The following is a 112,642-nucleotide window of genomic DNA, read 5'->3' on the forward strand; positions in this document are numbered from 1 at the left end:
ATGATGCAGTTCGACGTCATCAGGATCGGCCCGGGGAACCGGGCGAACTCCTGCTGCTGGTCCTGCCACGCCCCGCCGTAGTTGCCGACCAGGTGCGGGTACCTCCTGAGCAGCGGGTACCCGTGCGCGGGGAGCATCTCCCCGTGGGTGTAGACGTTGACGCCGGCGTCCTTGGTCTGCTCCAGCAGGTCGCCCAGGTCCCGCATGTCGTGCCCGCTGACCAGGATCGCCTTGCCCTCGACCGGCGTGGTGCGCACGGCGGCGGGCTGCTGGGCGCCGTAGGTCCCGGTGTTGGCGGCGTCGAGCAGCTCCATGACCGCGAAGTTGAGGCGGCCCAGGTCGAGCGCCCGTTCCAGCAGCTCTTCGACGTCGACGGGTTCGGTGGCCAGGTAGGCGAGCGCCGATTCGACGCCGCCGAAGACCTCGGCGCTGTGGCGGCCGAGCACGTGCGCGTGGTGGGCGTACGCGCAGATCCCCTTGAGGGTGTACAGGTGCAGCGAGCGCAGTCCGACGACGTCGGGGCCGACGAGGGCGAGACCGGCGTCGACGCGGACGTCGGCCGCCTGGCGCAGCAGTCCGTCCGTGTCCGGCGCGGGCTGCCACGCGGCGGGGCCGTCCGGCTCCTCGGGCGTCAGCCCGCGGGCGCGCGCCGCCTCGCCGTACGCGTCCCTGACCCGGTCGCGGACCGCCGCGGCCTCCCGCAGGAGGCCGACGAACCGGGTCTGGCTGAAGTTGACGTTGGTGAGCGTGTTGAACACCGAGAAGAGGATGAAGCCCGCCGCGTCGTCGTCGGGGGCGGCCAGCGCCCGGGCCCTGGCCGCGTACTGGGCGATGCCCTTCACCGCGTGGACCAGCAGGTCCTGCAGGTCCGAGGTCGGGGCGTCCTTGCCGCAGTTGCCGACGGGGCCCCCGCAGCCGGGAACGGCGCCGGTCCTGTCGGTCTGCTCGCACTGGAAGCAGAACATACGTGGTCCTTTCACGGACTCGTCGTCTCCGTCGGCTCCGGAGGTGGTCGGAGCCGCGGGGCGAACGTAGACCGGTGCCCCGCCCTGTTTCCTTGACCCGCGTCAATCGGCGGCCGACTGTGAGCGGGATCCCACCGGCGTCCCCGCTACTCCAGCCGGGCGGCCAGCCGGGGGACGTCGTGCAGGGTGATCCGGTGCCCGTCCACGCTGATGAGACCGTCGGCGGAGAGGTCGTGCAGGACGCGCGAGAACGTCTCCGGCGCCAGGTTGAGCCGGGAGGCGAGCACCTGCTTGCGCGCGGGCAGCCGCACCTCCCCCCGGGGCGTCCCGTACGCCTCGGCCTCGCTCAGCAGCAGCCCCACGACCCGTTGCGCGCTCGAACGCAGCGAGTAGGACTTCACGTCCTGCACCAGGCCGCGGAGGCGGCCCGCCATGTTCGCCAGCATCCGGCGGGCGAACCCCGGGTCCCGGTCGAGCAGGCCGAGCACCGCCGCGCTGGACACGGCCAGCAGTTCCGTGCGGGCCAGCGCGGTCGCGGTGACCGGGTAGTCGATCCCCTCGAAGACCACGGCCTCGCCGAAGCCCTCCCCCTCCCGGATGATCTCCATCACCTTGCGGGCGCCGTCGGGGGTCGAGACCGTGATCTGGACCTGTCCCCGCAGCACGAAGAAGAACCCGCGGACCGGGTCTCCCTGGTGGAAGACGATCTCACCCCGGTCCAGCGCCACGAACCGGCAGCCCGCGGCGACGGCTCGGAGCTGGTCGGGGGTGAGCCCCCTGAAGAGTTGCAACCGCGACAGCAGGCCGGGCAGCGGCATGGCCGTCGGCTCCCTGTCGCGTACCGTGTGTGACGACCCGGGGGCGTGGTCGCCGAAGGCTGCGATCGGCATGCGGCGTCTCCTGATCGGGAGGGGCGGGCCGGAACCGGGCGTCCGCGCGGTTCCGGCCCATTCCGTTAATCGGTCGCCCCCAGTGTCTCCCCGCCTCCGGAGACGCCGCTCAGACCCCCGGTCCCGCCGGGGTTTCGTCTTCGGGGCGCTCCGGATGGCGGCGCAGCTGGACGATGGCGGCGACCAGGCCGCCCCAGACGATCACGATGGACACGATCATCATGACGACCGCGCTTGTCGACATCAGTTCTTCCCTTCTTCCCGTGTGACCGCTCCCGTGTCCGACCCCGCCGAGGCGGGCCCGGGGCCGCCGCGCCAGGGAACCAGCGAGACGAGCACGCCGACGAGCAGCGCGGCCCCGGCGACGCCCCAGCCGGCCCAGAGCAGGAACCCGGTCGGGTAGTCCTCGTAGTTCTGCGCGAACTCCGCGCGCAGGCTGTCGACCATCATCCAGCCCAGCACCAGCGGGGTGACCGCGCCGAGGCAGACCAGCCACCAGCGGCCGAGCGGCACGGCGGAGGTCTCGTTGGCGTGCCTCTGGAGCGAGGGAAGCCGGCGCAGCACCCAGCCGACGACGACCACCACCACGAGCCCGGCGAGCACGATGCCGTACTGGTTGATGAAGTGGTCGGCCGTGTCCAGCAGGTAGACGCCCCCGTCGGTCGGGAACACCAGGACCGAGACCAGGGCGATCGCGCCGCCGACGCCGAGGACCGCCGGGAGCCGCCCGATGCCGGTGCGGTCCCGCACCGCCGAGACCACGACCTGCACGATGCTGATCAGCGAGGTCAGGCCCGCGACCACCAGCGACGCGAAGAACAGCACGCCGAACAGGCCGCCCAGCGGCATCTCGGAGATGACCGTGGGGAACGCCACGAACGCCAGACCGATCCCGGCGGCGGTGACCTCGTTGACCGCGACGCCCTGAGCCGTGGCCATGAAGCCGAGCGTGGCGAACACGCCGATGCCCGCGAGGAGCTCGAACGAGCTGTTGGCGAAGCCCGCGACCAGCGCCGAACCGGTGAGGTCGGAGCGCTGCCGCAGGTACGAGGCGTACGTGATCATGATGCCGAAGCCGATCGACAGCGAGAAGAAGATCTGCCCGTACGCGGCGACCCACACGCCGCCGTTGCCCAGCACCGACCAGTCGGGCGTGAACAGCGCGTCCAGACCGGTCCACGCGCCGTCCAGGGTGAGCGCGCGGCCGACGAGGACGACGAAGAAGACCACCAGCAGGGGGATGAAGAGCTTGTTCGCCTTCTCGACGCCGTTGCGGATGCCGAGCGCCAGGATGGCGAGGACGACCACCCAGACCGCGATCAGGGGCCAGAGCACCCCGCCGACGTAGGAGGAGACCGTCCCGGGCGCCTCGGCGGCCTGGAGGAAGTCGCCGAAGAAGAAGGCGTCGGCGTCGTCCCCCCACTGCTCGCCGAGGGAGAAGCCGATGTACCGCAGCGCCCACGCGATGATGACGGCGTAGTAGGCGGCGATCACGAAGCAGATCGCGACCTGCCACCAGCCGATCGCCTGGGCGGGCTTCGCCAGCCCGCGGAAGGCCGCCGGGGGCGACTTCCGGAACTTGTGGCCGATGGAGTACTCGAGGACGAGCAACGGGATGCCCGCCGTGAGCAGCGCGATCAGGTACGGCAGCAGGAAGGCGCCGCCGCCGTTCTCGTAGGCGACGGCGGGAAAGCGCCAGATGTTGCCGAGGCCGATCGCCGATCCGATCGCGGCGAACAGGAAGCCCGAGCGGCTGCCCCATTGCTCGCGGGATGGGTTGGACATGGTCATGTTCTCCTGGTTGTTCTTCTGTGTCTGGCCGCACGCTAGCAATGCGCCTTTCTCCGAACGCGGTCGCCACCGCTTGTCGGGGCGCGGTTTCGGGAGTCTCCGACGCGGGGGTGGTTCGCGCACGGGTGCTTCGGGGGCCTTTCGGCCTCATGTCGTGCGGATCGCGGGGTCACGGCGGGCGGCGACGGCGGGCGCGGGTCGGGGCCGCGCCCATAGTGTCCGCTGTGTGGGGTTTCGTTGTCGGTCGTGGGCTTTCCGCCCGTTTCGAGGCCGGGAAGGGCGGAAAGCCCGTGATCATTCGGGGGCAGAGCGGGACCGGCCCTCGGACCGCCGCGTCACGGGCGCCCGGCGGGGACGCGCGGGCGTCCGGCCCCGCCCGCCGTCGCCGCCCGCCGCGAAAGACCCCGAGCGAACCCCGACCCGACAGAGCCCCGGACACCCCCGCACCGGAAAATCCGTTCCGGATGGCGCGGGCCGCGTCCGGCGGCGCGTCACTTCACGGCGTAGTCGGCGAGCGACCCCTCCAGCAGCGCGAAGACGCGCCGGGCCGAGGCGGCCACCGCGTCGGCGATCCGCTCGTTGTCCCGGCCGTCGAGGGTCAGCTCCAGGATCCGCTGGAACAGGATCCGGTGGGCGCCGCCCAGCTGGGCCGCCGCCGCCCGGGGGGTGATGTCGTCGGGGGCGGCGCCGGTCTCGGCGGCGAGGAGCCCGGCGAGCGCGGCCTCGCGCTGGTCGTGCAGGTCGCGCAGGCGGGCCAGCAGCGTGGGGCTGTCCGCGATCATCCGGGCGAACACCTCCCCGGAGAACCCGATCACCGGGTCGCGCCGCTCCACCCCGTCGAGGAACCCGCGGCGCAGCGCCGTGAGCGCCGACTCCCCCTCGGCCCGGCCCGAGACGGTCCGGGAGAGGCCCGCGACGAACTCCTCCTGGTGGTCGAAGGCCAGGTCCTCCTTGCGGGCGAAGTAGTTGGTGACCGTCTTCTTGGAGACCCGGGCGGCCGCGGCGATCTCGGCGATCGTCGTCGTCTCGAAGCCGTTCTCGATGAAGAGCCTGGTCGCGTGGTCGGAGATGAGCTGTCGGGTCTCCTGCTTCTTGGACTCGCGGAGTCCCGTCGTTTCGTTACCCATGGGAAAATCTTACACTCGTCATAAATTTCTACTTGACGAACTGATTATCTTGAGGGTAAGTTTACGTCCGTAGCAAGTTTCCCTTGAGTCGTCCCCGGAAAGGCAGAGATTGGAACCCTCGCTCACGATCGACATCGCCGCCGCCCTCGACCGCGAGAAGACCGCGCCGGGCCGGCAGGCCGCTCCTCCCGCCCACGTCCCGCCGTTCACCCCGCGGGGCCGTGGAACCGGGCGCTCCGGACACGTCCCGTCGTCCGCCGCTCCGCGCGGGGACCGCTTCCGGCCGGGCAACGCCCCGCGCAGGCGCTCGTACTGACGGCCGCCCGCAGTCCCTCTCTCTCCCGCCTACGCCCAGGAAGGCCGCCCATGACCGAGTTCGACGCCGGTACCGAGTTCGACCGCCAGGTTCGGACGCTGGTCGACAAGGGCTACCCGGGCCTCGCCGGGATGACGGAGGCGGCGTTCCGCGCGCTGCTCGCGCCGCTGCGCGGGCCCGTACTCGCCCGGGCCGCCGCGATGGCGCCGCCCTCGGAGGGGCGGGTGCCGTTCCTGCTGGTCGCCACCAGGGCGCTCGTACCCCTCGAGGAGTCGGTGCCGCTGACCGCGCTCGCCGGGAAGAGCGCGCCCGGGGTCATCGAGCGCTTCTACGCGCCGGGCGAGCTGGAGCGGTTCGTCTCCCTCCGGGAGCTGGCGGTCCCCGAGGAGAAGGCGTACGTCGTGTTCGACGTCGACCGGGGCGAGGAGTTCTGCGGGGTCGTCCCCCTGGACGCGCTCGCCTCGGTCGCGGAGCGCGGCCGCACCCCGCTCACCATGGAGGAGGGCGTCGCGTTCGTCACCCAGTACCCGGAGGCACTGGCCAGGAACAAGTGCTTCTCGCTCGGCGGCACCCGCATGGGGGGCGGGGACCGGCGGGTCCCCGCCCTGTGGATCAGCAAGGGCGCCCCGAAACTGGGCTGGTGCTGGCAGGGCAACCCGCACACCTGGCTGGGCCTCGCCTCGGCCGGCGGCCGGGACCGCTGAGCGCGGGAGCGGCGCGGACGGACCGCGCGCCGCGGCGGCCCCGGCCGTCAGAGGGCGTCGCCCTCCACGACGTGGCCGATCTCCGCGTGGATCTCCTCGGCGCTGGGCTGCGCGTAGAGCTCCGAGGGGACCTCCTCGTACTGCAACCACGACGGGCAGTCCGTGGTGAGGCCCGATCCGATGAAATGCCCGTTCGTCACCGTGAAGTCGCTCTCGTGGACCGTCCGGCCCGTGGCGAGCTCGTACACGGTGACGGAGAAGTCCTGACTGTGCATCGGGATCAGGTACTCACCGCCCCTTCCGGACCCGCTGTCGTACTCGCAGTCGTGGAGCTCCTCGCCCTTGCCGTGGCCCGTGGCGCAGACCAGGAGCTCGACCTCGTCGAGACCGGCCGGAAACCAGCCCTGGATGGGGGTCGCGTCCGGAGCCGCGTCCTCCCGCGCCTCGAGCAGGCGCGGTCCCGGGGAGGTGTCGGTGTCGGCGGCGGCGGCCTCGAAGAACATCGCGGGCGGATGCGGTCCGCCACCGGAGTACCCGGCCGCGCCGGAGTACCCCTCGCCGATGTCCTCGCACAGCACCCGCAGGTCGTCGACCTCCTCGATCGGGGGCTGCCCCAGGTTCCCGGGCACCTCGCCGGAGCATCCGGCGGTGGCGAGCAGGAGAGCGAGGGGAACGACGGATCCACGCACGACAGAAACGGGCATTCGGCACTTCCTGGGGTCGGGAACCGGAATCGGCCCGCCTGAAGCTACCGGCCGCCTACGACGGGGACCCGGCCGGTGATCCGGTCGGGAGCCCGCGGACGACCCGTCCGGCCGCGGCGGGGCCCGTTGGGCTGGTGAGCGCGGCAGCATGCATGGGGCCTCCCGGAGCCGACGGCGTACGCGGTCGCACGTCATCCGAGAGCGCTGACGGAGCGCCTAGCTTTGGATGCCTCCTGGCTCCCAGACGATGTAGTAGGTCACGGCATCACACATAGTCCGTCTCGGGGTGGGTCCACACGTAGTCCGCAGTCCGCTAAAGGGGGCCCGGGTGGCCTCCCCGTCCTGAACGAGCCTGATGGTGGAGGTTGAGCCCCGTGCGGCATGGGGGGCAGGATGAGTACGAAGCACCGGGCTTGGGGGTGGGCTACTGGACACGGTGCCGCGTGCCTGATCGGCCGAGATTCTCTTGGGGGGATGGGCAGCATGGTGAAGCGTGGTCACTGGCGGGAGTCCGACGGCTCTCCCATGAAGACAGCGGACGCCCGCGACATCTGGGCTGAAGAGGCGTACTCGCTGCTCGTTGACGTCGCACGCACCTATCACGCGGTCATCACCTACAAGGAGCTCGCAGAAAAGGTCCAGAAGACCTCCGGTATCCGCACTTCGGCTCTACTCCGCAACTGGATCGGCGCCGTGCTTGGCGTGGTCGTCCGTGAAGCGCACCGTCGTGGTGACCCGCCGCTGACCGCTCTGGTGGTGCACAGCGACGACGGCATGGTGGGTGAGGGATACAAGGAGGTTCTCTGGGTTGCGGGAGAGCCCCCGCTGGAGGACGTTTTCGAGCGCGAGCATCACGCGGCCGAGGCACGGTTGGCTTGCTACCGCCGCTTCGGCGCAACGCTGCCGCCCGACGGTGGTACGGCGGCACTCGCCCCCCGATTGCAGGCGACCGTTGAGCGCCGACGGCGGGCGGGTCCCCGGGCTGCGGGAAGGTGTCCGTTCCTCCCGGTGATCTTGACCTTTTCGGGGTCTCAGAGACGGTTGAGACCCCGAAAAGGTCAAGATCACCGGGAGGAACGGACATCGTGGACGCAGGCGCCTCGGACGGGGCCGGTCACCTGCGTTCATGGGCGTCCGGTCGTGAGAGCGGCCACCGGCTTCGGTCCCGTCTGAACGGCCGTGAACGGCACTGAATGAGACGGAGACTGAGACGGACGGATGGGCCGGGCTCGCCTCGCATCGTCGCTGTTGAAGGGGGTGTCATGGCTCTGGTCCGCAAGGGATCACGACGGATCGTTGTCGACGGTACGGCCTACCGCTGGCGGCTGCGTGGGAGGCCGACGTACTTCCAAGGCTTGGCCTGGTCGCCGTGCACGTTCGCGGTCGAGCATGCGGACACCCCGGGCATGATGCTCGTGGCCACCACCGACCAGCCGCATCCGAGCAACTGGATTGGTCACGAGGCCGAACCTGTACTGCCGTCCGGTGTTGCTGCGGCTGTTCGGGGTTGTACCTTGGCGGTGCGCGAGCGGCAGGAAGATCACGAGTTGGATGGTCCATGTGATGCGGTTGCTGTCGTGGGTGACGGCGACGGTGCAGGGCTCACTGCGCAGGAGGGTATGCCGTGTCGCGATGCGGCCTTGGTAGAGCCAGCCCCATGCCTCATCGGATGCCTCGGGGTCGAGTGCCGATGAGATGGTGCGCAGTGCGACGGCGCTTCGGCCCTTGCAAGCCGACCTTGAAGATGTGCGCTGGGGAGCGACCGGTCAAACTCCGAGGATGGTCCGCCTCACCGCTCCCGCCCTGCCCCGCGGGTAAGGTCCCTGGCATGTACCCGGTCACGCGTTCCGGTCCACGCATCGGCCTCCGCGAACTCACCATGGAAGACGTCGACGAGGTGCTCGCCGTCTACGGCAGCCCCGAGGCCACCGAGCACCTGTCGTTCGAGCCGCGCACCCGCGACCAGGTCGCCCAGATCGTGGCCCGGTCCATCGCGTCGGCCACTGAAGAACCCCGCGCCGAGTACGCCCTCGCCGCCATCGAGCGGGACACCGGGCGACTGGTCGGGTTCGGGCGGATCGCCATGGACCCGCACCAGCAGCGCGCGGCCACCTTCGGCTTCGCGTTGCGCCCCGACGCCTGGGGCGTCGGCTACGGGCTTGAGACCGTGCGCCTCCTGCTCGGCCTCGGCTTCGACGACCTGGGCCTGCACCGCGTCTGGGGAGCGCGTTCCCCGCTCAACGAGGCATCGGCGAAGACCATGACGGCCGCGGGCATGGTCGAAGAGGGCACCATCCGTGAACACATCCTGAAGGCCGGCAAGTGGCGCGACTCGGTCGTGCACGCCGTCCTCGACCGCGAATGGCGGCCGACCGCGCCGGAGTAACGGCACGGCCCACCACACGTGTGAACTGGTCCCCGATAGTTGGACCGGCTCATTGAAGGTTAGGCCGTCAGGGCCTGGGTTCGGTACTGCACCGGGCTCAGGTCCTCAAGGTAGGTATGCACCCGTTCGTTGTTGAACCAGGTGGTGTACTCGTCCAGCCGCCTGGTGAACGCCTCGATGTTGTCGAACTCGGCGTGGGTGTAGAACTCTTCCTTCAAGTGGCCGAAGAAGCTCTCGATCACCGCGTTGTCCAGGCAGTTGCCCTTGCGCGACATCGACTGGACGCACCCGGCCCCCGCGAGCAGACGCCGCCAGGACGCGTTCTGGTACTGGGCGAGTTCAACCAGTCGTTGCAACACCGGGCTGTTGAAGCGAGCGTAGCTGCTCGGCGAAAACCTCGGCCGGAGTCCGCCAGCCCAGGACCTTACGGGGCCGATTGTTCACCGCCAGAGCAACGGCTTCGAGGTCCTCAAACGACCACCGAGACAGATCAGTGCCCTTCGGGAAGTACTGGCGCAGCAGCCCGTTCGTGTTCTCGTTCGTCGGTCGTTGCCAAGGCGAACGCGGATCAGCGAAGAACACCTTCGTCCCGGTCTCGAACGTGAACTGGGCATGCGCGGACAACTCCTTCCCGCGATCCCAGGCCAGGGTCTTTCGTAGCTGCCCGGGTAGTTTCGCCATCGACACCGTCAGCGCCGCGTTCATCGCCACGGCACCGTAGCCACCAAGCGAGGGACCGTTCTTCACCGTCGGTTTCTCGCCCCAACCCTCCAACCGGGGCAGGTGCACCAGCAGCGTGGATCGGCTGCTGCGCTCCACCAGCGTGCCGATCGCGGACCGGCCCGTCCCGATGATCAGATCCCCTTCCCAATGCCCCGGGACCGCGCGATCGGCAGCTTCGGCGGGCCGCTGCGAGAGGACGACATCGGCGGTGACATGTCCTTGCGGCTTGTTGTGTGCCCGCTCTCTGGGAACCCGCAGCGCCCGCCCGGTGCGCAAACACGCGACCAACTCACGCTTGAGCGTGGCGCGCCCCTCGATGAACAGGGACTGGTAGATCGCCTCGTGGCTGATACGCGTGGACTCATCATCAGGGAAATCGAGCTTGAGCCGTTGGGAGATCTGCTGCGGGCTCCACGCCAAAGACCATCGCCTGTCCTGTCGACGCGGCTTGTTCAGCCCCTTCCACGTTGGTGTGTGGGGGCCGACGACGGTCGTGCCGTCAGGTCGGCGGACGCTCCCGGCGAGCCGTTCCCGCACGTACTCGCGTAACCGATCGTTGTCCATGAGCTTGGCCGTCTTGGGGCGCTTGCCGGTCTGCTGCGCCTTCCACTGCGCTACCAAGGCCCGGTATTCGGACTTGCCGCCCCTGGTCGCTGCGTTACGGCGCGGCTCACGCGAGATCGTTTCCGGATCGCGTCCGATCCTGCGGGCGATCTCTCGCACTCCGCACCCTTGGGCACGCAGCAGCGCGATCTCCTCACGCTCGGAGAAGGACAGGTAGCGGCCGGTGGGCTCGTCCAGGCTGATCGGCGGCATGCCGCCAGCGTGGCGGAACCAGCGGACCCCGACCGGCCATGACACACCAACGGCCTGCGCGGCCTCTACCGTGGTCACGCCTGACGCGATACGCCGCCAGAAGTCCCGCTGCACCGTACGAGAGGGCTCCGGGCGACCGGGTGAACGCATCGGTGGCCGTAGTGCCCGATCTGCTGCCCATTGCCGTCGTGCTCCCGCAGGCACCTGGGGTATCGGCTTCTTCTTGCGTTCCATCGCACACCTTCGTGATCGAGGTGTTGCGACGACCAGTTGAATCCGCCGCGGAGCCACCGACTCACCGATGCAACGCGTACGGCTGGACACCGCCCATGGCCACATCCTGCTCTCCGACACGGCGACCCGGGATGATGGGCTCCTCGTCCTCGATCAGGCCACGCGCACGGCCGCGCAGTACGGACTCGTCCACCAACTGCGCAGTATCGAGGGCATCAAGGCCATGAACGAGGGGTCGACCGCCCCCCGGCGACGGTGACCAGGGAGAGACACGTGAGCGACAACCAGCAGGCCATCACCGAGGACCAGTGGCACCGGGCCGCGTTCATCTGGGACTACCACCAGATGCACCACCGGTTGCGGCCCGTCGACGTGGCAATCGGCCTGGGCAGCCATGACCTCGGCGTCGCCACGCACTCCGCCGAGCTGTACCGCGCCGGACTCTTCCCGACCCTGGTCTTCACCGGCGGCAACAGCCCCACCACCGCCAAGGTCTTCCCACGAGGCGAGGCCGTCCACTTCCGCGAGCACGCCATCGACCTCGGCGTACCCGCGGAGGCGATCCTGCTGGAACCGGACGCCGGCAACACGGGGCAGAACATCACTCTCTCCCGTCAGGTCCTCGCCGCCGCCGATATCCACCCGACGACGGTGCTGCTGGTCTCCAAGCCCTATATGGAACGGCGGTCGTTCGCGACCGCCCGCAAGCTCTGGCCCGACGTCGAGATTCTCTGCGCGTCGGAGCCGTTGGAGCTCGACGACTACGTGAAGTCCATCGGCGACGAGAAGCTCGTCCTGGACATGCTCGTCGGCGATCTCCAGCGGGTCATCGAGTATCCGAAGCTCGGATTCGCCATCGAGCAGGAGGTCCCGGAGGACGTGCATGCAGCGTACGAATCCCTCATCCGTGATGGCTTCACCAGCCGTCTCATTGCTTCCTGACCTGCCGAAGTCGGGCGGGCTGTGTGCCATCCGCCAGCCCAATCTGTTGCCGAGACTGACGACGCTGACCAAGCTGTTCGCGGCGGGCTACTGGGTCGTCCTGGACGACGTGCAGTTCACCCGCCACGACTACCATCACCGAGCCCACCTCGGCGACCTCGACGAACCGGACCGTCGGCAGTGGATCACCGTCCCTACCCGCCTCCCCCACGGACGTCCGACGCTCATCCGGGACACGTTGATCGACAATCTCGACCGGGCCTGCCGCAAAACTGCGGGGATGCTGCGGCAGTACTACGGTGCGAGCCCTTACTGGCCCGCACTCGCACAGGCCCTGGCCCCAGTACTGGATGCCTTCGGTACGGGCAGGACCGCCACGGTCGCCGAAACCTCCACGCGTGCTCTGCTCGGCCTGCTCGGCTGGCAGGGCAAGATCCTCACCAGCAGCGATCTGCCCTCCCGGCCGGGCCGCTCCCAGTGGCTCGCCGATCTCTCCGCCATCACCGGTGCCCGCGCCTATCTCTGCGGAACCGGCGGCATGACGTACCTCCATCCGGCATCGTTCGCCGCCGAGGACATCGCTATCACGCCGTTTCGGCCGCCGACAACCGGCACCTGGTCCTCCGATTGGAGTCTCAGTTCGCTTGGGGTATTGGCAGCACTCGGCCCGCAGGAGGTGGCCGCCATCATGCAGAGGCTCGCCTTGGACCACGTCTGATGGCGGCCGCCGCTTGACCGCGGCCTGTTGGCGACTGTTCCGGATCAGCGGTGTGCGCGGATCGGCCGACTCGTGGGAGTAGCGGCAGGCACCGGCGGCAGGTCGTTGGGGGAAGGGGTGCCGAAGACTGATGCGGTAGTGCTTCGTAGGCGGGCTGCCTCGGCACGGAGATTGGGCGCGGGCGGGCCTGTGGGCGGTGCCGAGCTCTCGGCGGGCGGCGGCTTCCTTGAGGAGCTGGGGGGCGTGGCCGCCGACTTCGGCGTCGGCGAGGACGGTGGCGAGGACCGGCCCGGTCGGGTGGCTCAGGTCGGGGAGATAGCGAGGGAGCAGTGGGATTACGAGGCGGGTGCTGGCATCCAGCTCATCCGCCACGAGATCCCCGACCGCCGGTTGGTGCACCATGCCCATGCCGTGTTCCTGGCGGGAGGCGAACGGCTCAACGTCGGAAGTCCTGCCCAATGGTCAACGTGGGCCTGGGAATTCGAGTCCGGCCTGTACACGGACCTCTCGGTGCGTTAGCACACTTCGCGTCGCCCAGGCCAGGAGGTCGAGGCCCAGGTGCGTGGCACAGACAAGGACGCCGTCTCGTCGGTCTACGTGGAGGCGTGCGCACAGGCTGTGGACCGTGCGCACCCCCGACACGTACGGCGACGGTCAGAGGCAGGGGCCGTCGTTCCTGTGAAGGGAACCGAATACGGGGCCTCGACCAAGTTGGTCGGGGCGCTGTTCGTCACATTCAGCTGGGAAGCCCGAGCTCCTTCAGATACGTGAGGCGAGCATTTATGGCAGCCGAGAAGTGCCGCCAGTCGAGGCTGTTCACCAGTTCGACGGGCTTAGGATCCTCGGCTGAGGACGTGACATAGCAAGCGGCGTACCAGGTTGCGAAGTCGATTGCTTCGGGAGCACCGAACGCCCGCGTGGTATCGGCTGCCACTGCAGCGCCTTGAGGGCGGTTGGAGATGAGCGTGATCGCAGGGTAGGCGGAAACCTGGTCATCGAAGGCGTCGACGTCGTGCATGACCAGAACCAGGTCCATGCTGAAGCTCTTGGTCACCAGCTGGCGAAGTCGGCGACCGTATTGATTACGCATCCAACGGTCCGCACAGATGAAGCCCAACTGTCCGCCTGCGCTGAGGCTCCGGAGGGCGACTCGTAGAAGCCGACATAGATGTCCGCCCGACCGCCCATGGTGGGGCATGCATGGCGGTAGACGGCCATCCGGTCATCGGGGATGTCTTCGAGGCGGATGTCGGGTGGGTTCCCGACCACGTAGTCCGCTCCGTGGGCCGACTCGGGCTGGAGCAGATATGGGGTTTCCGGCGCGGGGGTGTTTGGCGTGCTGGTGCTTTGGGTGAGTCGTTCGGCCTCACGTCCGCGAACCGCGAGGTGACGGCGGGCGGCGACGGCGGGTGAGGGTCGAGGCCGCGCCCACGACGTCCGTTGCGTGGGGGTTCCGCTGACGGTCTTGGGCTTTCTGCCCGTTTCGGGGCTTGGAAGGGCGGAAAGCCCATGATCGTTCCGGGAGGGCGGGACCGGCCCTCGAACCGCCGCGTCACGGACATCCGGCGGTTATGCGCGGGCCTCCGGCCCCGCCCGCCGTCGCCGCTCGTCGTAACAGGCCCTGAGGGGACCCCGCCCCGGCAGAGCCCCGAATCACCCCCGCGCCGGAACCCCCATAATCGCCCTGCTCAACCCAGGCTGCCGCCACATCCCGGGCTTCCTCTGGTTGCCATCCCTCGTCGACCAGCTGCCACTCAACGACCTCACGGCTGGCTTGGACGTTGCGCTCCAGTAGACCGAGAGCGCGAACGGCCCCGAGCGCGTCACCGATAGGACGGTTCTGCTTGCGGCAGGACGCGCTGATGCGTTGCGCGACAACTCCTAGGAATGCTCCTGAGCCACAGGCCGGCTCAATGAGTTTCACGTCACAGAGCGCCTTGTCCGCCGTGTAGCCCACGAGGTCGAGGGTCAAGTCGACCACCCAGCGTCGCGTGAAGACCTCACCGTGCTCCACGGCCTCCTCGGGGACAGCGGGAAGGGTGCGGAGGGCGGTGTCGAAGAACAGGGGAGCGGCCACATCTCGCCCCTGCTAGGGACAATTTCAGCTGCGTGAGTTATCCGCAGGGGAGTGAGTGTTCAGCTCCCGGATGCGTGGAACCGGGTTACTCTGCCCCAATGCGGTGGATCCGTACGGTGTTCTACGGCGGCGCGAAGAAAAGTGCCTCGTTCCCTGCCCAAGTGCGATGAGCGACCGCCGCTGCGACGCACTGCTCCTGAAGCTGCCTTCGGACGGCGGGAACGATGTCGCAGAGCGAAGCTGGCCGGACGCCCGCCGAGGAATCCCGGTGCGGCCGACCAACTGAGACTAAAACTAAGACTACGAACGTCGAAGGGCCCCACCGCTCGCGGTGGGGCCCTTCGACTTCGTGCCCGGTGAGGCACTGGCGGAGGATACGAGATTCGAACTCGTGAGGGCTTGCACCCAACACGCTTTCCAAGCGTGCGCCATAGGCCTCTAGGCGAATCCTCCGCAGACAACTCTACACGGGCCGCGCCGGTGCTCCGAACGGATGAGCGGGGGCGTGTCAGGGGCGGTCCGGTTCGCGGCACTCCCGTGATCCCTATATGCTGGGGGCAGCCCCTCGTGCGGCGTCACCTTATGAACCTCCCCAGGGCCGGAAGGCAGCAAGGATAAGTAAGCTCTGGCGGGTGCGCGGGGGGTCTTTTCGTGTCTCGGGACACCCCCGGTCCCCGCGTCCTCGCCCCTCCCAGCGGGCGATCCGGGCGAAGCCGCCCCCAGCTGTCACCGGCGCAGGGTTGAATGGGTGGCGTGGGCCCGGCCGGGGTCCGACAACCGCACAGTGCCGGTTCGCGGAGGGAGCAGTGAGCACGCCGTGAGCATCGCCCTGTATCGCAAGTACCGCCCCGCGACCTTCGCCGAGGTCCGTGGGCAGGAGCACGTCACCGAGCCGCTGCGCCAGGCGCTGCGCAACGGCCGGATCAACCACGCCTACCTGTTCAGCGGTCCGCGCGGCTGCGGCAAGACCTCCAGCGCGCGCATCCTGGCCCGCTCCCTCAACTGCGAGCAGGGCCCCACCCCCGACCCGTGCGGGGCGTGCGACTCCTGCGTGGCGCTGGCGCCCGACGGCGGCGGCAGCATCGACGTCATCGAGATCGACGCCGCCTCGCACGGCGGCGTGGACGACGCCCGCGACCTGCGCGAGCGCGCCTTCTTCGCGCCCGTGAACTCGCGCTACAAGGTCTACATCATCGACGAGGCGCACATGGTGACCCGCGAGGGTTTCAACGCGCTGCTGAAGCTCGTCGAGGAGCCGCCGCCGCACCTGAAGTTCGTCTTCGCCACCACCGAGCCCGAGAAGGTCATCGGGACGATCCGGTCGCGCACCCACCACTACCCCTTCCGGCTGATCCCGCCGAGCACGCTCCGCGAGCTCATGGAGCAGATCCTCGGCGACGAGGGCGTCCCCTTCGACCCGGCGGCGCTGCCCCTCGTGGTCCGGGCCGGCGCGGGGTCCGCGCGCGACTCGCTCTCCATCCTCGACCAGCTGCTCGCGGGGTCGGACGAGAACGGCATCACCCGCGAGGGCGCGGTCCAGCTCCTCGGCTACACCGACTCCGGCCTGCTGGGCGAGATGATCGACGCGTTCGGCGCGCGCGACGGGGCGGCCGTGTTCGGCCTGATCGACCGCATGGTCGAGGGCGGGCACGATCCCCGCCGGTTCGCCGCCGACCTGCTGGAGCGCGCCCGCGACCTCGTGGTCCTGGCCGCGGTGCCCGACGCCCTGGACAAGGGCCTGATCAACGTCCCGCCCGACGCGGTCGAGCAGATGCGCGAGCAGTCCGTCCGGCTCGGCCCCGCGGAGCTGACCCGCGCCACCGAGATCCTCAACACCGGCCTGACCGAGATGCGCGGCGCCACCTCCCCGCGCCTGCTGCTGGAACTGCTGTGCGCCCGGATCCTGCTGCCCGGCGCTGCCGGAGCCGAGGACGGGACCGCCGTGGCCGCCCGGCTGGAGCAGCTGGAGCGCCGCGTCGCCTCCGGCGTCCCGGCGGCACCGGCCGCCCCGGCGCACCACGCGCCCCCCGCCCCGGTCGCGCCCCCGCCCGCTCCCGCCGCCCCGCCGGTTCCCCGGCACTCCCCCGAACCCGCCGCGCCGACGCCCCCCGCCCGCCCGGAACCGCGCCGCGCCCCCGCCGACGACTGGGGCACGCCGCCTCCCGCTCCCGCGCCCGCTCCCGCGCCGGCCCCCGAGCAGGCGCCGCCCGCCGTGTCCCGCCCGTCGGGCGGCCTGCCCGACGCCAGCGCCCTGCGCGGCGCCTGGCCGCAGATCCTGGAGGCGGTCAAGCGCCGCCGGAGGTTCGCCTGGATGATCCTCACGGGCAACGACGTGCAGGTGATCGGGGTGGACGGCAACACCGCCCAGCTCGGGTTCGCCAAACCCAACGACGCCAAGGGCTTCTCCAACAGCGGCAGCGACAAGGTGGTCGCGGGCGCGATCCAGGACGTGCTGCGCGTGGAGATGCGCGTCGTCGCGCTGGCGGGCGGCGGAGCCCCGCCGTCGGCCCCGTCCCGCGTCCAGCGCCAGGCCGCCCCGCAGCCCCAGCCCCCCGAACCCGCGATCGTCGACTCGCCTCCGCCGCCCCCGGCACCGCCGCGCAACGAGGGGTGGGACACCCAGCCCCCGCCGCCCGACGACGGCTGGGACGACGCCCCGGCGCGCCGACGCCCCGAACCGGCCCCCCAGCCTCCTCGGAGCGCCACGCCGCCGCCCGCTCCCGAACCCGCCGACGACGCGCCCCCCGGCCCGGAGGACGCCGTCGAGAACGACCTCGACGAGGCCGCCTTCACCGGTTCCCTCCTGATCGAGTCCGAACTGGGCGGAAAAGTCATCGAGGAGATCGACAACACGGCCTGACACCCGCTTCCCTCGGTGATCTTGACGTTTCCGGGGTCTCGGACGCGGTTGAGACCCCGGAAACGTCAAGATCACCGAGGAGAACGGGAGGCCGCCCCACCCTCCGTCAGCGCGTGGTCCGCGCGCTCGCCGGACGGCTGTCTCCGGTGCGCGGTAGCGTTGGGAAAGTCGTAGGCTCATGACTCGCCATCCGTCCATCGAGCCGCGTTTGGGGTAGTCGCGTCGTGACGACAGATTCCTTCGTCCACCTGCATGTCCACACCGAGTACTCGATGCTGGACGGCGCCGCCAAACTCAAGCCGCTGTTCGCGGAGGCCGCCAGGCTGGGGATGCCCGCCGTGGCGATGACCGACCACGGGAACATGTTCGGAGCCTACGAGTTCTGGAGCCAGTCCAAGGGCTCGGGGGTCAAGCCGATCATCGGCATCGAGGCGTACGTCGCCCCGGAGTCGCGGTTCCACAAGCAGCGGGTGTTCTGGGGGCGGGGCAAGGACGGCGGCGACACCTCGGCGGAGGGCGGCAAGGACGTCTCCGGCGGCGGCCGGTTCCTGCACCTGACCATGACGGCGCGCAACGCCCAGGGGCTGCGCAACCTGTTCCGGATGTCGTCGATGGCCTCCATCGAGGGCTACTACACCAAGCCCCGCATGGACCTGGAGCTGATGTCCAAGTACAGCGAGGGCGTCACCGTCACCACGGGCTGCCCGTCGGGCGGGGTGCAGACCCGGCTGCGCCTGGGCCAGGAGCGCGAGGCCATGGAGTACGCCTCGACGCTCCAGGACATCTTCGGGCGCGAGAACGTGCTCATGGAGCTGATGGACCACGACCTCGGCATCGAGCGCGACGTCCGCAACGGGCTGCTCAAGCTCGGCAGGGAGCTGGGCATCCGGCCCGTCGTCACCAACGACTCCCACTACGTCACCGAGGACCAGGCGGCCGCGCACGACGCGCTGCTGGCGGTGGGCGTGGGCAAGAACCTCGACGACCCCACGCGCTTCCGGTTCAACGGCTCGGGCTACTTCCTCAAGAGCGCCGAGGAGATGCGCGGCATCAACTCCTTCGAGGAGTGGGCCGAGGGCTGCCGGAACACCCTGTGGGTCGCCGAGCAGGTCGAGGACGGCGCCTACGACGAGGTCTTCAAGCACCGCGACCTGATGCCGCGCTTCCCCGTGCCCGAGGGGGAGAGCCAGTCGAGCTGGCTGCGCAAGGAGGTCGAGCGCTGCCTGCCCAACCGGTTCCCCGACGGCGCCGACCAGGAGACCCGGGACCGGATCGAGTACGAGCTGAGCGTCATCGAGGAGATGGGCTTCCCCGCCTACTTCCTCGTCGTCGCCGACATCTGCCAGTACGCGCGCAAGTCCAGGATCGCGCTGGGCCCGGGCCGCGGTTCCGCCGCGGGGTCGATGATCGCCTACATCCTGGGCATCACGGACCTGAACCCCATCCCGTACGGCCTGCTGTTCGAGCGGTTCCTCAACCCCGAGCGCGTCACCATGCCCGACGTCGACCTGGACTTCGACGAGCGCAAGCGCGGCGACATGATCCGCTACGTCACCGAGCGCTACGGCGACGAGCGCGTGGCCCAGATCCTCACCTTCGGCACCATCAAGGCGAAGGCGGCCATCAAGGACGCCAACCGCATCCTCGGCTTCCCCTACGCGCTGGGCGACAAGATCACCAAGGCGTTCCCGCCCGCCGTGATGGGCAAGGAGATCTCGCTCTCGGCGGTCTACGACGAGGGCGACCCCCGGCACCACGAGGCCGGCGAGCTGCGCCAGATGATCGAGTCCGAGCCCGACGTCCGCAAGATCTACGAGACCGCCAGCGGTATCGAGGGGCTGACCCGCGGCACCGGCGTGCACGCGGCCGGGGTCATCCTGTCCGCGGAGCCGCTGCTGGACGTCATCCCCATCCACAAGCGCGACGCCGACGGCGCCATCATCACCGGCTTCCCCTACCCTCAGTGCGAGGACATGGGCCTGCTGAAGATGGACTTCCTCGGCCTGCGCAACCTCACGATCATGGACGACGCCGTCCAGAACGTGAAGGCCAACGAGGGCATCGACCTCGACCTCCCCAGCCTGCCCCTGGACGACAAGGCCACCTACGAGCTCCTGAGCCGCGGCGACACCCTGGGCGTCTTCCAGTTCGACGGCGGCCCCATGCGCAACCTGCTCAAGCGCATGCAGCCCAAGTACTTCAGCGACATCTCCGCGGTCAGCGCCCTGTACCGGCCCGGTCCGATGGCCGCCAACGCCCACAACGACTACGCCGACCGCTCGAACGGCCGCCAGGAGATCACGCCGATCCACCCGGAGCTCAAGGACGCTCTGGACCCGATCCTCGGCGAGACCTACCACCTGCTCGTGTACCAGGAGCAGATCATGGCGATCGCCCAGCAGCTCGCCGGGTACACCCTGGGCGGCGCGGACCTGATGCGCCGCGCGATGGGCAAGAAGAAGAAGGAGGCGCTGGAGAAGGAGTACGTCACCTTCCGCGCCGGGATGCTGGAGAAGGGCTTCTCCGAGGAGGCCATGCAGGCCCTGTGGGACGTCATGCTCCCGTTCTCCGGCTACGCCTTCAACAAGTCGCACTCCGCGGCCTACGGCGTCGTCTCCTACTGGACCGCCTACCTCAAGGCCAACCACCCGGCGTCCTACATGGCCGCGCTGCTCACCTCGGTGGGCGACGACAAGGACAAGATGGCCGTCTACCTGGCCGAGTGCCGCAAGATGGGCATCAAGGTGATGCCGCCCGACGTCAACGAGTCGGGCCTGCGCTTCACAGCGGTCGGCACGGACGTGCGCTTCGGGATGGGCGCGGTCCGCAACGTGGGCGCCAACGTCGTGGCCTCGGTGGTCAAGACCCGCGAGGAGAAGGGCAAGTTCTCCTCGTTCGTGGACTTCCTGTCGAAGATCGAGGTCACCGCCTGCAACAAGCGCGTCATCGAGTCCCTGATCAAGGCGGGCGGGTTCGACTCCCTGGGCCAGCCGCGCCTGGACCTCTACCGCCACCACGAGACGGCGGTGGACGCCATGATCGGGGCCAAGAAGCAGGAGGCCAACGGCCAGTTCGACCTGTTCGGCGGGGGCGACGACGCCGACGGGGGGTCCGCGCCCATCGGGCTGGACATCAACTGGCGCGAGGAGGAGTGGGACCGCAAGACCAAGCTCGCGTTCGAGCGGGAGATGCTGGGCCTGTACGTGTCCAGCCACCCGCTGGCCGGCGCCGAGCGCATCCTCGCGCGCTCGCGCGACGTGGCGATCCTGGAGGTCGTCAACGGCGAGCGCCGGGGCAACGACGAGGTGCGCGTCGCCGGGCTGATCTCCAAGGTCGAGAAGCGGGTGAACAAGGCCGGCAACCAGTGGGCGATCGCCACCGTCGAGGACCTCGACGCCGCGATCGAGGTGCTGTTCTTCCCCAAGACCTACCCGCTGTACGTGGACGCCCTCGTCGAGGACACCGCGGTGACCGTCAAGGGCCGCGTCAACGACCGCGACGGCACCTACTCGATGTTCGTCTCGGAGATGTCCATCCTGGACATCTCGCACGTCTCCGAGGGCGAGCCGCCGGTCCTGCTCACCATCCCGGAGAAGCGCATCACCAAGGAGCTGGTCGGCGACCTCAAGCAGGCGCTGCGCAGCCACCGGGGCGACACCCCCGTGCGGATCAAGGTGGACAACCCGCTGCGGTCGCGGATCTTCGCCGTCGACGACTACCCGGTGCGGGTCGGTCCGGAGTTCTCCGGCGAGATCAAGAGCATCCTGGGGCCCGACGCGATCCTGTACTGACCCGGACCCGGCCGCGCGGGGCGGTCCCCGCGCGGCCGAGCGGATACGCTCGGGGACACGGACATCGCAGGCAAGGAGCGGATCAGTGAACCCTGGCGGCGGAATGGACATGCAGGCGATCCTGCAGCAGGCCCAGCAGATGCAGCAGCAGCTCATGGCCGCTCAGCAGGAGCTGGACGAGGCCAAGGTGGAGGGCACCTCCGGTGGCGGGCTGGTCACCGTCACCGTGAGCGGGCGCGGGCAGGTCGAGGACATCAGGATCGACCCCAAGGCGGTGGACCCCGACGACGCGGCGGACACCGCGCAGACCATCGCGGACCTGGTGCTCGCGGCCATCCGCGACGCCGAGCGCCTGGTGGACGAGATCCAGCAGCAGAAGATGGGCCCGCTCTCGCAGGGTCTGGGCGGCGGGATGCCGGGTCTGCCCGGTTTCTGACCCGGGGCGGGTACTCCGGGCCGGCGGGGCCCCGGCCGGGTCGGCGGCCCCGCTTCCTTGGGCTACCTTGGTAACCGAGCACTCCACGAGTAGGTAGGCGATGTACGAAGGCGCGGTCCAGAATCTGATCGACGAGCTCGGGCGGCTGCCCGGCGTCGGTCCGAAGAGCGCGCAACGCATCGCCTTCCACCTGCTCTCCGCCGAGACCGCCGACGTCAAGCGGCTGGTCGGCGCGCTCGTCGAGGTCAAGGAGCGGGTCCGGTTCTGCTCGGTGTGCGGCAACGTCGCCGAGGAGAGCGAGTGCCGGATCTGCCGCGACCCCCGCCGCGACACATCGGTCATCTGCGTCGTGGAGGAGTCCAAGGACGTCGTGGCCATCGAGCGGACGCGGGAGTTCCGCGGCCGCTACCACGTGCTCGGCGGCGCGATCAGCCCCATCGAGGGCGTCGGCCCCGACGACCTGCGCATCAAAGAGCTCATGACGCGCCTCGCGGACGGCCAGGTCACCGAGCTGATCCTGGCCACCGACCCCAACCTGGAGGGCGAGGCCACCGCCACCTACCTGGCGCGCCTGCTCAAACCCTTGGGGCTGAGAGTCACCCGGCTCGCCAGCGGGCTGCCCGTGGGCGGCGACCTCGAGTACGCCGACGAGGTCACCCTCGGCCGGGCCTTCGAAGGCCGCCGGTCCCTGGACTTCTGACCGGTCTCAGCCCCCTCGCCCCAGAGCACGCGAAGTGTTCTCCCGAGCGGAGCCCTGCCCCGACCGGGAAGCATTTTGCGTCATTCATGCGTATTCGTCCGTCTCATGGGTAGGCCCTCGGCTCGGCGACCACAGGCCGGTCGGCCAGGTCCCATGAGAAACCCGATCGCTAGACTCTCTGGTTGATTACCTTGAACCCAACTCCTCAGGAGCGCCGACCGTGGCTCTGATCGTGCAGAAGTACGGTGGTTCTTCCGTGGCTGACGCGGAAGCCATCAAGCGAGTGGCCCAGCGGATCGTCGCCCAGAAGAAGGCCGGATACGACGTCGTCGTGGTGGTCTCCGCCATGGGCGACACCACTGACGAACTCCTCGACCTCGCCCAGCAGGTGACGCCGCTGCCGCCGGGCCGCGAGCTCGACATGCTGCTCACGGCCGGTGAGCGCATGTCGATGGCGCTCGTCGCGATGGCCATCGGCAACCTCGGCTACGAGGCCCGCTCGTTCACCGGTTCGCAGGCGGGTGTCATCACCACGTCCCTGCACGGCAACGCCAAGATCATCGATGTCACGCCGGGCCGCATCCAGGGCGCCATCGACGAGGGCGCCATCTGCATCGTCGCCGGCTTCCAGGGGGTGTCCCAGGACAGCAAGGACATCACCACACTCGGCCGCGGCGGCTCGGACACCACGGCCGTCGCGCTCGCCGCGGCGCTCGACGCCGACGCGTGCGAGATCTACAGCGACGTGGACGGCGTCTTCACCGCGGACCCGCGAATCGTCCCCAACGCCCAGCGCATCCCCAAGATCTCCTACGAGGAGATGCTGGAGATGGCCGCCTGCGGCACCAAGATCCTGCACCTGCGCTGCGTGGAGTACGCCCGGCGGTACGGCATCCCGCTGCACGTACGCTCGTCTTTCAGCCAGAAGCCCGGTACCTGGGTCGTCTCGGAAGTTGAGGAAACCGAAGGCATGGAACAACCGATCATCTCCGGCGTCGCGCACGACCGGAGCGAGGCCAAGATCACGGTCGTGGGCGTCCCCGACCGCGTCGGCGAGGCGGCCGCGATCTTCAAGGTCCTCGCCGAGGCCGAGATCAATGTCGACATGATCGTGCAGAACGTGTCGGCGGCCTCCACCTCGCGCACCGACATCTCCTTCACCCTTCCCGCCGACTCCGGCCAGACCGCGCTGAGCGCGCTGAAGAAGATCCAGGAGAAGGTCGGCTTCGAGTCGCTGCTGTACGACGACCAGATCGGCAAGGTCTCCCTGATCGGGGCCGGGATGCGGTCCTACCCCGGCGTCACCGCGCGGTTCTTCGACTCCGTGGCCCGCTCCGGGGTCAACATCGACATGATCTCCACCTCGGAGATCCGCATCTCGGTCATCGTCAGCCAGGACGGCGTCGACACGGCCGTCGCCGCGGCGCACACCGAGTTCCAGCTGGACGCCGACCAGGTGGAGGCCGTCGTTTACGGAGGTACCGGCCGATGAGCAACCGTCTTCCCACCCTCGCCGTCGTCGGCGCCACCGGCGCCGTGGGCACCGTCATGCTGGACATCCTCTCTACCCGCGAGAACGTGTGGGGCGAGATCCGGCTGATCGCCTCGGCCCGCTCCGCGGGACGGAAGTTGACCGTACGCGGCGAGGAGGTCGAAGTCCAGGCTCTGACCCCCGAGGTCTTCGACGGCGTGGACGTGGCCATGTTCGACGTCCCCGACGAGGTCTCCAAGGAGTGGGCGCCGGTCGCGGCCGCGCGCGGCGCGGTCGCCGTCGACAACTCGGGCGCGTTCCGGATGGACGCCGACGTGCCGCTCGTGGTGCCCGAGGTCAACGCCGATCAGGCCCGCAACCGCCCGCGCGGCATCATCAGCAACCCGAACTGCACCACGCTGTCGATGATCGTCGCGCTGGGCGCCCTGCACCGGGCCTACGGGCTCACCAACCTGGTGGTCAGCTCCTACCAGGCCGCGTCCGGCGCGGGCCAGGAGGGCATCGACACCCTGCACGACCAGATCGCCAAGGCCGCCGCCGACCGCACGCTCGGCAGCCGCGCCGGCGATGTCCGGGCCGCGGTGGGCGCCCTGGGGCCCTTCCCCGCGCCGCTGGCGATGAACGTGGTGCCGTGGGCGGGCTCGCTCAAGGACGGCGGCTGGTCGTCCGAGGAGCTGAAGGTCCGCAACGAGTCCCGGAAGATCCTGGGCCTGCCCGACCTGAAGGTGTCCGCCACCTGCGTACGCGTCCCGGTCGTCACGACCCACTCGCTCACGGTCCACGCGACCTTCGCCGACGAGGTGGACGCCGACGCGGCCCGCGACCTGCTGGCCTCGGCCCCCGGTGTGGTCGTCCAGGACGACCCGGCGCGGGGCGAGTTCCCGACACCGGCCGACGTGGTCGGCACCGACCCGACCTGGGTGGGGCGTATCCGCCGCTCCATCGACGACCCGCACTCCCTGGACCTGTTCCTGTGCGGGGACAACCTGCGCAAGGGCGCGGCGCTGAACACCGCCCAGATCGCCGAGGTCGTCGCCGGGGAGTTCACCGGCTAGCGCGGGGTTCCGGGGTCCCGCGGGATCCTTCGGCGGGCGGCGGTCCGTTCCTTCGGGAGCGGACCGCCGCCCGTTTCGGGGGTCTATGGCCCCCGATCGCAGGAGATCAACCGCACCGCTGAGGTAAAAGACTGGCAACGCCCTCCGCATTCGGGTTTTCTTTGCGCCGATTATCGGGCATTGTATCTCTCGGTAACCGAACGACTACAAAGAGCGTTCGGGCGACCGGTTGATAGTCGTCTTGGAAAGGGATGTACTCGATGCGTCGAATCATGAAGCTGGCGACGGTGGGCGCGATGAGCGTGGCTCTGGTCGGCGGAGGGGCCTCCGCGGCTCTCGCCAACGGCTACGGGGACACCGACACCAACGTGCAGTGTGTCTCCGGCCAGGAGGCCACCGGTGCCGGCCTGCTGCTCGGGCTGGGCCTGAACCTGAACCTGCTCAACTCCTACTCCTGCTCGGGCAGCAACGTCGACATCGACGACTAGCGACTGACTTCCCGGTCCGTTCCCGGACCCGGGATTCAGCACCGCCCTTGGGAGGGACGGCCGCCCCCCGCGGAGATCCGCGGGGGGCGGCCGCGTTGCTCCCCCGGACCGGTGGTCACGGCGCCCTGCGGGGCGCCTCGAACCGGTAGCCCAGCCGGCAGTGGTCCGCGGAGGCGATGAGGTCCGAGGTCTCCACCGGGCGCCGGCCGTCGAAGTGGGTGCGCCGGACCACGAGGGCCGCGGAGCCGGAAGGCAGTCCCAGGCGGTCCGCCTCCGGACCGCGCAGGGCGCGCACCGACACCTCCTCCTCGATCCGGTCGACGAAGACGCCCACCCCGGCGAGGCGGTCCGAGACGCTGAGAGCGGGCGCCGCGCCGGGCGCGCCGGACGTGTTGAGGGTGAGGGCCGCGGGTTCCCAGGAGACGTGCAGCGCGATCGGCGCGCCCCGCGCGTGGCCCAGGCACTCGGTCCGGTACAGCGTCTCGCCCGCGCGGACGCGCAGCCTGACCGCCAGCCCCCGGGCCGCGGCCTCGCTGCGGGTGCCGCGCCGTTCCACCAGGAGCGGCGCCAGCGCGGAACCGGGGCCGCTGCCGGTGCGAGGGAGCAGGTGGTCCGCCCGGGTCGCGCGCACGTAGTACCCGGAGCCGGGGCGGCTCTCGGCCAGCCCTTCGGCCACGAGCAGACGCAGCGCGTGGCGGGACACCTGCTCGCTCACCGCGTAGCGCCGCGAAAGCTGGACGCGCGAGGGCAGTCTGGTTCCGGGGGGCAGCGCACCGCCGAGAATGGGGCCGCGCAGGATGTCGGCGATCTGCTGGTAGCGCGGCTTCGCGGCCACGGCTAGCCTCGCCGGGCGGCCGGGCCCTCCGGAGGACGGTCCGCGTCTCTGGCCGGGGCCGACGGGGCGGCACGCCCGACGCGCTCTTCGAAGACTCGACGGAACCGATCCTGCCGATGTTCGCCCATGCCCCCAGTAAAGCAGTCGGACCGTCGCTCAGGGTGACGAATCCGGGGGTAGCCGTCGGTCCCGGCCGAACCGGCCGCGCGGGCCCCGGGAAAACCGGTGGAGGACCGTCGCGGCGGGGCCGCACAATGACGCCCATGACACTCCGCCCCCGTCCCCCCATGACCGTCACCGAGCTCCGGGCCCGGCATCTCCGCGGGGAGCGGATGAAGTACCTGCTCTTCCGGGGACACCGCCCCGGCGCCGACGGCTCTCCCGGTCCGGGCTGCCTGAGCCAGTGGTGGCCCGCCGCGTTCACCGTGGACGGCGTGGCCTACCGCACCGCCGAGCACTGGATGATGGCCGAGAAGGCCCGACTGTTCGGCGACGACGCCGCGCTCGCGCGCGTCCTGGCCGCGGACCACCCCCGGACCGCCAAGGAACTGGGACGCGGGGTGCGCGGCTTCGACGAGGCGGTCTGGCGTGAGCGGCGCTTCGACATCGTCGTCCGGGGCTCGGTGCACAAGTTCGCCGGGCACCCGGGGTTGCGCGACTACCTTCTCGGCACCCGCCGGCGCGTCCTCGTCGAGGCGAGTCCGCTCGACCGCGTCTGGGGCATCGGCCTGACCGCGACCGACGAGCGCGCCGGGGACCCGTCGCGCTGGCGCGGTCCGAACCTCCTCGGCTTCGCCCTCATGCGGGCCCGGGACGAACTGGCGGCCGCGCGGCGGGCCCCCGCCGGGGCGTGACCGCCGCGGCGGGGGCGGCGGCCCCGTCCCGGCTGCGGGAGCGCCGGCCTCGGGCCCTGGCGGAGACGATCGCCGAGGCCGCGGTGTGCACCGTCGCGATCGCCACGGGGAACAGCGCGGCCGCGCCCGGTCCGACGGGCACAGCGGGCACCCCCGCCCTGCGCAGCTCGCGCCACGCCCACAGCGAGAACGGCGCCGCCACGAGCGGAGCGGTCACGACACCGGGCGTGTACCCCCGGGTCGCCACCGCCGAGGCCACGTGCGAGACGGCGTGCAGGCCGAAACCGGCCAGGACGGTCTGGTAGAGGGCGCTGCGGCCGTTCGTGCGGGCCCCGTCGGCGGCGGCCGCCGCCACCAGGCAGCCCATCAGGCCGATGGAGACGTTCACGTGCTCCTGGGAGACCCTCATCCGGTCCCACACCGCTGTGGGGACCCAGGGCAGGCGCGCCTCCAACCGGGGCCGGGCCCGCTCCGCCCACGTCGCCATGGTCGCCAGTTCCTCGATGTCGTGCGCCACCCAGGCCGCGAGCAGCCCCCAGGTCGCGGCGGCCGGCACTCTGGTCTCGGAAGTAGTCACGCGCGCTCCAGTCGCCGTAGGGAGTCGGGTCCCGCTGTGGGCGACACTCTGCCAGACCGCGTTCCGCCGCCCCTCCCGGGCCCGGGCGGCTCCGCACACGGGAGCGGTGCCGCCCGGGCCCCGCCCCGACGGCACCGCTCGCCTACGAGGAGCAGACCGCCAGCGCCCGGTCGTCGTCGAACATCCACTCCTCCGCGGCCACCCGGTACAGCTCGTGCCGCAGCGCCAGCTCCAGGGCGGTGTCCCCCGGCGCGACCTCGTCGAGCCGGTCCAGCGCCGCCGAGAGCTCCTCGGCGGTCATCGAACCGACCGGCTTCCTCCCCCAGTTCCGCTTCATCTCATCCCCTTCCCGCCCCGCGGCCGAGACGGACCCGCGGGGCCGTGGCCGGTCCTCCCGGCCGGACAACGGGGCCCGCCCCCTTCGGGGCCCCGCCCGGGTACGCGCCTCCCGGTCCCATCCCCCCGGGACGCGCGCGCCCCAGCGCTCCTGACGAGCGCGCCGCGCCCCCATGACGCGGACTCCCAACGATGTCCTTCGACGGAATCGTGGATCCCATCGTTCCAGGAAGCTACGACAATGTGTCCTCGGTCCGCATGACCGGTACCCTGCTCACGTGATCGACCTTCGTGCTCTACGGGATGACCCCGACCGGCTGCGGACCTCGCAGCGCGTCCGCGGCGAAGACGACTCCGTCGTCGACCGGCTGCTCGACCTGGACTCTCGGCACCGCTCCGCGCTGACGCGCTTCGAGTCGCTGCGCGCCGAGCAGAAGAGCGTCGGCAAGTCCGTCTCCCGGGCCTCCGCGGAGGAGCGGGAGGCCCTGCTGGCCCGCGCCAAGAGCCTGTCCGCAGAGGTCAGGACGGCCGAGACCGAGGCCGAGTCGCTGTCCGGCGAACTCACCGCGCTCCTGGGCACCGTGCCCAACCTGGTCGAGGCCGGCGCGCCCGAGGGCGGTGTGGACGACTTCACGGTCGTCGAGGAGGTCGGCGTCCCGCGCGAGTTCGACTTCACCCCGCGCGACCACCTGGAGCTGGGCGAGATGCTCGGCGCCATCGACACCGACCGCGGCGCCAAGGTGTCGGGGGCGCGCTTCTACTTCCTCACCGGCGTCGGCGCGATGCTGGAGCTGGGCCTGCTCACCATGGCCATGCAGCGGGCGGCCGCGAACGGCTTCACGCCGATGATCCCGCCCGTGCTGGTCAAGCCCGAGACGATGGAGGGCACCGGCTTCCTCGGCGAGCACTCCGCCGAGGTCTACCACCTGCCCGACGACGACCTGTACCTGGTGGGCACCTCCGAGGTCCCGCTGGCCGGGTACCACTCCGGGGAGATCCTCCCCGCGGACTCGCTGCCCAACCGGTACGTCGGCTGGTCGCCGTGCTTCCGCCGGGAGGCCGGGTCCTACGGCAAGGACACCCGCGGCATCATCCGGGTGCACCAGTTCAACAAGGTCGAGATGTTCGTCTACACCCACCCCGACCAGGCGCACGAGGAGCACCTGCGGCTGCTGGCGTGGGAGCGCGAGATGCTCGACACGCTGGAGCTGCCCTACCGGGTGGTGGACATCGCGGCGGGCGACCTGGGCACGAGCGCCGCGCGCAAGTACGACTGCGAGGCGTGGGTGCCCACCCAGGGCCGCTACCGCGAGCTCACGTCCACCTCGAACTGCACGGACTTCCAGGCCCGCCGCCTCAACATCCGGTACCGCGACGCCGACGGCAGGCCCCGCTTCGCCGCCACGCTGAACGGAACGCTCGCCACGACCCGCTGGATCGTCGCGATCCTGGAGAACCACCAGCAGGAGGACGGCTCCGTGGTGGTCCCCGAGGCCCTGCGCCCGTTCGTCGGCCGCGACGTGCTGGAGCCCGTCGGCAAGAAGTGAGCGAGCCCCGAACGCCGGTGGCCCGGTCCTTCCGAAGGACCGGGCCACCGGCGTTCGACGTGCCGCGCTACAGGTACGGGCCGGAGCCTCCCGCCATGCGGTGCGGGACGTCGCCCTCGGAGGCTCCCGGGGACATGCCCGCGGGCAGCGCCTTGCGCATGTTCTCCAGCTGGGCCCGGGCCGCCATCTGCTGGGCGAACAGGGTCGTCTGGATGCCGTGGAAGAGGCCCTCCAGCCAGCCCACGAGCTGGGCCTGGGCGATCCGCAGCTCGGCGTCGCTCGGGGTCGTGCCCTCGGTGAACGGCAGCGAGAGCCGCTCAAGCTCGCTCACGAGCTCCGGGGCCAGGCCGTCCTCCAGCTCCTTGATGGAGCTGGAGTGGATCTCCTTGAGTCTGACCCGGCTCGCCTCGTCCAGCGGGGCGGCCTTCACCTCTTCGAGCAGCTGGCGGATCATGCTGCCGATCCGCATGACCTTGGCGGGCTGCTCGACCATCTCGGTGATGGGGCGCTCGTCGGACCCCGCGCCGTCGCCGTCGGGCTCCCCGGACGGGAGGTCCGTCCCGCCCGGTCCCAGAATCAGGACCTGGGGGTGCTCTTCTCGATCTGGTCCGTTGCTCATTGAACTCTCACCTTGCGACTGTTCGTATCGGGGATGGGGCGGAAAACTCGGTCTATCCGGTGCTGAGGAGGATCTTGCCGACGTGTCCGCCGGACTCCATGATGCGGTGCGCCTCGGCCGCATCGCGCAGGGGGAGGACCCGGTCCACGACAGGCCGGACCGTCCCCTTCCCGACCAGCGGCCATACTTGCCCGGCCACCTGGGACACGATCTCGGCCTTCTCCGCGAGCGGGCGTGAGCGCAGCGTCGTGGCGTGCACGGAGAGCCGCCTGACGAGCATCCGGCCCAGGTCCAGTTCGGCCCTGCGCCCGCCCATCAGGCCGATGACGACCAGGCGGCCGCCCACCGCGAGGGAGCGGAGGTTGGCGTCCAGATAGCTCCCGCCCATGATGTCGAGCACCACGTCCACTCCGGCCCCGCCGGTCTCCTCCCGCACCCTGGCGGCGAAGTCCTCGGTCCGGTGGTTGACGGCCGCGACCGCGCCGAGTTCGAGGCAGCGCGCCAGCTTCTCGGGGCTGCCCGCCGTGGTCAGGACGCGGGCGCCGCGCGCGCGGGCCAACTGGATCGCGAAGGTGCCGATACCGCTGCCGCCGCCGTGCACCAGCAGGCTCTCGCCCGGGCCCAGGGCCGCGGTCATGAACACGTTGGACCACACCGTGCAGGCGGTCTCGGGCAGCGCGGCGGCCTCCACCAGCCCCACCCCGGCCGGGACCGGGAGCAGCTGGCCGACGGGGACCGCCACCCGCTCGGCGTAGCCGCCGCCGGCGAGCAGCGCGCACACCTCGTCGCCCACCCGCCAGCCCGACCCGTCGGTGCCGGGACCGAGCGCGGCGACGCGGCCCGAGCACTCCAGCCCCGGGTACTCGGACGCGCCGGGGGGCGGCGGGTAGCTGCCCTGGCGCTGGTTGACGTCGGCCCGGTTGACCGCCGTGGCCGCCACCTCGACCAGGACCTCGCCGGGTCCCGGTTCGGGATCGGGGACCTCTCTCCAGGTGAGGACGTCGGGACCGCCGGGCTCGCTGATGGCAATCGCTCGCATGCTGATCACGCTACCCACTGCCGGGAGGAGGATCCGCCCGGCGGGCCGGTGCCGTCGGCCGAGCCCGCCCGCCGACCGGTCGCCCGGCCGGACCGCGAACACGGCGGACAAACCCCAGGCGGCCACTTCTCATCCCTTGACCGCTAGTTTTATCGTTGTTGACCCGGAGCACTACGAGCAGGCGGAGGCGTGGCTCCCCGACACGGGCAACCGCCTCCGCCTCGTCCGCGTCCGGTATGTGTGCATACGAATGGTCCTCGAAGCGCCCTTAGGAGAACCGCGGTGGCCTACAGAGAGCACGACGGTTCGGAGCACTTCGGTGCCCGCTCGCCGCGTCCGGACCACGACGAGGCCGCGGCGCCCGGTGCCGCGCGCGACGAGGACCCCGAGCGGGCGGACGAGGCCGGGCCGTCGCCCGCGGACGAGTGGTTCGGGGACGACTTCGACTCCGGGCCGATCGCGCCCCCTCCGCCCTACGCCCAACCGCAGGGACCGGCTCCGAGCCCGCTGTACCCGCCGGCACCACCGCCGTTGTCCGAACCGCGGCCCGGACTCCCCGTCCCGGACCCCGAGCCCCGGGACGCCTCACCCGAACCCCCGGCCACTCCTCCGGAGCCTCCCGCGCCCCTGCCCAAACCCCCCACCGCTCCTCCGGAGCCTCCCGCGCCCCTGCCCAAACCCCCCACCGCTCCTCCGGAGCCTCCCGCGCCCCTGCCCGCACCCCCGGCCACTCCTCCGGAGCCTCCCGCGCCCCTGCCCAAACCCCCCACCGCTCCTCCGGAGCCTCCCGCGCCCCTGCCGAAGCCCCCCGCCGCCCTGCCCAAACCCCCGGCCACGCGCCCCGAACGGGTCGGGCCCGCCCCCGAGCCGCCGCCGAACGCGGCCCCCCTGTCGCCGCTCGCCCGCAACCGGCCGCAGATCCAGCGGCTGCTCCAGGAGCCCCAGCGCCCCGCGCCCAGGCCGGTCACCGACGACGTCCCCGAGCCGGAGCCGCTCCCGCCGCTGGACTACTCGGACGGGGCGCCCTACCGGACCCCCGCGCCGAACGCGCCCGCCCCCTGGGGCGCCGAGCCGCCGCGGCCCCCCGAACCGCCGGCGGCCGCGCCGCAGTCCCCCGCCGAGCAGTGGGGGCTGACCCCTCCGCTCGGCGCGCGGCCCCTTCCCCGGCCCGAGGCGGGGCGCGACGCGCCTCCGCCGCACGACGCCTCCCACACGGGGCCCGCCCCGATGGCGCCCCCGGCCGCGCCGCAGCCCCCTCCCGTCCAGCCTCCTGCCGCCCGGCAGCCCGCACCCTCCGCCCCGCCGGTCCGGCCGCAGGAGCACCGCCCACCGCCCCCCGCCCCGCCGGGACCGGCGGCGTTCGGGCACACGCCCCCCGGCGGCACGGTCCCCGCCGAGCCGACCGGTTTCGACCCGGGCGGGACCGCGCGCCGCCGCCAGGCGCCCGCGTCGGGGTGGCGCCGGATCGTGCACTCCGCGACCTTCGGACTGGTGCATCCGGGCGACTCGCCCGCCGAACTGCGCCGTCGCGAGCTGATGGACCGGGCGCGCACCTACGTGGTGGGCGGCCACCACCGGGTGGCCGTGCTCTCGCTCAAGGGCGGGGTGGGGAAGACCACGACGACCGTGGCGCTGGGCTCGACCCTGGCCAGCCTGCGCGGGGACCGGGTGCTGGCGGTCGACGCCAACCCCGACCGCGGCACGCTCTCGGACAAGCTCCGTCTGGAGACCGCCGCGACCATCCGGGACCTGCTGAGGGAGAAGGAGACGATCTCGCGGTACGCCGACATCCGCGGGTTCACCTCGCAGGCGTCCTCGCGGCTGGAGGTGCTCGCCTCGGACCGGGACCCCGCGGTCTCGGAGGCGTTCAGCGAGTACGACTACCGGGAGGTCTCCCGGCTCCTGGAGCACTTCTACTCGATCACGCTGACCGACTGCGGCACCGGCCTGCTGCACTCGGCGATGCGCGGCGTGCTGGGGCTGGCCGACCAGATCGTGGTGGTGTCCACCCCGTCCGTGGACGGCGCGCGCAGCGCCTCGGCCACGCTGGACTGGCTGGAGGCCCACGAGTACGGCTACCTGGTGCGCGGCGGCGTGGTGGTGCTGTCGATGGTGCGCCAGGGCGGCCGGTCGAGCGTGGACCTGCGGCGCCTGGAGGACCATTTCAACTCGCGGTGCCGGTCGGTGGTGCAGATCCCCTGGGACTCTCACCTGGAGGAGGGCGCGGAGGTGCACCTCGACCAGTTGCACCCGGCCACCCGCGACGCCTATCTGGAGCTGGCCGCCACCGTCGGGGAGGCGTTCGCCTGGCCGAGGTGACCCGCGTGTGTCCCGGACGGACACGGGCGGCCGGGGGTTTGTGTCCTCCCTGCACATGGCCGCCCGGGTGCCCCAATCCCTAGCGTTCCGCCTGGAAGACGCTGCGCATCCGCGCGAACCCACCGGGAGGACGCTTGCCGCTGAACAAGGTCGTCGACGATCCGGCCGCGGCCGTCGACGTGATCAGGAGCGGGGCATCGGTGGCCGTCGGGGGGTTCGGCCTGTGCGGCACCCCCATGGCGCTCATCGAGGCGCTGCACGCGGGCGGCGCCGACGACCTCAGGATCGTCTCCAACAACTGCGGGGTGGACGACTGGGGGCTGGGCATCCTGCTGCGCGACCGGCGGATCTCCCGCGTCACCGCCTCCTACGTCGGTGAGAACAAGGAGTTCGCCCGGCAGTTCCTGGCCGGGGAACTGGAAGTCGAGCTGTGCCCGCAGGGCACGCTGGCGGAGAGGCTGCGGGCGGGCGGGGCCGGCATCCCCGCCTTCTTCACGCCCACGGGCGCGGGCACCCTCATCGCCGAGGGCGGGCTCCCCTGGCGCTACGACGCCGAGGGGCGGGTCGTCGTGGCCTCCCCGCCCAAGGAGGTCCGCTCCTTCGGCGGGCGCGAGCACGTGCTGGAGGAGTCCGTCACCACCGACGCGGCCCTCGTGCACGCCGCGCGCGGCGACCGCCACGGCAACCTCTGCTTCACCACCGCCGCCCGCAACTTCAACCCCGTGTGCGCCATGGCCGGACGGGTCACCGTCGCCCAGGTCGAGGAGCTGGTCGAGCCCGGTGAGCTCGACCCCGACGAGATCCACCTTCCCGGCGTCTTCGTCGACCGGGTCGTCCCGCTGCGCGGCGCCGCCGAGAAGCGGATCGAGCGCCGAACCGTCAGGAGGAGCTGAGCCATGGCCCTGACCCGTGACCAACTGGCCGCGCGCTGCGCCGCCGAACTGTCCGACGGCGAGTACGTCAACCTCGGGATCGGCCTGCCGACCCTCGTGCCCAACCACGTCCCCGACGGGATCGACGTCGTCCTGCACAGCGAGAACGGGCTCCTCGGAGTGGGACCCTACCCGCTGGAGGGGGAGGAGGACCCGGACCTCATCAACGCGGGCAAGGAGACGGTGACCCTGCGCCCGGGCGCCTCGGTGTTCGACTCGGCGCTGAGCTTCGGGATGATCCGCGGCCGCCACCTCGACGTCGCGGTCCTGGGCGCCATGCAGGTATCGGCGGGCGGCGACCTGGCCAACTGGATGATCCCCGGCAAGATGGTCAAGGGCATGGGCGGTGCGATGGACCTCGTGCACGGCGCCCGCCGCGTCATCGTGCTGATGGAGCACACCGCCAGGGACGGCTCCGCCAAGATCGTCACCGAGTGCTCGCTGCCGCTGACCGGACGCGGCGTGGTCGACCGGATCATCACCGACCTGGCCGTCGTCGACGTCACCGCGGCGGGCCTGGTCCTGGTGGAGACCGCGCTCGGTGTCACCGTCGACGAGGTGCTGGCCGCCACCGACGCCCCTCTCGACACCACCGGGGCACACGCCGCGTAGCGGGGCGTCCGGGGCTCCCGCCGGGGCCGTGACGAGGAGAGGGCCCCGCTCCGGCCGCGGGTCGCGGCGGGGCGGGGCCTCCAGGGGCGGAGGGTGTGGGATTTGAACCCACGAGGCCGGGGTTACCGACCTAGCGCTTTTCAAGAGCGCCGCACTCGGCCGCTATGCGAACCCTCCATGCGGGGCGGATCCCCCGCAAGCAGATGTTAGCCCAACCGGGGCCGCGCCCGGGAAACCCGGCGGCGCGCCCCGGACCGGACGGGGCGCGCCGCCGTCGGGCGGCTCCGGGCCCGCCGGGTCAGCGCGCGAAGAGCTCGAACGCGACCGCGGGACGGCCGCCGAAGGCCGGGGCGGTCGCCTCGGTGCCGCGGTCGAGGAACGCGCGCGCGTAGGCCTCGGGGTCCTCGTCGGTGAGCGCCTCGATGTAGCCGCGGTGCTCCAGCAGGGAGCGCAGCGCGCGTTCCCTGCCCTCGGTGACGTCGACCGCGTGGGTGGGCCGGGGCGAGGCCGCGACGGCGACCCAGCGGACCCCGTCCCAGGGTTCGATCCCCTGGTCGGCGAGTTCGGGGAAGATCCAGCGGTTGCCCGCGTCCGCGGCGGCGTCGATGGCGGCCCGGCCGACCGCCCGGTGGTCGGGGGTGTTCCAGGCGGTGCCGCCCCAGGTGTCGTGGTGGTTGAGGGTGATCACGAGTTCGGGCCGGTGCCGCCGGATCGCCGCGGCGATGTCGCGGCGCAGCGCGGGGCCGTACTCGATCACCCCGTCGCGGTGGTCCAGGAACTCGACGACGGACACGCCGACCTCGGCGGCGCCGGCCAGCTGCTCCCGCTCGCGCAGCGGCGCGGCCTCGGCCGGCGGGACCGTGTCGATCCCCGCCTCCCCCCGGGTGGCCAGCAGGTAGGCGACCTCCCTTCCGCCGCCGGTCCAGGTGGCGACGGCCGCGGCGGCCCCGTACTCCATGTCGTCCGGGTGCGCGACGACGGCCAGGGCGCGCCGCCAGTCGGCGGGCATCGGGGCGAGCTGCTCGGTCATCCGCGTCTCTCCTTCTGTTCCCCGGCGGTCCGCCGAACGCGCCGCCGTCCGGACTCCGATGCTGCCAGGCGGACCGCCCGCGTGTCCGGTCCCCGCCGGGACGGAGGGCTGCCCAAAAAGACTACCGGCAAGTAACATCGATGCCATGACAACCAGTGACGCCGACCTCGTGAAGTCGGGCCTGCTCGCGGCCGTGCCCTTCGCGCGCACCCTCAAGCTGGAGTTCGTGGACCTGTCCGGCGGCAGCGCCGTCCTGCGGCTCCCCGACGACCCCGCCCACCGCAACCACGTCGGCGGTCCGCACGCCGGCGCGATGTTCACCCTGGCGGAGACGGCCTCGGGCGCGATCGTGCTCGGCTCCTTCGGGGACCGGCTCGACCGCGCCGTCCCGCTCGTCGTGAGCGCCGAGGTCAGGTACCGGAAACTGGCCATGGGCCCCGTCGTCGCCGAGGCCCGCCTGGGCCGTCCGCGCGAGGACGTCGTCGCCGAACTCGACGCGGGCGCCCGCCCCGAGTTCCCGGTGGAGGTCGAGATCCGCACCGAGGACGGCGTCCCCACCGGCGCGATGACCGTCGTGTGGACCCTGCGGCCCAACCGCTGACGCCCGCGCCCCGAGGGCCGCCCCGGGGCTCCCGGCCGCAGAAGGGGCGACAAGTTTTCCACAGCCTGTGGACGGCGCATGAGGATTGTCACCCGCCCTGGGTAGGTTCTCCTCGACTCCGGAAAACCGGACGCGCACGACCTGGAGGACCGAGTGAGATTCCGAGCCGACCGCGACGCGTTCGCGGACGCCATCACCTGGACGGCGCGGGCACTGCCGGTACGCCCCGCGGTGCCCGTGCTCGCCGGGATGCGCCTGGACATCACCGACGCCGCGGCGGGCACGCTGGGGCTGTCCGCCTTCGACTACGAGGTCTCCACGCGCGCGTCCGTGGACGTCCAGGTCGAGGAGCCGGGCAGCGTCCTGGTGTCCGGCCGCCTCCTCTCCGAGATCGTCCGGAACCTCCCCCCGTACCCCGTCGAGATGCGCACCGACGGCTCCCGCGCGCTCCTGACGTGCGGAAGCGCCCGTTTCACACTGCTCACCCTCCCCATCGAGGACTACCCCACGCTGCCGTCCATGCCCGACGTCACCGGGTCCCTGCCCGGCGACGTGTTCGCCTCGGCGGTGCGCCAGGTGGCCCCGTCCGCCAGCCGCGACGACACCCTGCCCATGCTCACCGGCGTGAACCTGACCTTCTCCGGCGGCACCGTCTTCCTCGCGGCCACCGACCGCTACCGGATCGCCGTACGCGAGGCGTGGTGGCAGCCGCGGTCCCCGGACGTCGACACCTCCGCGCTGGTCCCCGCGCGCACCCTCTTCGACACCGCGCGCTCGCTCACCTCGGGCGGAAACGTCGACATCGCGCTGTCCGCGGTGGACGGGAGCGGCGCCCGGGCCACCCGGGGGGAGGGCATGATCGGATTCGAGTACGCCGGTCGGCGCACCACCACCCGGCTCATCGACAGCGACTTCATCACGTACGACTCCCGCTTCCCCACCGAGTTCGCGGCCACCGCCGAGGTCCCCGTCGCCCCGCTGGTCGAGGCGGTCAAGCGGGTGGCGCTCGTCGCCGACCGCAGCACCCCGCTGCGGCTCTCCTTCGGCCAGGGCGAGGTCGTCCTGGAGGCGGGCTCCGGCGACGACGCCCAGGCCGCGGAGGCGCTGGACGTCAAGTTCGAGGGGGAGCCCATGCGGATCGCCTTCAGCCCGCAGTACTTCCTCGACGGACTCGGCGGCGTCGAGAGCGAGACCGCCTTCCTCAACTTCACGGCCCCCACCAAACCGGCGGTGATCACCGGGGCCCCCGCCGAGGAGGGCGGCCGACCGAACTACCGCTACCTGGTGATGCCGCTGCGCGTCGCCTGAACCCCCGGGAACCGCGCAACACAACGGTGTCAAACAGGGGGCGGTCCACGGGTCCCGGCGCGCCGGTTGAAAGACTGGGCCGGATACGACTCGGGCGGGCCGGCACGCCGAGCGCCCACAGGCGCGGCGCGGCCCGCGGCAGTTCTAGTGTGACCAGGAGAAAGTAATGGCCAAGGCTCCCGTAAACGTCACTGTCACCGGCGCTGCCGGGCAGATCGGATATGCGCTCCTGTTCCGGATCGCCTCAGGCCAGCTCCTCGGCGCGGACACCCCCGTCAAGCTTCGCCTGCTGGAGATCCCGCAGGCCGTCAAGGCCGCCGAGGGCACCGCGATGGAGCTCGACGACTGCGCCTTCCCGCTGCTGGCCGGCGTCGACATCTTCGACGACGCCCGCCAGGCGTTCGACGGTGTCAACGTCGCCCTGCTCGTGGGCGCCCGCCCCCGCACCAAGGGAATGGAGCGCGGTGACCTGCTCGAGGCCAACGGCGGCATCTTCGGCCCGCAGGGCGAGGCGATCAACGCCGGGGCAGCCGACGACGTGCGCGTTCTGGTCGTGGGCAACCCCGCGAACACCAACGCCCTGATCGCCCAGGCGCACGCCCCCGACGTTCCCGCCGAGCGCTTCACCGCGATGACCCGGCTGGACCACAACCGGGCGCTGTCCCAGCTCGCGGGCAAGCTCGACGCCACCGTGAACGACGTCAAGAAGCTCACCATCTGGGGCAACCACTCCGCGACGCAGTACCCCGACATCTTCCACGCCGAGGTCAGGGGCGAGAACGCCGCCAAGGCCGTCGGCGACGAGGCGTGGCTGCGCGACACCTTCATCCCGACCGTCGCCAAGCGCGGCGCGGCGATCATCGAGGCCCGCGGGGCGTCGTCGGCGGCCTCCGCCGCGAACGCCGCCATCGACCACGTCCACGACTGGGTGAACGGCACCCCCGAGGGTGACTGGACCTCCGCCGCGATCCCCTCGGACGGCTCCTACGGGGTCCCCGAGGGCATCATCTCCTCGTTCCCCGTGGTGTCCCGCAACGGCTCCTGGGAGATCGTCCAGGGCCTGGAGGTCAACGAGTTCTCCCGCGAGCGCATCGACGCCTCCGTGCGGGAGCTCCAGGAGGAGCGCGAGGCCGTCCGCGGGCTCGGCCTGATCAAGTAGCGGCACGCGGCCTTTCCGCGAAGCACGCGCGAGCAGCGGGGGCTGGTCAGTCGGGCCAGCCCTCGCTGCTCTCCACCTCGTCGTCGCCGACGATCCGCAGTTCGTAGTGGAGCGGCCGGTACCGCAGCAGCCGGTCCGACAGGGGCATCGCCCAGCGTCGCAGCATCGGGTGCCGGCGTTCCAGCATGCGCGCGGCCCGGACCGCCTTCTCCCCTTCGAGCAGGCGCACCTCGCCGCGCAGCGGCTTCCCGGTCGGTTCTCCCCGGAACGTGCAGGTACGCAGGTCGACCAGCGGGTGGGCGGCGACGCGCGCGGCCGTGCCCGATTCCCTGCCGGCGCGGAAGAGCAGGCTGTCACCGTCCAGCACGATGCTCACCGGCGTGTCCACCGCGGTCGTGCCGTCGCGGTGGTACGTGGTCAACAGGGCGGTCTTGTAGTGCCTGAACTCTTTGAGGAGAGTGGCCGCGGACATCCTCGTCCTCCTCTGAACCGATACGCCGTCGGCTGCTTCCTTCCCCGATTCCGTGATTCGAGTCACTTTCGACCGGGCCGGTATCGGCACACCACCGGCAGAGGAGAGAACGGCCGATCCGCCGGAGTCGCTTTGTCCACAGATTTCCACAGGCTTATCCACAGACTTCGAATACCGGGAAAACCCCATTTTCACCCGTGCCGTCCGTTTTCCCTGGTGATCTTGACCTTTTCGGGGTCTCAGCCATGGCTGAGACCCCGAAAAGGTCAAGATCACCAGGGAAAACGGACACGAACCCCAGACGCGGGAAGCTAGTCCCCCTCGGCCAGTGAGTTCGAGTTCCCCCGGCCCACCGCCGTCTCCATGCCCAGTTCGGCGCGGCGGCCGCGAAGGTAGCCCGCCCGGTATCCGGCCCGGTGGTGGGTGCGTTCGGGACGGGTGGGACGCAGTTGCGGGAAGCGGCGCTCGAAGTCCTCCTGGACGCGGTCCACGTCCTCGCGCAGCACCAGTTCGGCGCCGCTCTTCGGGCTCTCCGACGCCGAGGCCGACCCGCTCCCCGCGCCGCCCGAGGAGTCCTCGGCCAGTCGGGCCCGGAACTCGCGGATGCGTTCGGCGACCGCGGAACCGTAGGCGCGGATGAAGGACCGGTAGAACCGGCTGCGTTCGGTGGCCAGCGCCGACCGGTCGTAGTTGCGCAGCTCCCGCAGACCTGTGACGTGCTCGCGCGCGGTGAACCGGGCGGACGCCTCCATCTGCATGGTGATGGACGGCAGCAGCACGCGCAGCGAGTCGAGCGCGGTGACCGTCCCCACGATGATCAGTGTCCGGTCGGTGTTCGCCGAGGTGTTGCCCCGCACGGCCGACTGGCAGCCGTAGGCCGAGGCGATCGCCGCCAGCGACTTGACCCTGGCCTTGCCGTGCCCCCCGACACCGGAGACCGGGAAGTCCAGCCGGGTGATGTCCTCGGCCGCCTCGCCGCGCTGCGCCCGCGCCTCGGCCTCGGCGATCGCGTGCCGGGTCATGAGTTCGGCGGCCTTGGCCGTGAACGCCTGGCTCTCGGCGTCGGTGACCGCGGGGTCCTCCGCCATCCGGAGAAGTCCGCGGACCCGCTCGATCATCTTGTTCCGGGCGTCGTTCCCGGTACGTCCCTGCGCGTCAGACGCCATCGGCGAAGCTCCGCTCACGCCGTCGGACCGTGGTCATGGACCCGCTCCGGGGCGGGGCGCCCGGAGCGGTCGGTGTGTTCTGCTCTGCTGTGCGGTGCGTGGTCATTCCTCCATGATCGGGCCGGGAAGCCCCCGGCCTGTCATCGCTTGTTCCCCGCCACCATGCCCATGATGCCGAGGATCACCCAGATTACGGCCGCGGTGCCGATTCCGGCGGCGATCGCCCCGAACAGTCCGCCGATCAGCGAACCGCCCAGCGCCGAGAGGACGAAGGAGACCAGCGCGGTCCCGGCTCCGCCCACCATGGCCGGGGCCGCGGCGAACCGCCACGGGTACTGCCCGGCGTACCGGCGGGCCCGGCGGTCCCCCTTGCCGCCGAGGATGGCGACGCCGCCGCCGACCATGGCGAAGAAGAAGATCGCGGTGGTGGCCCCGCTGCTCAGCATGGAGAGCGGGCCGTTGCCGAGGTTGAGCAGCAGGGAGGCCGCTCCGGCGACGGCCCCGGCGGCCACCGAGGTGCCCCAGGGCCAGATCATCGTCGCCGAGGCGACGGGAGTGAATGCGTTGCCGCGCTCCAGCGTCATGTCTGCTCCAAGTCCGTAGTGAGCGGTCCGGGCCGTACGGCCCGGCCATCCTCTCCCAGCATGTCCCGACGAGGTCTCCGGCGCATCGGGGCCTCTACCCTGACTTACCCCTGAGCCTCCCTCCGGGCACCCGGGACGCCCGGGAAAAGTCAGCGGCGCCGCTGCGACTCGTCCACTCCAACGAACGGCGGCGGCCGGAAGTGCCCGTTCACACCCCTTCGGAGGGACCTCCTAGCCTGGACCTCATGCACCGCTTCCGCGTCGTGGACGCCTTCACCGACCGCCCCTTCCGCGGCAACCCCGCCGCGGTCCTGGTTCTCGACCAGCCCTACGACGACGGCTGGGCCCAGCGGGTGGCCGCCGAGTTCAACCTCTCCGAGACCGCCTTCGTCCGCCCCGCCGACGGCCCCGGCGCCGACTACGAACTTCGCTGGTTCACCCCGGTCGCCGAGGTGGACCTGTGCGGACACGCCACCCTGGCGGCCGCCCACGCGCTGCGCGCGGACGGGCTCTCGGGCCCCTTCCGCTTCGGCAGCCGCAGCGGCGTGCTCACCGTGGCCGAGCGGGACGGCGTGCTTTGGCTGGACTTCCCCGCCAACCCGCCGCACGACCACGAGGTCCCCGGCGGCCTCGGCGACGCGCTCGGCGGCACCCCGGTCTGGACGGGGTACAGCGAGGTGGGCGACTACTTCGTGGAGTACCCCGACGAGGCGGCCGTCCGCGGGCTCGCCCCCGACTTCGGCGCGCTCCGCCGACTCCCCGGGCGCGGGGTGATCGTGACCGCCGTCGCGGACCCGGGCAGTCCGTACGACTTCGTGTCCCGGCTGTTCGCGCCCAACCTCGGCATCGACGAGGACCCCGTGACCGGGAGCGCCCACACCGCCCTCGCCCCCTACTGGGCGGACCGCCTGGGCCGCACCACCCTCACCGCCTTCCAGTGCTCCGCGCGCGGCGGCCGCCTCGTCCTGGAGCTGCCCGCCGACGCTCCCGACCGGGTCCTGATCGGCGGAACCGCGGTGACCGTCAGCGAGGGGACCCTGCACGCCTGACCGGTCCCGGTCGCCGCGCGGCGGCCGCCGGGGTCCGGAACCCACTTCGACCCGCAGGTGTCGGACCGGTCCTCGCGGTTATGTTCGTCCGGAAGGGGTCGGCGTCGCCGGGGCCGGCCGTGGTGCTTTCGGCGAGTCCGGTGGATGACAGGGCGCTACCGGCCGGGGGGCGGGATCCGATCGTGGACGAGCACGGTGGTGGGCACGAACGGCTGCTGGGCGACCTGCTCGACGCCAGCCACACGCTGTCGATGGAGCAGCTTCCCGGCACGGTGGCCGGGCGCGCGGCCCGCGCGGGGCTGCACGACACCCTGATCTACCTGGCCGACGTCCGGCAGGAGGTGGTCCGGCTGCTGACCGGGAGCGGGCCGGGCGCGAAACTGCGGGCGGACGGGGAACCGGCGGAGCTGCGCATCGACGGCACCCTTCCGGGGCGGGCCTTCCAGACCGGGCAGGTCCTCTCCGTCACGGGCGCGGGCGGCGGCGGCCGGTACCGGTGGTGGACCCCCCTGCTGGACGGAACCGAGCGCATCGGGGTGCTGCGGGCGGACACCGACACGGCCGACGAGCGGACGCGGACACTGCTGTGGCGGTTGGCGTCCCTGGTCGCGCTGCTGGTGGTGAGCAAGCGGCCGCACAGCGACTCCGGCGCCCGCCTGGTCCGCACCCGGCCGATGACGGTGGCCGCGGAGATGCAGTGGAACCTGATGCCGCCCCAGACCTTCTCCAACGACGAGGTCACCATCAGCGCCTCCCTCGAACCGGCATACGAGGTCAGCGGGGACGCCTTCGACTACGGGCTGACCGGCGGGGTCGTGCACCTGGCCGTCTTCGACGCCATGGGGCACGACACGGCCGCCGGGCTGACCGCCAACCTCGCGGTGGCCGCCTGCCGCAACCACCGCCGCCAGGGCGCCGGCCTGGACACCCTCGGGGAGAGGATCGAGCAGACCCTGCTCTCCCAGTTCGGGCACGACCGCTTCGTCACCGCGGTCCTGGCCGAACTGGACACCCGGACCGGCGTGTTCTGCTGGGCCAACCACGGCCACCACCTCCCCGTCCTCATCCGCGGCGGCCGTTGGGCCACCGACCTCGCCTGCCGGCCGGGCCACCCCCTCGGCTCCGATCTCGGCCTGCGGACCACCCTGTGCCAGGAGCGGCTCCAGCCCGGCGACCGCGTCGTGCTGTACACCGACGGCATCCTCGAGGCCCGCGACAGCCTCGGCCGGGAGTTCGGCCTGGAGCGGTTCACCGACTTCCTGATCCGCCACCACACGGACGACCTGCCCGTCCCCGAGACCCTGCGCCGCCTCTCCCGCAGGGTGATGGCCTACCACCACGGAAGCCTCCAGGACGACGCCACCGTGCTGCTGACGCAGTGGCACGGCCCCGGCCAGGCCCCCTCCGGGGCCGCCTCGGACGGTCTCGGCAGAACCGGTTCGTGGCGGCAGCTGCGGGGCCGACCGGAAACGGCCCCCCGGCCTCCCCTCCGGCCCTGACCCGGCGGAACCTCCCCGCCGACCCGGCCCCTCCCCCCGGACCCCTGTAATCCCTGCTCAGTCGGTAAAATCCGGCGGCCCCGCCGTCCCCGTCCCCGCCTACCATTGGCCTCATGGTCTTCAAGCGGGTCGGCAACGGCCGCCCCTACCCCGATCACGGCCTGTCCTCAGGAGAGTGGGCGCGGATAGCGCCGTGCCAGGTCCGGCTCGACGAGCTCGTCACCACCAAGGCGACCCTCGACCTGGAGCACCTGCTCGCCAGGGACTCCACCTTCTTCGGCGACCTCTTCCCGCACGTGGTGCGGTGGGAGGGCGAGCTCTACCTGGAGGACGGCCTGCACCGGGCCCTGCGCACCGCCCTCCAGCAGCGCGGCACGATGGCGGCCCGGGTGTTCGAGACGCCCCGCTGGTTCCCCGGGTGACCGCGGCCCCGCCCCGGCCGGCCGGCCGAAGACGCCCGGCGTGTCCCCCGCCCCCCGCGGGAGAGAATCCCGTCCATGGACACCACCGCTCCGGCCCTCCTGCCCGCCTCGGTCCGCGACGAGTTCACCCGCGACACCGTCTTCCTGAACACCGCCACCTACGGGCTGCCGCCGCGCGCGGCCACCGAGGCCGTGCACGCCGTCGAGCGCGACCGCGTGTCGGGAACGCTCTCCATGTCCGCGGCCGACGAGGTCGTGGCGCGCTCCCGCGCGGCCTTCTCCCGGCTCGTCGGCGTACCCGAGGCGCGGGTGGCGGTCGGCTCGCAGACGTCCCAGTTCGTCGGCCTGGTCGCCGCCTCCCTCCCCTCGGGCGCGACCGTCCTGGTCGCCGAGGGCGACTTCACCTCGCTGCTCTTCCCCTTCCTGGTCGCCGCCGAACGCGGCGTCCGGGTGCGGTCCGTACCGCTGGAGCGGATCGCCGACGAGGTCGACGGGACCGTCGACCTCGTCGCGGTCTCGGCCGCGCAGTCGGCCGACGGGCGCGTCGCCCCGGTCGATGACCTGATGGCGGCCGCCTCCGCGCACGGCGCCCGGGTGCTGCTGGACACGACCCAGTCCTCGGGCTGGCTGCCCGTTCCCGCCGACCGGGTCGACTACCTGGTCTGCGCCGGCTACAAGTGGCTGCTCGGTCCCCGGGGCACCTGCTTCCTCGCCGGGACCGAGGAGGCCCTCGACGCCCTGACTCCCCTGGCGGCCAACTGGTACGCGGGCGAGGACGTGTGGACCTCCATCTACGGGGCCCCGCTGCGGCTGTCGTCCGACGCGCGCCGCTTCGACCTGGCCCCCGTCTGGCCCGCGTGGACCGGGCAGGCCCCGGCCCTGGAGTTCCTGGCCGACATCGGCGAGGCCGCGATCGGCGCCCACGACCGCGCGCTGGCCGACCGCTTCCGCGCCGGACTGGGCCTGCCCCCGGGCGACTCGGCGATCGTGAGCCTGGCCGTCGACGAGGGGGCCGCCGAGGCCCTGGCCGGGCACCGGGTGGCCGCGGCGGTCCGCGCGGGCCGCCTGCGCTGCGCCTTCCACGTCTGCAACGACACCGCCGACGTGGACCGCGCCGTCGAGGCGGTCAGCGGACACCTGCTCCGGTAGCCCGCACCGCGACGCGCGAGGGCGCTCCCTCGACCGCCGGGGCCGCCCTCATGCGTCGGGAGTCTTCTCCTCGGCTCTCTCCTTGACGAACGAGCCCATGCCCGGCGTCGTGGTGATGAGCCCTTCTGATCGGAGCGCTCCCGTGGCCTTCCGCACCGTCACGCGGGCCACGCCGAATTCCTGCTCAAGCCGCACTTCCGAGATGAGGTGGCGCGGCGGATACTCACCGGACTCGATGCGATCCCGGATCACGTCGGCTATCTGCACCCATTTGGGGCGCGTCGGATCGTACTCCATCACCTTCTGGACTGTACGTACCAGCGTCCCGCCGGTCATAGAGGCTCCTACGAGCCCACAGGGGTAGACAGGTATAGATATGCTCAAGTAGATTCCCATGCGAGACCCCCGCGACGGTTGCAGCCGTCCGGGGGCGCGGCACCCAGCTAAAACCCCAAGGAGCTGAGCACACATGAACCCTATCCCCATGCGCTCGACCGGGACCCTCGTCAGGTTCCTGTCGTCCGTGGCCGGCCTCTTCCGGGGCGCTCCTCCGCCCTGCGGACGGCATGTCCGCGTCCCGGGCTCCGTCCCCCGGCCGATCCCCCTCCTGGCCCCGGCCGAGGGACGGTCGCGGACGCGCCCGTACGCGCCGGTGCCCTTCACCCCGATCCCCCGCGCCCGGCCGGTCCGGCCCCGCGCGGCGATGGTGCGCCCCTACCTCCTCGCCGCGGAACACCGCCGCCACGCCTCCGCATACGACCTGCTCGCTCCGGCGGCGGCTGCCTGATGGACCACCGGGACGCCGACGAGGAGACACTCGCCCGGCTCAACAGGGACTACCCGGGCTACCGGACCTGGCGCTCCCTCGACCGCCGGGGCCGCCCCTCCGGCTGGGTCGCCACCAGCCGCGCCCCCGACAACGGGGACGCCCCCACCCTGCACGGGAGCACCGCACCCGAACTGGAGGAGCAGCTGCGCCGTCCGCCCCCCGGCTACGGCCGGAGCCTGGCCCGCCTGAAGACCGGCGAACAGGGAGTTGCCGGCGCGGGGGGTGAGGGCCGGTCCGGCCCTCACCCGGAATGATCACGGGCTTTCCGCCCTTCCCGGCCCCGAAACGGGCAGAAAGCCCAAGACCGTCGACGGAACCCTCACGCAACGGACATCACGGGCGCGGCCCCGACCCGCACCCGCCCGCCGCCCGCCGTAACAGGTCCCGAGCAGGCCCTGCTCCAACAGAGCCCGAACCACCCCCGCGCCGGAGACTCCGTAGGACCGGCCGCACGCCATCGCGGACACGAAAAAACCGCCTCCGGCGCACCGGAGGCGGTTCTTGGCGGTGGAGGTGGGATTTGAACCCACGGAAGGTCTCCCTTCACACGCTTTCGAGGCGTGCGCACTCGGCCGCTATGCGACTCCACCGCGGACAACTCTACCGGACCCGACGGCGTGCGAAGAACTCGGTCAACAGGCGGCGGCACTCGTCGGACAGGGCCTCGTCGACGAGGTCCGGGGGGATGACCTCGGGGCGGTGGTTGAGGCGGCGGTCGCGCACCACGTCCCAGAGGGAGCCGACGGCTCCGGCCTTGTCGTCGCGGGCGCCGTAGACGAGGCGGTCCACGCGGGACAGCACGACCGCCCCCGCGCACATCGTGCACGGCTCCAGGGTGACCGCCAGGGTGCAGCCGGTCAGCCGCCACTCGCCCCTGCTCCGCGCCGCCGCCCTCAGGGCCAGCACCTCGGCGTGCGCGGTGGGGTCGCCGGAGGCCTCGCGCTCGTTGCGGCCCGTTCCGATGACCTCGCCGTCGGGGCCGAGCACCACGGCACCCACGGGGACGTCGCCGCTGCCGGAGGTCAGCCGCGCCTCGTCCAGGGCCAGGCGCAGCGCCGCGTCGAACACGGCGCGCCCGCCGGGAGCGGTCATACCCGCAGCGCGTCCAGCGCCTCGGCGAACCCGGCGCGGTCGGCGACCTCGGCGAGCGCGTCCGCGGGCAGCAGGCCCTCACGCAGGGTCAGCGCCACCAGCTCCGCACCGGACGTGCCGAAGTCGGCGAGCAGCCCGGTGTCGCCGCTAGGATCGGGGTACGGGGTCTGCCCGGTGCCCTCGGCGTCCTCCTCCTCGGGCTCGGGCGCGGCTCCGGTCTCCAGGAAGAGCAGGGCCACGGGGTGGCCGCGCACCGCCCGCACGTCGGAGAGGAAGACCCGGGGGTCGTTGCGGTCGTCCACCCGGACGATCCCGAACCACTCGTCGTCCGCCTCGGCGAACAGCAGCATGCCCTCCTCACCGGCGCCCATGGCCGCGGCGGTGTCCCGCATCAGATCGGCGACGTCGTCGATCCCCTCGACTTCCGTCAGATCGACCTCAGCTCCCGTCCATCCCTTCGGCGAGCGGGAAAAAACCGCTGAGAAGACCGACACCCTCGGCTCCCGTCCTCTCTCCGGAGCCCGCGGTGCGCGGGCGCCCGACACTCCTTCCGCGCGCGCCGGCGGGCACGTCGCGTCCACCGGTCCGAGGTCTACCCCATCGTGTCCAACGCACGCTGGAAAGCCTGCCGGAATCCCAGTCTTTCGGAGATGCTGGCCAGCACCTCGTCCGGATAGAGGTCGAGATCGCCCGCGAGCGCGCCGAGCTCCATCTCGTCCAGTCCGAGATCGGCCAGGATCGACAGGTCCCCCGCCGGCAGGACCTGGTCGAGGTCCTCCTCGTCGGGGATGTCGATGTCGAGGTAGTCCAGCACGTCCCGCGCGACCTCCCAGTCGACGGAGGCCGTGACGTCGGACAGGAAGAGGCTGACGTCGTTCCGCCCGTAGACGCGGACGAGGATGAAGAAGTCGTCGCCGACCGAGACCAGGCCGATCGCCCCGCTGATACTCGGCTGCTGCCGGAGCGCGTGCAGGAGCCCCTTGAGGTCCTGCGTCAGCGCCACCGGGAGCATGTCGACATCCCAGTAGTCCTCTTCGCGGTAGGCGACCGCGACGAAGTCGCCGTCGTCGTCCTGTTCGGGTCCCGTCATCGTCACTCCACCCGGCTGGCCTTGATCTGGCCAGGATCGCAGATCGTCTCGGGCGGCGTCACCGAAATGGCTGCCCCCGTCCGCGACTCGGTCTCCCCATGGGGAGCTGTCTCCGTGATAGAAGTCCGCGCTCACGACTCCTATTAGAACGGACGCCCCATCCTTAACAGAACAAGAGCCCTGGTTCGCTCTCTCCGACACGGCTTCCGCGCTTCGGGAGCCCCGCACGTCGGCGTAAGAAATCCCTGGTGACGAACACCGCGCCGGTGCGGGGAGGGTCACGAACAGGACGAAGGGTAGTTTTGTCGACTATGGAAATCCACGTCGTCGACCATCCGCTGGTCGCCCACAAGCTCACGACCCTGCGTGATGTTCGCACCGACTCCCCGACCTTCCGCAGGCTGACCGACGAACTGGTCACCCTGCTCGCCTACGAGGCGACTCGGGACGTCCGGGTCTCCGACGTCACCGTCCAGACCCCGCTGACCGAGACGTCGGGCGTCCAGCTCACCCGGCCGACCCCGCTGGTGGTCCCGATCCTGCGCGCGGGCCTGGGCATGCTCGACGGCATGACCCGGCTGCTGCCCACCGCCGAGGTCGGCTTCCTCGGGATGGCGCGCGACGAGGAGACCCTCCAGCCCGCCACCTACGCGGACCGCCTCCCGCAGGACCTGGCCGGACGGCAGTGCTACGTGCTCGACCCGATGCTGGCCACCGGCGGAACGCTGGCGGCCTCCCTGAAGCTGCTCGTCGGACGCGGCGCCGACCACATCACCGCCATCTGCCTGCTCGCCGCGCCCGAAGGGCTGGAGGCCGTGGGGGCCGAACTCGACCGCGCGCTCGGCGCCGAGCGCGACGCGGTGCTGCGCGTGGTCACGGCCGCCGTGGACGAGCGGCTGAACGAGCAGGGCTTCATCATGCCGGGCCTGGGAGACGCGGGGGACCGGTTGTACGGCTGCGCCTAGGAAGCGCCCGCTCCCGCCCCGGACCGCGCGTCCGGCCGCTCCCCGGCCGGGCGCGCTTCTCGTACCAATGGCGAGACAATGGCGGATTCCCTGGTTTGAAACGCCGGGATCAGGGGAAAGATTGGCTTTTAACCCTCATCCGGGAAAGACGTGTGAATACTGTGACCCGGGTTTTCTTGTGTCACCCGAATTCATCTTGAGACGCAGATGTGACACATTGGGGCGATCCTGGTTCTGATCGCCCTTAATCCTCCGAGCGAGACCGCCCGAAACCGCCATACCGCTCACGCCCTCACGAAGGCCCCGAACAGGCGCCGGTGACGGTCGGACGCGGCGACACCCGAAAACGTGCGCCCATCGCGTACGCCCGCCCGAGCCCTGCACCGACTACCGTCCGCAGGCGGGCCGGAGCGCACCGCGACCACTCACCCCCATCCCCTGAGGAGTGAAGATGTCCCAGAAGCAAGACGCCGCGCCGCGCGAGTTCGCCCCCGTCACCCTGCGGCTCAGCACCGAGTTCGAGGGCGTGCACCCGCGGTCGACCGTGGCCCGCTGCGTGGCCGCCGCCCGGCACGGCGCCCTGGACGTGACCGGACGCGCAACCCCTGACCTGGTCGAACGGATCGCCCGCCAGCACCTGAAGGTCCTGGCCCTGGCTTTCGCGGAACAGCGCTGACCGATACCGTCCCATGAGCAGGACCACAACACCCCCACCTGGGACGGCGCGCCGATAACGGTCATCTGCCTTTACGTGGACGATTACCGGTGTAACAATCGGGGTGGGTTAGTGGGTCTTCACAATTGGGGAGTGCGTCCATGGCGAGGTTGAAAAAGTGGCTGGGGTATGCCCTCATTGCCTTCGTCATCTTCTACCTTCTGACTCAACCAGAGACCGTGGGGACCCTGGTCCTCTCCGCCTTCTCGGGCCTGGGCGGCGCAGCCGATTCGCTCTCCCGTTTTGTGAACACCCTGCTGCTGTGAGGGCCTGAGGCCGCATGAAGCTCGTAACGCCAGGTGACGCCGCGCCGGCGTCGGTCAACCGCTATCTGCTTCCACACGAACAGCAGGTCATCACCATGCGACGGCACCCCGCGGTCCTGCTGGGGCCGGTCGGGATCGTACTGGGCAGTCTGCTCGCCGCGGGGATCCTGAGCAACACGCCGTTCACGTCGGAGCCGACCGTCCTGGCCGTCATCTGGTGGGTCTGGCTGCTGGTCCTGGTCTGGTTCGTGTGGAAGGTGGCGGAGTGGTCGGTGGACTACTTCGTGATCACGTCCGCACGCCTGCTGCTGACCACGGGCCTGATCACCCGGCAGATCAACATGATGCCGCTCGGCAAGGTCACCGACATGCGCTTCGAGCGGTCGCTCATGGGCCGGCTGATCGGCTACGGCACGTTCGTCATGGAGTCCGCCGGTCAGGACCAGGCGCTCAGCAAGATCAACTTCGTGCCCTATCCCGAGCAGCTCTACCTGGAAGTGGTCGGTCTGATCTTCCCCGACAAGGGGTGACCGGACCGGCCACCGGAAGAGCCGACACCAAGCGCCCGCCCACCGGCGGGCGCTTTTCGTTGTCCGTGACCCGGAACACGTGGCCTCAAATTGACTTCAAAGTGAACAGAAGGTTAACTTGGCCTATCGATACATTGAACGAGGGGGTGACGTCATGGCTCGCGAGGTGAGCAAGGCGCCGTCATCGGCCACCCGCCCGCCCACAACCCGCCGCCGTCGCCGTCCGGCCCGCGCGCTCAGCACCACGGGGCAGCTCTCCCCGTCCCCTGTCCCCCAGCAGCGTGAGGCACCCGAGGCCGAGACCATCTCGACCCGTCCCCGCCTGAACTGGGTGCTGGCTCCCGACGCGACCGGACGCATGCGCCCGGAGGCGCGCTGGCGCTGATCCCGGACAGCCGGGACGAGTGAGGGGCCGACCACCCACGTGGTCGGCCCCTCACTCGTCCGTCCGCCGCCCCGACGGCTCCGGCGAACCGCCGGGCGCCGTCAGACCCCGGCCAGCGAACCCAGGACCCTGCCGACGGCCCCCTGCTCGTCGTCCGGCAGCCACCGGGCCGCGTGCAGCATGTGCAGTGCCGTGGCGATCCGCGTCCGGTCGTCCTCCGTACCGAGGTCCCCCAGGTAGGCGGGCAGCACCATCCCGAGCGCCCGGTAGTCGGCGCGGGCGCGGAACCCGTCGAGCAGGTCCACGAGGAGGCCGTCGGCGACGCGGGGCGCGGCCCCACCGGTCGAGCGCAGTCCCTCGGCGACCGCGAAACGGATCCAGTCGCCGTACTGCCCGGGAGGCACCTCGTGGATGTGCCCGGCGGCCAGCGCGAAGTGCTCACGCGCCCTGTCGGGTTCTCCGAGGTCCCGGTGGGCCCTGGCCATGTTCAGGTGCAGGGAGGGGTAGAAGCCCTTGACCCGGTCGTCGGCCACCCGGTCCGCCCGGTCGAGGCACTCCCGGTTCCAGCGGAGGACCTCCTCGGGGGTCGGCTGGTGCCGGGCGAGGTAGTGGGCGGCGACGCACGCCTCGTAGTCGTCGGCGGCGGACTCCCAGGCCCGCAGGAAGAGGCCGCGCGCGTCGGCGTCCCTGCCTTCGGTCTCGGCCCGCATTCCCTGCGAGCACAGCCGGACGACCGGATTGTCGGAATCCATGTCCTCGTTCTCTCCTTCACACTGCGACGGGTACGGCGGGCGGGGCTCAGGCACCGGCGGGCAGGTCGCGGACCGGCATGACCAGCGTGGTGAAACTTCCCTGGTCGGCGGAGCGGACGACCACGGGAAGCGTCGGCGACGCGACCTCCAGGAGCACGTCGGGGCCGACACCCGCGTCGAGCGCGGGCAGGAGGACCCCGGGATCGAAGGCGACGCGGAGCGGCGGGCCCGCGCAGATGGCACGCAGCCCGGTCTCGCCCGGGCCCCGGCCCGAGACCGCGACCCGCTGCCCCTCCGCACTCAGGACGACCGGACCGTCGCCCCCGACTCCGGCGAGGATCCTCCTGAGGACGTCCCGATCGGTGATCACCCGGTTCCGGACGGCCGGAAGGTCGTCCAGGACCGTCCGGTAGAGGGGGAACTCCCCGTCGACGGCCGACAGCGTCCGGGACTCCCCGCCGCCCCGGACCAGGACGCTCCGCCCCTCGACCTCGACATCGACCTCCGGCAGGCGCAGCGCCCATGACGCCGCCTCCCTCATCTCCGACGCGTCGACCGGCACCCGCAGGGGACCGCCGTGGATGAAGGCGGGGCGCAGCACCCGGACGGCCATGCGGTAGCGGTCGGTGGCCACCAGGCGGACCTCCTGGCCGTCGAGCTCGACCAGGACGCAGCCGAGCACCGGGAACTCCTTCCGGACCGCCGCGGAGGCCACAGCGGGCGCCACCTGCCGCACGGCACTGGCCAGCTCCGCTCCGCCGATCCGTGCCCCGGCCCGGTGCGCGCCGTCCGGCAGGTCCCGGAGGATGTCCTCGACCACCGAACGGGCCGCCGTCGCCGTGTCCATGGTCCTTCGCGCGTGGCCCTCCAGGACCTCGCGGGCCTCGTCACGGGGGCCGTCGAGCACGACCGAGGCGTCGACCAGGGGCAGCCCGGCCTCCCGCAGCCGCCGCACGAGGACCGCGCGGGGCTCCTGCCCCGGGTCGTAGTAGCGGTATCCCGTCGCCCCGTCCACGAGGGCGGGCCGCAGGACACCGCAGTCGTCGTAGAACCGCAGGGCGCTCGGCGCCAGCCCCACCCGCCGGGCGAAGGCGCCGATGCCCAGCAGCGATCCGGTGTCGTCCATGAACGCGATTGTGGACTCTCAACCGGCTTGAAGGTCAAACCCCGGGGCCGGCTCCCTCCCCCGCGCGTCCGCCGGAGCCGCCCGGGACCGCCGGGGAACCGCTCCCGCGGACGGGCCCGTCACCCCGGCGCCATGTCGACGAAGCGGCTGTAGTGCCCCTGGAACGCCACGGTCACCGTCGCCGTGGGGCCGTTGCGGTGCTTGGCCACGATCAGGTCGGCCTCTCCCGCGCGCGGCGACTCCTTCTCGTGCACGTCCTCGCGGTACAGGAGGATGACCATGTCGGCGTCCTGTTCGATCGACCCCGACTCGCGCAGGTCGCTCACCTGGGGCTTCTTGTCCGTTCTCTGCTCCGGACCACGGTTGAGCTGGGACAGCGCGATCACCGGGACCTCCAGTTCCTTGGCCAGGAGCTTGAGCGACCGGGACATCTCCGAGACCTCCTGCTGGCGGCTCTCCACCCGGCCCGGGGAGCTCATCAGCTGGAGGTAGTCGACGATGACGAGCTTGAGGTCGTGCTGCTGCTTGAGCCTGCGGCACTTGGCCCGGATCTCCATCATCGACATGTTCGGGGAGTCGTCGATGAACAGCGGCGCGCTCGCCACCTCGCCCATCCGCCGCGCCAGCCGGGTCCAGTCGTCGTCGGTCATCAGCCCCGACCGCATGGTGTGCAGCGGAACCCGCGCCTCCGCCGACAGCAGTCGCATGACGATCTCGTTGCGCCCCATCTCCAGGCTGAAGAAGACCGAGGTCAACTGGTGCTTGATCGACGCGGCCCGGGCGAAGTCCAGGGCCAGCGTGGATTTTCCGACCGCGGGCCTGGCCGCGATGATGATCATCTGGCCCGGGTGCAGGCCGTTGGAGAGCGCGTCGAAGTCGGTGAAGCCGGTGGGCACGCCGGTCATGGTGCCGTCGTGGGACGAGATCGCCTCGATCTCGTCCAGGGCGCCCGGCATGATCTCGCTGAGGGGGAGGTAGTCCTCGCCCGTGCGCTTCTCGGCGACCCGGTAGATCTCGGCCTGGGCCCGGTCGACGAGGTCGTCGACCTCCCCGTCGCCGGAGTAGCCGATCTGCGCGATACGGGTGCCCACCTCGACCAGGCGGCGCAGGACCGCGCGGTCGGAGACGATGCGCGCGTAGTAGCCGGCGTTGGCCGCGGTGGGGACGGCGTCGGTCAGGGTGTGCAGGTAGGGAGCGCCGCCGACCCTGGCGACCTCCCCGCGCTTGGTGAGCTCGGCGTTGACCGAGACCGCGTCCACCGGCTCGCCCCGGGAGAACAGGTCGATGATCGTGTCGTAGATGGTCTGGTGGGCGGGACGGTAGAAGTCCGCCGAGCGCACGATCTCGACGACCTGGGTGATGGCCTCCTTGGACAGCAGCATGCCGCCGAGGACGCACTGCTCCGCCATGATGTCGTTCGGCGGTGTGCGCTCGAACCCGCTCTCCCCCGCCTGCTGGTCAACGCTCACGGCTTCCCCCTGGAGCTGGACTACATGCCCGAACGTGACATGCCCGAACTTGGATTCTCGCCACTTCCTCTGACAGTCGCAAAGTGACCTGTGGACGAACCTGGGGACAACCTGTGGATGACTGTCCCCCTGCTGGGGATAACCTGTGCACGCAGCCTGTGGATAACTTTTCCACACCCTACATACATACGACTTGACCTGCAAAAACGCTGCCCGTCGGCTGTGCATGAAAGAAAGTTCACACCCGGATATCCACAACTTATCCACAGGTCGCCCCGACGTCGGTGGATAACCTCACGCACCTCCGCCATGACCCCGCGTGTCGCCGGAGACCCGGCCACCGGACCGCGCCGGCAACCGGTGATCCTCCCACCGGTCGCGAACCGGGCCCCGGTAGCGTTGTGGTGCCATGCCACGCCTTCTCAGCGCCGCGCCGTTCCGGCACCCCCGCGACCGCGAGATCCTCCGCCTCGCCGTCCCCACCTTCTTCGCCCTGATCTCGGAACCGTTGTTCCTGCTCACCGACTCCGCGGTCGTGGGGCGGCTCGGCACCGAGGCGCTCGGCGGGCTCGGCGTGGCCGGGCAGGTCCTGCTGACCCTCGCGAACCTGTGCGTCTTCCTGGCCTACGGCACCACCGCCGCCGTCGCCCGGAGGTTCGGCGCCGGGCAGACCGGGCCGGGGATCAGGCACGGCGTCGACGGGCTGTGGCTGGCCGTGCTGATCGGAGCCGCCACCGTCGCCGCGGGCTGGCCGCTGGCCCCGTGGCTGGTCCAGGCGCTGGGCGCGTCCGAGGCGGTCTTCCCCTACGCGCTGACCTACCTGCGGATCAGCCTGCTCAGCCTCCCGGCGCTGCTGATCATCATGGCCGGGACGGGCGTGCTGCGCGGACTCCAGAACGCCCGCACGCCACTGCTGGTCGCGGTGGGCTCGAACCTCGCGAACATCGTGCTGTGCGTGCTGTTCGTGCTCGTGCTGGACTGGGGCATCGCCGGTTCGGCGTGGGCCACGGTGATCGCGCAGACCGCGGGCGCCGCGGTCTACCTGGCGGTGGTGGGTCGGGCCGCCCGACGGCACGGCGTCTCGCTCGCCCCCACCCTGACCGGGGTGCGCGCCGCCGCCACGGCGGGCTTCGCGCTGTTCGTCCGGACGGTCTCGCTGCGGGTGGTGCTGGTGGTCATGACCGCGATCGCGGCCCGGCTCGGCGACCCCGAGATCGCCGCGCACCAGGTGGTCTCCCTGCTGTGGTCGCTGCTGGTCTTCGCGCTGGACGCCATCGCGATCGCCGGTCAGGCGATCATCGGCCGCTACCTGGGGGCCTCCGACACCGTCGGCGCCCGCGGGGCCACCCGCCGGATGGTCGAGTGGGGGGTGCTGCTGGGACTCGTCTTCACCGTGCTGGTCCTCGCGCTGCGCCCCTGGGTGTGGATCCCGTTCACCGACGACCCCCGGGTCCGCGCCCTGATCCTGGCGGCGCTGGTGGTGGTCGCGCTCCTGCAGCCGCTGGGCGGGGTCGTGATGGTCCTGGACGGGATCCTGATGGGCGCCGGAGACCAGCGCTACCTCGCCTGGGCGAGCCTGTGGACGATGCTCGTCTTCCTGCCCTTCGCCGCGCTGGTCCCCCTCCTGAGCCCTCCGGGCACCGGCGGCCTCACCCTGCTGTGGTCGGCCTTCGCGGTGTGGATGCTGGCCCGCGGGGTGACGCTGGGCCTGCGCGCCGCGGGGAGCGCGTGGCTGGTGACCGGGGCGGACAGCGGACGCTGACCCGCGGGGGGCGCACCCCGGGGAACGGGGTGCGCCCGTCGGATCAGCGGTCGGCGTCCTGTTTACCCAGGGCCGGGCCGTGGTAGTACTCCGCTGTCCGCTCCTGCCGGGGGACGTCGGGGAAGGTCGGGTGGTTCTCCTCCGGCACCTCCGCCGCCTCCTGCCTCGCCTGGTCCGTCGGCGGCAGGGCCCGCCGCAGGCGGGCGACCCGCGCGGTCGTGTCGGTGCGCAGCTTGGGCAGCAGCTCGTACAGCTCGTCTCCGGGACAGTTCGTGGAGTTGTAGTCCCGGTGCCCGACGATCGCCGTCACGGGGTTCAGCCGGTATGCCAGGCACAGCCAGGCGCACGTGTCGATCAGTGCAGTCAGTAGCGCGGTCGGCGGCAGGGTCGACATGTAGGTGCCCTCGTTCTCGATGCCGATGGTGTGGTCGTTGTGGTTGGCCACGTGCGCGCCGACCACGTGCTCGCCCTCCTCGACGGCGGACAGGCTGCCCCTGCGGCCCTCCATGACGTACCCGCCCCGGCTGATGGTGATCTGCTGACCGGTGTCGTTCCAGCCGTTGACGTCCATGTGGTGGTTCTGGATCGCCCTGGACAGCGCGAACGCGCGCTGCCTGGAGTAGTCCTCGACGTTGGCGGTGGCCGTGTGGTGGACCACGATGTGGTCCGGTCCGCTGTCCAGGACCTTGATTCCGTACCGGGGATGTCGGGCGCCCCACTCCTCACGGGAGTACACGGACGGACCGCTGTCGGCCAGCGCCCCCCGTACGGCTCCGAGGTCCGCGCCCCCGCCGAGGAGCACCCCGCCCACCGCGAGGACGGCTCCCCTGACCACGTTCCGCCGGTTCGGTCCGGGCTTCCCCGCATGCTGCTCATCAGTTGACACTTGACCTGACCCTTCCTTGGACCAATGGATCCACAGGAAAAGATAAGTGACCAACTGTAGCTAAATGACTACTTTAAGTAGCATGGCGTGTTGTCAAAATCCGGCAAAGGGCACCCAAAAACGAGAGGTCCCGGCCCGCTCGAAAGCGGACCGGGACCTCTGCGCGACGCTTGGCGCCCGACGCCTCAGGCGCCGACGACCTCGATCGCGACGGGGGCGCTGACCTCGGGGTGGAGGCGGACCTCGACCCTGTAGTCACCCACGGACTTGATCGGGTTGCGGATCTCGATCCGGCGCTTGTCGACCTGCGGGCCGCCGGCGGCCTTGATGGCCGCGGCGACGTCCGAGGCGGTGACCGAGCCGAACAGGCGACCGCTGTCACCCGAGCGCTGCGACAGCGTCACCTTGAGGGCGCCGAGCTGGCCGGCGACCTGCTTGGCCTCGTCCAGGCTGCGGATGTCGCGCGCCGCGCGGGCGCGGCGGATCGAGTCGACCTGCTTCTGCCCACCGCGCGTCCACCGGATGGCGAACCCGCGCGGCAGCAGGTAGTTGCGGCCGAAGCCGTCCTTCACCTCGACAACATCGCCCGGGGCGCCGAGACCGGTGACCTCGTGGGTCAAAATCAGCTTCACGACTAATACCTCCTCGTCAGTCCCGGTCAGCGAGCGGTGCTGGTGTAGGGCAGCAGCGCCATCTCGCGGGCGCTCTTGACCGACGTGGCGATGTCACGCTGGTGCTGGGTGCAGTTGCCGGTGACCCGGCGAGCGCGGATCTTGCCGCGGTCGGAGATGAACTTGCGCAGGAGGGTGGTGTCCTTGTAGTCGATGTAGGACATCTTTTCCTGGCAGAACATGCAAACCTTCTTCTTAGGCTTGCGAACTGGCGGCTTTGCCATCGTGGTGCTCCTTTTCAAGAGCCCCGCTTCTCACGGGGATGGTCACTGGGACAAATACTTAGAACGGCGGTTCGTCGGAGTAGCCTCCGCCACCGCCGCCGAAACCTCCGCCACCGCCGTTGGTGGCCCACGGGTCGTCCGCGGGCGGGCCGGACCTGGCACCCTGGTTGCCGCCGAAGCCGCCACCCTGGTTGCCGTAACCGCCGCCACCGCCCTGCTGGCCGCCGCCGAAGCCGCCGCCACCACCCCCGCCGAAACCGCCGCCGCCCTGGCCGCCCTGGCGCTGCGTCTTGGTCACCTTCGCGGTGGCACTGCGCAGCGCGGGTCCGACCTCTTCGACGTCGATCTCGAAGACGGTGCGCTTCTCGCCTTCCTTGGTCTCGTACGACCGCTGCTTGAGCCTGCCCTGCACGATGACGCGCATGCCGCGCTGCAGGCTCTCGGCCACGTTCTCCGCGTACTGGCGCCAGACCGAGCAGGAGAGGAACAGCGACTCGCCGTCCTTCCACTCGCCCGACTGGCGATCGAAGGTACGCGGGGTCGAGGCCACGCGGAAGTTCGCGACCGCGGCCCCGCTGGGGGTGAACCGCAGCTCAGGATCGTCGACCAGGTTGCCGACGATCGTGATCTGAGTTTCGCCTGCCATTGCTTGGCTCCGGATTCCTAGAAGCGGGGTGCGATGGGCGTGGTGCTGTGACCGGAGGGGTCGGGGTGCTCGGGAGGGCCGTTCCGGGCCCGCGTCCGTCGGGGACGGCGTCGACCGGAGCGGAGGCCCCTTCCGAACACGCCCTAGTGGACCTCGGGACGCAGGACCTTGGTGCGCAGGATGGCCTCGGTCAGGTTGAGCTGGCGGTCCAGCTCCTTGACCGTGGCGGGCTGGGCGGTGAGGTCGATGACCGCGTAGATTCCCTCGGAGTTCTTGGCGATGTCGTAGGAGAGCCGACGCTTTCCCCAGACGTCGACCTTCTCCACGGATCCGCCGTCGTTGCGGACGACCGCCAGGAACTGCTCGAGCGACGGTGCGACCGTGCGCTCGTCAAGGCTGGGGTCGAGGATGACCATGACTTCGTAACGACGCATAGGCGTACGTACCTCCTCTGGACTGTTGCGGCCATGGTCTCTCCATGGCAGGAGGGCAGGAAGCCCCGGCAGCGAGCCTCGGCTCGCGGGGGCTTCGATAGCCGGACGAAGGTTAAGGCTATCAGTTGTCAAGCCGTGGAATCGCCGTTTCCCAGACAATCCACAACGATGAGCACACACACCATGAGCAGGGAGAACAGCCGTCCGAAAGCGAGGACGGCGTAGGCCGGCGCATCGATCCCGGCCCCCTGCCCGGGGGCCAGGACGAACTCCAGGTGGTGCCAGATGCCCGCGATGTAGCCGATCTCGGCGAGCTGCCACAGCCCGACCACGGCGACGGCGACCCTCCGGCGGCCCCCGCCGCGCGGCCAGGCGAGCGCCGCGAGCGGCAGCAGCCACAGCACGAACTGGGGCGACCACACCTTGTTGGTGACCAGGAAGGCGGCCACGACCAGGAAGAGGAGCTGCTCGACAGGAGGGCGGCGCGGGGCGAGCAGGGCCAGCAGGGCGATGCCCACGCAGGCCAGCAGCAGCGAACCGGTGCCGAACAGGTTGACCGCGTCCAGGTCGTCGGAGGGGAACAGTCCGAAGCCGCCGAGCACGTAGTAGACCGAGCCCCAGTCGGCCCCGCGCTCCTGGCTGAAGGTGAAGAACTCCGCCCACCCCTCGGGGGCGGCCAGGTAGACGGGGAGGTTCACCGCGCCCCACGCGAGCAGCGCGCCGGCCAGCGGCCGGGCGAAGTCGGCGACGGCCGCCCGCCCCCGGCCCGCGAGCAGGTCGCGGACCATGAGCACGAACAGCGGGCCGAAGAACAGGAACGGGTAGAACTTGGCGGCGGTCGCCAAGCCGATCAGCGCCCCCGCCAGCCACATCCGCCGACGCGCGTACGCGGCGATCCCGCCCACCGCGAGCGCGACCGCGAGCAGGTCCCAGTTGATGTAGAGGGTCAGCAGCGCGGCCGGGACCAGCGCGGTGAAGGCCCCCGCGAGCAGCGCGGTCCCGGCGCGGAACGGGCGGCCGGGCTCGGCGCCGACCCCGCCGCGGCCCGCGAGCCAGCCGACCCCGACCACGGCGGCGACCAGGCACAGGCCCAGGACCGCGACGGTGGCGTCGAAGTAGCCGTAGCCCCGGGCGGACGGGCCGGGGAGCCAGGACACCGCCCTGGCCACGGCGTGCATGAGGCCGCCGGTGAGCACCGGGTACTCGACCGGCTTGTCGACGTAGGGGACGGTGCCGGCGTCCAGGCCGTCCCGGTAGTAGAGCGGGAAGACGTCGCTGTAGCACAGCTTCCGGAACTGCGTGCCGTCGGACCAGGCGCCGCCGAAGCGGCAGGGGGCCTTGGCCAGGTAGCCCAGGACCGCGCCGAGCAGGCCGATCCCGGCGAGCGGCAGCCAGGGCACCGCGTCCCGTCGTGGAACAGGCGGGGCGCCGACGGCGTACGTGCCGTCGGCGCCCGCTGTTCCGGTCTCACCGGAAGGGTGCGACATCGGGATCAGAGGAATCCGTTGTCGTCATCGTCGTCGTTGCCGTTGTCGTTTCCGCCGCCGTTGTCCGGCGGTTCGTTCGAAGCCCCCGGTCCCGGGGACTCCTGCTCCATGCACTCGGGACGCCACCACTCGACCTCGCAGTCGGGCGCCTCCATGCTGGGCGACTCGTCCGGCGACTCGGGCGGCGACTCGACGGGCTCGTCGCTCGGCTCCGCCTCCTCGCTCTCCGACGGCGACGGGTCCGGGGTGGGGGTCGGGACGTGGTTCTGGACCTCGCCGCCGTACACCGGCTCGGGGAAGCTCTCGTGCTCGAGGCCGTCCAGGACCTTGGTCATGTAGGCCTTCCAGATCCGCGACGGCATCTGGCCGCCGTAGATGCTGTCCTCGCCCGGCAGCACCAGCGGCTGCCTGTCGCTGCGGTGCAGGCCGACCGCCGTGGACAGCTGCGGGACGAAGCCCACGAACCAGGCCGAGACGGCGTCGTTCGAGGTACCGGTCTTGCCCGCCATCGGACGCCCGTCGTCCAGCCGCGCGTTGTGGTCCGGCGTGATCACCTGCTGCATCGCGTAGGTGGCGTCGGCCGTGGTTTCGGCGCTGAACGCCACGGACCCGGTCTCCAGGAGCTCGGCGTCCTTGGGCACCAGCGGCTCGCCCTCGGGGCCGATGATCTCCTTGATCATGTGCCGGGGCATGTGCACGCCCCCGTTGGCGAAGGTCGCGAAGCCGCCCGCCTGGTCCAGCGAGGAGACCGACACGGTGCCCAGCGCGATGTTGGGGCCGGGCTCGGCCGTGTCCAGCTGCTCCTGCGGGATGCCCGCGGCCAGGGCCGTGGCCAGCACGGCCGGAGGGGTGACCTGCTCGGCCAGCTGCACGTAGCTGGTGTTGATCGAGTCCTTGGTGGACTGGATCAGGTCGACCGGGCCGTAGTTCACGTTGCTGTCGTTGTTGACCGGCTGGGCCAGCCCGGCGAACTCCTTGGGGCCGTCGCCGTCGTAGGTGCTCCTGAGGCTGATGCCCTGCTCCAGCGCGGTGGCCAGCACGTAGGGCTTGAACGCCGATCCCGCCTGCTCGCGCTGGACCAGCGACTGGTTGGCGTACTGGGTGGGGTCGGGCCCGCCGTAGAACGCCTTGATCTCTCCCGTGGCGGGGTCGACCGTGGTGATGCCGAACTGGGTCTCCGCGGGGATCTCCTGGCCGGTGGTGTCCAGGACGCGCTGCCGCTCCGCCTCGACGACCTCCTCGGCGTACTTCATCCAGTCCTCGTTGAGGGTGGTGGTGATCTGGTAGCCGCCCCGCCCGATCTGCTGGTCGCTCAGGCCGTAGCGGTCCGCCATCTCGGTGCGGACGGCCTCCTGGATGTAGCCCCGGTAGCCCGAGTAGTTGTCGTTGTCCGACTGCGGCAGGGGCTCGGGGAACTCCAGCGCGTCGGCCTCCTCCTGGGTGAGGCCGCGGTCGGGGTTCTCCGCGTTCATCTCGACCAGGCCCTCGACCGTGTACCCCCAGCGCTCCTGGAGGATGTCGTACATCTCCGACCCGGGAACGGCGGGGCCGAAGTTGCCCGGCTGCTGGATGACCGTGCCGATGAACGCGCCCTCGGCGTAGTCCAGCTCGCTGACGTCCTTGCCGAAGTAGCCCTGGGCCGCGGTCTGCACGCCCAGGCCGCGCCCGAAGTAGATCGTGTTCAGGTACTGCTCGATGATCTGGTCCTTGCTCAGGCTCTGCTCGACCTTGAACGCGATCATGATCTCGTTGAACTTGCGGACGTACGACTCGATCCGGGACGGCTCGTTCCGGGTCAGGCCGTCGTAGTAGTTGCGGGCCATCTGCTGGGTGATGGTCGATCCGCCGCCCTGGGTCCCGCCGAAGACGACGCCGCGCGCCAGGCCGACGGGGTTGATCGCGCCGTCCTCGTAGAAGGTGCGCTGCTCGGCGGCCAGCACGCCGTCGATCACGGAGTCGGGAATCTGGTCGATGGTGACCGGGATGCGCTGGCTCTCGCCGAACTGGGTGGCCTTGTCGCCGTCCTCGAAGGTGACGAGGGTCGCGGCGAGTTCGACGTCGGCCTGCGAGTCCATCTCCTCGGGTGAGGGCGCCATCACGTACGCGACGCCGATCCCCACGACGCCGAGGATGAACAGGACCGAGAAGGTGATGAGCGCGGGCTTCCACGTCTTGGCGAAGAAGCGCTTGACCGGGCCCCGCTCGTCGAGCTCCTCGTCCTCGTCCTTGCGTGCGCGGCGGCGGCCGGACTCGGCGCGGGCGCCGTGCGCGGTGGCGCGGCGGCGCCCTCCCCTGCCCTCCTCGTCGGGACGGCGGCGGCGCGGAGGCCGCTCGTCGGGGTCGCCGTCCCCGCGGGCGCGGCGGCGGCCGCCGGCCCCCCCGCTCTCGGCCGCGGCCGCGCGGCGGCGCGGGCGCTCCTCGTCGGCGTCCCCGCCCGCACGCCGGGAGCGGCGCGGCCGGTCGTCCACGTCGTCCTGCGCGGCACGGGAGCGGCGCGGCCGCTCCCCCTCGTCACGGGACGGCGCGGAACGGCGGGGGCGCTCGTCCGCCCAGAAGCCGTCCTCCTCGCGCGGCCCGCGGCGGCCCGCCGCGGCGCGCTCGTCCTCGGCGGGACCGCCCCGGCCCCGCCTGCCGCCGTTGCCGCGCGGTTCGTCCACCGGGCCATCGGCCCGGCGGCGACCACCGGCGCTCCGTCGTCTTTCGGTACTCACGCGTCCTCGTTCGTCTGATAGCGGCCGATCGGCCTGATGACTCCTGGGAGGGGCAGCTGCGGCCCCGGAGCGGCGCGGGGAGAGCCCGCCCGCCCTAGAGCGTGTTCATCAAGGTCGTTCCGGAGTCGCGACCACCAGGACGGCGTTCGCGGAACCGGTGTCGCCCGTACAGCCGACCGGGCGGACCGTCCTGCGATCTCTGTTCTGGATGACGCTCGCCAATCCGGAAGCACCCGAGAATCACTCCCTGGGTCGTAGTTCTCGAAAAGCGTTTCGGGCCCGTGGTCGTCCAGGCGCGTTCGCTCGCGATTATCGCGCAACGGGCGCACTGGGTCGTTCCACCGGTCGAGAGACCTTTCTCGATCACTCCCGTCGTTCTCCCGTCCTGGCCTCCCCCACCGGATCCGTCCTCCGGACGTGGCGGTACGGGGCTCCCGGGCGGGATCGAACCGGCTGCTGCCTGACCTCCTGTCACTGGCCGTTCGGAGCGGGGCTTCAGGGGCGACTCCGCGTTCGCGGACCCTTCGCGCGGGCCGCGCTTCGACAGGACGCCACGGGGTAGAGAGATCCCCGGGACGACCACGAGGCCGCTCCTCGTTCTGGCCGTTCACTGTCGTCCGTGAACGGTGGACCGGCCGCACCGCCGGTATCTGGCTTAATACCGGCTGCCGCGCGGAGCGCTCTGCGGCGGTGGTCCTGTTGGGGGCGAACGTTACGTTAGGGCGGTAGCGCCGCATAGCACAACCCACGCGTGAGGGTACCCGCCCCGGTGCCCCGAGCGCATCGTCCGGAGCCGGCCGACGCGCGGATGACAGCGTACGCCCCAACGCCCGGACGGCGGGGACCCGTCGGGGGCGCGTGTCCACCGGAGGGGCCGCACAGGCGGAAGAAGAGCGGAAAGCGCTTGTCACCCGGAGGGGTCACGGCAGCCCGGTGTTAGGAACGCAACACCGGACGGCGGAAGAAAACAGCGGCCTCCGCCGCGGCCCGCCGGGACGTCGCCCTCCGCGCCCGGTTTCCGCACCGCCGGACCCGCCCGTGATCTCGCGGTTTCCCCGATTTCCTCCGAACGGCCTCGGGAAGGGCTCCGGAGCGGCTCCGTCCGGGGAGGGGGCGCCCGCTGCGGAAGAAGCCTCGCCCCCCAGGCGTTCCAAGGGTCACAGGGTGGTGAAATATATCGGCCCGATATACTCATACTCACCCAAAACACGTGGACGCGCACGCCCCTCCCTCTCGGGCAGGGGCTTTTCAATGCGTCCGGTGAAGGCACGGGCGGAGGTGACGGATGAGCGCGCGCAGGACGAGGGTGCTGGAGCTCGCGGTGCTGGGGCTGCTGTACGAGGCCCCGCTCCACGGCTACGAGCTGCGCAAGCGGCTGACCTTCCAACTCGGCGCGTTCCGGGCGTTCTCCTACGGCTCGCTGTACCCCTGCCTGAAGGAGATGCTCCGCCAGGGGCACGTCTCCCAGACGCCGCAGGCCGAGGGCTCGGCGCGCGGCGGCAGGCGGTCCCGGATCGTCTACCGGCTCACCGACACCGGCCACGAGCACCTGCACGGGCTGCTCACCGAGGTCGCTCCGGCGACTTCCGACGACGAGTGCTTCGGCGTGCACTTCGCACTGTTCGGCCACACCGGGCCGGACGTGCGGTTGCGCATCCTGCACGGTCGCCGGGACCGGTTGCACACCCGGCTGGCGGACCTGCGAGCGCGCCTGGCGCACGCTCCGGGACCCGCCGACGACTACACGTTCGAGCTGTACCGCCATGACGCCGAGTCCGTGGAACGGGAGATCCACTGGCTGGACGGCCTCATCGCGCGGGAACAGCGAGACGCGCGGTCCCGGCCGGGCCCCGCACCGCCCCGGCCGGGACCGCCGGTGTGACACCCGGCGACACCCGGCCACAGCGCGGCGCGCCCCGGGAGGCGCCGCGCGAACTCAGGATTCAGACCAACAGAAGGAGACCACCGCCATGGGTTCGGTACGCGTAGCCGTCGTGGGCGTGGGGAACTGTGCCGCCTCGCTCGTCCAGGGCGTCCATTACTACCGGGACGCGGACCCCGCGTCCCGCGTGCCCGGCCTCATGCACGTGGAGTTCGGCCCGTACCACGTACGGGACATCGAGTTCGTCGCGGCGTTCGACGTGGACGCCAAGAAGGTGGGACAGGACCTGTCCGCCGCGATCACGGCGAGCGAGAACAACACCGTGAAGATCTGCGACGTCCCGCCGAGCGGCGTGACGGTGCAGCGCGGTCCGACCTTCGACGGGCTGGGCAAGTACTACCAGGAGACCATCGAGGAGTCCTCCGAGGACGCGGTCGACGTGGTCGCGGCCCTCAAGGCGGCGAAGGTCGACGTCCTGGTCTCCTACCTTCCGGTGGGCTCGGAGGAGGCGGACCGCTTCTACGCCCAGTGCGCCATCGACGCGGGCGTCGCGTTCGTCAACGCCCTTCCGGTGTTCATCGCCTCGGACCCCGTGTGGGCGAAGAAGTTCGCCGACGCGGGCGTGCCCATCGTGGGCGACGACATCAAGTCGCAGATCGGCGCGACCATCACGCACCGCGTGCTGTCCAAGCTGTTCGAGGACCGGGGGGTGATCGTGGACCGCACCTACCAGCTGAACTTCGGCGGCAACATGGACTTCAAGAACATGCTGGAGCGCGAGCGGCTGGAGTCCAAGAAGATCTCCAAGACCCAGTCCGTCACCTCGCAGATCCCGCACGAGATGAAGGCCGGCGCGGTGCACATCGGCCCGTCGGACCACGTGCCGTGGCTGGACGACCGCAAGTGGGCGTACGTCCGCCTGGAAGGCCGCGCCTTCGGTGACGTCCCGCTGAACCTGGAGTACAAGCTGGAGGTGTGGGACTCGCCCAACTCCGCGGGGATCATCATCGACGCCGTGCGCGCCGCGAAGATCGCCAAGGACCGCGGCATCGGCGGACCGATCCTGTCCGCGTCCTCCTACTTCATGAAGTCCCCGCCCGAGCAGTACTCCGACGCCGAGGCCCACGACGCCGTCGAGAAGTTCATCTCCGGCGAGATCGGGAGCTGAGCGGGGGCGGGGCGACCACCGCTCCGCCCTCGCGGCCCCGCGGGTGCCGGCGCGACCGCCGTTCGGCGGTGGCGCCGGCACCCGTTTTCCGTCGGTCCGCGAGGAAACGACCGGGATGATCCCGAACCAGACGCCGGTTCACGTCATCTCAACGGAGTGCGAGGAACCGGGGTGGTGCGGGAACCGCACGACTCGGAAGAGCCCGGGCACGGGCCCCGCTCCCGCCGAGAAGCCGCCGGACACGAACGCGGAACGGTCGGCCGACACCTGGTGTGCTCCCCATGCCCCGCGTCCTATGATCCGCTGGAAGAACTGGCGCCTTTTCCCCCGGAAGGGACGGCCGAACCGTGACCTACCCCCAGCAACCTCCTTTTCCGCCCGAGCAGGGGCCGCAGTGGCAGGGCGGCTACCCCCCGCCGCAGTACGGCCCGCCCGCGCCGCCTCCCCCTCCCCGGCGCGGGAACCCCGCCGGCGTGGTGCTGGTGGCCGCGGGAGGCGTCGTCATCGTGGGCCTGGTCATCGCGATCATCGTGGTGCTCGTACGCGGAGGCGGGTCGGGAGGGCCCGAGGCCCGCCAGGACCCCACCCCGGTGACCGAGTCCTCGCCGGCCGAGGAGACCACACCCGAGAGCACCCCGGAGACCACCCCGGAGGAGACCCCCCGGGAGTCCCCGGAGGAGACCACGGAGGGGCGCGGCGTCTTCCCCGAGGCCATGGACGGCAGCTGGTCGGGGACCATGACGCAGTACGACCCCGACGGCGCCGAGGTGAGCACCTGGGAGCTGGAGATCCACATGACCGCCGGGGAGAGGGTCGGCACGGCCGACCTGTCCATGGGCGACGGCACGACGTGCGAGTGGGAGGTCCTGGCCACCGACAGCACCGATGAAAGCGTCGACCTCCAGTACTCCACCACCGACGACGGCGGCGGCTCGTGCACCAGCAGCGGCTTCGTCCACCTCATCGTGAGCGGCGACCAGCTGGCCGCCGGCGTGGCCACCGACTGGCCCACCGGGGTCAGCACCGCGGACGGCATGCTGGAGTGACCGCCTTACGCTAGGCGGGTGTCCTTCTACGGTGATCTGCGCGAAGTGCTGCGCGGCCCCCGGTTCCGCAGGCTCTTCGCGACCCGGGTGGTCTCGCAGTTCTCCGACGGCGTCTACCAGGCCGGGCTTGCCGGGTACGTCTTCTTCACACCCGAGCAGCACACCACGGCCGGGGCGGTGGCGGCGGCGTTCGCGGCCCTGCTGCTGCCCTTCTCCCTGGTGGGGCCGTTCGCCGGGGTGTTCATCGACCGGTGGTCGCGCCGGCAGGTCCTCCTGTCGTCCGCGCTGATCAAGGCGGTGCTCGCGGCGGCGACGGCCGCGCTGGCCGCGGCCGGGTCGGACGGCGCGCCGTTCCTGCTCGCCGCGCTGTGCCTGCTGAGCGTCAACCGGTTCTTCCTGGCGGCGCTGTCGGCCGCGCTTCCGCACGTGGTGGCGCGGGAGAAGCTCGTCATGGCCAACGCGGTCACCCCCACCTGCGGGACCGTGGCCGCCTTCCTCGGCGCGGGCGCCGGGGCCGGGCTGCGGCTGCTCGGCGGGGAGGGCACCGGCGGCACCGCGCTGATCCTGCTCGGCGCGGGCGCCGGGTTCGGCCTGGCCGGGGTCGCCGCCGCGACCCTCCGCCGCGACGAACTGGGCCCCGACCTGGCCGCCGAGTCGGAGCGGGTGCGGGCGGCGCTGCGCGGCGTCGTGGCGGGGATGGCCGACGGCGCGCGGCACATCTGGCTGCGCCGGCCCGCCCGCGACGGACTGGCCACGATCGCCGGGCACCGGTTCCTGTTCGGCGTCTCCACGATCATGACGCTGCTGCTCTACAACAACACCTTCACCGCCGGGGGGACCGCCGGGCTCGCCTCGTTCAGCGTGTCGCTGGGGGCGTCCGCGGCGGGCTTCCTCGTCGGCGCGGTCGCCACCCCGTGGGCCCGGGACCGGATGCGCGCGGAGACCTGGGTCGCCGGTCTGCTGGTGTCCGGGGCGGTGTCGCTGCTGGCGTTCGGGACCCCGTTCGACGCCGCGGTGTTCCCGGTCGCGGCGTTCGCGCTGGGCGTGGTCTCCCAGGGCGTGAAGGTCACCGTCGACACGCTGGTCCAGCGGCATGTCGACGACGCCTACCGGGGCCGGGTCTTCTCCGTCTACGACACGCTCTTCAACGCCGCCTTCGTCGCGGCCGCCGCCGTCGCGGCGCTGGTGGTCCCGCCCTCGGGGGTCTCCCTCCCGGTGGTGCTGGCGATGGCCGCCGGGTACGGCCTGATGGCCGCGTGCTGGCTGGTCCTCCGGCACCGGGCGGCGCCGGTTCCCGAACCCGCCGCGCGCACCTGACGGATGCCCGTGACGCGGGGGTTCGCGGGCCGGTCCCGCCCGGAATGATCACGGGCTTTCCGCCCTTCCCGGCCCCGAAACGGGCAGAAAACCCACGACCGTCGACGAAACCCTCATGCTCGGTCCTCGCCCCGGGGAGCGCGGATCCGAACCCGCCCTCCACAACTGACGGGATCTGTCAGCTTCGGGAGCGAGGATCGTCCCATGTCGAAGAACCCACAGCACGAGGAGTCCTCAATGCCGCCCCGGACCGGTACCAACCCGCGGATCGGCGCGGCCGCGGGGGTTCCCTACGTCGCCCTGCCCCCGGCCGGCGGGGCCGCCTCCGCCCCGCTGGTCGTCGTCTGGCACATGATGGACGCGCCCCGCTCCGCCGAGGCGATGGCCGCGGCGCTGCCGCTGGCGGGCCTGGACGCCTGGCGGGTCTTCCTGGACCTGCCGCTGCACGGGGCGCGCACGCCCGACGACATCGAGACCGTCATGGGCGACGCGGTCACCGATCCGCTGCTGAAGCTGTACCGGCCGCTGATCCGGGACGCGGCGCGGGAGTTCCCCGCCGTGCTGGCCGCGCTGCGCGAGCGGTTGGACGCCTCCGACGGGCCGGTCGGCCTGGTCGGCGGCTCGGCGGGCGGCGCGGTCGCCCTCACCGTGCTGGCGGAGGCCGAGGTGCCGGTCGCCGCAGCGGTACTGGTGAACCCGGTGATCACCGCGCGCGGCCTGATCGCCGTCGGCGAACGCGCGTACGGCGGGCGCTACGAGTGGACCCCCGCCGCCGAGGAGGCCGCCGACCAGATCGACTACGTCGCCCGCGCCCCGGAGATCGCCGGACTCGCGGTGGCTTCCCGTCTGCTGCTGATCAGCGGCGAGCACGACCACGCCGAGTTCCGCGACGACGCGGTCCGGCTCCGCGACGCCCTGGGCGCCGCCCTCGTGGAGGTTCCCGGCATGGCGCACCCCCTCGCGGAGGAGCCGGGTGTCTCGGCGGCCCCGCAGACCCCGCACGCCAGGACCGTCGACGCGGCGGCCGCCGACTGGCTCGGCCGTCACCTCACGGACGGGAGGCCCTGAGAAGACGGGCCGTCCGTTCCCGGGGCTCTCCCGTGGACCGGCCCCGGTTCAGCCGCCCGCGGCCTCGGCCAGGTAGGCGCGGGTGGCCTTCTCGTCGCCGAGCCAGCCCATCATGTCCGCGGGGTCGTTGAAGCCCTCGACGAAGCGGTCGGCGACGGCCTGGCAGGTGTTCGCGGTCTTGTACACCTCGTACAGGTGCGGCGGGACCGTGGACATGAGCCGTACCAGGTCGCCGCAGAAGGGCCGGGAGAACTCCTCGAACCCGGCGAAGGCCGCGCGCATGAAGTCCTCGTCGAAGGGCCGGTCCTCGTGCTCGAGGATGGCCCTGAGGTAGACGTCCGCGCTGCGGCACTCGTTGTTGGCGTTCTGCGCGAAGCCCGGCATCGTCACGACGACGGTGTCGCCGATCCCGAGCACCCGCCTGCCCGAGGGCAGGACCGCCACCGGATCGCGGACCAGCGGGACCGAGTAGTCCATGGTCACGGACCTGCGGTCGACGAGCTGGACGTCCTTGTACACCTCGTACAGGTCCGGGAGGTGGTCCTCGACCGCGTCCAGCATCAGGTCCAGCTGCTTCCGGGGGGTCATCCGCTCGGGCCATGACCCCATGGCCCCGGCCGTGGGCCCCCCGATGTAGAGCAGGCGGCAGGGGCCGTTCAGCGACAGGCTGGGGATGCTGATCAGCTGACCGATCCCGGGCATCCAGCCCCCCACGCTCAGCTCGGCGGCCGGGTCCCCCTCGACCTCGGTGACGTAGGCGATCGCCGTGACGCTCTCGACCAGGCCCTCCCGCCCCCGCCGGTCGTGGTCCGCCGGGAACATCTCCGCCAGGCCGGACTGGCCCGCGGCGACGACCGTCAGGTCGTACATCCTCGTGAGGTGGTCGAGGTCCGAGACGGTGACGGGGTGGATGACGACCCTGCCGCCCATCCGCTCGAACAGATCGAGCCAGACCGACATCTTGACGCGCTCGTCCACCGACTGCGCGGGCTCCCGGTAGTAGCCCGTCCAGTCGTATCCGGGCCACGGCCCGACCTCGGGGCTGAACAGGTGCGAGCCCCGGATGGGGGGTGCCTGACCGTCCCACAGGTCCAGGCCGTAGGCGCGCTCCAGGGCGAGCTGGTCCCCGGTGATCATGTTGACCGAGACGGCCCGCCCGGTCGCGACCTCACCCGCGGTGCGGGCCGTCATGACGGTGACGTCGTACTCGTGCTGCAGGAGGCTCAGGGCGAGCTGGAGGCCCGCCTGTCCGGCCCCGACGATCAGTATCTTGCGCATTCCCTTGTCCACTCACTCGTCAGGCGGTCAGGGCGGGGCCCGCCTCGAACCTCATGGTGTACTCCACCAGCTGCGCCAGGACCCCGGCCGACTGCCTCCGGTCGCGGGCGTCGAACACGGTGACGGGTACGTCGTCGTCCAGGGCGAGCGCCGAGCCGATGTCCTCCACCGGGTGCATCGGGACACCCTCGAACCGGTTCACCGCGATCAGGAACGGGAGGTCGGTGTACTTCTCGAAGTAGTCGATGGCCTGGAAGGAGTCCTCCAGCCGGCGGGTGTCGACGATGATGACCGCGCCGAGCGCCCCGCGCGTGAGGTCCTCCCACATGAACCAGAACCGGGACTGGCCCGGGGTTCCGAAGAGGTAGAGGATCAGGTCCCGGGCGATGGTGATGCGCCCGAAGTCCATGGCGACCGTGGTGGTCGTCTTGTCGGGGACGTCCGAGAGGTCGTCGTGGTCCGCGCCGGCCTGGGTCATGATCGCCTCGGTGTTGACCGGGGGGATCTCCGAGACCGCGCCGACCAGCGTCGTCTTGCCGACGCCGAAGCCGCCGGCCACGACGATCTTCGCCGAGACCTTCTTGGAGCCGCTACCCGGCGATGGCGTGGAGGCCATGAAGGATCCTCTCCAGGAGTTCGGTGTCCGCCTGCGGCCCGCTTCCGACGGTGCGGTGGACCTCGACCAGGTTCTGCTGGGCGAGGTCGCTGACGAGCACCCGCACCACGCCGACGGGCAGTTCGACCTCGGCGGCGATCTCGGTGACCGACCGCGACTCCGCGCAGGCCAGGTAGATCCTCCGCTGCTCGGGCGTCATCGCCGCGAGCCCGGCCGGGCCGGGGTCCAGGGCGGTCACGAGGGTTTCGAGGAGCAGCGGGACGGAGGGCCTGGTGCGGCCCAGCGTCAGGGCGTACGAACGAACCCGCGTGCTCGCCCCCGGTGGTGGCGTGGGGATCATGGTGCGCGTCCCTCCTGGGTGGTCGTCGGCGGCCGCGGTCAGTTGATGAGTGCTTCCCGTAGTTCACCCCGGAGCCTGGGGGTGAGCACGTGCCCGGTGTTCTCCACGAGCATCGCCATCTGGTACGCCACGACCTTCATGTCGCAGTCGCTGGCGGCCAGGACGGTCAGGCACGACCCGTCGCCGATCGAGGTGAGGAAGAGGTAGCCGCGCTGCATGCGGACGATGGTCTGCTCGCAGTCCCCCTGGTCGAACATGCGCGACGTGCCCTGCGCGAGGCTGAGCATCCCGCTGGCGACCGCCGCCAGCTGCTCGGCCTGCTCGGTGGGCAGCCCTCGGGAGCGGGCCAGCAGCAACCCGTCGGCCGAGACCACCGCGGCGTGGTTCACCCCCGCCACGTCCCGCACGAAGTTGTCGATGACCCAGTTGAACTTCTCGACCTCGGAACCCGAACCGGTCATTTCTCCACCGCCTTCCCCGGACCTGCTGCGCGCTCGTTCCCCTCGCCACCGCGCGCGACCCGCTCGGCCGCCTCGGTCTGCCCGCTGATGAAGCCGTCCAGGTCGGCGCGGATCCGCTCGGCGAAGCCGGGCGACCGCCCCGCCGCCGACGCGGCGGCCCGCTGGGGGCGACGGCCGCGCGCCGGCGCCGTCTCCTCCCCCTCCTCCGCGCTCCTCCCGCCGCGGCTCCGGCGCGGTTCCTCGACGGGCCTGCGGCGGGGCAGCTCCCACAGCTCGCCGTCGGCCCTCTCCGGGGCCCCGTGCCGCCGCGGCCCGTCCCGCTCGGGAGCGGGCTCCACGGGCACGTCCCGCCTCCGCTCGGGGTCCCTGCGGGGCAGACCGGTCGGCCCCACGGACGTGGCGGAGCCGGAACGGGGGACAGGGCCCCGGCGTGGTGCGGGAAGGCCCGGGGCCTGCGGCTCCACCGGAGCGGCCGGACCGCGCGGCGGACGCGGAACGGGACCGATCACCTCGGCCGGGACGCGGATGTGGGCGGTGGTCCCGCTGAAGGGCCTGGTCTGCAGCCGCACGCCGGCGCCCTGGCGGGCGGCGAGGCGGCTGACGACGTAGAGGCCCATGTGCCGGATGACCTCCTCGTTCAGCGAGGGCGGGGTCGCGAGCCACGTGTTGAGCTGGGCGAGGCGGTCGTCCGGTATCCCGATCCCGTCGTCGACGACCTCCATCAGGAGCGCGCCGTCCTCGGCCAGCCGTCCCCTGACCGTCACCGGGATGCTGTCCGAGGAGTTCGCGATGGCGTTGTCCAGCAGTTCGGCGATGAGGTGGCTGATGTCGTCCGCCGCCTCGGGGGAGATCGCCGTGTCCTCCGGAAGCTCCCGGGTCCGCACCCGGGTGTACTCACTGACCTCGGACATCGCGGCGCGGACGACGTCGAGCAGGGGGACCGCCTCGCGGTGCTTGCCCTCGACCCCGTGTCCCGCGAGGATCAGCAGGTTCTCGCCGTTGCGCCGCATACGGGTGGCGAGGTGGTCGATCTGGAACAGCACGTCGAGCTGTTCGGGGTCCTCCTCCTGCCGTTCGAGCCGTTCGACGAACGCCAGCAGGGAGTCGACGAGCGTGAGGTCGCGCATGGCCAGGCTCGCCAGCGCGGTGGGAAGCAGGTCCTCGGAGTCGTCCCGGTTCTGCGGCTCCGGGTCGCCCTGGGGCGGCCTCGACTCGGGCCGCGCCTGCCGGGCCGGGGGCTCCGGCGCCGGCGGGGCCTGCGCGGCTCTGCCCGTCAGCCACCGCCACCAGCGCTCACGGCGCGGTCGACCGCCTCTCGCGAGCCCGGGCGCGCCCTCCGGGGAGTGCGCGCGCTCGCCGTCGACGGGCTTCCCCATAACGCCATCCCCTTACTCTCCGTGAGAACGGAAGAATGCCATCCGTTCTCGCCGGACCGTGCCGGAACAGATCGGAACCTGCCCGTCAGAGGTGCTCCCCCTCGGGAACCCGGGATGACCACGGCGACCTTAGCAGCACCCGGGCGGAATTCTCGAGGGGTCGCAGCGGATGCTCCGGACCATCAGGCCGTACTCCCCGTCCACTCGTCTTCCGCGAATCCCGCAGGACAGAAGGGGCTATTCGATCGCGGGTTCGAAAATTGAATTCATTTCAATTTTTCGACAAATGCTAACTCTCAGTAGCGAAAAACGGATTGCGTTCAGCTTCGCCCTTCGCCGGAAGCCATCGATCGCGGCCGGGACGCGGCCTCCCGATTCCGGGCCGGGGCGGAACCAGGGGGACGGAACGTCTTACCCGGAAGGAGATACGCCGCGTCGCACGACTTTCCGCCGCAGACGCCCCCCATACCCCCGATAGGTGACCGATCGTTCACAACAGTGACAACGGAACGTAATGGACACAGGTGGAAGGACACTGGACGGTAACGATGGCGCGGAGGACCGGCCGGTTCCCCGGGGAAACGCCCCGCCCGACAACGGCAACGGGACCCGCCGGGCGGGGAAGACCGCGGCGGCGGCCTCCCCGCGGGTCCGGCGGTCCACCGCTCAGTCGACCCGTTCCTGCCCGGCGGCCCAGGCACGCAGCTCCTCGGCCGCGGCCTCCTTCCCCATGGGGCCGTTCTCCAGGCGCAGCTCCAGCAGGAACTTCCACGCCCGGCCCACGACGGGGCCGGGACCCACACCGAGGACCTCCTGGATCTCGTTGCCGTCGAGGTCCGGGCGGATCCGGTCCAGTTCCTCCTGCTGCTCCAGCTGCTCGATACGCAGTTCGATGTCGTCGTACGCGCGGGCCAGCGCGGCGGCCTTGCGCCTGTTGCGGGTGGTGCAGTCGGCGCGGGTCAGGATGTGCAGGCGCGACAGCAGCGGCCCCGCGTCGCGGGCGTAGCGGCGCACCGCGGAGTCGGTCCACTCGCCCTTGCCGTAGCCGTGGAACCGCAGGTGCAGGGCGACCAGCTTGCTGACGTCGTTCACGACGTCCTTGGGAAAGCGCAGCGCGCCCAGGCGGCTCCTGCTCATCGACGCGCCCACCACCTCGTGGTGGTGGAAGGTCACCCGGCCGCCCGACTCGAAGGCCCGGGTCTTGGGCTTGCCGATGTCGTGCAGCAGCGAGGCCAGGCGCAGCACCAGGTCGGGCGCCATACCGCGGGCGCGCTCCAGCTCGACCGCCTGGTCGAGGACCGTCAGCGAGTGCTCGTAGACGTCCTTGTGGCGGTGGTGCTCGTCAATGGCCAGCCTCATCCTGGGAAGCTCGGGGAGCACGTGGTCGGCGATCCCCGTGTCCACCATCAGGGCGACGCCGACCCGCGGCGCGGGACTCAGCAACAGCTTGACGAGCTCGTCGCGGACCCGTTCGGCCGAGACGATCCCGAGCCGGTCCGACATCGCGGTCGCGGCCTCCCGCACCGGTCCGTCGATGGCGAACCCCAGCTGCGCGGCGAACCGGACCCCCCGCATGATCCGCAGCGGATCGTCGCTGAACGAGTCCTCGGGCCTGCCGGGCGTGCGGAGCCTGCGCGCGGCCAGGTCCGCGAGCCCCCCGAACGGGTCCACGAACTCGCCGCCGGGAAGCCTGACCGCCATCGCGTTGACCGTGAAGTCGCGCCGGACCAGGTCCTCGTACAGCGAATCGCCGTAACTCACGTCGGGCTTGCGGGACTTGAGCCGGTAGGACTCGCTCCGGTAGGTGGTGATCTCCACCTGGTGGCCGTTCTTGCGCAGGCCGACGGTGCCGAACTCGATCCCGATCGTCCACACCGCGTCGGCCCAGCCGTCGACCAGTTCCAGGACGCGCTGGGGCACCGCGTCGGTGGTCAGGTCGATGTCGTGCACCTCACGCCCGAGCAGCGCGTCGCGGACGGGGCCGCCGACGACCGCCAGCTCGTGCCCCGCCCCGGCGAAGCGCTCCCCCAGTTCGGTGACGACCGCGCCGACCGAACCCAACAGCGAGGCGACCGCCGCCCGCTGCTCGCTCGTCAGCTCGGCCTCGGACTCCGCCGCAGCGGCCTGGGGATCGGGCATCCGATCCGGAAACGCAGTGTTCGACACAGGCACAGAGGTTACCGGCCCTGCCAGGCGGATCGACGGCGACAGGGGAACCGGCGGGAGCGGTCCGCGCGGACCCCGCGAAGTCGACATGCCGTCCCGCCCCGCCCTCCGGGTCCCTCTCCCGAGCCGGTTCCGGGGCCGCCGCCGGCGTCCGTCGGCGCTCCCGGGAGAACCCGGTCGCCGCCGCGGAGGACCCGGCCCCGGAACCGGCGCGGCCGACGCCGGACCGACTCGGGCGGACCAGGTTCCGGAACAACGGGGAAGGACCGCCCGGCCTCACCGAAAAGCGCGCCCGTCCCGGCACCGGGCCGCTCCGCAAGTTCTGCGAAGCCCGACCGTTAAGAGGTATCGTCAATCCGGGCGAGCGCACTCCCCGCGCTGTGCTTCCCGCCCACACTCACCCGAAGACATCCGGACTGAAGACCGTTGCCGCGGGCACCCGCCTCCACGGTTCATCACGACCTTACGGCGGCTCTCCTATCCTGTGGAGCCACCGGCGTGGCAGCTCCAGCCGGGCGTCGAACCCGATTCGGAAGACCCAGAGGCGTGCGTCGAATTGCTCACCTGGGCGCGGTCATGGCCACCGCCATCGCGGTGCTTCCGGCACTGACCCCGCTCCAACCCGCTCCGGCCGCGGCCGCTGTCGCGCCCGCGCCGTCCGCCCCCGGGGCCGTCCCGGCCGTGCCCTCCTCCGACGAGGACACCGAGAACCCGCCCCTGGTCATCTCCGAGATCACCCCCGAGGCGGTCGGTGAGAAGAGCACCGTCACCGTCACAGGACGCGTCAGCAACACCACCGAGAACCCCATCGGGGGCATCACGGTGCGGCTGCGCTACAACCTCTACCCGCTGGCCGACCGCGCCGCCCTCGACGCGCACGCGGAGGGGTCCTCCCCGGCCCCCTTCCAGTCGGGCCCCTCCGTCGAGATCGACGCCGACCTGCCTCCCGGCGCCTCGGCCCCGTTCGAACTCGAGGTCGACGCCGAGGACCTGGACCTGCGCGGCGGGTTCGGCGTCTACCCGCTGACCGTCGACGCGACCAGTGAGGACTCCGGCGAGATCGGCGTCCTGCGCACCTTCCTCCCCTACACCGCGGGCGAGGACACCGAGGCGCTCGAGGTCGCCTGGGTGTGGCCGCTCATGGACCGGCCCCGGCGCTCCGACGACGACACCTACCTCGACGCGGACCTGCCCGAGGAGCTGACCGGGGAAGGCCGGCTGGGCCGCCTGCTCAGCGCGGGCTCGCAGGACGGAGAGATCGACCCGACCTACACCGGCCCCGAGGAGGCCGAAGCGGACGCGGCCCCCGAGAACACGCAGAGCCCCTCGCCCTCCCCCCAGAGCAGCCCTTCGGCCTCCCCCGACGAGACGCCGGCGGACGAGGAGCAGACGGACGTCGAGCCCGCGCCCGAGACGGCGCCCAGCCCGGCCGACCCCGTCCCGATCACCTGGGCGGTGGACCCCGGCCTCCTCGACGACATCCAGCGCCTGGGCGCCGGCGGCTACTGGTCCGCCGAGAACACCCCGGAGACGGGAGCCGGTCCCGCCCTGGCCGAGCACGAGGCCAGCATCGAGGCCCGGGTCTGGCTGGCGCACGCCAGGCTGTGGCTCGCCGAGGACCCGCTGCTGGCCACCCCCTACGCGGACACCGACCTGCCCGCGCTGCTCGGCGCCGACCTCGAGGACGACGCGCAGGCGTCGATCACGCTGGGGCGCGAGACGGTGGCCGGGCTCCTGGGGCGCGAGGCCGACCCCTCGCTCGCCTGGCCCGCGCAGGGCACCATGGACGAGGCGACCCGCGACCTCCTGGCCGCCAACGGCGCCACCACCTTCGTCCTGGACGACTCCGCTCTGCCCGCGCGGCGCACGCTCGGCCACACCCCCTCCGCGGCCGCCTCCCTGCCCGTCCCCGACCGGGACGACGCCACCGCGCTCGTCGCGGACAGCGGTCTCACCCGCGTGCTGGGCGCCGACAGCCGGGCCCCCGGGTCGGCCACCCTCGCCCGGCAGCGGTTCGCCGCCGAGACCGCGATGATCAGCGCGGAGGGCGCCGGCTCCGACCGCACCCTCGTCCTGGCCCCGCCGCGCGACTGGGACCCCAGCCCGGAGTACGCCACCGGACTCCTCGAGGCCACCGAGGACCTGCCGTGGCTGGAGGCGGTCTCGCTCGCCGACGTCGAGGCCGACGCCGGGGGCACCGAGGAGCGGCAGGGACTCGCCTACCCCGATCAGGCGTCCGAAGCCGAACTCGACGACGACCACCTGGAGCGGGTCCACGACATCCGCCGCCAGGTGCAGCTGTTCAACAGCGCGCTCACCGAGGACGGCGACCCGTTCCGGCCCTCGGTCCTGCGGGTGGAGTCGGCCTGGTGGCGCGACGACGAGGAGCTGGGCGCCGCGGCCCTGGCCCGGGTCGGCGAGGCCGTGCAGGACGGCAAGGACAGCGTCCACGTCATCCCCGGCGACCCGATCACCCTGGCCAGCAAGAACGGCACCCTCGGCGTCCTGGTCGCCAACGACCTGAGCGACCACTCGGTGACGGTGCACCTGTCGATCTTCTCGGAGAACTCCGAGCGCCTGTCGATCGGCGAGTACACCAAGTCGATGGAGATCGGCCCCGGCGGCAAGACCACCGTCTACGTGCCGCTCTCGGCCACCGTCAACGGCCGCACCGTGCTGCACATGAGCCTGCACAACGCCGACGGCGAGCCGATCAGCGACGCCCAGACGATGATCCCCGTCAACGTCACCGGTCTGGGCACCGGCGCCCTGGTCATCAGCGGCGCCGCCGCGCTGGTCCTGGTCGCCGCGCTGGCCCCGCGCGCCGTGCGCAAGTGGACGCGCGAGCGGTCCGGGGTCGCCGAGGCCGCAGCGGGTCCCGACCCCGACGCCGGGGCCGACGCCGCGGCCGCCACGACCGATGGCCGCGGCGGGGACGCCATGCACGACAATGGCAGGGGCCCCGTCACCGCGGAAGCGGACGGGAACGAAGCCGTCCCCGCGGCCTCCGACGACCCGGCGGGCGCCTCGCAGGCGTCCGAGACGGCGCCCACCGAAGGCCAGGAGTCCGGCGGCGTCACCGACACCCGCCCCTGAGGCGGTCCGCCCCGGTCACGACGGGCCACGATGACCTTCCCCTGACGTAGCGAAGGCGACCGCGGCCGTACCCGCGGCCGCCACCGAAAGGAGCCCAGCCGGTGGCGACCGAAACCACGAACGGCGACGACGACCGCATCGGGCCCGACCCGCTGCCGCCCGAGCCCGCTCCGGAACCCGCCCCGGAGGCGGTGCCCGAGGAGACCGGCCCCTCCCGAAGCGGCATGATGCGCTCCAGCGCGGTCATGGCGGCCGGCACCATGGTCTCCCGGATCACCGGCTTCGGCCGCACGGTCGTGCTCGCGGCGGCCCTGGGCACCCAGCTGCTCGGCGACGCGTACAACGTCGCGAACACCATCCCGTTCATCATCAACGACCTGCTCATCGGCGGTCTGATGGCGAGCGTGATCGTGCCGTTCCTGGTCAAGCGGCGCAAGCGGGACTCCGACGGGGGCAAGGCCACCGAGGACCGGCTGTTCACCGGGGCGGTCCTGCTGCTGTTCGCGGTGACCGCCGCCGCGATCGCCGCCGCCGAGGTGCTCATCACCGTGTACGCGGACAGCTTCCTGCCCGCGCAGGCCGAGGTGTCGGTCTACCTCGCCCGGTTCCTGCTGGCGCAGATCTTCTTCGTCGGTCTGAGCGGCCTGATCAGCGCGATGCTGAACACCCGCGACAGGTTCGGCGCGCCGGTGTGGGCTCCGGTGCTGAACAACCTGGTGATCATCGCGGTCGGCGTGCTCTTCCTGCTCGTGGCCACCGGTGACTCGGTGGAGACCGTGACCGACGCCGACCTGGTCCTGCTGGGCGCCGGCACCAGCTGCGGCATGCTGCTGCAGACGGTCGTCCTGTTCGGGTCGCTGTGGCGCGCGGGCTACCGCTGGCGCCCGCGCCTGGACCTGCGCGGTTCGGGCCTGGGCGAGGCGCTGCGCACCGCGGGCTGGATGTTCCTGTACACCTGCATGACCCAGGTGGGCTTCGTCATCACCACCAACATCGCCGCCGCCGCGAACGTGGCGAGCGCGGAGAGCGGCGTGGACGCCGGCGCGGGCATCACCGCCTACAACTACGCGTACCAGCTGTTCCAGCTCCCCTACGCGATCATCGCGGTCTCCCTGATCACGGTGCTGCTGCCGCAGATGAGCGGGTTCGCGGCCGACGGGCGCTGGGACGAGGTGCGCGCCGGGTTCTCCCGAACGCTGCGCGTCTCCGCCCTGGTCCTGGTCCCGCTGGGGGCGGCCATCGCGCTGTACGCCACCGAGGTCTCGGTGCTGCTGTTCGCCCGCGGCAACACCTCGGTCGCCGACGCCGAGAACATCGGCTTCGTTCTGACGATCATGGCGCTGGGCCTGGTGCCCTTCACCGTCTTCCAGCTGATGCTGCGGGTGTTCTACGCGCTGGGCGACACCCGCACGCCCGCGATGCTGAGTATCGCCAACGTCGTCGTGCACGGCGCGGTGGCCGTGCTCGCCTACCTGACGCTGCCGCCCTCCCAGGTGATCGGCGGGGTGGCCGCCGGGTTCATGTTCTCCTTCCTCACCGGCCTGGTCATCGCGGGCCTCGTCCTCAGCCGCCGCCTGGGCGGCCTGGACGGGCGCCGCGTCCTCGGCACGCTCGTCCGGCTGCACCTGGCGACCGTGCCCAGCGTCCTGGTCGGCTGGGGCGTCCTGGTCCTGGCCGGCCGCTGGCTCGAGCCGGGCCTGCTCGTCAACATCGGCGCCCCGGTCGTCGGCTGCCTGCTGGCCCTGCCCGTGTTCCTGCTGTTCGCCCGGCTGCTGCGGGTGAGCGAACTCCAGGCCGTGGTGGAACTGGTCCGGGGCCGGCTGCGGCGCGGCTGACGCGGACGGCGCCGGGCGCCCTGTTCCGGCGCCGCCCGCACCGATACGATCGCCACCGTTCGACCCCCCGTCCGGGTCCGTGCCCCCTGCCCCAGCGGCACGGACCCGGCGATCCCCTTTCGACAGGAAGACCCCGCGGTGGCCAGCGAAACCCCCGAGCATCCCCGGCGCCCCCGGATACCGATGCCCGAAGAGGTGCTCGACGCCATCGAGCGCACCGAGCCCGCGGGCGAACCCGAACCCGGCCTGACCACCCTGCGCGACCCCAGCGACATCGGCGACCTCGGCACCGCCGACCGCCCCGGTGAAGAGGGCGACGAGATCGGCGGCGCCGCGCACGCCGCGCCCCCGAACCTGCTGCGCTCCAGCGCGGTCATGGCCGTGGGCACCGTGTTCTCCCGCGCCACCGGGTTCATCAGGACGATCGTGCTGGCCGCCGCGGTCGGCACCCAGCTGCTCGGCGACGCGTACCAGACCGCCAACATGGTGCCCTTCGCCGTCTACGACCTGCTCATCGGCGGTCTGCTCGCCAGCGTCTTCGTGCCGTTCCTGGTCAAGCGCAAGAAGCAGGACCCCGACGGCGGCGCGGCCACCGAGCAGCGGCTGTTCACCGTGATGCTGCTCGGCCTGCTCGCCGTCACCGTCCTGGCGTCGCTGGCCGCGCCGTGGCTGATCAGCCTGTACGCGGGCGAGTTCCGGGGCGACCAGTACGACGTCTCGGTGTACCTGGCGCGCTTCCTGCTGGCGCAGATCTTCTTCATCGGCGCCAGCGGGATCGCCAGCGCGATGCTGAACACCCGCGACAGGTTCGGCGCGCCGATGTGGGCGCCGGTGCTGAACAACCTGGTGATCATCACCGTCGGCCTGCTGTTCCTCTTCGTCGTCGCCGGGCCCGGCCGCACCCCCGAGACCGTCGGGCAGCAGGGGCTGACGCTGCTGGGCCTGGGCACCACCGCCGGGCAGGTCCTGCAGTGCGCGGTGCTGCTGTGGGCTCTGCGCGCGGCCGGCTTCACGTGGCGCCCGCGCCTGGACCTGCGCGGTTCCGGCCTGGGCGAGGCGGTGCGCACCGCCTCCTGGATGATGCTGTACATCGGCGTGGCCCAGGCGGGCCTGCTGGTGACCACCAACGTGGCGACCCGGGCGGGCGCCCGGGTGGCCGCCGAGAACGGCGGGGAGGCGGCGGGAGCGGGCATCACCGCCTACCAGTTCGCCTCGATGCTGTTCCAGCTCCCCTACGCGATCATCGCGGTGTCGGTGATCACCGCGCTGCTTCCCCGGATGAGCGGGCACGTCGCCGAGGGGCGCAGGGACCTGGTCCGCTCGGACTTCTCCCGGGGCTTCCGGTTGGCGTCGGTGCTGCTGGTGCCCGTCTCGCTGGCGATGGTGGTGTTCGCCGTCCCGTTCTGCGTGCTGGTCTACGCGCGGGGCAGCACGTCCGCCGAGGACGCCGCGGGCATCGGACTGATCCTGATGGTCTTCGCGGTGATGCTCATCCCGTTCACGCTCTTCCAGTTGCAGATGCGGGTCTTCTACGCGCTGGGCGACACGCGCGCGCCCGCCCTGTTGGCGATCCCCGCCGAGGCCGCGCACGCGGCGACCGCGATCGGCCTGCTGTTCCTGGCCCCCGCCGACATGATCGTGGTGGGCCTGCCGGTGGCGTACGGGCTCTACTACATCGTCGGCGCGATTCTGGCCTGGATACTGCTGCGCCGCCGCCTCAACGGTCTGGAGGGCCGCGCCACCGTGCGTACTCTGGTCCTGCTGCACGTGGCGTCCATCCCCAGCGTGGCGTTCGGAGTGGCGATGATCTTCCTCTTCCGGTCGGTGGACGGCGCCGTGGTCTCGAACCTGCTGCCCGTCTTGCTCGGGGGCGCGGTCGGTGCGATCCTTTTCATCTTCACCGCCAAAGTCCTCAGGGTGACCGAAGTCACAACCTTCCTGGACATGGTGCGAACTCGCCTGCTAGGGCGCTGATCACCAGGAACGCATGACGGTGGGTACCGTCGAAAGGACCTGTATGAACGGCATGTCCCGAAGTCCTGTCCTCCTAACGGCACGGTCAAGCGTCCTAGCATGGAACGGCGTGACTCTGCTCCAAGACCCAGTTTCCTCCAAGCTGCCCGAAGGGAGGTCGGGGACAGGCGCCACGGCCCGACACCACGGAGGTCCCCTCCTCCCCGTCGGTCCTCCAGCCCGTCACTCCCGGTATGAGCACCTTCATGATTGAGCCCGGTGCGCGGCTCGCCGGTCGCTACCGACTCGACGAGTTGGTGAGCGAGACCAGCGGAGCCGCGCTGTGGAAGGCCACCGACGAGACCCTCGCACGCCAGGTCGGTGTGTGGACGTTCGCCGACGGCTTCGGCCGCACCGACGAAGTGGTGCGCGCGGCCCGCGCGGCCAGCCGCATCGCGGACGCCCGCGTCACCCAGGTCTTCGACGCGGACGACTCCGGCCCCACCACGTACGTGGTCCAGGAGTGGATCTCCGGCCAGTCGCTGTCGGACCTGCTCCGCAACGGCCCGCTGGAGCCCGAGCGCGCGGCCGGCCTGGTCGCCGAGGCCGCCGAGGCGGTCACCGCCGCGGCCGCGGCCGGAATCCACCACCTGTGCCTGACCCCGGGCAAGCTCATCTGGAGCAGCGGCGGCGCCGTCAAGGTGACCGGCGTCGGGGTGGACGCCGCGCTCCAGGGCATCAGCTCCGGCGACCCCGCGGTCGTCGACGCCCAGGGCCTGGGCCGCCTGCTGTACGCCGCGCTCACCGCGCACTGGCCGGGCCCCGAGCAGACCTCGCTGCGCCCCGCCCCCATCGTCTCGGGCCGCCCCTGCGAGCCCAGCCAAATCAGGGCCGGCATCCCGACCCGCCTCAACGAGATCGTCTGCCGCGCGGCCTTCCAGGCGAGCGGGCGGGAGGGGCCCCTGCGCACCGCGCAGGACGTCGCCGACACCCTCGCGGACGTCCCCCGGATGGTCCCGCTGCCGCTGGCCGAGGCCGCGCCCGCGCCGCAGCCTGTGCGGGGCACCTCGCGCACCTCCGGACAGCTCGGCATGGCCACCGAGAACGACCTCCTGCCCCCGCGCCCGCCCCGGCGCCGCGCGGCGCCCCCTCCGCCTCCCCCCACCTCCCTGACGAACAAGATCCTCATGGGCGCGGTGGCCCTGCTGGTCTTCGTCGCCGTGGTGATGGGCGCCTGGGTCGTGGGCGCCAACATGAGCGGCGGTACCGGCGGCACCGACGTCGAGAACGCGTCGGTCCCCGAGGAGGACGAAGAGACCGAGCTCCAGGTGATCACACCGGCGAGCGCGACCGGCTTCGACCCCCCTCCGGGGGACAGCGACGAGCACAACGACAAGGCCTCCCTGGCCATCGACGGCGACCCCTCGTCCTCCTGGAACACCCAGGGGTACAACAGCGCGGAGTTCGGCAACCTCAAGAGCGGTGTGGGCCTGCTGGTCGACATGGGCGCGGAGGTGGAGCTCCACGAGATCGACATCACCTTCGGAAGCGGCGCCCACAACGCCTCGGTCTACGTGCGCGGCGACGCGGGCGGTGTTCCGGGCGAGGGCGAACAACCGCAGTGGCAGGGGTCTGGAGTAAGCGGGGAGGTCCCCGTTAAGCTGGACCAACCCGTCACCGGGCGGTACGTGGTCGTCTGGTTCTCCGCTCCGCTCCCCCAGGACGACGGCAGCTACCGGGGCGTCATCAACGAGGTCGAACTACGCGGAATTCAGTGAGCACGGTGACCGACGCGGTTCAGGAGCTCTCCGACAAGGAACTGCTGTTCAGGCACAACCAAGGTGACAAGTACGCTTTCGGCGAGCTTGTGAAGCGGCACCGCTCGCGGATGTGGGCGGTGGCCATCCGCGTGCTCGGCGATCAGGAGGAGGCCTCCGACGCGCTCCAGGACGCCTTCCTGTCCGCGTTCAGGGGCGCCCACCGCTTCCGCGGCGAGGCCATGGTCAGCACCTGGCTGCACCGCATCGTCGTCAACGCCTGCCACGACCGGCTGCGCCGCAAGATGGTCCGCCCCGCGGTCCCCACCGACGACGCCAACCTCGACATCCTCTCCAACGACCGCCTCAAGAACACCGTCTCCGACCCCACCAACCGCAGCGACGCCGCCATGGACGTGCACGCCGCGTTGGAGCACCTCCCCGTCGAACAGCGGCTCGCCCTCATCCTCGTGGACATGCTCGGCTACCGGGTGGACGAGGCCGCGCAGATCCTGGAGATCGCCTCGGGAACGGTCAAGAGCAGATGTGCCCGGGGACGCGCGCGACTTCTGCCATATCTTTCCCATCTCAGGAACCCTGGGGACGCCACAGACGTCACATCTCCGAGAGGAGGTGGCAGGAGATCGTGACGTCTCATGTCGACCCGGAGACACTCGCACTATTCGCCGAAGGGCTGCTGGACGAGGACGAGGAACAGCAGGTACGCGCCTGTCTGGCCGAATCCGAGGAGACCAGGGCACAGCTCTCGGCGTTGACCGAAGTGTCACAGATCCTGGCGGCCGCACCGGTGCCGCCAATGCCCGACGGGCTCATTTCACGCATCGACGAAGCGCTGCGCGCGGAGTCGGACCAGCACACCGCGGCCTCGGACGACGGCTACGCGCCGCCGCCCTCGGTCGACGACGTCGCGGACGTGGTTCCGCTGCGGCGGAAGCGCGGGCCGGCCCGCTGGATGCCCTACCTCGTGGCGGCCGCCGCGGTGGTCTTCGTCCTCGGAGCGGGCGCCGCGGTGCTCAACGGCCTCTCCTCCTCGACCGGCGGCGGGGACACGGCGGCCCAGGCGCCCCAGGAGGCGGCCGAGCCCGACACGGCGCTGTCCTACCAGCTCTCCGTGGTCTCCAGCGGCACCGACTACACCGCCGCCGACCTCCCCGGGCAGGGCGCGTCGGTCCTGGAGCGCTCCGTCGTCCGGGACGGCCCCGCGACTCCGGGCGGGGACGCCGAGGAGGCCGCCCCGCTCCAGGAGCAGCCCTTCTCCGCCGAGGTCTCCTCGTGCGTGGGCACGCTCAGCAGGACCTACCCGGCCCAGCCCGTCCTGATCGACCTCGCGTCCTACGAGGGCCACCCCGCCTGGATCATGCTCTATCCCATCGCGGAGGGCACCGGTGCGGGAGGTCACGAGCTCCTGGTCGTCGGACCGGACTGCGCCGAGGGAACCGACCCCGCCGCCGCGGTCATCGCGACGGCCGTCATTCCCTCGGACTGACCCGCGGCGGGGCCGGTCCCACGGGGGTCTCCCCGATGGGACCGGCCCCGCCGTACCGGTTCGAGGGCCAACCCCCACACTCGTGCCCGGACGGGAATCACGGACGCCTACCATCGGTTGAAGTGAGAGTCTTCCTGTCGCAACGACAGAACGAGTGTTCAAGGGGTCTGACAGCTGTGAGCGACGTCCGTAACGTGATCATCATCGGATCGGGGCCCGCGGGCTACACCGCAGCCGTGTACGCGGCCCGCGCCGAGCTGAACCCTCTCGTGTTCGAAGGTTCCATCACGTCGGGTGGTGCGCTGATGAACACCACCGACGTGGAGAACTACCCGGGCTTCCCTGACGGCATCATGGGCCCGGACCTGATGGACAACATGCGCAAGCAGGCCGAGCGGTTCGGCGCCGAACTCGTCCCGGCCGACGTCACCGAGGTCGACCTCTCGGCCACCCCCAAGGTGGTCAGGTCCGGTGACGAGACCTACTACGCGCACACGGTGATCGTCGCCACAGGCTCCCAGCACCGCAAGCTCGGGATCCCGGGTGAGGACCAGTTCTCCGGCCGCGGCACCTCCTGGTGCGCCACCTGCGACGGCTTCTTCTTCCGTGACCAGGACATCGCCGTCGTCGGCGGCGGCGACACCGCGATGGAGGAGGCCACCTTCCTCACCCGCTTCGCCCGGTCCGTGACGATCATCCACCGCCGCGAAGAGCTGCGCGCCAGCAAGATCATGCAGGAGCGCGCGTTCGCGAACGACAAGATCACGTTCGTCTGGAACAGCGAGGTCACCGAGGTCCTCGGCGAGACCAAGGTCAACGCGGTGCGGCTGCGCAACCGGGAGACCGGCGAGGAGAGCACCCTCGACATCACCGGCCTGTTCATCGCGGTGGGCCACGACCCGCGGGTGGAGCTCTTCGAGGGGCAGCTCGACCTCGACGAGGACGGCTACCTCAAGGTCGCCTCCCCCACCACCAAGACCAACATCCCCGGCGTGTTCGCCTGTGGCGACGTGGTCGACCACAGCTACCGCCAGGCCATCACCGCCTCTGGCACCGGTTGCGCCGCGGCCCTGGACGCCGAGCGCTACCTCGCGCACCTGGCCGGCTGATCAGGCCCGTCGCATCCCGACTTTCCCGGCACCACCCCCGAGAACAAGGAGAATTCCGATGAGCTCCCTGCAGAGCGTCACCGACGACACTTTCGACGAGGTCGTTCTCAAGAGCGACCTGCCGGTACTGGTCGACTTCTGGGCCGACTGGTGCGGTCCCTGCAAGATGCTCGCCCCGGTTCTGGAGCAGCTCGCGGCGGAACAGGAGGGCAAGCTGACCATCGTCAAGCTGAACGCCGACGAGAACCAGGAAATCGCGCGCCGGTACGACGTGATGGGACTGCCCACCCTCAACCTGTACAAGAACGGCGAGGTCGTGAAGCAGCTCGTCGGGGCCAAGCCCAAGCGCCTCATCGAGAAGGAGATCGCGGAGTACCTCTAAAGGGCTTCTCCGCCGGATGACCACCCGGCGGCCGCGAACACGCCGGTCCCGTGTTTCACGTGAAACACGCCCGGGCCCCGGAGACGTGCTGTGGCACGCCGCCGGGGCCCGGCTCTTTTCGCCCTCCTGTCACGGACGACTCGAAGCCCTCGGCGCAGTCCGGGTCCCGCGGCAGCGGAGACCGCGCGTCACCCGGCCCTCCGCCGGGCGCGCCCGGGTCGTCCGGGGAGTCCCCACCGCGATTCCGGTACGGGCCCGCCGACGACGGAGGGCCCCGGATCACGACAGATCCGAGGCCCTCCCTGTGAGCCGTGGATCAGTTGGGGCTCTGCTCGGGGGCCATGGTCGCGATGATGCGCTCCAGGTCCTCCATGTCCGCGAACTCCACGACGATCCGGCCCTTGTTCCGGCTCATGTTGACCTTCACGCGGGTGTCGAAGACATCGGAAAGACGACTTGCCAACTCCTCGATCTGCGGAGAAGGCGTCTTCTTGTGAGGCGGTCTGCGAGGTTCGGTCGGAGTGTCGTCCTCACCGAGCTGGATGGTCTCCTCCAGCATCCGCACCGAGAGGCCCTCCTCGACGATGCGCTGGGCGAGGCGGTCCTGCAGACCCGGGTCCTCAACTCCGAGCAGGGCACGGGCATGCCCCGCGGTGATGACCCCCGCGGCGACCCTGAGCTGGACCGCCGGAGAGAGGTTCAGCAATCGCAGGGTGTTGCTGATGTGCGGACGGGACCGCCCGATCCGCTTGGCCAGCTCGTCGTGGGTCACCCCGAAGTCGTCCAGGAGCTGCTTGTAGGCCGCGGCTTCTTCCAGCGGGGTGAGTTCCTGCCGGTGCAGGTTCTCCAACAGGGCGTCACGCAGCAGGTCGTCGTCGGAGGTCTCGCGTACGATCGCCGGAATCCGTTCGAGACCGGCTCTCTTGCTCGCCCGTAGGCGCCGCTCCCCCATGATCAGCTCGTACTTGGCCTCGCCGTCCCCCGGCTTCTCCACCTTGCGGACGACGATGGGCTGGAGGAGTCCGACCTCGGAGATCGAGGCCGTCAACTCCTCGAGGGCGTTCTCGTCGAAGACCTCCCGGGGCTGCCGGGGGTTGGGGGTCACTTCGGCGAGCAGGACCTCCTCCAGGTAGGCCCCGACGATGGGCTCGACAGCGGTCGGATCCGCCTCCGGCAGACCCTGCGGAATGAGCGCGCTCAGTCCCTTGCCAAGACCGCGCCGCTGCTGGCTCAACGCAATCTCCCTTCAGATTGCTCGGGGCGTCGCATCAACGGTTCCCTACGAGGTTCTGCGCCCGGAAGGCCAGTTCCCGCCCGGCGTCCAGGTAGGCCACCGCACCGGTCGACGCCGGGTCGTAGGTCATCACCGACTGGCCGTAGCTCGGGGCTTCGGAGACGCGCACGCTGCGGGGAATCATTGTTTTCAGTACCAGGTCGTCGAAGTGCCCCCGGACCTCCTCAGCGACCTGCGACGCCAACCGGGTTCGGCCGTCGTACATGGTGAGCAGGATCGTGGAGATGGCGAGTTCGGGGTTGAGGTGCGATTTCACCAGATCGATGTTGCGCAGCAGTTGTCCCACGCCTTCCAGCGCGTAGTACTCGCACTGGATGGGGATCAACACCTCTTCGCACGCGACCATGGCGTTGACCGTCAGCAGCCCCAGAGAGGGCGGGCAGTCGATCAGAATGTAGTCGAGTTCGTCGTAGTCGTAGGCGCTGAAGGCGCGCTTCAACCGGGATTCCCGGGCCACCAGGGAGACCAGTTCGATCTCCGCGCCGGCCAGGTCGATCGTGGCGGGCACACACCAGAGGTTGGGGACATCCGGTACCGGACGGGCCAGCTCCCGGAGGTCCTCGTCCTCCACCAGGCAATGATAGATCGAACGGGACTCCGAGGTGCGCTCCATGCCCAGGGCTGTGGACGCGTTGCCCTGCGGATCGAGGTCCACGACGAGGACCCGGTTGCCGTGCATCGCAAGCGCGACCGCGAGGTTCACGGTGGTGGTCGTCTTACCGACGCCGCCCTTCTGGTTGGCGACACTCATGATCCGGCAGCGCCCCGGACGCGGCCAGGTCTCGTCGGCCCTCCCGCGTACACTCATCGCCGCACGAGCCGCCCGCGCGATCGGCGTGTCGATCTCCATGTCGAGCCCGCCACCGGCCCTCTTGGCGGAGCGGGAGCCTGCGTCGGGCGTGGTTTCACGTGAAACATGAGCCCCGGACATGTCGACCTCGACAGGGACAGGGAAGGCGCTGCCCTCGGTCGGAAAGGTTTCACGTGAAACAGCCGACTCAGAGTTGGTTTCACGTGAAACGTAGGCGCCGTCGGAGTGGTTGTAGGGCACGAATGAGTTCACCTCTTCCGTCCTCGCTTCTTCCTTCCGCCCGGCGCCCGTTGGGACCTGGGCGGAGTCGCCTTGCTGGTTCCGGCCTCGAGCTCAGTCGTGACCGTGACGCGAACGACCGTGGTGGCGGGATTGACCTTACCGCCACCGACTCGGATCACATCTGCGACGCAAGGACGCTGTTTGGACAAATCTTGACGGGCGGCATCCAACTCGGCCTCCGCCTGCTCCCCCTTCATGGCGAGCAGGCTTCCGCCTTCTCGCAGCAGCGGCAGCGCCCATCCGGCGAGTCTCGGCAGTGGAGCCACGGCTCTCGCCGTGACGAAGTCCGCCCGTAGCTCCCGTCTGACCTCTTCGGCCCGTCCTCGGCGAACGGTGACGTTCTCCAGGCCCAACAGATCCACACACTCCTCCAGGAACACGGTCCGACGCAGCAGCGGCTCGAGCAGCGTCACGGCCAGGTCCGGGCGCAGAATCCCCAACACCACGCCGGGAAGTCCCGCTCCCGAACCGATGTCGATGACATCCGCCCCCTTGGGAAGCAGCTCCTCCACCACGGCGCAGTTCATCAGATGCCGTTCCCACAGTCGAGGCACCTCCCGCGGCCCGATCAACCCGCGTTCGACCCCGGCGTCCGCAAGGAGGTCGGCATACCGCTGTGCCACCGGCAGCACTTCACCGAACAACTCCCGAGCACCCTCGGACGGGACGACATGCCCGGTCATCAGTTACCACCTTGGCCTTTTCAGCGGGACGATCAAGCAGAGTTCGACAGAGCGCCAGGTCCGCGGATCGACAGATCGACAAAGCGGCGCCCTCCCCGATCTTATGCGCGCCTGACACGCCACTTCCGTCTCGCGGTCGGCGTGTGAGTCTTTTCAGCCGTCCACGCCACCCGAAAAGTCGAGCGCCGCATGTTTCACGTGAAACATGCGGCGCTCGACTTTGGCAAAAATTTACGGGGGTGTACTCAACGGGAGCTTCCCGCCGGGGGATTCACTGGCCGGGGGTCAGCCCACCGGGTGGACCACGACGTAGCGGTTGGGCTCCTCGCCCTCGGACTCGCTGCGCAGGCCCGCCGCGGCGATGGCGTCGTGTACCACCTTGCGCTCGAACGGAGTCATCGGAGCCAGCGGCTTGACCTCTCCGGTCTTCTTGACCTCTGCGGCGGCCTCGGCCCCCACCTTGGTGAGGGCCTTGCGGCGGGAGTCCCGGAAGCCGCCGATGTCGAGCATGAGGCGGCTGCGGTTGCCGGTCGCGCGGTGGACGGCGAGACGGGTCAGCTCCTGGAGCGCCTCCAGGACCTCCCCCTTCTCACCGATCAGTTCGTCCAGTGTGGCCCCCACGACGGAGACCATGGCCCGATCGCCTTCGACGTCCATGTCGATGTCGCCGTCGAAGTCGGCGATATCGAGCAGGCCCTCGATGTAGTCGGCGGCGATGTCGCCCTCGTTCTCAAGCGCCTCGACGTCGATGTCGACGGTCTCCTCCGGCGCCTCGGCCACTGCCACGGCGGCGCCGGTCTCCTCCACGCCTTCGGTGTTGCTGTCGCTCACGGCGAGCTTTCTCCTTATGTCGCGGTCTGATGCGCGGACCTGTACGGGATGCGCGTCGAGGGCTCGCGCCCGCGCATCCACACAGCGGACGTCTCGCACAAGGGACTTCCCCGGGAAGAGCCGGACCTACTTACCGCCGGTCCGCTTGGACCTCGTCTGCTTCTTCGGCTGCTTACGCTCGATCTTAGGCTGTTCCACCGGCGCGGGCGGCTCTTCCTCCCGACGCTTTCCGAAGAGTCCCTTGCCGGAGCTGTTGGTCTCGGCCTTGACCGGCTGCTCCCCGGGGGCCGGGAACTTGCGGTAGAGGAGATGCTGCTGCCCCATGGTCCAGGTGTTGGAGGTCACCCAGTAGATCAGGACGCCGATCGGCATGCTCAGACCGAACAGGCCGAAGGCGGGCGCCAGGTACATCATGATCTTCTGCGACTGCATCATCGGGTTGTCGGCCATACCCGGCTGCTTGAGCGTGCGGTTCATGCTCTGGCGCATGGTGAGGAAGGTGGTGGTACCCATGATCACGCAGGCGATCACGATGACCACCTTGGCCATGATCGGGTCCGCGCCGAACCTCGCCAACTCCTCGGCGGAGGAGGTGAACTGCGCCGCGATCGGCGCGTGGAAGACCAGGGCGCCCCGGGCGCTGTCGGCGAGCTCCTGGGTGAAGCCGTACTGGGCCTCACCCTCCGCCACGCTGCGCAGCACGCTGAAGAGCGCGAAGAAGACCGGCATCTGCAGCAGCAGGGGGAGGCAGCCCATGATCGGGTTGGTGCCGCTCTCCTGGTAGAGCTTCATCGTCTCTTGCTGCAGGCGCTGCTTGTCGTTCTTGTACTTCTCGCGCAGCCTCACGATCTGGGGCTGGATGTCCTGCATCTTGCGCTGCGTGTGCATCTGTTTCACGAACAGCGGGATCATCAGGAGACGCATGAGGAGCGTCAGGGTGACGATGGACAGCCCCCACGCCCATCCGCTGTCCGGATCGAGGAAGGTGCTCAGGCCCGCATGGATCCAGACCAGCACCTGGCCGACGATGTTATAGAGCCAGTCCAGCACCGGCTATCTCCCTTGGTTCTCCAACTTCACAGACTCGACGCGCCGGGTGCGGCTTCGCCGCCGGTTCCGGGCCCCGTGTCACTGGTCTCTTCGACGGGTCCGCCCTTGCGCGGCGGTACCGGATCGAGCCCGCCCGGATGGAACGGGTGGCACTTGCCGAGCCTGCGGACGGTCAACCACAGTCCGCGGAACGCTCCGTGCACGCGCAGCGCCTCGACGGCGTAGCTGCTGCACGAAGGATAGAAACGACAGACCGGCGGGAAGAGCGGGCTGATGAACCGCTGGTAGCCCCTGATCGGCAGGATCAGTACCCGCGCCAGGGGGGTCGGTCTGTCGTGCGTCATTGGATCGGCCGTTCTCCAGCTGCCGGGACATCCGCGGGTGCGGCCCCGCGGGGAACCCGGTCACGGCGCGTCGGCTGTCTGCGTGGACGCGTCACCGAGGTGAGTGCGCCGTCCAGTTGGGCTGCCAGCGCATCGTGCCCGAGGAACGCGGAGGCGGGTTTGGCCCGCACTACTAGCAGGCTACCCGCAGGCAGGAGCGCGACCCGATCGCGCATCAGATGCCGTAGGCGGCGCTGGACGCGCTTGCGCACCACGGCTCCTCCGACGGCCTTGCTCACGATGAAACCGATCCTGGGCGGCTCCGCGCCGACCTGCCGATCGGCCCTCGGGGCGGACACCGGAGTGAGCAGGATGACCATGAGGGCGTCCCGACCGGTACGGCGTCCCTTGCGCATGACGAGACCGAAGTCGGCGCTGCGCCGCATTCGGTTGCGCGGGGACAGCATCGGATCTGAACACCCCCGAACACAACAAGCGGACCGGCTGCCGAAGCGGGCAGACCGGTCCGTTGAACGATTGACTCGTGGCGACTAGTGGCTGACGGTCAGCGCTTCGCGCCCCTTGCGCCGGCGCGCGGCGATGATCGCGCGGCCCGCACGGGTACGCATGCGCAGCCGGAAACCGTGGACCTTGGCGCGACGCCGGTTGTTCGGCTGGTACGTACGCTTGCTCACTGCTTAACTCCAGGGGCGTTCAGGAAGTACTACGACGGTCAGACCGCTCGACTGCGTCGATGGCCTTCGGTTCCTGCTGCTGTCGCGGGGACGCTCAGCTGGAACATCGCCCGCTCAGGTCGTCTCCGCCTCGGGCCGGGGAGTCCGGATCCCGACGATCGGGACCGTGTTCCACCAGCGCGCAGACAGATATCGACGTAAGCATAAAGAACATACGGGCTGTCCCCGGCCTGGTCAAATCAACCGCCTCAAGCGCGCCTGCGGGCGCCGACCGGGGTCGGCCGCAGGCGAGGTTTTCCACGAACCGCTCGGTCTGTGGAAAACCTTTGTCCACAGGCTGCGAGTTGTTCACAGAGGGACCTAAGCTGTGGATAACCTCGACCGTGCACACCCCCCGCCGATGCCGCCGGAAGTCCCCTCGGACAGCACGATCGAGCCGGTAGTGCACATACTCTCAACTGGGAAATGTGGATAACCCACCCCTGTGGACAACGTCTCGCAAGGCTGTGGACAACGCTGTGGACAACTTGTGGATAACAAGCAAAAACTGTGGATGAGCGCGATCCACACGGTCCGCTCGCGGCGTTGGAGGCAGCCTAGCCGCCCACAGGGGAATCCACAGAAAACACTGAGTTACCCACAGAACACCGTTCGTAATCACATTTTGGTCACGCAGCCTTCCCATCCCTGTGGACGGACGGGGGGCACCGTGTTTACCGGGACAATGGGTCGTCGTGCTCCCGTACGCCCCCCGTGGGACGGGAACCGACCGGCAGGACACCGCTAGAAGGGGCGAACCATGGCAGGCCACCGTGTCTGAGGGACAGGTCAACCTCGCAATGGTGTGGTCGAGCGTGCTGGACAGCCTCGACAACAACAGCCTTCCCCCCCAGCAGCGGGCCTGGCTCCCGCAGACCAGGCCGCTGGGCCTCATCGAGGACACCGCGCTGCTCGCCGCCCCCAACGAGTTCGCGAAGGAGATCCTGGAGACCCGGCTGCGCCAGGCGATCAGTCAGGCGCTGTCGAACGAGCTGGGCAGGGAGATCAGGGTCGCGGTCACCGTCGACCCCACCGCGGTGCAGCCGTCGGCGTCGACCGGTGTGTCTCCGGTCCCGCCCCCGCCGCCGCACTTCTCCCCTTCGGGCCCCGACCCCCAGGAGGGCCACCGGCCCCGCCCCGAACAGGCCGCCCTCCCCTCGTGGGACTCCCCTCCCCCGCCGCGGCGGCGCGGCCGGAGCAGGGACGACTCCCCCCAGCAGCCGCCCTGGCAGCAGCAGCCCATGCTGCTGCCCGAGGCCGCCCCGGGCCAGGACGAACCCGGACCCGCGCGGGACCACGGGCCCGGTCCGGTCGCCCCGGGCCAGGACCTCCTCGCCTCCGGGTGGAACGACGCCGGAGCCGGCCGGAGCCGGCCGGGCGCTCCGGCCCCGCTCCCCGAAGCCCAGGCCGACCCCCGGTACCGAAGCTGGGACGACTCCGCCCAGTGGGACTCCCCCAATCGCTGGGAGACCCCCGCGACCTGGGAGAGCGCCCGCAGGCCGGGAGCCGGGCGCCGACCCGACGACGCCCCGGGCGAGCACGGCGCGGACGCCGCGGACCAGCCGCCGGTGGCCCCGCCCCCCGGCGGGCCCGAACACGGGGAGGGCGACACCGCGCAGAAGCCCGTCGGCCCGGGGCGGCTGAACCCCAAGTACACCTTCGACACGTTCGTCATCGGTTCCAGCAACCGCTTCGCGCACGCCGCGGCGGTCGCCGTGGCCGAGGCGCCCGCCAAGGCCTACAACCCGTTGTTCATCTACGGCGGGTCGGGGCTGGGCAAGACCCACCTGCTGCACGCGATCGGCCACTACACCCAGCGGCTGTACGACGGCGCGCGGGTGCGCTACGTGAGCTCGGAGGAGTTCACCAACGAGTTCATCAACTCGATCCGGGACGGCAAGGCCGACGGGTTCCGCCGCCGCTACCGGGACATCGACGTGCTGCTCGTGGACGACATCCAGTTCCTGGAGAACAAGGAGCAGACGCAGGAGGAGTTCTTCCACACCTTCAACACCCTGCACAACTCCAACAAGCAGATCGTCATCTCCTCCGACCGGCCGCCCAAGCAGCTGGTCACCCTGGAGGACCGGTTGCGCAACCGGTTCGAGTGGGGCCTGATCACCGACGTCCAGCCGCCCGAGCTGGAGACCCGGATCGCGATCCTGCGCAAGAAGGCGGCCCAGGAGGGGTTGGCGGCGCCGCCGGAGGTCCTGGAGTTCATCGCCAGCAAGATCTCCACGAACATCCGGGAGCTGGAGGGCGCCCTCATCAGGGTCACCGCGTTCGCCAGCCTGAACCGGCAGTCGGTCGACCTGCACCTGACCGGAATCGTGCTGCGGGACCTGATCCCCAGCGACGAGCTGCCCGAGATCACCGCGTCGGCGATCATGGCGCAGACCGCCTCCTACTTCGGGCTCACACCGGACGACCTGTGCGGCACCTCCCGCTCGCGGGTCCTGGTCACCGCCCGCCAGATCGCGATGTACCTGTGCCGCGAGCTCACCGAGCTGTCGCTCCCGAAGATCGGGCAGCAGTTCGGCGGCCGCGACCACACCACGGTCATGCACGCCGACCGCAAGATCCGCTCCTTGATGGCCGAGCGCCGCTCGATCTACAACCAGGTCACCGAGCTCACCAACCGGATCAAGCAGCAGTCCCACAACATCTGAGCCGACCGGCCGACGGCCCCGTGTCCCCTTCTCAGGGGAACCGGGGCTTTTTTTCACGTCTTCCCGGTCTTCTTGCCGCAGCGCTAGCACATCCCAAGCTGTGGACAAGCTGTGGACAAGCCTGGGGATAACCCGCGATTTCCTGTGGACAGACTGTGGATGACCTGTGCATAACTCACAGCAACATCCCATCACCCAATGATAGGAACTGTGGGTAAAGTCGTGGATAACCTGTGGACGAACTGTGGATGACCTGTGGACAGTCTTCAGCCGTCCACAGGCGGGCGAGTTGTCCACACCCGTCGTCCACAAGTCCTGTGGACAAAAATTTCTGCACTGACCTGCAAAAACGATGGTTATCCACATTATCCACAGCCCCTACTACTACGACGCCACCTTTAGAGATTTCGTGGCTTGGTAAACGGGCTCCGGCCATTTCTGTGGATAACCGCGAGCCGATCGCCGCTCCCCCGCCGTCTCCCGCCGACCGCCCCGACAGGCCGCAGCGAAGCCGCGCGGGCCGAGTGCGTCCGCGCCCGAATCCGGGTACCGTGTGAAGCCGCCCCCTGAAGACCCGACCGGTGCCCGCTGCGCGGAAGCCCGGTCCGGCCGGTCTCGGGCAGCGCCGGGCGCGGGTCAGTGCGCGACAGGCGTCTCCGTGGTTTTCGAGGAAAGTGAGACCGATCGTGAAGTTCCGGGTCGAACGCGACGTGCTCGCCGACGCCGTCGCCTGGACCGCCCGCACCCTGCCGGTCCGGCCGTCGGTCCCCGTCCTCGCCGGAATGCTGCTGGACGCCGGAGAGGACGACGGGCGCCAGCGGCTCAGGCTGTCGAGCTTCGACTACGAGGTCTCGGCCCAGGTGTCGGTCGACATCGACGTCGACGAACCGGGCAGGACCCTCGTCTCGGGGCGGCTGCTCGCCGAGATCGTCCGGAACCTTCCTCCACAGGCTGTGGAGATCAGCACCGACGGCGCCAAGGTCGTCGTCTCCTGCGGCAGCGCGAAGTTCACGCTCCTGACCCTGCCCGTGGAGGACTACCCGACCCTCCCCGCGATGCCCGAGCTGACGGGTTCGGTGCTCAGCGACGCCTTCGCCGCCGCCGTCAGCCAGGTGGCGGTCGCCGCCGGGCGCGACGACACGCTTCCGATGCTCACCGGTGTGCGGGTCGAGATCGAGGGCGAGACCGTGACGCTCGCCTCCACCGACCGCTACCGGCTCGCCGTGCGCGAGCTCACCTGGACGCCCCAGGACCCCGGCGTGTCCGCCGTCGCACTGGTCCCGGCCAAGACCCTCGCCGACACCGCGAAGTCCCTGACCAGCGGCGCCCAGGTGTCCATCGCCCTGTCCACGGCGGGCAGCGGAGAGGGCATGATCGGCTTCGAGGGCGGCGGCCGCCGCACCACCACCCGCCTGCTGGACGGGGACTTCCCCAAATACCGCGCGCTGCTGCCCGACTCGTTCAACTCCGTCGCCGAGGTGCAGAAGTCGGAGTTCGTGGAGGCCGTCAAGCGCGTCTCGCTGGTCGCCGAGCGCAACACCCCGCTCCGCCTCGCCTTCAGCGACGGCCGCCTGGTGCTGGAGGCCGGGGCCGGCGACGAGGCCCAGGCGGTCGAGGTCCTGGACGCCTCCCTGGAGGGCGACGACATCCAGATCGCCTTCAACTCGACCTTCCTGGTCGACGGGCTGAACGCGATCGAGTCCGACATCGCCCGCCTGCAGTTCACCACCTCGACCAAACCGGCCATCATCACCGGCAAGCCCGTCGACGACGGGGCCTCGGACTACCGGTACCTGATCATGCCCGTGCGCCTGTCGAGCTGATCGGGGCGGTACGCCGGTTCGTCGGCACATCCACAGACCGGGCACAAGTAGGGGGAACGCGAGCATGCAACTCGGGATGATCGGCCTCGGCAAGATGGGCGGCAACATGGCCGCCCGGCTCCGGGACAAGGGGCACGACGTCGTCGGCTTCGACTTCGACCCGGACCTGCGCGATGTCGGGTCCGTCGCCGAACTCGTCGAGCGGCTGGAGGCGCCGCGGACCGTCTGGCTGATGGTCCCGTCCGGCGGGCCCACCCGCAGCAGCGTCCGCGAGCTCGCCGAGCTGCTGGAGCCGGGCGACCTCGTCATCGAGGGCGGGAACTCCCACTACGTGGACGACCGCGAGCACGCCGACACGCTCAAGGAGCGCGGTGTGGAGTACCTCGACGCCGGGGTCAGCGGCGGTGTCTGGGGCCGTGAGAACGGCTACGGCATCATGGTCGGCGGCTCCGCCGAGGGCGTCGAGCGCGCCCGCCCGGTCTTCGACGCGCTCACCCCTGACAACGGCGGCGGCTTCGTGCACGCGGGCGGGGTCGGCGCCGGCCACTTCGTCAAGATGGTCCACAACGGCATCGAGTACGGCATGATGCAGGCCTTCGCCGAGGGCTACGAGCTCATGGCCGCCTCCGACGTCGTGGACGACGTCCCCGGCACCCTGGCCAGCTGGCGCGAGGGCACCGTGGTGCGCTCCTGGCTGCTGGACCTGCTCGTCCGGGCCCTGGACGAGGACCCCGAGCTGGAGCGGCTGCGCGGGTACGCCCAGGACTCCGGGGAGGGGCGCTGGACCGTCCAGGCGGCCGTGGACCACGCGGTCCCCGCCCCCGTCATGACCGCGGCCCTGTACGCCCGGTTCGCCTCCCGCCAGGAGGACAGCCCGGCGATGAAGGTCGTCGCGGCGCTGCGCAACCAGTTCGGCGGGCACGCCGTGGCCCAGGCCGACGAGTAGGTCACCATCGGCGCATAGCCTGTGACCAGGGTGTTCCCTCCCCAGTGAGTCGGAGCGCCCCAGCCGCCCGATCCCTGACGCGGCCTCCGACACGGCCGTACCGACATCCCCCGGGTCCGCGCGCACCCAGTGCGCGCGGACCCGGTCGCCGTTTCACAGGAGCAGCCAGATGTACGTATCCCATCTGCAACTGGCCGACTACCGGTCCTACGAGGCCGCGAACCTGGAGCTGGAACCGGGCATCAGCACCTTCGTCGGCCCCAACGGCCAGGGCAAGACCAACCTGGTCGAGGCGATCGGCTACGTCGCCACCCACGGCAGCCACCGGGTGGCGAACGACGCCCCCCTGGTGCGCAGGGGCGCGGAGCGGGCGATCGTCCGGGCCGCCGTGGTCAGGGGCGACCGCCGGGCCGTCATCGAACTGGAGATCAACCCGGGCAAGGCCAACCGGGCCAGGCTGAACCGCTCGGCCGGGACCCGCCCCCGGGACGTGCTGGGCATCCTGCGGACCGTGCTGTTCGCGCCCGAGGACCTGTCCCTGGTCAAGGGCGACCCGGGGGAGCGGCGCCGCTTCCTGGACGAGCTGCTGGTCGCCCGCGCCCCGCGGTACGCGGGGGTCCGCTCGGACTACGAGCGCGTCCTCAAGCAGCGCAACGCCCTGCTCAAGTCCGCGTCGGCCCGGTACTTCAAGCAGCGCGCCGAGCCCGACCTGACCACCCTGGAGGTGTGGGACCAGCACCTGGCGGAGGCGGGCGCCGAGCTGCTGGGGGCCCGCCTCGTGCTGGCGGCCGAGCTCCAACCGCTCGTGGAGAAGGCGTACGGCGAGCTCACCTCCTCGGCCGGCTCCCCGGCCCTGCACTACCGAAGCTCGGCCGTCGAGGAGGGCGACGAACTCCCCGTGGACCGTCCACAGCTTGTGGACGTCCTGCGCGCCGCGCTGGCCGAGGCCCGCCCGCAGGAGCTGCGGCGCGGTGTCAGCCTCGTCGGACCGCACCGGGACGACCTCCAGCTCCGGCTGGGCGACCTCCCCGCCAAGGGGTACGCCAGTCAGGGCGAGTCGTGGTCGTTCGCGCTGGCGCTGCGGCTGGCCGGGTTCGAGCTGCTGCGCGCCGACGGCGACGACCCGGTGCTCATCCTCGACGACGTCTTCGCCGAGCTCGACTCCGAGCGCAGGCGCAAGCTCGCCGAGCACGTCCGCACGGCCGAGCAGGTCCTGGTGAGCGCCGCGGTCCCGGGCGACGTCCCCCCGGAGCTGATGGGCGCCCGGTACCGGGTGCGAGAGGGGACGGTCGAACGTGAGCGGTGACCAGGGACCCGAGTCCTCCCGCCGCCCGCGGTCCGGGGACGGCGACCCGCCGGCGGCTCCCGCGCTCAGCGGTGTCGAGCTGGCCCGCCAGGCCCTGGCCAAGGCGCGGGCCGAGGCCAAGGAGCGCGGCGGCGCCCCCGGGCAGCTCCCCCGGCGGCCGCGGCGCGGCCCCATGCGCTCGCGGGGCGAGCCGCAGCTCTTCGGCGACGCGGTGCGCGCCTGGCTGATCGAGCACGGCTGGCAGGAGCAGGTGGCGATCGGCGGCGTCTTCGGCCGGTGGTCCCAGATCGTCGGCGAGAGCCTGGCCGAGCACGCGCGCCCCGAGACCTATTCGGAGGGCGAGCTCGTGGTCGCGGTCGACTCCCCCGCCTGGGCCACGCAGGTGCGCGCGCTCGCCCCACAGCTGGTGCGCAGGCTCAACGAGGAGCTCGGCCACGGCAGTGTGCGCGTGATCAAGGTCCGGGGCCCGGGAAGCGGACGTAAAACCCGAGGTCAGTGGCGGGTCCGCTAATCCTTTCGGCGGACGGGCGGGAGGCCGGGCCGGTGCGCCGGGTGCCCCGAGGAGCCGATTCCGGGTGGCGGAGCCGCCCCGCGGCCCGTCGAAGGACCGTCTGACATCACTCATTCGATCGCGGCGCTGATTCCAGAGTGGGTCGCGTGTGGGGACTCGGCTCCCCGCCTGTTCGGTCGCTGTGGGCCAGCACAGCGCCGCGAATGCGACTTTCAGACCGTGCGCGCGGTATCATGAGGAAGGTTCTTCGGACGCCTCCACCGGCAAAGACCGCACCAAGAGCGGAGTACCGGGAATCGGGGTCGCAGCAGCGTCTTGGCGGGGGCGTGACAGCGCGTTTCGCCTGGGGCGCCGTGCGCTCGTCGATTGTCTTGGGGCTGGTCGGCGTCCCCAGCAGGAGGGTGTTTCCAACTTGGCCTACGACGCGCGATCAATCACGGTTCTTGAGGGCCTCGAAGCAGTACGCAAACGCCCCGGTATGTACATCGGCTCCACCGGCGAGCGGGGTCTGCACCACCTGGTCTACGAGATCGTCGACAACTCCGTGGACGAGGCCCTGGCGGGCCACGCCACCGCGATCGAGGTGACCATGATGGCCGACGGCGGCGTTCGCGTCGCCGACGACGGCCGGGGCATCCCGGTCGACATGCACCCGGTCGAGAACCGCCCCGCCGTGGAGCTCATCCTGACCACGCTGCACGCGGGCGGCAAGTTCGACGGGGAGTCCTACGCGGTCTCCGGCGGCCTGCACGGCGTCGGCGCATCCGTGGTCAACGCACTCTCCACCCGGATGGACGTGGAGATCCGGCGCGACGGGTACCTCTGGACCCAGCGCTACGAGATGACCGTTCCGACGGAACTGGTGCGGGGCGGGCCCACCACGGAGACCGGTACCCAGATCACCTTCTGGGCCGACGACTCCATCTTCGAGACCACCACCTACAACTTCGAGACGCTGTCGCGGCGGCTCCAGGAGATGGCCTTCCTCAACAAGGGGCTGTCCATCACCATCCGCGACGAGCGGCCCGAGCACATCGACGACTCCCCCGTCGTCCACACCTACCACTACGAGGACGGGCTGTCGGACTTCGTCCGCCACCTCAACGCCACCAAGGACCCCTCGCACGCCACCATCATCGCGTTCGAGGACGAGGGCGACGGCATCGCGGCCGAGATCGCGATGCAGTGGAACCAGTCGTACACCTCCTCGGTGCACACCTTCGCCAACACCATCAACACGGCCGAGGGCGGCACCCACGAGGAGGGTTTCCGGGCGGCGCTCACCTCGATCGTCAACCGGTACGCGCGCGACCAGAAGCTGCTGCGCGAGAAGGACGACAACCTCACCGGCGACGACGTCCGCGAGGGCCTCACCGCGATCATCTCGGTCAAGCTCACCGACCCCCAGTTCGAGGGCCAGACCAAGACCAAGCTGGGCAACACCGAGGCCAAGTCGTTCGTGCAGAAGGTGTGCAACGAGCACCTGCGCGACTGGTTCGAGCGCAATCCCGGCGAGGCCAAGGACATCATCACCAAGGCGAGCCAGGCCGCGCGCGCCCGCATCGCCGCCCGCCAGGCGCGCGACCTGACGCGGCGCAAGACGCTGCTGGAGTCCACGTCTCTGCCCGGCAAGCTGTCCGACTGCCAGTCGACCGAGCCCGAGCGGTGCGAGGTCTACATCGTCGAGGGCGACTCCGCGGGAGGATCCGCCAAGGGCGGCCGCGACCCCCACTACCAGGCGATCCTGCCGATCCGCGGCAAGATCCTCAACGTCGAGAAGTCCCGCATCGACCGGATCCTCAAGAACGCCGAGGTCCAGGCGATCATCACGGCGCTGGGCACCGGCGTCCACGACGACTTCGACGTCGAGAAGCTGCGGTACCACAAGATCATCCTGATGGCCGACGCCGACGTCGACGGCCAGCACATCCGCACGCTCCTGCTCACCCTGCTGTTCCGCTTCATGAAGCCGCTGATCGAAGCCGGGTACGTCTACCTCGCGCAGCCTCCCCTCTACAAGATCAAGTGGGACCCGCGCGGCGCCGACGTGGACTACGTCTACTCCGACCGCGAGCGCGACGAGGTCATCGCCACGGGCATCGCGGCCGGGAAGCGCGACCCGCGCCCCCGGGACCTCGTCCAGCGCTTCAAGGGCCTGGGGGAGATGAACGCCGCCGAGCTGTGGGACACCACGATGGACCCGGGAGGCCGGGTGCTGCTCCAGGTGACACTCGACGACGCCGCCCAGGCGGACGAGATGTTCAGCGTGCTCATGGGCGAGGACGTCGAGTCCCGGCGCTCCTTCATCCAGCGCAACGCGCGGGACGTCCGCTTCCTGGACATCTAGGGTGCCCCGACGGCAGCGAACGACTCACCAGAAAAGGATCGACATCCAGTGACGGATGCGAACATTGAGAACCCCGCCGGCGGGCGGGTCGAGCCGGTCGACATCCAGGTCGAGATGCAGCGCAGCTACCTCGACTACGCGATGTCGGTCATCGTCGGCCGCGCACTGCCGGACGTCCGCGACGGGCTCAAGCCCGTGCACCGGCGCATCCTGTACGCCATGTACGACGGCGGATACCGCCCCGACCGCGGCTACTTCAAGTGCGCCCGCGTCGTCGGCGACGTCATGGGCAACTACCACCCGCACGGCGACAGCGCGATCTACGACGCGCTGGTGCGGCTGGCGCAGCACTGGTCGCTGCGGATGCGGCTGATCGACAGCAACGGCAACTTCGGCTCCCCGGGCAACGACCCGGCCGCCGCCATGCGGTACACCGAGTGCAAGCTCGAGAACCTCGCCATGGAGATGGTGCGGGACATCGACAAGGAGACCGTCGACTTCTCGCCCAACTACGACGGCAAGACGACCGAGCCCGACGTGCTGCCCGCCAGGTTCCCGAACCTGCTGGTCAACGGCTCCAACGGCATCGCGGTGGGCATGGCCACCAACATCCCGCCGCACAACCTGCGCGAGGTCGCCTCGGGTGTCACCTGGTACCTGGAGAACCCGGAGGCCGCCGACGAGGAGCTGCTCGACGCGCTGATCGAGCGGATCAAGGGTCCGGACTTCCCGACCAGCGGACTGATCGTCGGCAAGCGCGGCATCGAGGACGCCTACCGGACCGGGCGCGGCTCCATCACCATGCGCGCGGTGGTCGAGGTCGAGGAGGACAACCGCGGCCGCCAGTGCCTGGTCGTCACCGAGCTCCCCTACCAGGTCAACCCGGACAACCTCGCGCTGAAGATCGCCGAGCTCGTCAAGGACGGCAAGATCACCGGGATCGCCGACGTCAAGGACGAGACGAGCGGCCGCACCGGCATCCGCCTGGTGGTCGTGCTCAAGCGCGACGCCGTGGCCAAGGTCGTGCTGAACAACCTGTACAAGCACACGCAGCTGCAGGAGACCTTCGGCGCGAACATGCTCGCCCTGGTCGACGGGGTGCCGCGCACGCTGCGCCTGGACCAGTTCGTGCGCACCTGGGTGGCCCACCAGATCGAGGTCATCCTCCGGCGCACGCGCTACCTGCTGCGCAAGGCCGAGGAGCGCGCCCACATCCTGCGCGCGCTGCTCAAGGCGATCGACCGCATCGACGAGGTCATCGCCCTGATCCGGGCCAGCGCCTCGGCGGACGCCGCCAAGACCGGCCTCATGGACCTGCTGGCCATCGACGACATCCAGGCGCGCGCGATCCTGGACATGCAGCTGCGCAAGCTCGCCGCGCTGGAGCGCCGTCAGCTCACCGCCGAGTACGACGAGCTGATGGCCCTCATCACCGACTACAACGGGATCCTCGCCTCGCCGGAGCGTCAGCGGAGCATCGTCCGCGAGGAGCTCACGGAGATCGTGGAGAAGTTCGGCGACGAGCGCCGTACGCACATCATCCCGTTCGAGGGTGACATGCGTATGGAGGACTTCATCGCCGAAGAGGACATCGTCGTCACCATCACCCGCGGCGGCTACGCCAAGCGCACCCGGATCGACAACTACCGGGCGCAGAAGCGCGGCGGCAAGGGGGTGCGCGGGGCCCAGCTCAAGCAGGACGACATCGTCCAGCACTTCTTCGTGACCACCACCCACAACTGGATCCTGTTCTTCACGAACAAGGGCCGGGTGTACCGCACGAAGGCGTACGAGCTGCCCGAGCTCGCCCGGGACGCGCGCGGCCAGCACGTCGCCAACCTGGTCCCCTTCCTCCCCGATGAGGAGATCGCCCAGGTGATGGCGCTGCGCGACTACGAGGCGGCGCCGTACCTGGTCCTGGCCACCCGGACCGGACTGGTCAAGAAGACCAAGCTGGAGGACTTCGACTCCGCGCGCGCGGCGGGCATTATCGCCATCAACCTGCGCGAGGACGACGAGCTCATCGCGGCGCGACTGGTCTTCGGGACCGACGACCTGCTGCTGATCAGCAGCAAGGCCCAGGCGATCCGGTTCCCGGCCTCGGACGAGTCGCTCCGGCCGATGGGCCGGGCGACCAGCGGCGTGATCGGCATGCGCTTCCTGGACGGCGACTACCTGCTGAGCATGGACGTCATCCGGGAGGGCGAGGGGGCCACGGACGTGTTCGTGGCCACCGACGGCGGCTACGCCAAGCGCACCCCCGCGGACCAGTACCCGGTGCAGAACCGGGGCGGCAAGGGCGTGCTCACGGCCAAGGTCGTGGAGGCCCGCGGCAAGCTCGTCGGCGCGCTGATGGTGGACCCGGCCGAGGACGAGATCCTCGCCATCACCTCCAACGGCGGTGTGATCCGCACCAACTGCGCGGAGATCAAGCAGTCCGGACGCGCCACGATGGGCGTGCGGCTGATGAACCTCAGCAAGGGCAACCACGTGGTGGCCATCGCGCGCAACGCGGAGGGCATGGAGGAAGAGGTCGAGAACGCCGGCGAGGCCGAGGGCGCTGCCCCGGTCGAGCCGGAGGGCGACGCCGAATAGCGGTTCGACCCCGGTCGGATCGTGTTTCACGTGAAACGGTTCGGCGGCCCGCGTGCGAGGGGGACGTGTTCCCCTCGCACGCGTTGGCCGCTTCTCGTGGCTCTCAATAGAGTGGCTCCCTGTCATAAGCGACATTCATCCCGTGGAGTTCGGTTTGTTTGCTCCCGCTCTCCCGGATTCCACCGTCATATGGAAAGTCCAGCGGTAACGTGGCTATGTCTGACAATGTGCAACGGCAATCCGCTGCCCTGGAGTCGGTCGACGACGACCGGGAACAGAGCGGAGAAGAAGCCGGAGTGACCACTGGGGTCGGCGCCCCCTCGAGTGAGGAGACCGAGGCGTCCGAGACGTCCGAGGTGGCTGAGAAGCCCGAGGACGCCGAAGACGCCAAGGACCACCAGGCCGAGGACCCGCCGGCAGAGAACGCCGCACAGGGGGATTCGAGCATGGCAGCAGAAGCACCCGTCACGCCGCCGGGCCGCGGCGGCAAGGCCGCCAAGGCCGGGCGCAAGGCTCACCTGACGTTGAGCCGTGTGGAGCCGTGGTCGGTGATGAAGTTCAGCTTCGTCGTCTCACTGGTCTGCTTCATCATTCTGTTCGTGGCGGTCGCGGTCATCTACACGATCCTGTCCACCCTGGGTGTCTTCGACGCGGTGACCGAGCTGATCGCCTCGCTGACCGAAGGCGACGACGGCGGTGACGAGGTCTCCCTCAACCCGGCGAGCTGGTTCTCGCCCACCCGGGTGCTCGGCTACACCGCCCTCATCGGCGCGCTGAACATCATCCTGATCACGGCCCTGGCCACCGTCGGCGCGATGCTCTACAACCTCGCCGCCGACCTGGTGGGCGGTCTCGACGTGACCCTGAGCGAGACCGAGTAGCACCGGCTTCTCCTCGGGCCCCCGCCGAAAGCGGGGGCCCGAGGACCCCGCCGCGGCGGGTAGTATGAACCCCCGAGGGACGCTCCCGAAGCGCCCCTCGACTCCGTCCATCAGGGTTTTCCGGTTCGCCGGACCCCGGAGGATGCGATAGAGTTCCTCACGAACGAGGGCGTATAGCTCAGTCGGTTAGAGCGCATCCCTGATAAGGATGAGGCCCCAGGTTCAAGTCCTGGTACGCCCACCAGAGAAAAGGCTCCCTATGGGGGCCTTTTTTCGTGCCCGTGCGCCACGTCGAACTCGGAAATCGTCCGATTCGACCGTGCGTCACATCGAGCGGCGCCCCACGCCCTCAGGCGCCTCCTCGCGCGTCGCGTCCTTCGTCGAGTCGCGCCAAGCATCCCGGAAGTCGTCGTACTCATCCGGTGTCAGGTGAGCGTACCGCTGGGTCGTCAGCGGTGACTCGTGCCCGAGAAGCATCTGCACCTTGCACAAGGACGTGTGGCATGTACCGGGCGGCCGTCACCGCGATGGCCTCGAACCGTCTTCTGGGAGCACCACCTTCCCCAGCGGCTCACTGGCGCGGCGGTGGATGGCCGGCTCGGCCTCCAGTTCGGCGATGCGCTTGTTGGCCGCGGTCGGCTCGGTGCCGATGTCCGGATCGTGGGCCGCGTCCGCGACGCCGCGTCCGGCCTGGACCAGGTCCGGGACCTTGCGGCGGAACCCGGCGGGGTATCCACGACGTCCCACGATGCCCTCCTCCAAGGGTCACGTGGTCCCAGGATCCAGAAAACCGACTCCGAAAAACGCAGGACACACCAGCCGCTAAAGAACCCGGAACGAAACAGGGCGTTCGACAGCGTGGTCGTCTGTGGTGCTCAAGGCAGGGGTTCTTCTGTGGCTTGGCAGGGGTTTTGGGGTTTCCGCCGCAGGGGTGATTCGGGCTCTGTCGGGTTGGGGTTCGCTAGGGGCCTGTCACGGCGGGCGGCGACGGCGGGTGGGGCCGGAGGTCCGCGCGTCCCCGCCGGGTGTCCGTGACGCGGAGGTTCGAGGGCCGGTTCCGCTCTGCCCCGAAATGATCATGGGCTTTCCGCCCTTCCAGACCCCGAAACGGGCGGAAAGCCCAAGACCGTCAACGAAACCCTCACGCAGCGGACACTATTGGCGCGGCCTCGACCGGCACCCGCCGTCGCCGCCCGCCGTGACTTCGCGATCCGCACGGCATAAGGCCGAAAGACCCACCCGAAGTACCGGTGCGCGAATCACCCCGCGCCGGAGCTTCCCTAGAACAAGGTCGGGTCTTCCGAGGCGAGGACACCCGGCACCGATGCAGCCGCCAGCAACTCGGCCACAGTGTGAATCTCCGGGGACTCATCGGCCAGGCGGAGTAGCAAGAGGGCGGCGGCGACGGTGTCCCCCAGAGCCCGGTGTGGGCGCCCCCCGGGAGCCAGGTTCTCCACCTGGTTGCGCAGTTCGAACCGATCGAGCAGCGTCCCGAGCCCGCGCGGATCGGGGATTCGGGCATGGCGGGCAAGTCGAAGCGTGTCGATCAGCCCGGAAGGGCGCACGCTTGGGTGGCGCAGGTGGAGGAGTTTCCAGTCCACCCCGATGTTGTGGCCGACCGGGTAGTGGCCGTTGACGCGGGCCTCTAGCTCGGGGCTGATGGGGGGTCAATCGCTGCAAGGGAGTCCTTCCGTGCGGGGGAACGTCCTCGAGCCCCTGTGACTCGAGGACGGGGGGCTGGCGACAGCCACGAACACCGGATGCCCCGACGTGGGTGCCTGTGTCCTCCCCTCGTCTTTCAGCGGCAGGCGCCCGGGGAGAGCGGCCCAGTGCGACCAGGGTCGACGGGATCGGACGTCGCCACAACGGAGCACTCAGAAGCCGCCGTTCACTGAAGGCCGGATTCGCGCGGGGAGCGGTAGCGGAGTTTGGCCAGCAGCGCGTCACGCGTTTCCGCTGTCACGCGTTCATGGGGCTCGGGACCGGTCCAGCCGAAAGGCCGGAAGGCGACGAACTCCCCTTCTTTGCTGACCGACAAGATCCACTTATCGGCGATCAAGTCGCTGTTGGGGTCGGGCGCGGCACGTGGCATCACCGGACAGCCCCAACGAGAGGCTGCTGCTGGTGGGCGAGGCCGGCCACGCCGGACCGCTGCCGGTTTTCCAGTTCGTGGCGCCTGCGCTGCCAGCGTCCATGGAGGTGCTCGCGGTCGAGGACGTACGGGCGCACCGGGGGGACGGTCGGGATGAGGTCGGTAGGGCTCGAATCAACCGGGGTCATCGGCTGGTGTCGGGCCCTGTCGGGAGCGCTCGGGAAGGAAGACGCCGTCTCGGGCTGTGCGGCCGTTCGGGCGCGCTCGGCTCCCTGGAGGAGTCGGGCGGCGTATCGCTGAAGTCGGCCGACAACTCGGCCGAGGAATACCGTCGCCCGCGAGTGCTGCGTTGTCGTCATCGTCGCTCACCTCGGAGATTCGTGGATGATGACGACGCTACGGACAGTGAGACAGGTATTACAGACACGGAGTGTGGTACTTCACCGTGGTAGCCCCACGGTGGTACCACGCTCCGCAGCGAACGAAGGGGTGCCTATCCGGCAAGCAACATGGCGAGCTTGCGCTGGTCGCTCGTCAGAGCCCGCTTCCGGCGGCTCCGGATCTCGGCGAAGGTCTCTTCTGCCATCCGCTGATGGGACAGCCACTGGGGCGACGTCGCTGCGAGCCGGGCGAGGACCTGGGTCGCCTCGGCATCCTGGCGCATACGCGAATGCGCCTTTGCCACATCCAGCATGTGCCGGTTCCAGTTGTCCGAGGTAGACGATCCCTGGGCGAGCGGCTCGGACATCGCCAACACCCGGTCCGGGCGGTCGGCGATCGCCTCGTTCTCGATCGCCTTCAACTCGACCGTGATCGGACCGAAGGACACCCAGCCCCGCAGGCGGTGCGTGACCTCGTCGCCCAGCGCCGCCCCTGCGGTACGGGCGAGGCGGATCGCTTCCCGAGCCTCGTCCGGGCGGTTGTTGCGAGCCGAGGCGGCGCTCGCTCGGAGCAGCAGCCAGCCCCACGCGGCCAGTTCCTCCTCGGACGCCTTGCTCACGCGCGGCTCGACCTGATCAGCGGTGGCGGTGGACAGCCCTTCGGCTTCCTCCATACGCCCTTGCCGCAGCAGTACCCACGCTTGCCCGATGACGGCAGCCGAGGCGTTCAACCGATCTCCGGCGGCCGACGCGTCGCGCACGGCGTCCGTGAGTGCCATCTGGGCGAGGTCGTAGGCCCTGATCTGGGTGAGGTACCGGCCGGCGAGCTGGAGAATCTCCGAACGGACCCGGTGGGCGAGGGCTTGTTGCGGCGTGTGCGCGTAGTGGGCGACCGCCGCGTGCGCCGAGGTGACCAGGTTCGGCACGAGGGTAGCCATGTCCTGGTACTTGTCGGCGTGGTAGGAGTTGGCGAACTCTGCTGCTGCTGCTCGGAGATCGGCGAGGTTCGGTTCCTCCTCGATGCGGATCGCGCGTCCGTCGATGCCGACCGGCGGTGCGATGGCTCTGCGCATGGCCAGAAGCGAGACCTTGTTCTCGTCGCCGTGGTGCTGCTTGCCTACCGGCTCTCCGGCGACGAGGCGGCCCGTGGTGACGCCGAGGCTTCGGGCGAGGCGGTGGTACGTCTCCATCGACGCTGTTCCGCCTTGCTCGATCTTGCGGATGGTGTTGACGTGAAGGGCGGCGGCTTCGGCGAGGCCCTCTTGTGTGAGTCCGCGTTCGTCTCGGAGCGCGCGGAGGGTGGCGCCTGTCGAGCGATCCTGTGTCACGTTGGCCCTGCCTTCCTGGTTGCTCGCAACTCCCAGAGTAGGCAGGGCCGTTCGTGTGGGGGGTGAGCATCGGATTGCTGCTTCGGGCGGGCGGGGCCGGAGGGCGGGGTCCCGGGCTGCGGGAAGGTGTCCGTTTCCTGGCGCTCCCTCCGGTGATCTTGACCTTTTCGGGGTCTCAGAGACGGTTGAGACCCCGAAAAGGTCAAGATCACCGGAGAGGCAGCGCCCGAAACACCCCCGCGCCGGAGACTCTCAACTCCCAGAGCAGGCAGGGTCGTTCGTCGCCCTCCGGTCACCTCGCCGAGGGCGCGCCGGACCCGCGTCCGACCGGTGGGAAGGGCCGGGTCTTCTTCCGGGCCGGTGGACTCGCCGCCGCTGCCGAGCGGTGCCTCCTCAGGTCGTGGTCCGCTCCACGGGGACCCACAGTTCGGCGTCGGCCCGTGTTCCGTCGTCCGAGAGGCTGGTGCGCAGGATCGAGGGCCCCGGCGCGCTCCGGTACGGGTTGGAGGGGAACCACTGGGTGAACACGTCCCGCCACATGTACTGGAGGGACCGCGGGAACTCGCCCGAGTTCTCGAAGACCGCCCAGGTCCCCGCGGGGACGGCGAGGGCGTCCATGTCCCCGGGAGCCTCCGCGCCGGTCACCACGCCGTGGTAGTAGTCGAGCTCGGAGCCCTCCTCGACGTTGCCGGCACCGCCGTCGTCGCTCACCGAGACGACCCCGCGCGGCTCCTGGTCGGAGAGCTCCGCCACGCGCTGCCGGACCTCCTTGTCGACACTCCGCACGAACGCGACGATCGCCGGGTTCATGCCCTCGTGCACGAGGGGGACGCGAGCCTTCTTTCCGACCACGCTGAACTCCCCCTTCTCCACGATTCGGTACCGCATTCCACTGCTCCCTTCGACGGTGAGTCGGAAGGACAGCCGGGACTGGGAGCGCAGAGCCGCGCCGGTCCGCCTGGCCTCGCCCGGGCCGATGCCGTGCACGGCGCGGAAGGCGCGCGCGAAGGCCTCGCCCGAGCCGTAGCCGTAGCGAACCGCGACATCGAGCAGAGTCCGCTCACCGGCGAGGACGTCCGCGCCCGCGACGGTGAGCCGCCTGCGGCGGATGTACTCCGACAGCGGAAGGCCCGCCAGCGCGGAGAACAACCGACGGAAGTGGTACTCCGACGTGGCGGCGATCCGCGCGAGCTCGGCGGCCTCGATCCGCTGGTCGAGGTGGTGCTCGATGTACTCCATGGCCTGGTTCAGCCGTTCCAGCATCCCGGCCCTCCTTTCCGGAACCCACGCTAGGCAACGGCGTTCCCGCCGCACCCGACATTCCGTGCCCGGTCCGGTCGGGTGGGAGACAGCCCGCCCGACCGGGCGGTGGTGAACCGACTTCCCGACATGTCGACTTGGCTCCGAACCGGCCCCCGCACCGGGTGCGGTCAGGACGCGACGGCCCTGTCGGTACGGGGGTCGCCCGTCCGGAGCGTGGGTAGAGGGCACGGCGGTCCGGGCCGGTCGACACCGTCGGGCGGGCCCGGGAAGGACCGGAGAAGGAGAGAACGCCATGCGGAAGCTGACCGCCACCACGTTCCTGTCGCTGGACGGCGTCATGCAGGCGCCGGGAGGCCCCGACGAGGACCGCAGCGGAGGTTTCGACCTGGGGGGATGGCTGGTCCCCTACGCCGACGAGGACATGGGCCGGTTCGTCGCGGCCTGGTTCGCCGAGGCCGATGCCTTCCTGCTGGGGCGCAGGACCTACGAGATCTTCGCGGCGTACTGGCCGCGCGTCACCGACGCGGACGACCCGGTCGCCGCGAAGCTGAACAGCCGCCCCAAGTACGTCGCCTCGCGGACCCTGGACACCGCGGAGTGGAGCGGGACGACGCTGATCAAGGGCGACGCCGCCGAGGCGGTCGCCGGGCTGAAGCGTGAGCCGGGCGGGGAGATCCAGGTGCACGGCAGCGGCGGCCTCCTCCAGACGCTGATGGCGCGCGGGCTCGTCGACGAGTACCGCCTGTGGGTCTACCCGGTGGTCCTGGGACGC

The 112,642-nt window shown here is 70.7% G+C and carries 107 protein-coding genes, 4 tRNA genes, 1 other RNA gene and 1 pseudogene (2 of these 113 running past the window's edge); 59 read left to right on the forward strand and 54 right to left on the reverse strand.

The window, feature by feature from the left end; all coding sequences use genetic code 11:
- The 5 genes from hcp to EV190_RS03855 form a co-directional block, all read right to left on the reverse strand.
- Positions 1 to 965, reverse strand: partial view of a hydroxylamine reductase gene (gene hcp / locus EV190_RS03835; RefSeq protein WP_133739959.1) — the 5' portion only. It extends 703 nt beyond the left edge of the window; the window shows 965 of its 1,668 coding nt (coding positions 1-965); the start codon lies at positions 963 to 965; its stop codon lies off the left edge, out of view.
- 146 nt (positions 966 to 1,111) lie between these two features.
- Positions 1,112 to 1,855 (reverse strand): Crp/Fnr family transcriptional regulator, encoded by a 744-nt coding sequence (locus EV190_RS03840; protein WP_243742317.1) that lies wholly within the window; start codon positions 1,853 to 1,855, stop codon positions 1,112 to 1,114.
- A 109-nt stretch (positions 1,856 to 1,964) separates the two neighbouring features.
- Positions 1,965 to 2,099 carry a methionine/alanine import family NSS transporter small subunit gene (locus EV190_RS03845; RefSeq protein WP_133739960.1) on the reverse strand — a complete coding sequence of 45 codons (135 nt, stop codon included), beginning with the start codon at positions 2,097 to 2,099 and terminating at the stop codon, positions 1,965 to 1,967.
- Positions 2,099 to 3,640, reverse strand: a complete 1,542-nt coding sequence (locus tag EV190_RS03850; protein WP_133739961.1) for a sodium-dependent transporter — start codon at positions 3,638 to 3,640, stop codon at positions 2,099 to 2,101. Before EV190_RS03850 ends, EV190_RS03845 begins: the two co-directional genes overlap by 1 nt.
- A 497-nt stretch (positions 3,641 to 4,137) precedes the next feature.
- A complete protein-coding gene (locus tag EV190_RS03855) occupies positions 4,138 to 4,773 on the reverse strand; it encodes a TetR/AcrR family transcriptional regulator (RefSeq protein ID WP_133739962.1) in 636 nt (211 codons plus the stop codon).
- A 109-nt stretch (positions 4,774 to 4,882) separates the two neighbouring features.
- Here EV190_RS03855 and EV190_RS03860 point away from each other — a divergent pair, with 109 nt between their 5' ends.
- Both EV190_RS03860 and EV190_RS03865 read left to right on the forward strand, forming a co-directional pair.
- Positions 4,883 to 5,089, forward strand: coding sequence for a hypothetical protein (locus EV190_RS03860; RefSeq protein ID WP_133739963.1), 207 nt, complete (start codon positions 4,883 to 4,885; stop codon positions 5,087 to 5,089).
- A 50-nt stretch (positions 5,090 to 5,139) separates the two neighbouring features.
- On the forward strand, positions 5,140 to 5,793 hold the full coding sequence (locus tag EV190_RS03865; protein WP_133739964.1) for a DUF5701 family protein: 654 nt from the start codon (positions 5,140 to 5,142) through the stop codon (positions 5,791 to 5,793).
- Positions 5,794 to 5,840: 47 nt separating this feature from the next.
- Here EV190_RS03865 and EV190_RS03870 read toward each other — a convergent pair whose 3' ends face one another.
- On the reverse strand, positions 5,841 to 6,497 hold the full coding sequence (locus EV190_RS03870; protein WP_133739965.1) for a hypothetical protein: 657 nt from the start codon (positions 6,495 to 6,497) through the stop codon (positions 5,841 to 5,843).
- Between the two features lie 474 nt (positions 6,498 to 6,971).
- Here EV190_RS03870 and EV190_RS23640 point away from each other — a divergent pair, with 474 nt between their 5' ends.
- Together EV190_RS23640 and EV190_RS03890 are read left to right on the forward strand one after the other, a co-directional pair.
- Complete coding sequence (locus EV190_RS23640; protein ID WP_208113008.1) at positions 6,972 to 7,670, forward strand: hypothetical protein; 699 nt, start codon at positions 6,972 to 6,974, stop codon at positions 7,668 to 7,670.
- A gap of 655 nt (positions 7,671 to 8,325) precedes the next feature.
- Positions 8,326 to 8,883, forward strand: a complete 558-nt coding sequence (locus tag EV190_RS03890) for a GNAT family N-acetyltransferase (protein WP_133739966.1) — start codon at positions 8,326 to 8,328, stop codon at positions 8,881 to 8,883.
- 59 nt (positions 8,884 to 8,942) lie between these two features.
- Here EV190_RS03890 and EV190_RS03895 read toward each other — a convergent pair.
- A pseudogene (locus EV190_RS03895) lies at positions 8,943 to 9,176 on the reverse strand (transposase); the annotation flags it as partial.
- Positions 9,177 to 9,222: 46 nt separating this feature from the next.
- On the reverse strand, positions 9,223 to 10,572 hold the full coding sequence (locus EV190_RS03900; RefSeq protein WP_449181592.1) for an IS30 family transposase: 1,350 nt from the start codon (positions 10,570 to 10,572) through the stop codon (positions 9,223 to 9,225).
- Between the two features lie 151 nt (positions 10,573 to 10,723).
- Between EV190_RS03900 and EV190_RS03905 the strand changes: the two genes are divergently transcribed.
- The 4 genes from EV190_RS03905 to EV190_RS23265 all read left to right on the forward strand — a co-directional run bounded on the left by EV190_RS03905 (position 10,724) and on the right by EV190_RS23265 (position 12,835).
- The gene (locus EV190_RS03905) at positions 10,724 to 10,915 is read left to right on the forward strand and encodes a hypothetical protein (RefSeq protein WP_133739968.1); all 192 of its coding nucleotides are present in this window, start codon (positions 10,724 to 10,726) and stop codon (positions 10,913 to 10,915) included.
- Positions 10,916 to 10,929: 14 nt separating this feature from the next.
- A complete protein-coding gene (locus EV190_RS03910) occupies positions 10,930 to 11,598 on the forward strand; it encodes a YdcF family protein (RefSeq protein WP_133739969.1) in 669 nt (222 codons plus the stop codon).
- Positions 11,588 to 12,316 carry a WbqC family protein gene (locus EV190_RS03915; protein WP_208113009.1) on the forward strand — a complete coding sequence of 243 codons (729 nt, stop codon included), beginning with the start codon at positions 11,588 to 11,590 and terminating at the stop codon, positions 12,314 to 12,316. Before EV190_RS03910 ends, EV190_RS03915 begins: the two co-directional genes overlap by 11 nt.
- Before the next feature lie 243 nt (positions 12,317 to 12,559).
- Positions 12,560 to 12,835, forward strand: a complete 276-nt coding sequence (locus tag EV190_RS23265; RefSeq protein WP_166655341.1) for a hypothetical protein — start codon at positions 12,560 to 12,562, stop codon at positions 12,833 to 12,835.
- Between the two features lie 217 nt (positions 12,836 to 13,052).
- Here the strand turns inward: EV190_RS23265 and EV190_RS23645 are convergent, their stop codons facing one another.
- Both EV190_RS23645 and EV190_RS03935 read right to left on the reverse strand, forming a co-directional pair.
- On the reverse strand, positions 13,053 to 13,352 hold the full coding sequence (locus EV190_RS23645; protein ID WP_208113010.1) for a hypothetical protein: 300 nt from the start codon (positions 13,350 to 13,352) through the stop codon (positions 13,053 to 13,055).
- A gap of 1,406 nt (positions 13,353 to 14,758) precedes the next feature.
- Positions 14,759 to 14,846 (reverse strand) — tRNA-Ser (locus EV190_RS03935).
- 103 nt (positions 14,847 to 14,949) lie between these two features.
- Here EV190_RS03935 and ffs point away from each other — a divergent pair.
- From ffs to EV190_RS03975, 8 genes are all read left to right on the forward strand, one after another.
- Positions 14,950 to 15,045: signal recognition particle sRNA small type (gene ffs / locus EV190_RS03940), an RNA gene on the forward strand.
- 165 nt (positions 15,046 to 15,210) lie between these two features.
- The gene (locus tag EV190_RS03945) at positions 15,211 to 17,253 is read left to right on the forward strand and encodes a DNA polymerase III subunit gamma and tau (protein WP_133739971.1); all 2,043 of its coding nucleotides are present in this window, start codon (positions 15,211 to 15,213) and stop codon (positions 17,251 to 17,253) included.
- Positions 17,254 to 17,477: 224 nt separating this feature from the next.
- Complete coding sequence (dnaE, locus tag EV190_RS03950; protein ID WP_133739972.1) at positions 17,478 to 21,044, forward strand: DNA polymerase III subunit alpha; 3,567 nt, start codon at positions 17,478 to 17,480, stop codon at positions 21,042 to 21,044.
- Positions 21,045 to 21,147: 103 nt separating this feature from the next.
- Positions 21,148 to 21,480: a YbaB/EbfC family nucleoid-associated protein gene (locus tag EV190_RS03955; RefSeq protein ID WP_133740175.1), complete on the forward strand. Its 333-nt coding sequence runs from the start codon at positions 21,148 to 21,150 to the stop codon at positions 21,478 to 21,480.
- 100 nt (positions 21,481 to 21,580) lie between these two features.
- Positions 21,581 to 22,180 carry a recombination mediator RecR gene (gene recR, locus EV190_RS03960; RefSeq protein ID WP_133739973.1) on the forward strand — a complete coding sequence of 200 codons (600 nt, stop codon included), beginning with the start codon at positions 21,581 to 21,583 and terminating at the stop codon, positions 22,178 to 22,180.
- Positions 22,181 to 22,400: 220 nt separating this feature from the next.
- Positions 22,401 to 23,672, forward strand: coding sequence for an aspartate kinase (locus tag EV190_RS03965; RefSeq protein ID WP_133739974.1), 1,272 nt, complete (start codon positions 22,401 to 22,403; stop codon positions 23,670 to 23,672).
- Complete coding sequence (locus EV190_RS03970) at positions 23,669 to 24,727, forward strand: aspartate-semialdehyde dehydrogenase (protein ID WP_133739975.1); 1,059 nt, start codon at positions 23,669 to 23,671, stop codon at positions 24,725 to 24,727. The genes EV190_RS03965 and EV190_RS03970 overlap by 4 nt, the downstream gene beginning before the upstream one ends.
- Positions 24,728 to 24,987: 260 nt before the next feature.
- Positions 24,988 to 25,215 (forward strand): hypothetical protein, encoded by a 228-nt coding sequence (locus EV190_RS03975; protein ID WP_133739976.1) that lies wholly within the window; start codon positions 24,988 to 24,990, stop codon positions 25,213 to 25,215.
- 115 nt (positions 25,216 to 25,330) lie between these two features.
- Here EV190_RS03975 and EV190_RS03980 read toward each other — a convergent pair whose 3' ends face one another.
- A complete protein-coding gene (locus EV190_RS03980; RefSeq protein WP_133739977.1) occupies positions 25,331 to 26,050 on the reverse strand; it encodes a GntR family transcriptional regulator in 720 nt (239 codons plus the stop codon).
- Between the two features lie 263 nt (positions 26,051 to 26,313).
- Between EV190_RS03980 and EV190_RS03985 the strand changes: the two genes are divergently transcribed.
- Positions 26,314 to 26,904 carry an NADAR family protein gene (locus EV190_RS03985; protein WP_208113011.1) on the forward strand — a complete coding sequence of 197 codons (591 nt, stop codon included), beginning with the start codon at positions 26,314 to 26,316 and terminating at the stop codon, positions 26,902 to 26,904.
- On the opposite strand, the gene EV190_RS03990 is transcribed toward EV190_RS03985, so the two are convergent.
- Positions 26,849 to 27,481 (reverse strand): HXXEE domain-containing protein, encoded by a 633-nt coding sequence (locus tag EV190_RS03990; protein WP_208113012.1) that lies wholly within the window; start codon positions 27,479 to 27,481, stop codon positions 26,849 to 26,851. The two genes, EV190_RS03985 and EV190_RS03990, sit on opposite strands and share 56 nt — an antisense overlap.
- 142 nt (positions 27,482 to 27,623) lie before the next feature.
- A complete protein-coding gene (locus tag EV190_RS03995; RefSeq protein WP_133739978.1) occupies positions 27,624 to 27,818 on the reverse strand; it encodes a hypothetical protein in 195 nt (64 codons plus the stop codon).
- A gap of 277 nt (positions 27,819 to 28,095) precedes the next feature.
- Here EV190_RS03995 and serS point away from each other — a divergent pair, with 277 nt between their 5' ends.
- Positions 28,096 to 29,364 (forward strand): serine--tRNA ligase, encoded by a 1,269-nt coding sequence (gene serS, locus EV190_RS04000; RefSeq protein WP_133739979.1) that lies wholly within the window; start codon positions 28,096 to 28,098, stop codon positions 29,362 to 29,364.
- Positions 29,365 to 29,431: 67 nt separating this feature from the next.
- On the opposite strand, the gene EV190_RS04005 is transcribed toward serS, so the two are convergent.
- Positions 29,432 to 29,983 (reverse strand): bacterial proteasome activator family protein, encoded by a 552-nt coding sequence (locus EV190_RS04005; RefSeq protein WP_133739980.1) that lies wholly within the window; start codon positions 29,981 to 29,983, stop codon positions 29,432 to 29,434.
- Positions 29,984 to 30,035: 52 nt separating this feature from the next.
- Positions 30,036 to 31,022, reverse strand: coding sequence for an NAD(P)H-quinone oxidoreductase (locus tag EV190_RS04010; RefSeq protein ID WP_133739981.1), 987 nt, complete (start codon positions 31,020 to 31,022; stop codon positions 30,036 to 30,038).
- Positions 31,023 to 31,304: 282 nt separating this feature from the next.
- Between EV190_RS04010 and EV190_RS04015 the strand changes: the two genes are divergently transcribed.
- The 3 genes from EV190_RS04015 (at position 31,305) to EV190_RS04025 (ending at position 34,885) form a co-directional block, all read left to right on the forward strand.
- Positions 31,305 to 33,341, forward strand: a complete 2,037-nt coding sequence (locus tag EV190_RS04015) for a MinD/ParA family ATP-binding protein (protein WP_133739982.1) — start codon at positions 31,305 to 31,307, stop codon at positions 33,339 to 33,341.
- A 134-nt stretch (positions 33,342 to 33,475) separates the two neighbouring features.
- Complete coding sequence (locus tag EV190_RS04020; protein WP_133739983.1) at positions 33,476 to 34,234, forward strand: CoA transferase subunit A; 759 nt, start codon at positions 33,476 to 33,478, stop codon at positions 34,232 to 34,234.
- Positions 34,235 to 34,237: 3 nt separating this feature from the next.
- Entirely contained in the window at positions 34,238 to 34,885 is a 648-nt protein-coding gene (locus EV190_RS04025; RefSeq protein ID WP_133739984.1) for a CoA transferase subunit B, read from the forward strand.
- Positions 34,886 to 34,972: 87 nt separating this feature from the next.
- Here EV190_RS04025 and EV190_RS04030 read toward each other — a convergent pair.
- Positions 34,973 to 35,062 (reverse strand) — tRNA-Ser (locus tag EV190_RS04030).
- A gap of 121 nt (positions 35,063 to 35,183) precedes the next feature.
- Positions 35,184 to 35,915, reverse strand: a complete 732-nt coding sequence (locus EV190_RS04035; protein WP_133739985.1) for a PIG-L deacetylase family protein — start codon at positions 35,913 to 35,915, stop codon at positions 35,184 to 35,186.
- 145 nt (positions 35,916 to 36,060) lie between these two features.
- Here EV190_RS04035 and EV190_RS04040 point away from each other — a divergent pair, with 145 nt between their 5' ends.
- The 3 genes from EV190_RS04040 (at position 36,061) to EV190_RS04050 (ending at position 38,983) form a co-directional block, all read left to right on the forward strand.
- Positions 36,061 to 36,516: a DUF4442 domain-containing protein gene (locus tag EV190_RS04040; protein WP_133739986.1), complete on the forward strand. Its 456-nt coding sequence runs from the start codon at positions 36,061 to 36,063 to the stop codon at positions 36,514 to 36,516.
- Positions 36,517 to 36,669: 153 nt separating this feature from the next.
- Positions 36,670 to 37,824: a DNA polymerase III subunit beta gene (dnaN, locus tag EV190_RS04045; RefSeq protein WP_133739987.1), complete on the forward strand. Its 1,155-nt coding sequence runs from the start codon at positions 36,670 to 36,672 to the stop codon at positions 37,822 to 37,824.
- Positions 37,825 to 37,990: 166 nt separating this feature from the next.
- A complete protein-coding gene (locus EV190_RS04050) occupies positions 37,991 to 38,983 on the forward strand; it encodes a malate dehydrogenase (RefSeq protein ID WP_133739988.1) in 993 nt (330 codons plus the stop codon).
- 46 nt (positions 38,984 to 39,029) lie between these two features.
- Here the strand turns inward: EV190_RS04050 and EV190_RS04055 are convergent, their stop codons facing one another.
- The 3 genes from EV190_RS04055 to EV190_RS04065 all read right to left on the reverse strand — a co-directional run bounded on the left by EV190_RS04055 (position 39,030) and on the right by EV190_RS04065 (position 41,205).
- Positions 39,030 to 39,455 (reverse strand): PPOX class F420-dependent oxidoreductase, encoded by a 426-nt coding sequence (locus EV190_RS04055; protein WP_133739989.1) that lies wholly within the window; start codon positions 39,453 to 39,455, stop codon positions 39,030 to 39,032.
- Between the two features lie 311 nt (positions 39,456 to 39,766).
- On the reverse strand, positions 39,767 to 40,573 hold the full coding sequence (locus EV190_RS04060) for a DUF2786 domain-containing protein (RefSeq protein WP_133740178.1): 807 nt from the start codon (positions 40,571 to 40,573) through the stop codon (positions 39,767 to 39,769).
- 188 nt (positions 40,574 to 40,761) lie between these two features.
- A complete protein-coding gene (locus EV190_RS04065) occupies positions 40,762 to 41,205 on the reverse strand; it encodes a hypothetical protein (protein ID WP_133739990.1) in 444 nt (147 codons plus the stop codon).
- Positions 41,206 to 41,450: 245 nt separating this feature from the next.
- On the opposite strand from EV190_RS04065, the gene EV190_RS04070 reads away from it, so the two are divergent.
- The 4 genes from EV190_RS04070 to EV190_RS04085 all read left to right on the forward strand — a co-directional run bounded on the left by EV190_RS04070 (position 41,451) and on the right by EV190_RS04085 (position 45,324).
- Entirely contained in the window at positions 41,451 to 42,254 is an 804-nt protein-coding gene (locus tag EV190_RS04070; RefSeq protein WP_133739991.1) for a PhzF family phenazine biosynthesis protein, read from the forward strand.
- Between the two features lie 182 nt (positions 42,255 to 42,436).
- On the forward strand, positions 42,437 to 43,753 hold the full coding sequence (locus EV190_RS04075) for a PP2C family protein-serine/threonine phosphatase (protein ID WP_341770513.1): 1,317 nt from the start codon (positions 42,437 to 42,439) through the stop codon (positions 43,751 to 43,753).
- Between the two features lie 113 nt (positions 43,754 to 43,866).
- Entirely contained in the window at positions 43,867 to 44,175 is a 309-nt protein-coding gene (locus EV190_RS04080) for a type II toxin-antitoxin system VapB family antitoxin (protein ID WP_133739992.1), read from the forward strand.
- 75 nt (positions 44,176 to 44,250) lie between these two features.
- Complete coding sequence (locus EV190_RS04085) at positions 44,251 to 45,324, forward strand: aminotransferase class V-fold PLP-dependent enzyme (RefSeq protein ID WP_133739993.1); 1,074 nt, start codon at positions 44,251 to 44,253, stop codon at positions 45,322 to 45,324.
- A 48-nt stretch (positions 45,325 to 45,372) separates the two neighbouring features.
- On the opposite strand, the gene EV190_RS04090 is transcribed toward EV190_RS04085, so the two are convergent.
- A complete protein-coding gene (locus tag EV190_RS04090) occupies positions 45,373 to 45,660 on the reverse strand; it encodes a GntR family transcriptional regulator (RefSeq protein ID WP_208113013.1) in 288 nt (95 codons plus the stop codon).
- Between the two features lie 133 nt (positions 45,661 to 45,793).
- Here EV190_RS04090 and EV190_RS04095 point away from each other — a divergent pair, with 133 nt between their 5' ends.
- Together EV190_RS04095 and EV190_RS04100 are read left to right on the forward strand one after the other, a co-directional pair.
- Positions 45,794 to 46,111 (forward strand): hypothetical protein, encoded by a 318-nt coding sequence (locus tag EV190_RS04095; RefSeq protein ID WP_133739994.1) that lies wholly within the window; start codon positions 45,794 to 45,796, stop codon positions 46,109 to 46,111.
- A complete protein-coding gene (locus tag EV190_RS04100) occupies positions 46,111 to 46,407 on the forward strand; it encodes a hypothetical protein (RefSeq protein ID WP_133739995.1) in 297 nt (98 codons plus the stop codon). The genes EV190_RS04095 and EV190_RS04100 overlap by 1 nt, the downstream gene beginning before the upstream one ends.
- 248 nt (positions 46,408 to 46,655) lie before the next feature.
- Here EV190_RS04100 and EV190_RS04105 read toward each other — a convergent pair.
- From EV190_RS04105 to EV190_RS04120, 4 genes are all read right to left on the reverse strand, one after another.
- Positions 46,656 to 46,743 (reverse strand) — tRNA-Ser (locus EV190_RS04105).
- Positions 46,744 to 46,753: 10 nt separating this feature from the next.
- The gene (locus EV190_RS04110) at positions 46,754 to 47,245 is read right to left on the reverse strand and encodes a nucleoside deaminase (RefSeq protein WP_133739996.1); all 492 of its coding nucleotides are present in this window, start codon (positions 47,243 to 47,245) and stop codon (positions 46,754 to 46,756) included.
- A complete protein-coding gene (locus EV190_RS04115) occupies positions 47,242 to 47,826 on the reverse strand; it encodes a tRNA adenosine deaminase-associated protein (protein ID WP_341770514.1) in 585 nt (194 codons plus the stop codon). Before EV190_RS04115 ends, EV190_RS04110 begins: the two co-directional genes overlap by 4 nt.
- An 11-nt stretch (positions 47,827 to 47,837) precedes the next feature.
- On the reverse strand, positions 47,838 to 48,335 hold the full coding sequence (locus EV190_RS04120) for a tRNA adenosine deaminase-associated protein (protein ID WP_133739998.1): 498 nt from the start codon (positions 48,333 to 48,335) through the stop codon (positions 47,838 to 47,840).
- Between the two features lie 311 nt (positions 48,336 to 48,646).
- Between EV190_RS04120 and upp the strand changes: the two genes are divergently transcribed.
- The 5 genes from upp (at position 48,647) to EV190_RS04140 (ending at position 51,196) form a co-directional block, all read left to right on the forward strand.
- On the forward strand, positions 48,647 to 49,300 hold the full coding sequence (upp, locus tag EV190_RS04125; protein ID WP_133739999.1) for a uracil phosphoribosyltransferase: 654 nt from the start codon (positions 48,647 to 48,649) through the stop codon (positions 49,298 to 49,300).
- A gap of 451 nt (positions 49,301 to 49,751) precedes the next feature.
- Positions 49,752 to 49,976, forward strand: coding sequence for a hypothetical protein (locus tag EV190_RS04130; RefSeq protein ID WP_133740000.1), 225 nt, complete (start codon positions 49,752 to 49,754; stop codon positions 49,974 to 49,976).
- A gap of 140 nt (positions 49,977 to 50,116) precedes the next feature.
- Positions 50,117 to 50,281, forward strand: a complete 165-nt coding sequence (locus tag EV190_RS23270) for a hypothetical protein (protein WP_166655367.1) — start codon at positions 50,117 to 50,119, stop codon at positions 50,279 to 50,281.
- Positions 50,282 to 50,295: 14 nt separating this feature from the next.
- Positions 50,296 to 50,811, forward strand: coding sequence for a PH domain-containing protein (locus EV190_RS04135; RefSeq protein ID WP_133740001.1), 516 nt, complete (start codon positions 50,296 to 50,298; stop codon positions 50,809 to 50,811).
- A gap of 154 nt (positions 50,812 to 50,965) precedes the next feature.
- The gene (locus EV190_RS04140) at positions 50,966 to 51,196 is read left to right on the forward strand and encodes a hypothetical protein (protein WP_166655368.1); all 231 of its coding nucleotides are present in this window, start codon (positions 50,966 to 50,968) and stop codon (positions 51,194 to 51,196) included.
- A gap of 101 nt (positions 51,197 to 51,297) precedes the next feature.
- On the opposite strand, the gene EV190_RS04145 is transcribed toward EV190_RS04140, so the two are convergent.
- The 3 genes from EV190_RS04145 to dnaB all read right to left on the reverse strand — a co-directional run bounded on the left by EV190_RS04145 (position 51,298) and on the right by dnaB (position 54,543).
- On the reverse strand, positions 51,298 to 51,948 hold the full coding sequence (locus EV190_RS04145; protein WP_133740002.1) for a hypothetical protein: 651 nt from the start codon (positions 51,946 to 51,948) through the stop codon (positions 51,298 to 51,300).
- A gap of 46 nt (positions 51,949 to 51,994) precedes the next feature.
- On the reverse strand, positions 51,995 to 53,074 hold the full coding sequence (locus EV190_RS04150; RefSeq protein ID WP_133740003.1) for a DNA polymerase III subunit beta family protein: 1,080 nt from the start codon (positions 53,072 to 53,074) through the stop codon (positions 51,995 to 51,997).
- 119 nt (positions 53,075 to 53,193) lie between these two features.
- On the reverse strand, positions 53,194 to 54,543 hold the full coding sequence (gene dnaB / locus EV190_RS04155; RefSeq protein ID WP_133740004.1) for a replicative DNA helicase: 1,350 nt from the start codon (positions 54,541 to 54,543) through the stop codon (positions 53,194 to 53,196).
- A 409-nt stretch (positions 54,544 to 54,952) separates the two neighbouring features.
- Between dnaB and EV190_RS04160 the strand changes: the two genes are divergently transcribed.
- Positions 54,953 to 56,305 carry an MATE family efflux transporter gene (locus tag EV190_RS04160; RefSeq protein WP_133740005.1) on the forward strand — a complete coding sequence of 451 codons (1,353 nt, stop codon included), beginning with the start codon at positions 54,953 to 54,955 and terminating at the stop codon, positions 56,303 to 56,305.
- A gap of 43 nt (positions 56,306 to 56,348) precedes the next feature.
- Here EV190_RS04160 and EV190_RS04165 read toward each other — a convergent pair whose 3' ends face one another.
- From EV190_RS04165 to EV190_RS04195, 7 genes are all read right to left on the reverse strand, one after another.
- A complete protein-coding gene (locus EV190_RS04165) occupies positions 56,349 to 57,140 on the reverse strand; it encodes a peptidoglycan recognition protein family protein (protein WP_133740006.1) in 792 nt (263 codons plus the stop codon).
- 236 nt (positions 57,141 to 57,376) lie between these two features.
- The gene (gene rplI, locus EV190_RS04170) at positions 57,377 to 57,823 is read right to left on the reverse strand and encodes a 50S ribosomal protein L9 (RefSeq protein WP_133740007.1); all 447 of its coding nucleotides are present in this window, start codon (positions 57,821 to 57,823) and stop codon (positions 57,377 to 57,379) included.
- Positions 57,824 to 57,849: 26 nt separating this feature from the next.
- Positions 57,850 to 58,086: a 30S ribosomal protein S18 gene (rpsR, locus tag EV190_RS04175; protein WP_133740008.1), complete on the reverse strand. Its 237-nt coding sequence runs from the start codon at positions 58,084 to 58,086 to the stop codon at positions 57,850 to 57,852.
- A 58-nt stretch (positions 58,087 to 58,144) separates the two neighbouring features.
- Positions 58,145 to 58,732: a single-stranded DNA-binding protein gene (locus EV190_RS04180; RefSeq protein WP_133740009.1), complete on the reverse strand. Its 588-nt coding sequence runs from the start codon at positions 58,730 to 58,732 to the stop codon at positions 58,145 to 58,147.
- 143 nt (positions 58,733 to 58,875) lie between these two features.
- A complete protein-coding gene (gene rpsF, locus EV190_RS04185; RefSeq protein WP_133740010.1) occupies positions 58,876 to 59,166 on the reverse strand; it encodes a 30S ribosomal protein S6 in 291 nt (96 codons plus the stop codon).
- 128 nt (positions 59,167 to 59,294) lie between these two features.
- Entirely contained in the window at positions 59,295 to 60,653 is a 1,359-nt protein-coding gene (locus EV190_RS04190; protein ID WP_133740011.1) for a glycosyltransferase family 87 protein, read from the reverse strand.
- Positions 60,654 to 60,658: 5 nt separating this feature from the next.
- Entirely contained in the window at positions 60,659 to 63,310 is a 2,652-nt protein-coding gene (locus EV190_RS04195; protein WP_243742318.1) for a transglycosylase domain-containing protein, read from the reverse strand.
- 1,339 nt (positions 63,311 to 64,649) lie between these two features.
- Between EV190_RS04195 and EV190_RS04200 the strand changes: the two genes are divergently transcribed.
- From EV190_RS04200 to EV190_RS04220, 5 genes are all read left to right on the forward strand, one after another.
- Positions 64,650 to 65,246 carry a PadR family transcriptional regulator gene (locus tag EV190_RS04200; protein WP_133740012.1) on the forward strand — a complete coding sequence of 199 codons (597 nt, stop codon included), beginning with the start codon at positions 64,650 to 64,652 and terminating at the stop codon, positions 65,244 to 65,246.
- A gap of 88 nt (positions 65,247 to 65,334) precedes the next feature.
- Positions 65,335 to 66,414: an inositol-3-phosphate synthase gene (locus EV190_RS04205; RefSeq protein ID WP_208113014.1), complete on the forward strand. Its 1,080-nt coding sequence runs from the start codon at positions 65,335 to 65,337 to the stop codon at positions 66,412 to 66,414.
- Positions 66,415 to 66,761: 347 nt separating this feature from the next.
- Positions 66,762 to 67,460: a hypothetical protein gene (locus EV190_RS04210; RefSeq protein ID WP_133740013.1), complete on the forward strand. Its 699-nt coding sequence runs from the start codon at positions 66,762 to 66,764 to the stop codon at positions 67,458 to 67,460.
- 18 nt (positions 67,461 to 67,478) lie between these two features.
- Complete coding sequence (locus EV190_RS04215; protein WP_133740014.1) at positions 67,479 to 68,777, forward strand: MFS transporter; 1,299 nt, start codon at positions 67,479 to 67,481, stop codon at positions 68,775 to 68,777.
- A gap of 204 nt (positions 68,778 to 68,981) precedes the next feature.
- Entirely contained in the window at positions 68,982 to 69,845 is an 864-nt protein-coding gene (locus EV190_RS04220) for an alpha/beta hydrolase family protein (RefSeq protein WP_208113015.1), read from the forward strand.
- A 48-nt stretch (positions 69,846 to 69,893) separates the two neighbouring features.
- On the opposite strand, the gene EV190_RS04225 is transcribed toward EV190_RS04220, so the two are convergent.
- The 6 genes from EV190_RS04225 to EV190_RS04250 form a co-directional block, all read right to left on the reverse strand.
- Entirely contained in the window at positions 69,894 to 71,123 is a 1,230-nt protein-coding gene (locus EV190_RS04225; RefSeq protein WP_133740015.1) for a styrene monooxygenase/indole monooxygenase family protein, read from the reverse strand.
- 19 nt (positions 71,124 to 71,142) lie between these two features.
- Positions 71,143 to 71,739 carry a GTP-binding protein gene (locus EV190_RS04230; protein WP_133740016.1) on the reverse strand — a complete coding sequence of 199 codons (597 nt, stop codon included), beginning with the start codon at positions 71,737 to 71,739 and terminating at the stop codon, positions 71,143 to 71,145.
- Positions 71,714 to 72,079 (reverse strand): DUF742 domain-containing protein, encoded by a 366-nt coding sequence (locus tag EV190_RS04235; protein ID WP_133740017.1) that lies wholly within the window; start codon positions 72,077 to 72,079, stop codon positions 71,714 to 71,716. The genes EV190_RS04230 and EV190_RS04235 overlap by 26 nt, the downstream gene beginning before the upstream one ends.
- Before the next feature lie 38 nt (positions 72,080 to 72,117).
- Complete coding sequence (locus EV190_RS04240) at positions 72,118 to 72,540, reverse strand: roadblock/LC7 domain-containing protein (protein WP_133740018.1); 423 nt, start codon at positions 72,538 to 72,540, stop codon at positions 72,118 to 72,120.
- Entirely contained in the window at positions 72,537 to 73,916 is a 1,380-nt protein-coding gene (locus EV190_RS04245; RefSeq protein WP_133740019.1) for a sensor histidine kinase, read from the reverse strand. Before EV190_RS04245 ends, EV190_RS04240 begins: the two co-directional genes overlap by 4 nt.
- Positions 73,917 to 74,582: 666 nt before the next feature.
- Positions 74,583 to 76,055 carry a CCA tRNA nucleotidyltransferase gene (locus EV190_RS04250; protein WP_133740020.1) on the reverse strand — a complete coding sequence of 491 codons (1,473 nt, stop codon included), beginning with the start codon at positions 76,053 to 76,055 and terminating at the stop codon, positions 74,583 to 74,585.
- 573 nt (positions 76,056 to 76,628) lie between these two features.
- Here EV190_RS04250 and EV190_RS04255 point away from each other — a divergent pair.
- From EV190_RS04255 to trxA, 8 genes are all read left to right on the forward strand, one after another.
- A complete protein-coding gene (locus tag EV190_RS04255) occupies positions 76,629 to 79,178 on the forward strand; it encodes a DUF6049 family protein (protein WP_208113016.1) in 2,550 nt (849 codons plus the stop codon).
- Between the two features lie 101 nt (positions 79,179 to 79,279).
- On the forward strand, positions 79,280 to 81,013 hold the full coding sequence (murJ, locus tag EV190_RS04260) for a murein biosynthesis integral membrane protein MurJ (RefSeq protein WP_394345487.1): 1,734 nt from the start codon (positions 79,280 to 79,282) through the stop codon (positions 81,011 to 81,013).
- 183 nt (positions 81,014 to 81,196) lie between these two features.
- A complete protein-coding gene (gene murJ, locus EV190_RS04265) occupies positions 81,197 to 82,987 on the forward strand; it encodes a murein biosynthesis integral membrane protein MurJ (protein WP_133740186.1) in 1,791 nt (596 codons plus the stop codon).
- Between the two features lie 245 nt (positions 82,988 to 83,232).
- Positions 83,233 to 84,744, forward strand: coding sequence for a protein kinase family protein (locus EV190_RS04270; protein ID WP_243742319.1), 1,512 nt, complete (start codon positions 83,233 to 83,235; stop codon positions 84,742 to 84,744).
- On the forward strand, positions 84,741 to 85,373 hold the full coding sequence (gene sigM / locus EV190_RS04275; protein ID WP_208113017.1) for an RNA polymerase sigma factor SigM: 633 nt from the start codon (positions 84,741 to 84,743) through the stop codon (positions 85,371 to 85,373). The genes EV190_RS04270 and sigM overlap by 4 nt, the downstream gene beginning before the upstream one ends.
- On the forward strand, positions 85,370 to 86,230 hold the full coding sequence (locus EV190_RS04280; protein WP_133740023.1) for an anti-sigma factor family protein: 861 nt from the start codon (positions 85,370 to 85,372) through the stop codon (positions 86,228 to 86,230). The genes sigM and EV190_RS04280 overlap by 4 nt, the downstream gene beginning before the upstream one ends.
- Positions 86,231 to 86,406: 176 nt before the next feature.
- Positions 86,407 to 87,339 carry a thioredoxin-disulfide reductase gene (gene trxB, locus EV190_RS04285; protein WP_133740024.1) on the forward strand — a complete coding sequence of 311 codons (933 nt, stop codon included), beginning with the start codon at positions 86,407 to 86,409 and terminating at the stop codon, positions 87,337 to 87,339.
- 58 nt (positions 87,340 to 87,397) lie between these two features.
- Complete coding sequence (trxA, locus tag EV190_RS04290; protein ID WP_133740025.1) at positions 87,398 to 87,721, forward strand: thioredoxin; 324 nt, start codon at positions 87,398 to 87,400, stop codon at positions 87,719 to 87,721.
- Positions 87,722 to 88,037: 316 nt separating this feature from the next.
- On the opposite strand, the gene EV190_RS04295 is transcribed toward trxA, so the two are convergent.
- From EV190_RS04295 to rpmH, 8 genes are all read right to left on the reverse strand, one after another.
- Positions 88,038 to 88,955, reverse strand: a complete 918-nt coding sequence (locus EV190_RS04295; RefSeq protein WP_133740026.1) for a ParB/RepB/Spo0J family partition protein — start codon at positions 88,953 to 88,955, stop codon at positions 88,038 to 88,040.
- A 34-nt stretch (positions 88,956 to 88,989) separates the two neighbouring features.
- Entirely contained in the window at positions 88,990 to 89,823 is an 834-nt protein-coding gene (locus tag EV190_RS04300; RefSeq protein ID WP_243742320.1) for a ParA family protein, read from the reverse strand.
- Between the two features lie 251 nt (positions 89,824 to 90,074).
- Entirely contained in the window at positions 90,075 to 90,791 is a 717-nt protein-coding gene (gene rsmG / locus EV190_RS04305; protein WP_133740028.1) for a 16S rRNA (guanine(527)-N(7))-methyltransferase RsmG, read from the reverse strand.
- A gap of 285 nt (positions 90,792 to 91,076) precedes the next feature.
- Positions 91,077 to 91,571, reverse strand: a complete 495-nt coding sequence (locus EV190_RS04310) for a Jag family protein (protein WP_133740187.1) — start codon at positions 91,569 to 91,571, stop codon at positions 91,077 to 91,079.
- Positions 91,572 to 91,748: 177 nt separating this feature from the next.
- Positions 91,749 to 92,672, reverse strand: a complete 924-nt coding sequence (yidC, locus tag EV190_RS04315) for a membrane protein insertase YidC (protein WP_133740029.1) — start codon at positions 92,670 to 92,672, stop codon at positions 91,749 to 91,751.
- Positions 92,673 to 92,698: 26 nt separating this feature from the next.
- Positions 92,699 to 93,016, reverse strand: a complete 318-nt coding sequence (yidD, locus tag EV190_RS04320; RefSeq protein ID WP_133740030.1) for a membrane protein insertion efficiency factor YidD — start codon at positions 93,014 to 93,016, stop codon at positions 92,699 to 92,701.
- Entirely contained in the window at positions 93,013 to 93,462 is a 450-nt protein-coding gene (gene rnpA / locus EV190_RS04325) for a ribonuclease P protein component (protein ID WP_133740031.1), read from the reverse strand. The genes yidD and rnpA overlap by 4 nt, the downstream gene beginning before the upstream one ends.
- A gap of 84 nt (positions 93,463 to 93,546) precedes the next feature.
- Complete coding sequence (gene rpmH / locus EV190_RS04330; protein ID WP_133740032.1) at positions 93,547 to 93,690, reverse strand: 50S ribosomal protein L34; 144 nt, start codon at positions 93,688 to 93,690, stop codon at positions 93,547 to 93,549.
- Positions 93,691 to 94,502: 812 nt separating this feature from the next.
- Between rpmH and dnaA the strand changes: the two genes are divergently transcribed.
- The 9 genes from dnaA to EV190_RS04375 all read left to right on the forward strand — a co-directional run bounded on the left by dnaA (position 94,503) and on the right by EV190_RS04375 (position 107,051).
- Positions 94,503 to 96,398, forward strand: a complete 1,896-nt coding sequence (gene dnaA / locus EV190_RS04335) for a chromosomal replication initiator protein DnaA (protein WP_133740033.1) — start codon at positions 94,503 to 94,505, stop codon at positions 96,396 to 96,398.
- 686 nt (positions 96,399 to 97,084) lie between these two features.
- Positions 97,085 to 98,221: a DNA polymerase III subunit beta gene (gene dnaN / locus EV190_RS04340; protein WP_133740188.1), complete on the forward strand. Its 1,137-nt coding sequence runs from the start codon at positions 97,085 to 97,087 to the stop codon at positions 98,219 to 98,221.
- A gap of 64 nt (positions 98,222 to 98,285) precedes the next feature.
- Positions 98,286 to 99,167, forward strand: coding sequence for a phosphogluconate dehydrogenase (NAD(+)-dependent, decarboxylating) (gene gnd, locus EV190_RS04345; RefSeq protein WP_133740034.1), 882 nt, complete (start codon positions 98,286 to 98,288; stop codon positions 99,165 to 99,167).
- A 169-nt stretch (positions 99,168 to 99,336) separates the two neighbouring features.
- A complete protein-coding gene (gene recF, locus EV190_RS04350) occupies positions 99,337 to 100,473 on the forward strand; it encodes a DNA replication/repair protein RecF (RefSeq protein WP_133740035.1) in 1,137 nt (378 codons plus the stop codon).
- Positions 100,463 to 100,984, forward strand: a complete 522-nt coding sequence (locus EV190_RS04355; protein ID WP_133740036.1) for a DUF721 domain-containing protein — start codon at positions 100,463 to 100,465, stop codon at positions 100,982 to 100,984. The genes recF and EV190_RS04355 overlap by 11 nt, the downstream gene beginning before the upstream one ends.
- Positions 100,985 to 101,417: 433 nt before the next feature.
- Positions 101,418 to 103,331, forward strand: a complete 1,914-nt coding sequence (gyrB, locus tag EV190_RS04360; RefSeq protein WP_243742347.1) for a DNA topoisomerase (ATP-hydrolyzing) subunit B — start codon at positions 101,418 to 101,420, stop codon at positions 103,329 to 103,331.
- Between the two features lie 48 nt (positions 103,332 to 103,379).
- The gene (gene gyrA / locus EV190_RS04365; RefSeq protein ID WP_133740038.1) at positions 103,380 to 105,926 is read left to right on the forward strand and encodes a DNA gyrase subunit A; all 2,547 of its coding nucleotides are present in this window, start codon (positions 103,380 to 103,382) and stop codon (positions 105,924 to 105,926) included.
- A gap of 215 nt (positions 105,927 to 106,141) precedes the next feature.
- Positions 106,142 to 106,807: a DUF3566 domain-containing protein gene (locus tag EV190_RS04370; protein WP_133740039.1), complete on the forward strand. Its 666-nt coding sequence runs from the start codon at positions 106,142 to 106,144 to the stop codon at positions 106,805 to 106,807.
- 167 nt (positions 106,808 to 106,974) lie between these two features.
- Positions 106,975 to 107,051 (forward strand) — tRNA-Ile (locus EV190_RS04375).
- A gap of 275 nt (positions 107,052 to 107,326) precedes the next feature.
- Here the strand turns inward: EV190_RS04375 and EV190_RS04380 are convergent.
- From EV190_RS04380 to EV190_RS04400, 5 genes are all read right to left on the reverse strand, one after another.
- Positions 107,327 to 107,554, reverse strand: a complete 228-nt coding sequence (locus EV190_RS04380; RefSeq protein WP_133740040.1) for a hypothetical protein — start codon at positions 107,552 to 107,554, stop codon at positions 107,327 to 107,329.
- 533 nt (positions 107,555 to 108,087) lie between these two features.
- A complete protein-coding gene (locus tag EV190_RS04385; protein WP_243742321.1) occupies positions 108,088 to 108,408 on the reverse strand; it encodes a hypothetical protein in 321 nt (106 codons plus the stop codon).
- A gap of 287 nt (positions 108,409 to 108,695) precedes the next feature.
- Positions 108,696 to 108,899: a hypothetical protein gene (locus EV190_RS04390; protein WP_133740042.1), complete on the reverse strand. Its 204-nt coding sequence runs from the start codon at positions 108,897 to 108,899 to the stop codon at positions 108,696 to 108,698.
- Positions 108,900 to 109,392: 493 nt separating this feature from the next.
- A complete protein-coding gene (locus tag EV190_RS04395) occupies positions 109,393 to 110,607 on the reverse strand; it encodes a helix-turn-helix domain-containing protein (protein WP_133740043.1) in 1,215 nt (404 codons plus the stop codon).
- Positions 110,608 to 111,000: 393 nt separating this feature from the next.
- Positions 111,001 to 111,870: an AraC family transcriptional regulator gene (locus tag EV190_RS04400; protein WP_133740044.1), complete on the reverse strand. Its 870-nt coding sequence runs from the start codon at positions 111,868 to 111,870 to the stop codon at positions 111,001 to 111,003.
- A 292-nt stretch (positions 111,871 to 112,162) separates the two neighbouring features.
- Between EV190_RS04400 and EV190_RS04405 the strand changes: the two genes are divergently transcribed.
- Positions 112,163 to 112,642, forward strand: the 5' portion of a protein-coding gene (locus tag EV190_RS04405; RefSeq protein WP_133740045.1) for a dihydrofolate reductase family protein. 144 nt of this gene lie beyond the right edge of the window; only the first 480 of its 624 coding nucleotides appear in the window; it begins with the start codon at positions 112,163 to 112,165; its stop codon lies off the right edge, out of view.

The organism is Actinorugispora endophytica, assembly GCF_004363075.1.
Taxonomy (GTDB): Bacteria; Actinomycetota; Actinomycetes; order Streptosporangiales; family Streptosporangiaceae; genus Actinorugispora; species Actinorugispora endophytica.

Excerpts from the sequence above, each read along its gene's own strand:
- murJ (WP_133740186.1), top strand. The coding sequence starts at position 81,197 with ATGCCCGAAGAGGTGCTCGACGCCATCGAGCGCACCGAGCCCGCGGGC.
- rpsR (WP_133740008.1), bottom strand. The coding sequence starts at position 58,086 with ATGGCAAAGCCGCCAGTTCGCAAGCCTAAGAAGAAGGTTTGCATGTTC.
- EV190_RS04205 (WP_208113014.1), top strand. The coding sequence starts at position 65,335 with ATGGGTTCGGTACGCGTAGCCGTCGTGGGCGTGGGGAACTGTGCCGCC.
- rnpA (WP_133740031.1), bottom strand. The coding sequence starts at position 93,462 with ATGCTGTCCCCGCGCAACCGAATGCGGCGCAGCGCCGACTTCGGTCTC.
- EV190_RS04040 (WP_133739986.1), top strand. The coding sequence starts at position 36,061 with ATGACAACCAGTGACGCCGACCTCGTGAAGTCGGGCCTGCTCGCGGCC.
- EV190_RS04235 (WP_133740017.1), bottom strand. The coding sequence starts at position 72,079 with ATGATCCCCACGCCACCACCGGGGGCGAGCACGCGGGTTCGTTCGTAC.
- EV190_RS03850 (WP_133739961.1), bottom strand. The coding sequence starts at position 3,640 with ATGTCCAACCCATCCCGCGAGCAATGGGGCAGCCGCTCGGGCTTCCTG.
- EV190_RS04025 (WP_133739984.1), top strand. The coding sequence starts at position 34,238 with ATGGCCCTGACCCGTGACCAACTGGCCGCGCGCTGCGCCGCCGAACTG.
- EV190_RS03975 (WP_133739976.1), top strand. The coding sequence starts at position 24,988 with ATGCGTCGAATCATGAAGCTGGCGACGGTGGGCGCGATGAGCGTGGCT.
- EV190_RS04200 (WP_133740012.1), top strand. The coding sequence starts at position 64,650 with ATGAGCGCGCGCAGGACGAGGGTGCTGGAGCTCGCGGTGCTGGGGCTG.
- recF (WP_133740035.1), top strand. The coding sequence starts at position 99,337 with ATGTACGTATCCCATCTGCAACTGGCCGACTACCGGTCCTACGAGGCC.
- rsmG (WP_133740028.1), bottom strand. The coding sequence starts at position 90,791 with ATGACCGGGCATGTCGTCCCGTCCGAGGGTGCTCGGGAGTTGTTCGGT.
- EV190_RS04010 (WP_133739981.1), bottom strand. The coding sequence starts at position 31,022 with ATGCGAGCGATTGCCATCAGCGAGCCCGGCGGTCCCGACGTCCTCACC.
- EV190_RS23640 (WP_208113008.1), top strand. The coding sequence starts at position 6,972 with ATGGGCAGCATGGTGAAGCGTGGTCACTGGCGGGAGTCCGACGGCTCT.
- recR (WP_133739973.1), top strand. The coding sequence starts at position 21,581 with ATGTACGAAGGCGCGGTCCAGAATCTGATCGACGAGCTCGGGCGGCTG.
- EV190_RS04135 (WP_133740001.1), top strand. The coding sequence starts at position 50,296 with ATGAAGCTCGTAACGCCAGGTGACGCCGCGCCGGCGTCGGTCAACCGC.
- EV190_RS04270 (WP_243742319.1), top strand. The coding sequence starts at position 83,233 with ATGATTGAGCCCGGTGCGCGGCTCGCCGGTCGCTACCGACTCGACGAG.
- EV190_RS04160 (WP_133740005.1), top strand. The coding sequence starts at position 54,953 with ATGCCACGCCTTCTCAGCGCCGCGCCGTTCCGGCACCCCCGCGACCGC.
- yidD (WP_133740030.1), bottom strand. The coding sequence starts at position 93,016 with ATGACGCACGACAGACCGACCCCCCTGGCGCGGGTACTGATCCTGCCG.
- EV190_RS04400 (WP_133740044.1), bottom strand. The coding sequence starts at position 111,870 with ATGCTGGAACGGCTGAACCAGGCCATGGAGTACATCGAGCACCACCTC.
- EV190_RS04370 (WP_133740039.1), top strand. The coding sequence starts at position 106,142 with ATGTCTGACAATGTGCAACGGCAATCCGCTGCCCTGGAGTCGGTCGAC.
- EV190_RS23270 (WP_166655367.1), top strand. The coding sequence starts at position 50,117 with ATGGCGAGGTTGAAAAAGTGGCTGGGGTATGCCCTCATTGCCTTCGTC.
- upp (WP_133739999.1), top strand. The coding sequence starts at position 48,647 with ATGGAAATCCACGTCGTCGACCATCCGCTGGTCGCCCACAAGCTCACG.
- EV190_RS04095 (WP_133739994.1), top strand. The coding sequence starts at position 45,794 with ATGAACCCTATCCCCATGCGCTCGACCGGGACCCTCGTCAGGTTCCTG.
- EV190_RS04055 (WP_133739989.1), bottom strand. The coding sequence starts at position 39,455 with ATGTCCGCGGCCACTCTCCTCAAAGAGTTCAGGCACTACAAGACCGCC.
- EV190_RS04190 (WP_133740011.1), bottom strand. The coding sequence starts at position 60,653 with ATGTCGCACCCTTCCGGTGAGACCGGAACAGCGGGCGCCGACGGCACG.
- EV190_RS03840 (WP_243742317.1), bottom strand. The coding sequence starts at position 1,855 with ATGCCGATCGCAGCCTTCGGCGACCACGCCCCCGGGTCGTCACACACG.
- EV190_RS03995 (WP_133739978.1), bottom strand. The coding sequence starts at position 27,818 with ATGAAGCGGAACTGGGGGAGGAAGCCGGTCGGTTCGATGACCGCCGAG.
- EV190_RS04225 (WP_133740015.1), bottom strand. The coding sequence starts at position 71,123 with ATGCGCAAGATACTGATCGTCGGGGCCGGACAGGCGGGCCTCCAGCTC.
- EV190_RS04050 (WP_133739988.1), top strand. The coding sequence starts at position 37,991 with ATGGCCAAGGCTCCCGTAAACGTCACTGTCACCGGCGCTGCCGGGCAG.
- EV190_RS04060 (WP_133740178.1), bottom strand. The coding sequence starts at position 40,573 with ATGATCGAGCGGGTCCGCGGACTTCTCCGGATGGCGGAGGACCCCGCG.
- EV190_RS04390 (WP_133740042.1), bottom strand. The coding sequence starts at position 108,899 with ATGCCACGTGCCGCGCCCGACCCCAACAGCGACTTGATCGCCGATAAG.
- EV190_RS03845 (WP_133739960.1), bottom strand. The coding sequence starts at position 2,099 with ATGTCGACAAGCGCGGTCGTCATGATGATCGTGTCCATCGTGATCGTC.
- rpsF (WP_133740010.1), bottom strand. The coding sequence starts at position 59,166 with ATGCGTCGTTACGAAGTCATGGTCATCCTCGACCCCAGCCTTGACGAG.
- EV190_RS04070 (WP_133739991.1), top strand. The coding sequence starts at position 41,451 with ATGCACCGCTTCCGCGTCGTGGACGCCTTCACCGACCGCCCCTTCCGC.
- gnd (WP_133740034.1), top strand. The coding sequence starts at position 98,286 with ATGCAACTCGGGATGATCGGCCTCGGCAAGATGGGCGGCAACATGGCC.
- EV190_RS04005 (WP_133739980.1), bottom strand. The coding sequence starts at position 29,983 with ATGAGCAACGGACCAGATCGAGAAGAGCACCCCCAGGTCCTGATTCTG.
- EV190_RS04180 (WP_133740009.1), bottom strand. The coding sequence starts at position 58,732 with ATGGCAGGCGAAACTCAGATCACGATCGTCGGCAACCTGGTCGACGAT.
- EV190_RS03905 (WP_133739968.1), top strand. The coding sequence starts at position 10,724 with ATGCAACGCGTACGGCTGGACACCGCCCATGGCCACATCCTGCTCTCC.
- EV190_RS03870 (WP_133739965.1), bottom strand. The coding sequence starts at position 6,497 with ATGCCCGTTTCTGTCGTGCGTGGATCCGTCGTTCCCCTCGCTCTCCTG.
- EV190_RS04080 (WP_133739992.1), top strand. The coding sequence starts at position 43,867 with ATGGTCTTCAAGCGGGTCGGCAACGGCCGCCCCTACCCCGATCACGGC.
- EV190_RS03890 (WP_133739966.1), top strand. The coding sequence starts at position 8,326 with ATGTACCCGGTCACGCGTTCCGGTCCACGCATCGGCCTCCGCGAACTC.
- EV190_RS04145 (WP_133740002.1), bottom strand. The coding sequence starts at position 51,948 with ATGGATTCCGACAATCCGGTCGTCCGGCTGTGCTCGCAGGGAATGCGG.
- EV190_RS04250 (WP_133740020.1), bottom strand. The coding sequence starts at position 76,055 with ATGCCCGATCCCCAGGCCGCTGCGGCGGAGTCCGAGGCCGAGCTGACG.
- EV190_RS03985 (WP_208113011.1), top strand. The coding sequence starts at position 26,314 with ATGACACTCCGCCCCCGTCCCCCCATGACCGTCACCGAGCTCCGGGCC.
- EV190_RS04035 (WP_133739985.1), bottom strand. The coding sequence starts at position 35,915 with ATGACCGAGCAGCTCGCCCCGATGCCCGCCGACTGGCGGCGCGCCCTG.
- EV190_RS03955 (WP_133740175.1), top strand. The coding sequence starts at position 21,148 with ATGGACATGCAGGCGATCCTGCAGCAGGCCCAGCAGATGCAGCAGCAG.
- EV190_RS04110 (WP_133739996.1), bottom strand. The coding sequence starts at position 47,245 with ATGACCGCTCCCGGCGGGCGCGCCGTGTTCGACGCGGCGCTGCGCCTG.
- EV190_RS04120 (WP_133739998.1), bottom strand. The coding sequence starts at position 48,335 with ATGACGGGACCCGAACAGGACGACGACGGCGACTTCGTCGCGGTCGCC.
- EV190_RS04300 (WP_243742320.1), bottom strand. The coding sequence starts at position 89,823 with ATGAGTGTACGCGGGAGGGCCGACGAGACCTGGCCGCGTCCGGGGCGC.
- EV190_RS04245 (WP_133740019.1), bottom strand. The coding sequence starts at position 73,916 with ATGGGGAAGCCCGTCGACGGCGAGCGCGCGCACTCCCCGGAGGGCGCG.
- EV190_RS03865 (WP_133739964.1), top strand. The coding sequence starts at position 5,140 with ATGACCGAGTTCGACGCCGGTACCGAGTTCGACCGCCAGGTTCGGACG.
- EV190_RS04140 (WP_166655368.1), top strand. The coding sequence starts at position 50,966 with ATGGCTCGCGAGGTGAGCAAGGCGCCGTCATCGGCCACCCGCCCGCCC.
- EV190_RS04100 (WP_133739995.1), top strand. The coding sequence starts at position 46,111 with ATGGACCACCGGGACGCCGACGAGGAGACACTCGCCCGGCTCAACAGG.
- EV190_RS04240 (WP_133740018.1), bottom strand. The coding sequence starts at position 72,540 with ATGACCGGTTCGGGTTCCGAGGTCGAGAAGTTCAACTGGGTCATCGAC.
- EV190_RS03900 (WP_449181592.1), bottom strand. The coding sequence starts at position 10,572 with ATGCGTTCACCCGGTCGCCCGGAGCCCTCTCGTACGGTGCAGCGGGAC.
- EV190_RS04220 (WP_208113015.1), top strand. The coding sequence starts at position 68,982 with ATGTCGAAGAACCCACAGCACGAGGAGTCCTCAATGCCGCCCCGGACC.
- EV190_RS04090 (WP_208113013.1), bottom strand. The coding sequence starts at position 45,660 with ATGACCGGCGGGACGCTGGTACGTACAGTCCAGAAGGTGATGGAGTAC.
- EV190_RS03970 (WP_133739975.1), top strand. The coding sequence starts at position 23,669 with ATGAGCAACCGTCTTCCCACCCTCGCCGTCGTCGGCGCCACCGGCGCC.
- EV190_RS04085 (WP_133739993.1), top strand. The coding sequence starts at position 44,251 with ATGGACACCACCGCTCCGGCCCTCCTGCCCGCCTCGGTCCGCGACGAG.
- EV190_RS23645 (WP_208113010.1), bottom strand. The coding sequence starts at position 13,352 with ATGGACCTGGTTCTGGTCATGCACGACGTCGACGCCTTCGATGACCAG.
- EV190_RS03855 (WP_133739962.1), bottom strand. The coding sequence starts at position 4,773 with ATGGGTAACGAAACGACGGGACTCCGCGAGTCCAAGAAGCAGGAGACC.
- EV190_RS04230 (WP_133740016.1), bottom strand. The coding sequence starts at position 71,739 with ATGGCCTCCACGCCATCGCCGGGTAGCGGCTCCAAGAAGGTCTCGGCG.
- EV190_RS04065 (WP_133739990.1), bottom strand. The coding sequence starts at position 41,205 with ATGACGCTGGAGCGCGGCAACGCATTCACTCCCGTCGCCTCGGCGACG.
- EV190_RS04150 (WP_133740003.1), bottom strand. The coding sequence starts at position 53,074 with ATGGACGACACCGGATCGCTGCTGGGCATCGGCGCCTTCGCCCGGCGG.
- trxA (WP_133740025.1), top strand. The coding sequence starts at position 87,398 with ATGAGCTCCCTGCAGAGCGTCACCGACGACACTTTCGACGAGGTCGTT.
- EV190_RS04130 (WP_133740000.1), top strand. The coding sequence starts at position 49,752 with ATGTCCCAGAAGCAAGACGCCGCGCCGCGCGAGTTCGCCCCCGTCACC.